General features: G+C 56.6%; 109 protein-coding genes and 1 riboswitch (2 of these 110 only partly in view). Of the genes, 66 read left to right on the top strand and 43 right to left on the bottom strand.

The features are described from left to right. Positions 1–1244, top strand: the 3' portion of a protein-coding gene (locus tag ACR0MQ_RS15645) for an NAD(P)/FAD-dependent oxidoreductase (RefSeq protein WP_480609250.1). It extends 61 nt beyond the left edge of the window; the window shows 1244 of its 1305 coding nt (coding positions 62–1305); its start codon lies beyond the left edge, outside the window; its stop codon occupies positions 1242–1244. Here the strand turns inward: ACR0MQ_RS15645 and ACR0MQ_RS15650 are convergent. Beyond that, entirely contained in the window at positions 1241–4636 is a 3396-nt protein-coding gene (locus ACR0MQ_RS15650) for an indolepyruvate ferredoxin oxidoreductase family protein (protein WP_480609252.1), read from the bottom strand. The genes ACR0MQ_RS15645 and ACR0MQ_RS15650 overlap by 4 nt on opposite strands. Before the next feature lie 144 nt (positions 4637–4780). On the opposite strand from ACR0MQ_RS15650, the gene ACR0MQ_RS15655 reads away from it, so the two are divergent. Further along, on the top strand, positions 4781–5242 hold the full coding sequence (locus ACR0MQ_RS15655; RefSeq protein ID WP_170774964.1) for an Lrp/AsnC family transcriptional regulator: 462 nt from the start codon (positions 4781–4783) through the stop codon (positions 5240–5242). A gap of 3 nt (positions 5243–5245) precedes the next feature. Here the strand turns inward: ACR0MQ_RS15655 and ACR0MQ_RS15660 are convergent, their stop codons facing one another. Beyond that, positions 5246–5635 carry a DUF3307 domain-containing protein gene (locus ACR0MQ_RS15660; protein WP_010437966.1) on the bottom strand — a complete coding sequence of 130 codons (390 nt, stop codon included), beginning with the start codon at positions 5633–5635 and terminating at the stop codon, positions 5246–5248. A 169-nt stretch (positions 5636–5804) separates the two neighbouring features. On the opposite strand from ACR0MQ_RS15660, the gene ACR0MQ_RS15665 reads away from it, so the two are divergent. Next, a complete protein-coding gene (locus tag ACR0MQ_RS15665; protein WP_170774961.1) occupies positions 5805–8846 on the top strand; it encodes an ABC transporter transmembrane domain-containing protein in 3042 nt (1013 codons plus the stop codon). Positions 8847–8851: 5 nt separating this feature from the next. Here the strand turns inward: ACR0MQ_RS15665 and ACR0MQ_RS15670 are convergent, their stop codons facing one another. The 8 genes from ACR0MQ_RS15670 to ACR0MQ_RS15705 form a co-directional block, all read right to left on the bottom strand. Then, complete coding sequence (locus ACR0MQ_RS15670) at positions 8852–9139, bottom strand: ArsR/SmtB family transcription factor (protein WP_480609255.1); 288 nt, start codon at positions 9137–9139, stop codon at positions 8852–8854. A 113-nt stretch (positions 9140–9252) separates the two neighbouring features. After that, positions 9253–10485, bottom strand: a complete 1233-nt coding sequence (locus tag ACR0MQ_RS15675; protein ID WP_480609257.1) for a mandelate racemase/muconate lactonizing enzyme family protein — start codon at positions 10483–10485, stop codon at positions 9253–9255. Between the two features lie 20 nt (positions 10486–10505). Continuing rightward, entirely contained in the window at positions 10506–11600 is a 1095-nt protein-coding gene (locus tag ACR0MQ_RS15680) for a Zn-dependent alcohol dehydrogenase (protein WP_480609259.1), read from the bottom strand. A 230-nt stretch (positions 11601–11830) separates the two neighbouring features. After that, positions 11831–12544 (bottom strand): alpha/beta fold hydrolase, encoded by a 714-nt coding sequence (locus tag ACR0MQ_RS15685; protein WP_480609261.1) that lies wholly within the window; start codon positions 12542–12544, stop codon positions 11831–11833. 11 nt (positions 12545–12555) lie between these two features. Next, positions 12556–13344, bottom strand: a complete 789-nt coding sequence (pcaD, locus tag ACR0MQ_RS15690) for a 3-oxoadipate enol-lactonase (protein ID WP_480609263.1) — start codon at positions 13342–13344, stop codon at positions 12556–12558. Between the two features lie 75 nt (positions 13345–13419). After that, a complete protein-coding gene (locus ACR0MQ_RS15695; RefSeq protein ID WP_170774952.1) occupies positions 13420–14394 on the bottom strand; it encodes a threonine/serine dehydratase family protein in 975 nt (324 codons plus the stop codon). Further along, positions 14391–15218, bottom strand: a complete 828-nt coding sequence (locus tag ACR0MQ_RS15700) for an alpha/beta fold hydrolase (RefSeq protein WP_170774950.1) — start codon at positions 15216–15218, stop codon at positions 14391–14393. The genes ACR0MQ_RS15695 and ACR0MQ_RS15700 overlap by 4 nt, the downstream gene beginning before the upstream one ends. Continuing rightward, positions 15218–15904, bottom strand: coding sequence for a haloacid dehalogenase type II (locus ACR0MQ_RS15705; RefSeq protein WP_480609266.1), 687 nt, complete (start codon positions 15902–15904; stop codon positions 15218–15220). The genes ACR0MQ_RS15700 and ACR0MQ_RS15705 overlap by 1 nt, the downstream gene beginning before the upstream one ends. Positions 15905–16028: 124 nt before the next feature. Between ACR0MQ_RS15705 and ACR0MQ_RS15710 the strand changes: the two genes are divergently transcribed. Further along, entirely contained in the window at positions 16029–16457 is a 429-nt protein-coding gene (locus tag ACR0MQ_RS15710) for an FKBP-type peptidyl-prolyl cis-trans isomerase (protein ID WP_170774946.1), read from the top strand. Positions 16458–16468: 11 nt separating this feature from the next. On the opposite strand, the gene ACR0MQ_RS15715 is transcribed toward ACR0MQ_RS15710, so the two are convergent. The 4 genes from ACR0MQ_RS15715 to fabA are packed head-to-tail and all read right to left on the bottom strand — an operon-like array spanning position 16469 to position 19283. Beyond that, a complete protein-coding gene (locus ACR0MQ_RS15715; RefSeq protein ID WP_170477585.1) occupies positions 16469–16657 on the bottom strand; it encodes a hypothetical protein in 189 nt (62 codons plus the stop codon). Positions 16658–16716: 59 nt separating this feature from the next. Then, complete coding sequence (locus ACR0MQ_RS15720; RefSeq protein ID WP_010437983.1) at positions 16717–17508, bottom strand: enoyl-ACP reductase FabI; 792 nt, start codon at positions 17506–17508, stop codon at positions 16717–16719. Between the two features lie 5 nt (positions 17509–17513). After that, positions 17514–18743 carry a beta-ketoacyl-ACP synthase I gene (fabB, locus tag ACR0MQ_RS15725; protein ID WP_170477578.1) on the bottom strand — a complete coding sequence of 410 codons (1230 nt, stop codon included), beginning with the start codon at positions 18741–18743 and terminating at the stop codon, positions 17514–17516. 30 nt (positions 18744–18773) lie between these two features. Beyond that, positions 18774–19283, bottom strand: coding sequence for a bifunctional 3-hydroxydecanoyl-ACP dehydratase/trans-2-decenoyl-ACP isomerase (fabA, locus tag ACR0MQ_RS15730; RefSeq protein WP_170477575.1), 510 nt, complete (start codon positions 19281–19283; stop codon positions 18774–18776). 187 nt (positions 19284–19470) lie between these two features. Here fabA and irrA point away from each other — a divergent pair, with 187 nt between their 5' ends. Then, positions 19471–19887, top strand: a complete 417-nt coding sequence (gene irrA, locus ACR0MQ_RS15735; protein ID WP_170477572.1) for an iron response transcriptional regulator IrrA — start codon at positions 19471–19473, stop codon at positions 19885–19887. A 3-nt stretch (positions 19888–19890) separates the two neighbouring features. Here irrA and ACR0MQ_RS15740 read toward each other — a convergent pair whose 3' ends face one another. After that, a complete protein-coding gene (locus tag ACR0MQ_RS15740) occupies positions 19891–20787 on the bottom strand; it encodes a LysR family transcriptional regulator (protein WP_480609270.1) in 897 nt (298 codons plus the stop codon). 85 nt (positions 20788–20872) lie between these two features. On the opposite strand from ACR0MQ_RS15740, the gene ACR0MQ_RS15745 reads away from it, so the two are divergent. Continuing rightward, entirely contained in the window at positions 20873–21670 is a 798-nt protein-coding gene (locus tag ACR0MQ_RS15745; RefSeq protein WP_029621670.1) for a phytanoyl-CoA dioxygenase family protein, read from the top strand. A 3-nt stretch (positions 21671–21673) separates the two neighbouring features. Here the strand turns inward: ACR0MQ_RS15745 and ACR0MQ_RS15750 are convergent, their stop codons facing one another. Then, on the bottom strand, positions 21674–22537 hold the full coding sequence (locus ACR0MQ_RS15750; RefSeq protein WP_170774938.1) for a hypothetical protein: 864 nt from the start codon (positions 22535–22537) through the stop codon (positions 21674–21676). A 120-nt stretch (positions 22538–22657) separates the two neighbouring features. Between ACR0MQ_RS15750 and miaB the strand changes: the two genes are divergently transcribed. The 10 genes from miaB to ACR0MQ_RS15800 all read left to right on the top strand — a co-directional run bounded on the left by miaB (position 22658) and on the right by ACR0MQ_RS15800 (position 33174). Next, the gene (miaB, locus tag ACR0MQ_RS15755) at positions 22658–23977 is read left to right on the top strand and encodes a tRNA (N6-isopentenyl adenosine(37)-C2)-methylthiotransferase MiaB (protein ID WP_170774936.1); all 1320 of its coding nucleotides are present in this window, start codon (positions 22658–22660) and stop codon (positions 23975–23977) included. Between the two features lie 224 nt (positions 23978–24201). Further along, positions 24202–24906, top strand: a complete 705-nt coding sequence (locus tag ACR0MQ_RS15760; RefSeq protein ID WP_480609347.1) for an outer membrane protein — start codon at positions 24202–24204, stop codon at positions 24904–24906. 147 nt (positions 24907–25053) lie between these two features. Next, the gene (locus tag ACR0MQ_RS15765) at positions 25054–26076 is read left to right on the top strand and encodes a PhoH family protein (RefSeq protein ID WP_170774932.1); all 1023 of its coding nucleotides are present in this window, start codon (positions 25054–25056) and stop codon (positions 26074–26076) included. Between the two features lie 42 nt (positions 26077–26118). Beyond that, complete coding sequence (ybeY, locus tag ACR0MQ_RS15770) at positions 26119–26613, top strand: rRNA maturation RNase YbeY (RefSeq protein ID WP_170774930.1); 495 nt, start codon at positions 26119–26121, stop codon at positions 26611–26613. A gap of 36 nt (positions 26614–26649) precedes the next feature. Next, positions 26650–27534 carry a hemolysin family protein gene (locus ACR0MQ_RS15775; RefSeq protein ID WP_170774928.1) on the top strand — a complete coding sequence of 295 codons (885 nt, stop codon included), beginning with the start codon at positions 26650–26652 and terminating at the stop codon, positions 27532–27534. Next, entirely contained in the window at positions 27531–29057 is a 1527-nt protein-coding gene (gene lnt / locus ACR0MQ_RS15780; RefSeq protein ID WP_170774926.1) for an apolipoprotein N-acyltransferase, read from the top strand. The genes ACR0MQ_RS15775 and lnt overlap by 4 nt, the downstream gene beginning before the upstream one ends. A gap of 21 nt (positions 29058–29078) precedes the next feature. Further along, positions 29079–29127: riboswitch (SAM-SAH riboswitch) on the top strand. A gap of 5 nt (positions 29128–29132) precedes the next feature. Continuing rightward, the gene (metK, locus tag ACR0MQ_RS15785; RefSeq protein ID WP_480609274.1) at positions 29133–30314 is read left to right on the top strand and encodes a methionine adenosyltransferase; all 1182 of its coding nucleotides are present in this window, start codon (positions 29133–29135) and stop codon (positions 30312–30314) included. Positions 30315–30412: 98 nt separating this feature from the next. Then, on the top strand, positions 30413–31123 hold the full coding sequence (trmB, locus tag ACR0MQ_RS15790; RefSeq protein ID WP_480609276.1) for a tRNA (guanine(46)-N(7))-methyltransferase TrmB: 711 nt from the start codon (positions 30413–30415) through the stop codon (positions 31121–31123). A 69-nt stretch (positions 31124–31192) separates the two neighbouring features. After that, positions 31193–32551: a 3-phosphoshikimate 1-carboxyvinyltransferase gene (gene aroA / locus ACR0MQ_RS15795; protein ID WP_480609278.1), complete on the top strand. Its 1359-nt coding sequence runs from the start codon at positions 31193–31195 to the stop codon at positions 32549–32551. Continuing rightward, on the top strand, positions 32551–33174 hold the full coding sequence (locus ACR0MQ_RS15800) for a (d)CMP kinase (RefSeq protein ID WP_319545217.1): 624 nt from the start codon (positions 32551–32553) through the stop codon (positions 33172–33174). Before aroA ends, ACR0MQ_RS15800 begins: the two co-directional genes overlap by 1 nt. Before the next feature lie 24 nt (positions 33175–33198). On the opposite strand, the gene ACR0MQ_RS15805 is transcribed toward ACR0MQ_RS15800, so the two are convergent. Beyond that, positions 33199–33675, bottom strand: coding sequence for a YHS domain-containing (seleno)protein (locus ACR0MQ_RS15805; RefSeq protein ID WP_480609280.1), 477 nt, complete (start codon positions 33673–33675; stop codon positions 33199–33201). A 218-nt stretch (positions 33676–33893) separates the two neighbouring features. On the opposite strand from ACR0MQ_RS15805, the gene ACR0MQ_RS15810 reads away from it, so the two are divergent. From ACR0MQ_RS15810 to ACR0MQ_RS15850, 9 genes are all read left to right on the top strand, one after another. Next, on the top strand, positions 33894–34430 hold the full coding sequence (locus ACR0MQ_RS15810) for a hypothetical protein (RefSeq protein WP_480609282.1): 537 nt from the start codon (positions 33894–33896) through the stop codon (positions 34428–34430). An 88-nt stretch (positions 34431–34518) separates the two neighbouring features. After that, positions 34519–34869: a DUF6525 family protein gene (locus tag ACR0MQ_RS15815; protein ID WP_480609284.1), complete on the top strand. Its 351-nt coding sequence runs from the start codon at positions 34519–34521 to the stop codon at positions 34867–34869. A gap of 237 nt (positions 34870–35106) precedes the next feature. After that, complete coding sequence (gene rpsA, locus ACR0MQ_RS15820) at positions 35107–36783, top strand: 30S ribosomal protein S1 (protein WP_010438032.1); 1677 nt, start codon at positions 35107–35109, stop codon at positions 36781–36783. Positions 36784–37053: 270 nt separating this feature from the next. Continuing rightward, a complete protein-coding gene (ihfB, locus tag ACR0MQ_RS15825) occupies positions 37054–37338 on the top strand; it encodes an integration host factor subunit beta (protein WP_008758048.1) in 285 nt (94 codons plus the stop codon). A gap of 6 nt (positions 37339–37344) precedes the next feature. Beyond that, a complete protein-coding gene (locus ACR0MQ_RS15830; protein ID WP_170477764.1) occupies positions 37345–37695 on the top strand; it encodes a LapA family protein in 351 nt (116 codons plus the stop codon). 8 nt (positions 37696–37703) lie between these two features. Beyond that, positions 37704–38348 carry a phosphoribosylanthranilate isomerase gene (locus ACR0MQ_RS15835; protein WP_170774912.1) on the top strand — a complete coding sequence of 215 codons (645 nt, stop codon included), beginning with the start codon at positions 37704–37706 and terminating at the stop codon, positions 38346–38348. A gap of 46 nt (positions 38349–38394) precedes the next feature. Further along, positions 38395–38730: a hypothetical protein gene (locus tag ACR0MQ_RS15840; RefSeq protein ID WP_170774910.1), complete on the top strand. Its 336-nt coding sequence runs from the start codon at positions 38395–38397 to the stop codon at positions 38728–38730. 68 nt (positions 38731–38798) lie between these two features. Beyond that, the gene (gene trpB, locus ACR0MQ_RS15845; RefSeq protein WP_170774908.1) at positions 38799–40046 is read left to right on the top strand and encodes a tryptophan synthase subunit beta; all 1248 of its coding nucleotides are present in this window, start codon (positions 38799–38801) and stop codon (positions 40044–40046) included. A 50-nt stretch (positions 40047–40096) separates the two neighbouring features. Then, a complete protein-coding gene (locus tag ACR0MQ_RS15850) occupies positions 40097–40729 on the top strand; it encodes a class I SAM-dependent methyltransferase (protein ID WP_170774906.1) in 633 nt (210 codons plus the stop codon). Here ACR0MQ_RS15850 and ACR0MQ_RS15855 read toward each other — a convergent pair. The 8 genes from ACR0MQ_RS15855 to ACR0MQ_RS15890 all read right to left on the bottom strand — a co-directional run bounded on the left by ACR0MQ_RS15855 (position 40726) and on the right by ACR0MQ_RS15890 (position 48560). Then, complete coding sequence (locus ACR0MQ_RS15855; protein WP_170774904.1) at positions 40726–41106, bottom strand: DUF2237 domain-containing protein; 381 nt, start codon at positions 41104–41106, stop codon at positions 40726–40728. The genes ACR0MQ_RS15850 and ACR0MQ_RS15855 overlap by 4 nt on opposite strands. A 9-nt stretch (positions 41107–41115) precedes the next feature. After that, positions 41116–42279 carry a serine hydrolase domain-containing protein gene (locus ACR0MQ_RS15860; RefSeq protein WP_480609287.1) on the bottom strand — a complete coding sequence of 388 codons (1164 nt, stop codon included), beginning with the start codon at positions 42277–42279 and terminating at the stop codon, positions 41116–41118. 72 nt (positions 42280–42351) lie between these two features. Continuing rightward, positions 42352–43035, bottom strand: a complete 684-nt coding sequence (gene pth / locus ACR0MQ_RS15865) for an aminoacyl-tRNA hydrolase (protein ID WP_480609289.1) — start codon at positions 43033–43035, stop codon at positions 42352–42354. Positions 43036–43165: 130 nt separating this feature from the next. Next, positions 43166–43825 carry a 50S ribosomal protein L25/general stress protein Ctc gene (locus ACR0MQ_RS15870; RefSeq protein ID WP_010438055.1) on the bottom strand — a complete coding sequence of 220 codons (660 nt, stop codon included), beginning with the start codon at positions 43823–43825 and terminating at the stop codon, positions 43166–43168. Positions 43826–44701: 876 nt separating this feature from the next. Next, a complete protein-coding gene (locus ACR0MQ_RS15875) occupies positions 44702–45082 on the bottom strand; it encodes a hypothetical protein (protein ID WP_170337130.1) in 381 nt (126 codons plus the stop codon). Between the two features lie 114 nt (positions 45083–45196). After that, complete coding sequence (locus ACR0MQ_RS15880; protein WP_170357375.1) at positions 45197–46375, bottom strand: carbohydrate porin; 1179 nt, start codon at positions 46373–46375, stop codon at positions 45197–45199. Next, a complete protein-coding gene (locus ACR0MQ_RS15885; RefSeq protein ID WP_170337125.1) occupies positions 46372–47136 on the bottom strand; it encodes a DUF3299 domain-containing protein in 765 nt (254 codons plus the stop codon). Before ACR0MQ_RS15885 ends, ACR0MQ_RS15880 begins: the two co-directional genes overlap by 4 nt. A 26-nt stretch (positions 47137–47162) precedes the next feature. Next, entirely contained in the window at positions 47163–48560 is a 1398-nt protein-coding gene (locus ACR0MQ_RS15890) for an amidohydrolase family protein (protein WP_170337131.1), read from the bottom strand. Between the two features lie 132 nt (positions 48561–48692). On the opposite strand from ACR0MQ_RS15890, the gene ACR0MQ_RS15895 reads away from it, so the two are divergent. Then, positions 48693–49700: a helix-turn-helix domain-containing protein gene (locus tag ACR0MQ_RS15895; RefSeq protein ID WP_170770572.1), complete on the top strand. Its 1008-nt coding sequence runs from the start codon at positions 48693–48695 to the stop codon at positions 49698–49700. A gap of 410 nt (positions 49701–50110) precedes the next feature. On the opposite strand, the gene ACR0MQ_RS15900 is transcribed toward ACR0MQ_RS15895, so the two are convergent. The 4 genes from ACR0MQ_RS15900 to ACR0MQ_RS15915 all read right to left on the bottom strand — a co-directional run bounded on the left by ACR0MQ_RS15900 (position 50111) and on the right by ACR0MQ_RS15915 (position 54734). Further along, a complete protein-coding gene (locus ACR0MQ_RS15900) occupies positions 50111–51403 on the bottom strand; it encodes a hypothetical protein (protein ID WP_170557790.1) in 1293 nt (430 codons plus the stop codon). A gap of 645 nt (positions 51404–52048) precedes the next feature. After that, positions 52049–53215 (bottom strand): alpha-hydroxy acid oxidase, encoded by a 1167-nt coding sequence (locus tag ACR0MQ_RS15905; protein ID WP_170477489.1) that lies wholly within the window; start codon positions 53213–53215, stop codon positions 52049–52051. A 162-nt stretch (positions 53216–53377) separates the two neighbouring features. After that, positions 53378–54169, bottom strand: coding sequence for a tryptophan synthase subunit alpha (trpA, locus tag ACR0MQ_RS15910; protein ID WP_170774900.1), 792 nt, complete (start codon positions 54167–54169; stop codon positions 53378–53380). Between the two features lie 79 nt (positions 54170–54248). Next, a complete protein-coding gene (locus tag ACR0MQ_RS15915; RefSeq protein WP_480609293.1) occupies positions 54249–54734 on the bottom strand; it encodes an acyloxyacyl hydrolase in 486 nt (161 codons plus the stop codon). Between the two features lie 201 nt (positions 54735–54935). Between ACR0MQ_RS15915 and ychF the strand changes: the two genes are divergently transcribed. Next, positions 54936–56033: a redox-regulated ATPase YchF gene (gene ychF / locus ACR0MQ_RS15920; protein ID WP_170774896.1), complete on the top strand. Its 1098-nt coding sequence runs from the start codon at positions 54936–54938 to the stop codon at positions 56031–56033. A 38-nt stretch (positions 56034–56071) separates the two neighbouring features. Here ychF and ACR0MQ_RS15925 read toward each other — a convergent pair whose 3' ends face one another. After that, entirely contained in the window at positions 56072–56677 is a 606-nt protein-coding gene (locus ACR0MQ_RS15925; protein WP_170774894.1) for a histidine phosphatase family protein, read from the bottom strand. Positions 56678–56746: 69 nt separating this feature from the next. Between ACR0MQ_RS15925 and ACR0MQ_RS15930 the strand changes: the two genes are divergently transcribed. The 3 genes from ACR0MQ_RS15930 (at position 56747) to fdhF (ending at position 62215) form a co-directional block, all read left to right on the top strand. Then, on the top strand, positions 56747–57628 hold the full coding sequence (locus tag ACR0MQ_RS15930; protein ID WP_170774892.1) for a LysR family transcriptional regulator: 882 nt from the start codon (positions 56747–56749) through the stop codon (positions 57626–57628). Between the two features lie 85 nt (positions 57629–57713). Next, entirely contained in the window at positions 57714–59417 is a 1704-nt protein-coding gene (locus tag ACR0MQ_RS15935; protein ID WP_480609296.1) for an NAD(P)H-dependent oxidoreductase subunit E, read from the top strand. A gap of 11 nt (positions 59418–59428) precedes the next feature. Then, positions 59429–62215, top strand: a complete 2787-nt coding sequence (gene fdhF / locus ACR0MQ_RS15940) for a formate dehydrogenase subunit alpha (RefSeq protein ID WP_480609298.1) — start codon at positions 59429–59431, stop codon at positions 62213–62215. 53 nt (positions 62216–62268) lie between these two features. Here fdhF and ACR0MQ_RS15945 read toward each other — a convergent pair whose 3' ends face one another. The 3 genes from ACR0MQ_RS15945 to ACR0MQ_RS15955 form a co-directional block, all read right to left on the bottom strand. Then, positions 62269–66312, bottom strand: coding sequence for a translocation/assembly module TamB domain-containing protein (locus ACR0MQ_RS15945; RefSeq protein ID WP_480609300.1), 4044 nt, complete (start codon positions 66310–66312; stop codon positions 62269–62271). A gap of 38 nt (positions 66313–66350) precedes the next feature. Next, entirely contained in the window at positions 66351–68156 is a 1806-nt protein-coding gene (locus ACR0MQ_RS15950; protein WP_480609302.1) for an autotransporter assembly complex protein TamA, read from the bottom strand. A gap of 153 nt (positions 68157–68309) precedes the next feature. After that, positions 68310–69533, bottom strand: coding sequence for a urate hydroxylase PuuD (locus ACR0MQ_RS15955; protein ID WP_480609304.1), 1224 nt, complete (start codon positions 69531–69533; stop codon positions 68310–68312). 96 nt (positions 69534–69629) lie between these two features. Here ACR0MQ_RS15955 and ACR0MQ_RS15960 point away from each other — a divergent pair, with 96 nt between their 5' ends. Next, entirely contained in the window at positions 69630–70544 is a 915-nt protein-coding gene (locus ACR0MQ_RS15960) for a LysR family transcriptional regulator (RefSeq protein ID WP_480609306.1), read from the top strand. Between the two features lie 2 nt (positions 70545–70546). Here ACR0MQ_RS15960 and uraH read toward each other — a convergent pair whose 3' ends face one another. Further along, complete coding sequence (gene uraH / locus ACR0MQ_RS15965; protein WP_480609308.1) at positions 70547–70903, bottom strand: hydroxyisourate hydrolase; 357 nt, start codon at positions 70901–70903, stop codon at positions 70547–70549. A gap of 163 nt (positions 70904–71066) precedes the next feature. Here uraH and puuE point away from each other — a divergent pair, with 163 nt between their 5' ends. The 3 genes from puuE (at position 71067) to ACR0MQ_RS15980 (ending at position 74462) form a co-directional block, all read left to right on the top strand. Then, on the top strand, positions 71067–72485 hold the full coding sequence (puuE, locus tag ACR0MQ_RS15970) for an allantoinase PuuE (RefSeq protein ID WP_170774876.1): 1419 nt from the start codon (positions 71067–71069) through the stop codon (positions 72483–72485). Next, positions 72482–72967 (top strand): ureidoglycolate lyase, encoded by a 486-nt coding sequence (locus tag ACR0MQ_RS15975; protein WP_170477437.1) that lies wholly within the window; start codon positions 72482–72484, stop codon positions 72965–72967. Before puuE ends, ACR0MQ_RS15975 begins: the two co-directional genes overlap by 4 nt. Positions 72968–73034: 67 nt before the next feature. Continuing rightward, positions 73035–74462, top strand: coding sequence for a nucleobase:cation symporter-2 family protein (locus ACR0MQ_RS15980; protein WP_170774872.1), 1428 nt, complete (start codon positions 73035–73037; stop codon positions 74460–74462). Between the two features lie 40 nt (positions 74463–74502). Here ACR0MQ_RS15980 and ACR0MQ_RS15985 read toward each other — a convergent pair whose 3' ends face one another. The 3 genes from ACR0MQ_RS15985 to ACR0MQ_RS15995 form a co-directional block, all read right to left on the bottom strand. Next, entirely contained in the window at positions 74503–75492 is a 990-nt protein-coding gene (locus ACR0MQ_RS15985) for a glyceraldehyde 3-phosphate dehydrogenase NAD-binding domain-containing protein (RefSeq protein WP_170774870.1), read from the bottom strand. Positions 75493–75546: 54 nt separating this feature from the next. Beyond that, positions 75547–75870 (bottom strand): hypothetical protein, encoded by a 324-nt coding sequence (locus ACR0MQ_RS15990; protein ID WP_010438086.1) that lies wholly within the window; start codon positions 75868–75870, stop codon positions 75547–75549. Between the two features lie 91 nt (positions 75871–75961). Then, positions 75962–76795 (bottom strand): bifunctional allantoicase/(S)-ureidoglycine aminohydrolase, encoded by an 834-nt coding sequence (locus tag ACR0MQ_RS15995; protein WP_170774868.1) that lies wholly within the window; start codon positions 76793–76795, stop codon positions 75962–75964. Positions 76796–76971: 176 nt separating this feature from the next. Between ACR0MQ_RS15995 and ACR0MQ_RS16000 the strand changes: the two genes are divergently transcribed. From ACR0MQ_RS16000 to ACR0MQ_RS16020, 5 genes are all read left to right on the top strand, one after another. Continuing rightward, a complete protein-coding gene (locus ACR0MQ_RS16000; RefSeq protein WP_170545540.1) occupies positions 76972–77328 on the top strand; it encodes a hypothetical protein in 357 nt (118 codons plus the stop codon). A gap of 212 nt (positions 77329–77540) precedes the next feature. Continuing rightward, positions 77541–78776, top strand: coding sequence for an acyl-CoA dehydrogenase family protein (locus ACR0MQ_RS16005; RefSeq protein ID WP_480609311.1), 1236 nt, complete (start codon positions 77541–77543; stop codon positions 78774–78776). Positions 78777–78792: 16 nt separating this feature from the next. After that, positions 78793–79593 (top strand): thioesterase family protein, encoded by an 801-nt coding sequence (locus ACR0MQ_RS16010; RefSeq protein WP_480609313.1) that lies wholly within the window; start codon positions 78793–78795, stop codon positions 79591–79593. 70 nt (positions 79594–79663) lie between these two features. Next, the gene (locus tag ACR0MQ_RS16015) at positions 79664–80311 is read left to right on the top strand and encodes a DUF1007 family protein (RefSeq protein WP_480609315.1); all 648 of its coding nucleotides are present in this window, start codon (positions 79664–79666) and stop codon (positions 80309–80311) included. Further along, complete coding sequence (locus ACR0MQ_RS16020; protein WP_480609317.1) at positions 80296–81234, top strand: nickel/cobalt transporter; 939 nt, start codon at positions 80296–80298, stop codon at positions 81232–81234. The genes ACR0MQ_RS16015 and ACR0MQ_RS16020 overlap by 16 nt, the downstream gene beginning before the upstream one ends. A 2-nt stretch (positions 81235–81236) precedes the next feature. On the opposite strand, the gene truA is transcribed toward ACR0MQ_RS16020, so the two are convergent. After that, positions 81237–82004: a tRNA pseudouridine(38-40) synthase TruA gene (truA, locus tag ACR0MQ_RS16025; RefSeq protein WP_480609319.1), complete on the bottom strand. Its 768-nt coding sequence runs from the start codon at positions 82002–82004 to the stop codon at positions 81237–81239. A gap of 107 nt (positions 82005–82111) precedes the next feature. Between truA and ACR0MQ_RS16030 the strand changes: the two genes are divergently transcribed. The 10 genes from ACR0MQ_RS16030 to ACR0MQ_RS16075 all read left to right on the top strand — a co-directional run bounded on the left by ACR0MQ_RS16030 (position 82112) and on the right by ACR0MQ_RS16075 (position 94638). Continuing rightward, positions 82112–83527: a YcjX family GTP-binding protein gene (locus ACR0MQ_RS16030; protein ID WP_170774856.1), complete on the top strand. Its 1416-nt coding sequence runs from the start codon at positions 82112–82114 to the stop codon at positions 83525–83527. Continuing rightward, positions 83524–83979 (top strand): N-acetyltransferase family protein, encoded by a 456-nt coding sequence (locus ACR0MQ_RS16035; protein WP_480609321.1) that lies wholly within the window; start codon positions 83524–83526, stop codon positions 83977–83979. The genes ACR0MQ_RS16030 and ACR0MQ_RS16035 overlap by 4 nt, the downstream gene beginning before the upstream one ends. Further along, on the top strand, positions 83972–84961 hold the full coding sequence (locus tag ACR0MQ_RS16040; RefSeq protein ID WP_170774852.1) for a YcjF family protein: 990 nt from the start codon (positions 83972–83974) through the stop codon (positions 84959–84961). Before ACR0MQ_RS16035 ends, ACR0MQ_RS16040 begins: the two co-directional genes overlap by 8 nt. Positions 84962–85016: 55 nt before the next feature. Further along, positions 85017–85727 (top strand): VIT1/CCC1 transporter family protein, encoded by a 711-nt coding sequence (locus ACR0MQ_RS16045; protein WP_170774850.1) that lies wholly within the window; start codon positions 85017–85019, stop codon positions 85725–85727. Positions 85728–85786: 59 nt separating this feature from the next. Then, positions 85787–87127, top strand: coding sequence for an SDR family oxidoreductase (locus tag ACR0MQ_RS16050; protein ID WP_480609323.1), 1341 nt, complete (start codon positions 85787–85789; stop codon positions 87125–87127). Further along, positions 87127–87606 carry a DUF2269 family protein gene (locus ACR0MQ_RS16055; RefSeq protein ID WP_480609325.1) on the top strand — a complete coding sequence of 160 codons (480 nt, stop codon included), beginning with the start codon at positions 87127–87129 and terminating at the stop codon, positions 87604–87606. The genes ACR0MQ_RS16050 and ACR0MQ_RS16055 overlap by 1 nt, the downstream gene beginning before the upstream one ends. Positions 87607–87707: 101 nt before the next feature. Beyond that, a complete protein-coding gene (locus ACR0MQ_RS16060) occupies positions 87708–90416 on the top strand; it encodes a DUF2339 domain-containing protein (protein ID WP_480609327.1) in 2709 nt (902 codons plus the stop codon). 164 nt (positions 90417–90580) lie between these two features. Next, positions 90581–93499: an isoleucine--tRNA ligase gene (ileS, locus tag ACR0MQ_RS16065; protein WP_170774844.1), complete on the top strand. Its 2919-nt coding sequence runs from the start codon at positions 90581–90583 to the stop codon at positions 93497–93499. Positions 93500–93635: 136 nt separating this feature from the next. Continuing rightward, positions 93636–94094 carry a methylated-DNA--[protein]-cysteine S-methyltransferase gene (locus tag ACR0MQ_RS16070; protein ID WP_170775038.1) on the top strand — a complete coding sequence of 153 codons (459 nt, stop codon included), beginning with the start codon at positions 93636–93638 and terminating at the stop codon, positions 94092–94094. Between the two features lie 76 nt (positions 94095–94170). Continuing rightward, positions 94171–94638, top strand: a complete 468-nt coding sequence (locus ACR0MQ_RS16075) for a hypothetical protein (protein ID WP_170477383.1) — start codon at positions 94171–94173, stop codon at positions 94636–94638. Here ACR0MQ_RS16075 and ACR0MQ_RS16080 read toward each other — a convergent pair. From ACR0MQ_RS16080 to fsa, 4 genes are all read right to left on the bottom strand, one after another. Beyond that, the gene (locus ACR0MQ_RS16080) at positions 94623–95336 is read right to left on the bottom strand and encodes a CDP-alcohol phosphatidyltransferase family protein (RefSeq protein WP_170477379.1); all 714 of its coding nucleotides are present in this window, start codon (positions 95334–95336) and stop codon (positions 94623–94625) included. The genes ACR0MQ_RS16075 and ACR0MQ_RS16080 overlap by 16 nt on opposite strands. A 54-nt stretch (positions 95337–95390) precedes the next feature. Beyond that, positions 95391–96311: a tyrosine recombinase XerC gene (locus ACR0MQ_RS16085; RefSeq protein WP_170774841.1), complete on the bottom strand. Its 921-nt coding sequence runs from the start codon at positions 96309–96311 to the stop codon at positions 95391–95393. Then, positions 96308–97015, bottom strand: coding sequence for a DUF484 family protein (locus ACR0MQ_RS16090; RefSeq protein WP_170774839.1), 708 nt, complete (start codon positions 97013–97015; stop codon positions 96308–96310). Before ACR0MQ_RS16090 ends, ACR0MQ_RS16085 begins: the two co-directional genes overlap by 4 nt. Positions 97016–97211: 196 nt before the next feature. Continuing rightward, a complete protein-coding gene (fsa, locus tag ACR0MQ_RS16095) occupies positions 97212–97865 on the bottom strand; it encodes a fructose-6-phosphate aldolase (protein WP_010438122.1) in 654 nt (217 codons plus the stop codon). A gap of 88 nt (positions 97866–97953) precedes the next feature. Here fsa and ACR0MQ_RS16100 point away from each other — a divergent pair, with 88 nt between their 5' ends. The 4 genes from ACR0MQ_RS16100 (at position 97954) to ACR0MQ_RS16115 (ending at position 102852) form a co-directional block, all read left to right on the top strand. Then, entirely contained in the window at positions 97954–100149 is a 2196-nt protein-coding gene (locus ACR0MQ_RS16100; RefSeq protein ID WP_480609330.1) for a primosomal protein N', read from the top strand. A 79-nt stretch (positions 100150–100228) separates the two neighbouring features. Beyond that, entirely contained in the window at positions 100229–101461 is a 1233-nt protein-coding gene (locus tag ACR0MQ_RS16105; RefSeq protein ID WP_480609332.1) for an MFS transporter, read from the top strand. 68 nt (positions 101462–101529) lie between these two features. Then, entirely contained in the window at positions 101530–102408 is an 879-nt protein-coding gene (locus tag ACR0MQ_RS16110; protein ID WP_480609334.1) for a 50S ribosomal protein L11 methyltransferase, read from the top strand. A 99-nt stretch (positions 102409–102507) separates the two neighbouring features. Further along, positions 102508–102852 carry a hypothetical protein gene (locus ACR0MQ_RS16115; protein WP_170477760.1) on the top strand — a complete coding sequence of 115 codons (345 nt, stop codon included), beginning with the start codon at positions 102508–102510 and terminating at the stop codon, positions 102850–102852. 113 nt (positions 102853–102965) lie between these two features. Here the strand turns inward: ACR0MQ_RS16115 and ACR0MQ_RS16120 are convergent, their stop codons facing one another. Further along, on the bottom strand, positions 102966–103178 hold the full coding sequence (locus ACR0MQ_RS16120; protein ID WP_170477359.1) for a DUF1127 domain-containing protein: 213 nt from the start codon (positions 103176–103178) through the stop codon (positions 102966–102968). 332 nt (positions 103179–103510) lie between these two features. Here ACR0MQ_RS16120 and ruvC point away from each other — a divergent pair, with 332 nt between their 5' ends. The 13 genes from ruvC to ftsH form a co-directional block, all read left to right on the top strand. Then, positions 103511–104008: a crossover junction endodeoxyribonuclease RuvC gene (gene ruvC / locus ACR0MQ_RS16125; RefSeq protein WP_170781487.1), complete on the top strand. Its 498-nt coding sequence runs from the start codon at positions 103511–103513 to the stop codon at positions 104006–104008. Beyond that, a complete protein-coding gene (gene ruvA / locus ACR0MQ_RS16130; protein ID WP_260023067.1) occupies positions 104005–104682 on the top strand; it encodes a Holliday junction branch migration protein RuvA in 678 nt (225 codons plus the stop codon). Before ruvC ends, ruvA begins: the two co-directional genes overlap by 4 nt. A 4-nt stretch (positions 104683–104686) precedes the next feature. After that, positions 104687–105706: a Holliday junction branch migration DNA helicase RuvB gene (gene ruvB / locus ACR0MQ_RS16135; RefSeq protein WP_480609337.1), complete on the top strand. Its 1020-nt coding sequence runs from the start codon at positions 104687–104689 to the stop codon at positions 105704–105706. 63 nt (positions 105707–105769) lie between these two features. After that, on the top strand, positions 105770–106393 hold the full coding sequence (locus ACR0MQ_RS16140) for a hypothetical protein (protein ID WP_170545475.1): 624 nt from the start codon (positions 105770–105772) through the stop codon (positions 106391–106393). Next, positions 106390–106773, top strand: coding sequence for a tol-pal system-associated acyl-CoA thioesterase (ybgC, locus tag ACR0MQ_RS16145; protein WP_170545473.1), 384 nt, complete (start codon positions 106390–106392; stop codon positions 106771–106773). Before ACR0MQ_RS16140 ends, ybgC begins: the two co-directional genes overlap by 4 nt. A gap of 105 nt (positions 106774–106878) precedes the next feature. Beyond that, a complete protein-coding gene (tolQ, locus tag ACR0MQ_RS16150; protein ID WP_010438152.1) occupies positions 106879–107574 on the top strand; it encodes a protein TolQ in 696 nt (231 codons plus the stop codon). 2 nt (positions 107575–107576) lie between these two features. Then, positions 107577–108047: a protein TolR gene (gene tolR, locus ACR0MQ_RS16155; RefSeq protein WP_010438155.1), complete on the top strand. Its 471-nt coding sequence runs from the start codon at positions 107577–107579 to the stop codon at positions 108045–108047. A 15-nt stretch (positions 108048–108062) separates the two neighbouring features. Further along, the gene (locus tag ACR0MQ_RS16160) at positions 108063–109166 is read left to right on the top strand and encodes an energy transducer TonB (protein ID WP_480609339.1); all 1104 of its coding nucleotides are present in this window, start codon (positions 108063–108065) and stop codon (positions 109164–109166) included. After that, complete coding sequence (gene tolB, locus ACR0MQ_RS16165) at positions 109163–110482, top strand: Tol-Pal system beta propeller repeat protein TolB (RefSeq protein WP_480609341.1); 1320 nt, start codon at positions 109163–109165, stop codon at positions 110480–110482. Before ACR0MQ_RS16160 ends, tolB begins: the two co-directional genes overlap by 4 nt. An 86-nt stretch (positions 110483–110568) precedes the next feature. Further along, a complete protein-coding gene (gene pal / locus ACR0MQ_RS16170; protein ID WP_010438162.1) occupies positions 110569–111072 on the top strand; it encodes a peptidoglycan-associated lipoprotein Pal in 504 nt (167 codons plus the stop codon). Positions 111073–111076: 4 nt separating this feature from the next. Then, the gene (gene ybgF, locus ACR0MQ_RS16175) at positions 111077–111907 is read left to right on the top strand and encodes a tol-pal system protein YbgF (protein ID WP_170775036.1); all 831 of its coding nucleotides are present in this window, start codon (positions 111077–111079) and stop codon (positions 111905–111907) included. A gap of 29 nt (positions 111908–111936) precedes the next feature. After that, the gene (tilS, locus tag ACR0MQ_RS16180; protein ID WP_480609349.1) at positions 111937–113157 is read left to right on the top strand and encodes a tRNA lysidine(34) synthetase TilS; all 1221 of its coding nucleotides are present in this window, start codon (positions 111937–111939) and stop codon (positions 113155–113157) included. A 77-nt stretch (positions 113158–113234) separates the two neighbouring features. Beyond that, a protein-coding gene (ftsH, locus tag ACR0MQ_RS16185) for an ATP-dependent zinc metalloprotease FtsH (protein WP_170477323.1) crosses the window boundary here: on the top strand, positions 113235–114229 show its 5' portion. It continues 922 nt past the right edge of the window; the window shows 995 of its 1917 coding nt (coding positions 1–995); its start codon is at positions 113235–113237; the stop codon falls past the right edge of the window.

A 114229-nucleotide genomic window follows, 5' to 3' on the forward strand; every position in this document is an offset into this window, starting at 1 on the left:
AGATGGCTAAGGCGGGTTGGAAGACTCTGTCACTGGACCGCAATACGCAAGTTGGGCATGGATCGACCGCCGGTTCATGCGCCATCGTTCGGATGCATTATTCGACTTTTGATGGCACGGCCTTCGCCTGGGAGGGATACCATTATTGGCGTGATTGGGCAGATTATCTGGGATTGTCTGATGATGCCAATCTGGCACAGTTCCGTGAAACCGGCTGTATGGTCATGAAGACGGAGGCCAATGGATTTCTTGAAAACCATAAGAAGTACAGTACCGAACTGGACTGTCCTTTTGAAGAATGGACACCGGAGAAGATTACGGAACGTCTGCCGATTTACACGTTAGACAGCTTCGCTCCGGCGCGGCGCATGGATGATCCAGAGTTTGGGCAATCGAACGGGGCACATGTTCAAGGCGCGGTTTTCTGGCCTAACGCGGGATATGTGACAGATCCGGCGTTGTCGGCCCAAAACCTGATGGATGCGGCGAAGTTGCATGGTGCCGACGTTCGCACCGGTGCTGAGGTGCGTGAAATACTGACCAGCGAGGGCCGCGTTGCGGGCGTCAAACTTGCCTCGGGTGAAGAGATCCATGCCAAAGTGGTTGTAAACGTCGCTGGGCCCGGGTCGGCAATTGTTAACGAAATGGCTGGGGTTCTGGGTGACATGACCATCCAGACCCGCCCGCTGCGGCAGGAAGTCGTGCATGTACCGGCACCCGAAGGGTTTGATTTTGAGACACAAGGAACAATTGTCTCAGATAGCGACATCGCCCTTTATTGCCGCCCTGAGCATGGCAACCACATTCTGATCGGCTCGGAAGATCCGGCTTGCGATCCGCATCAGTGGTGCGAAGATGACGTGAATTATAACCACGAATTTACAGACCAGTGGACAACGCAAGCAATGCGCTACGCGCAGCGCGTTCCCAGCCTGGGGATACCCTCACGCACCCGGGGCGTCGTGGATTTGTACGATGCATCGACAGATTGGATTCCGATCTATGATAAATCCAGCCTTCCGGGGTTCTACATGGCTTGCGGCACCAGCGGGAACCAATACAAAAATGCTCCGATCGCGGGCAAGATGATGACCGCTTTGATCGGCTATGTCGAAGGCGGCGCAGATCATGATGACAATCCGTTGCAGTTCGAGTTGCCCTATTTAGGCCGGACAATCGACACCGGATTTTATTCCCGCAAACGGCCCATCAATACCGAAAGCAGCTTTTCGGTTCTCGGTTAAGACACCTCTGCGCGCGTTGTTTCGAAGCTCTCTTCGCGTACCGGTCCGAACCCTCGTATCTGGTCCGCCGCCGAGAACGCGCGCAACCACTCTGCTTCTGATCGTGCTGTCGGATTGGTCTGATACCTGTTCAGAAGCTCTTCAAACCAATTCAGGATATTACGGTGCAGCCGCGCTTCGGCGTGATATCCGAACGGGTTCAGAGGTAATCCGCGCAATCCGCGCAACCGTGAAAGACCACGCAGAACCGGGTGCATCCATGCGCCCAACGCAATCTTGACCGGTCGCCCGCGCTCATCCTTGCGCCAACTTAGCAGCGGCGGGGCGAAATGGTATTTGGCTTTGAAATCACCTTCGAACTGCTGTGCCAACTCCTCAGAAAAGTCAGAAGATGTCTGCAGTCGGGCGACCTCAAACTCGTCCTTATAGGCCATGAAACGGAACAGATTTCGAGCAATCGTCTCAACAAGGCGGTCCGAGATATCAGACTTTGACGATCGGATCGCCTTGATCCGCTGTGCGTAGCGGTTGGCATATTCGGCGTCCTGATAGTTAGTAAGAAAGGCAACCCGCCGCTCGATCATCTGGTCCAGTGTGTCCTCTGTCTCGGTCGGCTGAGCCAATCCCTGAACGCGTTCCGGATCAACTGCCAAACACCGTCCAAGGGCAAAAGCCAGTCGGTTCTTTTCGACCGCGACACCGTTTAGAAGAATTGCCTGCGACAGCGCGGTGTGTGACACAGGTACCAGCGCCTTTTGCCAAGCATAGCCCAACATAATGACATTGGCGAAGACCGTATCGCCTAACAGCGCCTCGGCCATCGCGTTTGCGTCAAGGCTGGTTAAATTTTCCGCACCCACTACGTCTGCAATCGCCTGCTCCCGCGCGTCAACCCGTAGTTGGGCATCACGATGCAGCACAAGATCTCCGGTAGGCATCTCGGCCCGGTTCAGAACGACGCGCGTCCCCGGCGCATAGTGAGCCGATGCTTTGGGGGCCGAGCTTACGACCACATCGCATCCGATCACCGCATCCGCAGCGCCCTGATCAATGCGCACCTGGTTGAGCGTATCAGGTTCTTTACCGAGGCGGATATAGCTCAGTACGGTTCCGAATTTTTGTGCAAATCCGGTGAAATCCAGAACCGAAGCACCCTTACCTTCTAGATGCGCCGCTATGGTGATCAAGGCCCCGACTGTAACCACTCCGGTGCCTCCGACGCCTGTCACCAGCAGATCAAAGGGGGACTCCAAAGATGCGGCTGAGGGCAGGGGTAGTCCCGCCTCAAGCGCATCAAGATCCATATCAACGCTCTGCTTGCGCCGAGTTGCGCCCTCAATGGTGACGAAACTGGGGCAGAACCCGTTCAGGCACGAGAAATCCTTGTTGCAGGAGCTCAGATTAATCTTGCGCTTGCGGCCCAGCGGCGTTTCACGCGGCTCAACGCTTAGGCAGTTCGACGCGACGGAGCAATCGCCACAGCCTTCGCAGACGAGATCATTGATCCAAACAAATTTCTGTGGGTCTTCCATCATGCCGCGCTTGCGGCGGCGTCGCTTTTCGGTCGCGCAAGTCTGTTCGTAGATCAGAACGGTAACACCGGGTATGTCGCGCAGCTCGCGTTGCAGGCTGTCCATTTCTGCCCGGTCATGAAATGTAGTTCCCGCAGGGAAATCGGCACGGCCGAACTTGGTGATGTCATCCGAGACCAGTGCGATCCGCTCGACCCCCTCGGCGCGGCAGGTTTGCGCGATGCCTGCCACGCTGACTGGCCCGTCCACCGGCTGCCCTCCGGTCATTGCGACCGCATCATTGTAGAGGATTTTATAGGTGATGTTCGTTCCTGCCGCGACCGCCTGTCGGATCGCGAGGGATCCCGAATGGTACCACGTCCCTTCGCCCAGATTCTGAAAGATATGCTTGCCGCCATTGAATTGTGAGGCCACCACGTGAGGCACGCCTTCTCCGCCCATCTGAGCGTAGCCGACGGTTTCGCGATCCATCCATGATGCCATGACATGGCACCCGATGCCGCTGGCAGCAGTGGAGCCTTCGGGTACTTTAGTCGAGGTATTGTGCGGGCAACCCGAGCAGAAATAGGGCGTTCGCGTTGCACCCGGGACGTTGATCACGGGCGCTTCCGTCTCGGTCAGCGCGCGTGCTTTAGCAGGCAGGTTTTCTTCTGGAAAGAACGTGTCAAGGCGGGCGGCTACGATGGGGGCTAGCATCAACGGGCTGAGTTCCCCGGTCCACGGGATCAGCGGTTCACCATGGCTGTCATATTTGCCCACCATCTTGTGGGGTTTGTCGCCGGGCCAGTCATAGAAATACTCTTTGAACTGGCTTTCGATGATGCCGCGCTTTTCCTCGACGACCAGAACCTCGGCCTTGCCTTTCACAAAGCGCAACGCGTTGCGGCGGGCCAGCGGCCAGACCATCCCGACCTTGTAGATGTCGATCCCCAAGCGACGGCAAGCGGCTTGATCAAGGCCCAACAAACGCAGCGCCTCCATCAAATCAAGGTGACCTTTGCCGGTGGTCACAAATCCGAATTTGGCGTTGTCGATGTCATAGATGCGTCGGTCGATGGGGTTTTCTTCGGCAAATGCCCGGACGGCACGCAGTTTGTGTTGTATGCGGGTCTCGATTTCAGGCGAGGGCAGGTCGGCCGTCCGCACATGCAAGCCGCGTTCTGGCAGATCGATCCGGGGCAGGGTGAAACTGCGGTCCGGGAGCAGATCGACCGAACGCGCGCTTTCCACTGTTTCCGAGATCGCCTTGAACCCGACCCATGTGCCCGAAAAGCGGGAAAGAGCGAATCCGTATTCGCCGAATTCCAAATATTCCTCGACCGAGGCCGGGTTCAATGTGGGCATAAACCACGCCATGAAGGCCACGTCCGATTGGTGCGGCATCGACGAACTGACGCAACCGTGGTCGTCGCCCGCCACCACAAGCACGCCGCCTTTCGGGGCGGAACCATAAGCATTGCCATGTTTTAACGCATCGCCTGAACGGTCGACGCCAGGGCCTTTGCCGTACCACATCGAAAAGATGCCCTCGACTTCGCAATGTGGGTCCAACGTGGCCTGTTGGGCACCCAGTACGGCTGTAGCGCCGAGGTCCTCGTTCACAGCGGGCATGAAGGTGATTCTGTCTGCTATTAATCGCTCTTTGGCGCGCCACAGCTCCAGGTCCAACCCGCCCAATGGCGATCCGCGATAGCCAGAGACAAAACCTGATGTATTCAAACCTGCCTGCCGATCGCGCCGCGCCTGATCCATCATGATCCGCGCGAGGGCCTGAGTGCCCGTCAAAAAGACCCGGCCTTGAGTTAGGGAATAGCGATCGTCGAGTCGATAGGTGCGAATATTTCGGTCGAGGTGGCTCATTGCATCGGGTCCATGGGATTATGCCTTTGGTTGAGGATATTTTAACCCAGTTCGAATGGTTAACCGTTCCATTTTGTGTGCCGAGATATGATATTTTGGAAAAAAAACTCAAAATATATCAAAATTCCGATTAGAATATCCAATATGATTGCTCTAGATGACCGAGACCGCCGAATTCTGACGCTGCTGCAGAATGACAGTCGAATTTCGAATGCAGATTTAGCCGACACAGTGGGGATGTCGGCCTCTGCGCTTTGGCGCAGAGTGCGCGCTCTTGAAGACGCAGGGATAATCGAACGCTATGGTGCCTTGGTGAACCCACCGGCGATGGGATTGACGTTCGAAGCAATCGTACATGTGCATCTGACGCGACACGATCCGGACAAAATCGTCGACTTCATCCGAGCGGTGGAACTAAGCCCCGAAATCCAGGAATGCTATGCAACCACGGGGCAGGCGGACTACCACTTGCGTGTCCTTTGCCGAGATCTGGCGGCTTACAATACGTTTCTGGAGGACTTCCTGTTTCGGCTGCCAGCCGTTGCCAGTGCGCAGACCAATGTGGTGTTGCGTACAATCAAAAGAAATCAACCGACCGTGCCTTAAGCTTCAGGCTGCAAAGACCACCCAGGCCCAGGCCATCCCGATATAGGTCAGGTTATGAAGCAATTGATCCAGACCAGCAGCGCGCCAGAAAGCTGCCTGATTGGGTTGTAGCTGTTTGCGATCTGAGTAATTGGCTTTTGCGAAATCTATGTGGAAATGCACGATCCATTCCAATGCAGCAATGATCAGAATAAATTCTATCGGCGCACGAAAGAGCGCAAAGATAATAACCGATCCCACAACATGCACAGCTGCATGTTGCGCGCGTCCCATGTGGAAATACGTGCCACGCCCAGAAAGCATTTTGGGCGTCTGTAAATAATAATCGGCGAACATGTGCTTGATCTGAAGCAGGCAGAGCAACAGAAACACAGCGCCAAAGTTGGCAGGCAAATGAATCCTCCCGATATCGTCCTGAATCAGAAGATTAGGGGGTAATGGCCTGCCGCGCAAATGAACTTGTTCACACAACGCGAAATAAGCGCAAATCGGATTTTCATTTGCGTCTGAGGATACGATTGCGGTAAATTCGTGCCGTTGTATTCACACCAAAATCAGTGATTTGAGCGGTGGGTCATTAGTAGGGGCGGGTTCAATCGAGCGAACGATCTTTCGGTTCATCTGGAAATACTCCAAACGCGATCAGCTGATTCTACTGGCCGTGACTGCGACGCTATTTCCATTACTTTATCTCACCTTGGAGCTCCCCAAACGCATCATCAATGATGCAATCGGTGCGACCAGTCAGATTGTCGACGTTTGGGGATATAGCCTGACACAAACTGCATTCCTGACGATTCTCTGCTTTGCCTTTCTGGCTGCGGTGCTGGCGCATGGTCTGATGAAAATGCGCATCAACACCATGAAGGGTGTTTTGAGCGAACGGATGCTGCGTCGATTTCGGTATCAGTTGATCAATCGCGCGCTTAGATTTCCGCAGCCCTATTTTGAGCGTGTGAGCCAGGGCGAAATGGTGTCGATGGTCACCGCTGAAAGCGAGCCCATGGGAGGCTTGATGGGGGATGCGATCAGTCAGCCTGTGCTGCAGGCGGGTCAGATGATCACGATTCTGTCCTTTCTGTTTCTGCAAAGCGTCTGGTTCGGTCTGGCTGCCGTCGCCTTGATTCCTTTACAGGCCTGGTTGATCCCCAAACTGCAGCGTCAAATCAACTTGCTGAACAAGAAGCGCATTCAGGAGGTCCGCGTTCTGGCCGCCCAGATCGGTGAGAATGCCGCCGGTGCATCGACTTTGCGTGCCAATGGGGGGTGGCGGTATCGTCGTGCGATGATCTCGGATCAGCTGGGGCGGTTGTTCGCCATCCGCTTTGAGATCTATCAGAAAAAGTTCTTTATGAAGTTCATCAACAACTTCATCTCGCAGCTGACGCCCTTTATGTTTTATCTCGTCGGAGGCCTTCTGGTATTGCAGGGATCGGTTTCTTTGGGCGCATTGGTGGCCGCGCTGGCCGCCTATAAAGATCTGAGCTCTCCTTGGAAGGAACTGCTGACCTACTACAACCAAACGCAGGATATGTCGCTGCGGTGGGATGTTGTGATCGAGCGATTCGCACCGGAAGGCATGATTGACGAGTCGCTGTTCGAAGGCGAGCCTTCTGAACGCCCCCACTTGAATGGTGATATCGTGCTGGACCGGGTCTCGGTTCGCGATATTGATGGCAATCAGGTGCTTGACGATCTGAACCTGACTTTTCCGGCCGGCAAGACCATTGGTATCTCGGCAACCAGCGAAGAAGATCGTGATGCACTGACCGAATTGCTGATCCGAGAGATTGCACCGACCTCTGGACGGATCGAAATCGGCGGCATCAATATGGCAGGCCTGCATCAGAGTGTTGTGGCAGCGCGGATCGGTCTGGCTACCTCTCGGCCGGTGATGTTTCAGGGTACGTTGGGCGAGAACGTGATTATGCCGATGCGCCCCCGCCCATTGTCCACCTCATCTGATGATCCGAATTTTGCAGAAACGCTGCGCGCGGGTAACAGCGCGGATCCAATAGATACCAAATGGTTTGATCCGGGATTGGCCGGTTTTGACGATACCGATCAGTTGCGTGAATGGTGGCTGCAGTTGATAGACGGCATGGGTTCAGGTGCCGCTCTGTTTAAGCGCGGGGCAGAACAGGCATTTGATCCCAATGAACATCCGCAGTTGGCGGCCAAACTGATCGAGCTGCGGCCATTGGTACAACAGGCGGTGCGCGAGGCTGGTCTAGCCGAGCAAGCTTTGGTTTTTGACCGGTCCACTTATAACCCCGCATTACCGGTTGCTGAAAACCTCTTGTTCGCGACGCCCTGCGTGCCAGTCAATCAACAACTTTTGGCGCGCCAAACCGTGTTTCTGGGTCAGTTGCGTGAGCTGGGGCTGGATGAAACTCTGGTCAGTCTGACCCGTGACGTGATTGAAATGCTACGCCAGATCTTCGGACTGGATGGAACCGACCACCCATTGTTCCGCAAACTCGGGCTCGAGGCTCAAACCTACGAGGCGGCGGTCGAATTGGTTGAGCAAACCCGCAAAGAAGGCACACAGGGCTTGGACGACGAGCAATTGGCCAGCTTGTTGTCGGTGCCGTTTGTGATCTCGGCGGAACAGATCGGTCCTGCGTTTTCGGACGAGCTAAAAAATCGCATCCTCGAGCTTCGCCACAGCCACTCGGAAAAATTGCTGGAACCTCTGCACGATGTTTTTGTGCCTTTGAATGAGAACGCCTTTGCGCCTGGCCTGACTGTCATGGAAAATGCGTTATTCGGTAAGGTCAGCCAGATTGGTGGTGCGCGAACCGATGAGGCACGCAAGCTGATCGTCGATGCGTTGGCTGAAAATGGCGCGCGTCCGTTGGTGGTTGAACTGATCTATGATGTGCCGGTTTCACTTGGTGGTCAGAACTTGCCGGCGGTGTTTGCTGAACCCTTGGCCTTTACGCGCGCAACAATCAAAAAGCCGGACATTTTGATCCTGGAAACTGCGTTGGCCAGCTATGACATGGAAACGCAGGTCGCGGTTTACAAAAATCTGCGTGAACTTTTGCCCGAAACTACGGTAATCTACCTGAATGATACGTTCGAAAATCCAGATGTTTTCGACATGCATGTCGAAATTCGTCAGGGTCGGGTCGTGACTGGCGAAGGCCCAACCGACGTCGAGGGTGACAGCGCTGCATCTGCCGACCTGAGTCGCAAATTGCGAGCGCTGGAACAAACACCGTTGTTCTCGGGTCTTGACCGCCGTCAGCTCCGCCTGCTGGCCTTTGGTGCGCGTTGGTTCGAGGCCAAGGCCGGCCAGGTGGTGTTTCTAAAGGACGACCAGCCAACCGATGGGGCCTATGTCGTCCTCGAGGGCGAAGCGGGTCTTTATCTGCCGCGTTCGGGCGAGGACGACCAACTTATCATAACCGTTGGCGCTGGTGCTTTGGTCGGTGAGCTCGGATTGATCCGTAAAGAGCCACGGGCCTTGAGCATGGTGGCAGAAACGGACCTGTCCTGTCTGCGAATTGGTGAAGAAGAATTCCTGGCCGTGGTCGAAAATGATGCTGCCACAGCCTTCAAGCTGCTGCAGGTTATCGCAGGATATGTCTCGAACTGATCGGCCTAGGCATCTGGCTCACAAAACAGGCTATAGAGAAGTTCGATCATCTGCGCAGCTTTGCCATCATTCAGTGCGTAATAGATCGTTTTGCCATCGCGTCGGGTTTTTACCAGTCCTTCGTCGCGTAAGCGTGCAAGCATTTGGCTGACCGCTGCCTGCCGAATCTCCAGCAAATCCTCCAACTCTCCTACAGAACGCTCGCCGTCTCCCAGATGGCACAGGATCATCAGGCGACCTTCATGTGCCAGGGCCTTGAGGAATACCGCTGCCCGTGCCGCACTTTCTTTCATATCTGCGGGGGTTTCCCCCGACAAAATTTGAGTGTCGTTATCCTGAGGTCTCACGCAACAACCTAAGATCTACTTCTGGGTCGGATCAATATGCCTTACTTGCCGTCCGATTGTCACCCCTCGACCACAGGAGCGCCGCCCTGAAATGCATTTCCATTTACATAGTCGCAGGGCGCTTCCTGCATCTCTAAGTGCAGACCATCACCTATGTAGGGGTGTGCGCGCGCAAGGTCCTCGTCAACGTCAATACCAAGCCCGGGCTTGGTAGGAGGAGTGACAAAGCCCTCGTTGACGCGGATGCTTCCTTTGATCAGTTGGTCGTGAAACGGCGTTTCGATACTTTCCAGAAGCAAAAGGTTTGGAATCGATGCGGCCAGATGAATGTTGGCAGCCCATTCAACCGGGCCCGCATATAGATGCGGCGCCATCTGCGCGTTAAAAACCTCGGCCATGGCGGCGACCTTCTTCATCTCCCAGATACCGCCTGCACGGCCAAGTGCGGGTTGCAGTATTTCGGCGGCGCCTGCGCGCAATACCGCGCCGAATTCGGCCTTGGTCGTCATCCGCTCACCCGTCGCGACAGGTATGCGGACATTGCGCGCCACGCGAGCCATATCTTCAATCATGTCCGGAGGAGTGGGCTCCTCAAACCACAAAGGTGAATAGGGCTCCAGTGCTTGTCCTAGGCGAATTGCTCCGGCGGTGTTGAATTGGCCGTGGGTGCCGAATAGCAGGTCGGCCTTGTCTCCGACCGCCTCGCGGATGGCCTTACAGAATGCAACTGACATTGAGATATCCGACATAGCAGGCATATGCCCACCGCGGATCGTGTAGGGCCCCGCCGGATCGAATTTGATAGCTGTGTAGCCGCGTCGAACCATTTCCGCCGCACTTTCACCGGCCTGTTCCGGCGAGGTCCAGAAGTCAGCCAGATCGTGCTGAGGAAGCGGGTAGAGATAGGTATAGGCCCGGATACGGTCGTTCATCCTGCCGCCCAGAAGTGCATAGACCGGTCGGTCCCGATCTTTGCCAAGAATGTCCCAGCACGCGATCTCTAAGCCCGAAAACGCGCCCATGACAGTTAGATCCGGGCGCTGCGTAAATCCGCTGGAGTAGGCACGGCGGAACATCAATTCGATATTCTCGGGATTCTCCCCTTGCATGTGCCGCTCGAACACATCGCGGATGACATGGGTCATAGCATCCGGTCCGACCGAGGATGCATAGCATTCTCCCCATCCCACCACACCAGTATCGGTCGAGACTTTGACCAGAATCCAATAACGCCCACCCCAGCCTGGGGCCGGAGGGGCGGTAACGATGACATCGAGATCCTGCAGTTTCATCAGGCGCTCCTTTCAGGGGTTCAGTCGTGGTCGAACATGATCACATTGCGCTTCGCAGCACCGGTCTTGGTATCCTCGATGGCTTCGTTGATCTGTGAAAGGGTCCAGCGACCCGAGATCAATTCGTCCAGTTTCAGCCGCCCCTGTTCATAAAGATCAATCATCCATGGAATATCGCGCTGGATCACGACGTCTCCCATTTTTGACCCAACCATGCCTTGCCCAAGCGCTGCCAAAACAACGGGTTCATAGCTGGACATGTCACCAGAATGCGGCATCCCGATCATGATCGCTTTGCCACCGCGGCCCAGATAGCGCGGGGCCTGGTCATAGGCTGGGATTGCGCCAACGGTAATCAGAACCGCGTCTGCTCCACGCCCGCCAAGCGCTTTATACGCGGCTTTCCACGGCTCCCTGAGGTTGCCCAGAACACCATGCGTCGCTCCGAACTCTTTAGCGATCTCAAGCTTTTCTTCGGTCATGTCGACAGCAACGATACGGCGCGCGCCGGCGATACGTGCGCCTTGAATCGCATTTAGGCCAACCCCACCGGCACCAATCACCACAACATCCTGCCCGGGGCGCAATTCAGCGGCGTTTACGGCCGCACCGACCCCGGTGATCACGCCACACGAGAGCAGGCTGGCGAGATCCTTTGGTAGTGTTTCGGGAATTCTGACGATCTGACGATGGCTAACCACGACTTTCTCGGCAAATGCACCGCAAGCCATCGCTTGTTCCAATGCGCCCCCGTCTGCGGTTCGTAGCGGTCCTTTGATCGTGTCATAGGGCGTTTCGCAAATTGTAGGTTTTCCCCCCGCGCAAGAGGGGCATGACCCGCACGCACGGATCAGTGTCACGACCACCGGGTCACCAACATTAAAATCGCCCGCACCGTCTCCGACTGCCGAGATTGTCCCAGCGGCCTCATGCCCGTAGACGGCAGGTAGGTGACCACCCCATGCCCCGCTGGCGAATGAGATATCCGAATGGCAGATTGCCACGGCCTCCAGCGTAACTTCTACCTCACCCATTCCAGGTGGCGCGATCAGAATGTCTTCGATGATCAGCGGTTCGCCGAACGCCCGGCACACGGCTGCTTTGATGGATTGCATGTTTTTCCCCGTTCCCGTTTGAGTTCACGGTGACCCGTCCCGGCCTAACCTGCAAGGTGGTTTCCGTCACGTATATGTCGTTGTTATGCCAATGCGGCGCGAGCGTTCATAAATGCAGCAGGCTTTTATCAATCTTTCCGCCTAGCACTCCACAAGAGCCGAACGAATAGCTGGGCCAGTTTTGCAACCCGTCTTTGCGGTGATTGCGATCACTTGTCATCGGGCCCCGGTCACATTCGTTCCGAGATCTGGTGCATCAATCCGGCCAGATGCTCAGGGTGCGAGAAGAACGGTGAATGAGAACTGTCGATGGTCAGGCACATACCGGCGTCTGCGCATCCAGCCATTTCGGCTTGATACTCGGTCGGCACTGTACGGTCATCAGTCGTTCGGATGTATCCTTTTGGGACGCTGGCGAAGTTTTTGCCTGTATCTAATGGTGTCGCTTGCGGCGCGATAGCTTGGGGGCATAAGCGACCAAACGCGTAGGCCACAACCTCATGCGGGCAGTCATGATAAAACAGATCATGAACCCGATCCGGCACAACCGTATACGATAGACCATCAGAAGATTTTTCGACGGCATCACCTATCAGCTGGCGAGGCGCGCGTTTACGCATTTCAATCATGGAAAGCCCGGATTGCGGGACATATGCGCTGAGATAAATTACACCCCGCATGGCGTTCGGATCAGCCTCGGCAGCGGCGCTGACGGGATAACCGCCCCAGGAGTGTGCCACGATGATCGATTGTGGTGTTGAGGCTTTCAAAATTGAATCCCGGCACGACTCGAGGGTCACATCCTGAATTGGAGTTGGGTCCGAACCATGGCTTGGCATATCGATAGCGCGGGCAGAATGCCCGAATGTGGTCAATTCCGGAATCAGGTCACGCCAGCACCAAGCACCGTGGCATGACCCGTGGACTAGTAAGAAGTCCGCCAACTCTTTCTCCCTCAGATATGGCCGATCTCGATTAGGAAATTGCCAAGCAATTCGGCATATTCCTGCGGGCGCTCGACACATGGCAGATGACCCGCCCGTCGGATCAGTGCAAAGCGCGAGCCGGGTATAAGATCAACCGTTTCACGTACCAGATCGGGCGGAGTCGAACCGTCCTCGCTGCCAGCAATTCCCAATGTGGGCAGCCTTAGGCCGCTGGTGGGCGTATAGAAATCTGTGCCCGAAATTGCGGCACAACACCCCAGATATCCCTCAACTGGTTGCCGAACGATCATGTTTCGCCACAAGGGTATCTCAGGGCCGGACTGGAAGTGTTTCGAGAACCAACGCTCCATTGTGGCGTCAGCAAGGGCTTCAATCCCACCAGCGCGAACGGCTGCCATACGGTCTTGCCAGATCTTAGGCGTCCCAATCTTGGCAGCGGTATTCGACAGCACCAGTGCGCGGATCTGGTCCATGCGTTTTACCGCCAATCCCTGCGCGATCATACCGCCGATGGACAGGCCCACAAACACGCAGTCTTTTACCTCGAGATGATCCAGCAGTTGTTCAGCATCTCGAATCAAGCTCCCCATTGAGTATGGGGCGACCGGTTGGGAAGATAATCCGTGTCCACGTTTGTCAAATCTGATGATTCTTAACCCTGTGGGCAGAAAAGGTATAATCGGGTCCCATAGGCGCATGTCGGTACCCAGAGAATTGGCGAATACAATGGGAGCTCCGTCGACATCTCCGTCAATTCGATAGTGTAGACTTACGTCTTTCAGGTCAGCGATATGCATGTAATCGGTCCCCGTCTGTTCAGGGTGCCTAATAAAACAAACTCGATCAGATTTTGCACTGATCGCTTCCGATTGTCAGGTAAGGAATTCCAACGCTTGTTCAAATATCTGCGGATCTACATTCCCACCCGAGGCCACGACGATCACGGTATCCCCCTCAATTTGATCTTTCCGAAACAGCGCTGACGCCAAAGACACCGCTCCACCTGGTTCCAACACTATCTTGAGGCGCAAAAAGGCGAGGGCCACGGCGTGCAGTGCCTCCTGTTCAGATACTGCAAGCCCGGGGCCGCAAAGCCGTCGTAGAATCGGAAAGGTAATTCGCCCCGGTTGCGGTGTCAGGATTGCGTCGCAGATGTTGCCGGATGAGGCATTGTTGCTCTGGATCGCGCCAACCTGCAGAGAGCGTTTCACATCGTCAAACCCCTCGGGCTCACATGGGCGCGCGCGTAGGCCGGGTGCATGATGTTCCAGAGCCAGTGCGATGCCAGAGGTCAACCCACCTCCGCCGCAACATACGAGGACATCGCCTTCGGTCACGTCAAGCTCGAGCGCCTGACGCGCCAACTCCAATCCCGTCGTACCTTGCCCTGCAATCACTTGCGGCTCATCATAGGGTCGGATCAGCGTCAAACCGCGCTCAGTAGCCAACGCTTCACCGATGTCTTCGCGGCTTTCGGTTGCACGGTCATAGAGGACCACTTCACCCCCCAGCGCGCGGGTGTTTTCAATCTTCAGCTTCGGCGCATCCGACGGCATGACGATGACTGAAGATATCCCGTGTTGAGCTGCTGCATATGCAACGCCCTGCGCGTGATTGCCCGAGGAATAGGCGATCACACCGCGGTTGCGCGCCGCGTCATCCAGCGCAGAGATTGCGGACCACGCGCCGCGAAACTTGAAACTACCGGTGTGTTGCAGGCATTCGGGTTTTACCAATACGCGACGACCCGCGATTTCATCCAGAAAAGGTGATGACAGAAGCGGGGTCTCGCGCACGTGCCCCTTCAGCCTGTCGGATGCGGCTTCGATCATGTCAATGTTGCTCATGTGGCATCCAATATTTGGTGGATTAGGTCGAGGGATTGCACTTCGTTCAGGAACGGAACATGACCACGGTCCGGTACTTCGGTTGAGATCAGTTTAGGGTGGCGCGCGTGCATTTCTTGTACTGTGGCAGTGCTCAGCAGGTCGGAATTCGCACCCCGGATAACGCCAGTCGGGATATCGTGCAACGCGTCGAACAAAGGCCAGAGGTCAGGAGCGGGCGTGTTTGCTGCCTGTTCGATCAGAGCGTTTCTCAGGGCAGGGTCATAGCGCAGGTCCAGTCCGGTATCGGTCTGGATGTATTGGTTCTCAACCTGCTGCCTCCAGATGTCCAAAGAGATACCTGGGAATTGCGATTCCATCATGACCCCAAGGGCGCGCGCCGCGTCGTCGTAGGTTTTTGGGGTTGGGCGGTTGCCGACATAGTCCATGATCTTGGCAATACCACCGAGTTCGATCACCGGACCAACGTCGTTTAGGATCACAGCTGCCAAACGGTCAGGATGGCTGGTGGCCAGCGCCATGACGATCAGCCCCCCGCGCGAGGTGCCCAACAGCGTTACCTTGCCCAAGCCCAGGTGATCCAGCAGTTCAACTGCATCCTGCCCCTCGCGTAGAATGTTGTAGTTCATATAGTCTGCATCAAAATCGGATTTTCCGCGCCCGCGATAATCCATCGAAATCATTCGAAGATCCGCCACATGCGGTGCAAGAAATGAAAAGTCTCGGCAATTTCGAGTCAAACCCGCCAGGCAAAGCAGTGGCTGACCTGTACCTGTATCTTCGTAATAGAGGCGCCTGCCGTCCGAAGTGGTGAAATACGCCATCAAAGCTCCGCCAATTGCGGGATCGTTGTCAGGTCAGACAGCACATGGGCAGGTTTCCAGGGCAGGCGGTCCATCGGTTCCCCTGCGCGATTCACCCAAGCGGTAACAAACCCATAGCCGCTTGCCCCAGCGGCGTCCCAGCCGTTTGAACTGACGAATAGCACTTCGTTACGCGCGCAGCCAAACCGGTTTTGCACGAGGTCATAGACGCTGGCATGGGGTTTGAAGACCCCGACGCTTTCAACCGACAACACGTCATCAAGCACATCTCCGATCCCAGCAGATTGAACCGCACCATCCAACATAGGAGGTGAACCGTTGGACAGGATGGCCGTCTGCATCCCGCCCTCTTTTAGCGCCTTCAGCATCTCGGGGACTTCGGGAAAGGCCTGCAACTCCCAATACAAATCCAGCAGGCGCTGCCGAAGGGTGTTATCCCCTTGCAGGCTAACCGCTTCCAACGCCCAATCCAGCCCATCTTGCGTGACGTCCCAAAAGTCACAGTGCGCATCAGCGACAGCACGCAGCCAAGTGTATTGCAGTTGCTTCAGACGCCAGTGATTGGCCAATTCAGGCCATTTATCCGCCAGCGCCTCGAACCCCGGTTCCGCTGCGGCCTGCCGAGCAGCAGCAGCCACGTCGAACAGAGTGCCATACGCGTCGAATACACAAGTGGTGATAGCCATCCGATCCTCCCCTGATCGGGCGCAGGTAACCACAACCGGTTCCGGGGTTAAAGAGGGCAGGGTTTACAATGCCGTGTCAGCCTCTAGGCTGCGCCGTTCATTTCTTTTCAGGCCGGAGGCCATCATGACCGCAATCAAACAAGGCGACACGGTTCGCATCCACTACACCGGAACTCTGTTGGACGGCAAAGTCTTCGACAGTTCCGAGGGGCGTGATCCGCTTGAGTTTGCGGTTGGTTCCGGGCAGATCATCCCCGGTCTGGATGCTGCCCTGCCGGGGATGGAGATTGGCGAGAAAAAGCGTGTCGAGATTGATTGCGTTGAAGCCTATGGTCCGATCAATCCGGGTATGCGGCAACAGATACCGCGTGAAGGCATCCCGGATGACATTCCGCTGGAACCCGGCACGCAATTGCAGATGCAAACACCTGACGGTCAGGCACTGCCAGTGACTGTTGTCGAAGTAGATGAGGCGACGGTGACCCTGGATGCAAATCATCCATTGGCGGGGCAGGATCTGGTCTTTGATATCGAAATAGTTTCGATCAACTGATCCCGCTCAGATCAAAGGCCGGGGATATGTGACAACATAGGCTCAACCGCATCGCGTACGGGCGGTTGGGTCAGAAACACAAAGGCAATCAGCAGCGATGTGAGTATTAGCAGGAACAGACGTGCACGTCCGCTTCCTGACTTGCGTTTCAACGCTGGCGAGCGCGCGTTACTCGCAAGGATTTGTTCAAGTTTGCTCATATCGTAATCCCTGCGGGGCAAAGATGGTCAAATCTTGGCACCCGCAGGGAAAGATATGGTCACATGGCCTCGGGCTGAGGCATACCCAGAATATGATACCCGCCATCGACGCGGATGATCTCACCCGAAGTGTAGCTTCCCGCATCTGAAGCCAGATAAACGGCAGTGCCGCCAACCGCTTCAAGCGTGGCGTTCGAACGCATGGGGGCGTTCTGGTCGCAGAACTTGTAGGTCTTGCGCGCTCCGCCGATGGCGGCACCGGCCAGCGTCTTCATAGGGCCGGGTGAGATGGCGTTGACACGGATGCCGTCGGGGCCCAAATCGTTTGCCAGATAACGGGTCGCAGATTCCAGCGCCGCTTTGGCTACGCCCATGACGTTGTAGTTCGGCACCACCTTGTTCGAACCCTGATAGGTCAGGGTCAGCAGCGTGCCGCCATTGTCCTTCATCAGCGGATAGGCGCGGCGCGCGACCTCGATAAACGAATAGGCCGACACATCCATTGAATGCTTGAAGTTTGCGCGTGTGGTGTTCAGGAAACGGCCCGTCAGTTCGTTCTTGTCCGAATAGGCGATAGCGTGGACGACAAAATCGATGGTCGGCCAGCGCTTTCCCAACTCGCCAAATGCGCGGTCTAGTGATGCGTCATCGGTGACATCCGCATCGACCATGAAGTCGCTGCCAAGGCTCTGGGCCAGAGGTTCCAGCCGTTTGCCGAACGCCTCGCCCTGATAGGTGAAAGCCAGTTCAGCGCCCGCCTCGTGCATGGCTTTGGCGATGCCCCATGCAATCGAGCGGTCATTTGCCACGCCCATGATCAGGCCGCGTTTACCCTTGAGAATATCCGACATCTTGTTCACCCGTTATACTTCGACAGAACCATGGATCCGTTGGTGCCGCCAAAGCCGAAGCTGTTGGTCATCACGCTGTCCAGGCCTGCGTTTTCAACTACTTGAGTTGCAATTTCACCGGGCAGGATGCCTTCGGCAAGTGTGTCGACATTGATCGACGGAGTAATGAAATCATGTTCCAGCATCAACAGGCAGAAGATCGCCTCAAGCGCGCCAGCCGCACCCTGCGCGTGGCCGGTCATCGATTTGGTTGATGAAATCGGAGGTACGCTGCCTTCGCCAAAGATACGGCGTACGGCTTCGACTTCGCCTACATCGCCAACCGGGGTCGAGGTGCCGTGGGCGTTGATATAGCCGACCTTGCGGCCTTCGGGCACGGTCGACAGCGCCAGACGCATCGCGCGTTCGCCGCCTTCGCCAGAGGGTGCTACCATGTCGTGCCCATCAGATGTCGCGGCATAACCTGTGACTTCGGCATAAATCTTGGCGCCACGGGCCAGCGCATGTTCGAGGTCCTCAAGAACTACGATGCCGCCACCACCGGAAATTACGAACCCGTCGCGGTTCTGATCGAATGCGCGCGAGGCTTTGTCGGGCGTGTCGTTATATTTGGACGACATCGCACCCATCGCGTCGAACAGGCAGGACAGGGTCCAGTCCAGTTCTTCGCCGCCACCTGCGAACATCACGTCCTGCTTGCCAAGCATGATCTGTTCCGCCGCGTTGCCGATGCAGTGCAGCGACGTCGAGCAGGCAGAGGTAATCGAATAGTTGATGCCCTTGATCTTGAACGCGGTCGCTAAGTTTGCCGAGATCGTCGAACACATGCATTTAGGCACTGCAAACGGGCCGATCCGCTTTGTCGCTCCGGTTTTTAGCACGGTCTGGTGAGCGGTCAGCATCGCGCTCGTCGAAGGTCCGCCTGAACCGGCCACCAGACCGGTGCGCGGATTGACGACCTGATCTTCGGTCAGCCCGGCATCAGCGATCGCCTGGCTCATCGCGATATGGGCATAAGCTGCGCCCGGTCCCATGAACCGCAGCGTGCGCTTGTCCACGTGATCAGCCACGTCGATTTTCAGCGTACCGGCGATCTGGCTGCGAAAGCCGTGTTCGACCATCTGTTCGTTGGCCTCAATGCCGGATTTGCCTGCTTTCAGCGAGGCAAGCACCTCTTCAGCGTTGTTCCCGATCGAGGACACAACCCCCAAACCGGTGACGACTACTCGACGCATGTGCGTACTCCTTGTTTCGGCCGGTCAGGCTCAGGCGTCTGACAGAACGACCTTCATGTCCTTGACGTCGTATATCAATTCGCCATCGGCTTCGACGATGCCATCTGCCACACCCATTGTCAGACGGCGCGTTTGGATCGCTTTTTTGAAATCAATTTTATAGGTCAGCATCTTCCGGTCCGGGCGTACCATCCCGGTAAGCTTGACCTCGCCGACGCCAACGGCCATGCCACGGCCTTGCCATCCGCGCCAACCGAGGTTGAAGCCGGTCAGTTGCCACAGACCGTCCAAGCCCAGACAGCCGGGCATGATCGGGTTGCCGGGGAAATGGCAGTCAAAGAACCAAAGGTCGGGTTTAATATCAAATTCGGCCAGTACATGGCCTTTGCCATGCGCACCACCATCGCCCGAGATATCGGTGATCCGGTCCATCATCAGCATCGGCGGGGCGGGCAACTGCGCGTTGCCAGGGCCAAAAAGCTCGCCGCGGGCGCATTTCAGCAGATCGTCCTTGTCAAAACTGCTTGGGAATTGGGCCATTCTGCCGCCTCTCCTGCCTGGGTCTGTTCGTTATATCTGGTCTCGTCTAGCACCCGTTTGCAAGGTCCTGCAAGACCAGGACACCATATCATGCCGTGACACGTATACTTCTTGCGAATGAATTTCATTTGAAATTGCAGGTCGGGCGCACTTATATTAAGGGCAGCAGAACACAGGTATCGGATTCATGACACCTCAGAGCCGTGACATCGCTGCAAATTGGTTGGTTGACGCAGGTTTGCGCCCCACGCGCCAAAGGGTTGCTTTGGCCGAATTGCTTGTGGGTGACGGGTTGCATCGTCATGTGACCGCAGAAAGCCTGTTTGAATCCGCAAAAGCCAAAGGTGACGCGGTTTCGCTGGCGACCGTGTACAACACATTACGCGCGTTCTGCGATGCCGGGGTTCTGCAGGAAATCACTGTGGACGGATCCAAAAGCTATTTCGACACCAATACGCACGACCATCCGCATTTCTATTGGGAAGACGAAAGCCGCCTGAGCGATGCGCCGTCAGACCAATTGGTGATTCAGCAATTGCCGGAAGCGCCTGAAGGCGTCGAAATCGCATCGGTCGATGTGGTGATCCGCTTGCGGAAGAAATAACCGCTAATCCTTTCGTAACAGCGTAACCAATGCATGTTCGGCCTGCGTGATCAGTGGATCAGTAGGCCCCGTGCCATGCCGCGCCAAAACGACGGATTCGGTTGCGTCCGGATCGATGATCGGCAGGCTTACCAGGCGGACCTGATCATAGCTGAAGCCGCTTTTAGGGCTGGTATAACTTATACCGATACCTTCCCCATGAGCAGCCAGACTACGCGAAAGCTCGAGTGATTCCGCCCGGTGCGAGATTGTGGGATTCAGACCTTTGCGTCTGAAGAGCGCGAGCACATGCTGCGCGGACAGACCCTCTTTGGACAGAATCAATGGATGTGCCGCGAGCTCGGTTAGGGTCACCTGCTCGGCCCTCGCCAGTGTATGATCGGGTGAAAGCAGTGCATGTGGCGTGCTGTCGAACAGCTTCTTGCACAAAAAACCGGCGTCCATGCCCAGATCATACGTAAGCGCAAAATCATATCTGCCATCGATCAGGCCGGAAATCAGACCTTCGAACGTTTCAACCCCGTGTGTCAGGACGACATCGGGCAAGGACTCTCGCAGACGGTGCAGAGACTGGGCCAGAAGAAATGGGGCCAGATCGACGAAGCATCCCAGGCGCAATCTGTTCTCGCCGGTTAGCGGCTGCTTTGACTGTTCTAACAGGGCTGCTCGGTTCAACAAGGTTTCGGCTTCTTCGATAAACTTGCGGCCTTGCGGGGTTAATGCCATCGCGGCACCCCGCCTTCGGGCAAAGAGTGGATATCCCAAATGTGATTCGACCCGGGTCAGTGCATTGGACAAGGCGGGTTGCGAGACGTTCAGGCGCTGCGCTGCCGCAGACAGGCTGCCATGTCGACCAATGGCGCAGACATATTCGTATTGGCGCAGAGTGAGATATAACATCAAGTTAACACCTAAATCGAAAGATATGATTTGAACAGAGGGCTCATTCATGCGCAGATCGGGCGACAAATCCAAGGAGACCGCGATGACTCACCCTCTTGTTTCCCAAGCCATGATTGACGACTTCCAGACGGACGGTGTTGTGTTGGTCAAAGGCCTGTTCGCCGATCACATTGAAACCCTGCGGGCTGGGGTTGCGGCAAACATGGATGAACCGGGTCCCTATGCGTCAGAGAACAAGAAAGACGGTGAGACCGGCCGTTTTTTTGACGACTATTGCAACTGGTCTCGTATCCCGCAGTTTCGTGAAGTGATCGAAACATCCCCTGCTGCCGAAGTTGCAGCCGACCTTATGCAATCGCAATCCGTGCAGATGTTCCACGACCATGTACTGGTGAAGGAGCCCGGGACCTCAATGGCGACTCCGTGGCATCAGGATGGGCCATACTATTTTGTCGATGGCCAACAAAATATAAGCTTCTGGTCACCGTTGGACCCGGTGAAACAAGCGACCCTGCGTTGCGTCGCCGGATCGCACCGCTGGGAAAAAGAAGTGCTGCCTACTCGCTGGGTCTCGGAAGAAGGGTTCTTCCCTGATGAGGGGCAGTACATGCCGATCCCTGACCCGGATGCCGAAGGGATGAAGGTTGTCGAATTCGAGATGGAGCCCGGCGACGCCGTGGCCTTCAACTATCGCACGCTCCACGGGGCCCGTGGCAATACTTCCGACAGTCGGCGCAGGGCCTTCTCGCTGCGGTTGGTTGGTGATGATGCGCGCTATGTTGAACGTCCGGGGCGGACATCGCCGCCATTTCCGGGGCATGACATGGTGCCGGGGCAAAGGCTACGCGAGGACTGGTTCCCGGTTCTGTTACAGCGCTAGGATCTAGAACCACTGGCCCGATTCAATCAGGCCCAGATCCAGCAACTGGCGCGAATCCCACTCGAACGGAGTTGAATGGTTCCAGCGGAAATCAGAGATATCGAAAGTCGATCCGGCGTTCGTTTTTAGTGCTTTGGCCGCACGGAAGGAGCAGATCGCGGCGGTCAGGTTGTTGTGCCAAGGGCAGGCGTAGGTGTTGTATTCCGCCTCGTTGAACGTGTGATCAGGCAGAAGTTTCAGATCGGGTTTTGCTTTAAACAGCGAAATCCGATCGATACGGCGCCGTTCATAGGGGATATGATCTTCGAACCGCCAGCGCAGGCCGCCAGACATATCCAGCTGCCGCTCTAGCGGCTTGCCAGATGCATCATGCCGCGTGTGGGCGTAGTATCCGGTCTTGTCCAGCATTGCTTGATCGGGGGCCACGCCGTTGGGAAAGGCCGTCAGATCGTTCGCATACAGATCGATCACGTGGGTCAACATCGCCTGTCGCCGCTCTTCTGAATGGAAGGCGAGCAATTCGCCAACCGAGCGGGTCTCGCAGAACGGATAGAACAGGTATTCGGCGTTGTAGCAGTAGTATATCCAGACGCCTTGCGTGGCTTGGATGATCCGGTTGATGGCGTCAAAAACGACTGTTCTGGGCGCGCATGTCATCACAACCCTGTAGACCCTCTCGCTCAGATCATCGTCGATCGCAAATTCCTGTGGCAGGAATGCGATCACCGATTTGAACCCTAGTTTAAGGTGGTGATGCAGCGTGCTTTCCAATTCGACTTCATCTTCGGCGAAGATCAGCGCTATAGGGCCCTTGTTCAGGGCCTCACCGCCGGATTTCAGAAGGTGATCTAGGGAATCGTACTGCATCGTTGGCTTTGTTTCCGCCTCGCTGGAAATTCCCGCCAAATTCGGGTAATTGCGCCAGCATTGCAAGCGGCGTTCGATCCGTATAGACGACGCCGACCCAGCGACTGCAAAGGCCAACCCATGTCTGAACCGAAAAAGCTGTTTATCAAGACCTATGGCTGTCAGATGAACGTCTATGACAGTGAACGCATGGCCGAAGCGCTGGGCGGGCAGGGGTATGTCGAGACCAAGTCGGCCGATGATGCGGATATGATCCTTCTCAATACTTGCCACATCCGTGAAAAGGCAGCTGAGAAAGTCTATTCCGAACTGGGCCGGTTCAAGGGTCTGAAAGCAGACAAGCCGGATTTGAAGATTGGTGTCGCTGGCTGCGTAGCCCAAGCCGAGGGCGAAGAGATTATGCGCCGTCAGCCTCTGGTCGATCTGGTGGTGGGTCCGCAAAGCTATCATCGCCTGCCCGAGATGGAGGCGAAGACGCGCGCGGGTGAAAAGGCGCTGGATACCGATTTCCCCGAAGAAGACAAATTCGAGAAGCTCAAGAACCGTCCCAAAGCGAAGCGCGGCCCGACTGCTTTTCTGACCGTGCAGGAAGGCTGTGATAAATTCTGTGCATTCTGCGTGGTGCCCTATACCCGCGGGGCCGAGGTCAGTAGGCCTGCAGACCGCATTATTCGTGAGGCGCAGGATCTGGTCGAACGCGGCGTGCGCGAGATCACGTTGCTGGGGCAGAACGTAAATGCCTATCACGGGGTTGGGCCGAATGGGGACATGACCCTTGCCGGTCTGATCTGGGAGTTGAACAAGGTCGATGGGCTGGCGCGCATCCGCTTTACCACCTCGCACCCGAACGACATGGACGATGCGCTGATCGAGGCGCATGGGACCTGCGAAAAACTGATGCCTTATCTGCACCTGCCGGTGCAGTCGGGATCGGACAAAATCCTGAAACGCATGAACCGCAGTCACACGGCTGAAAGCTATCTGCGGCTAATCGAACGCATCCGCGAAGCCCGGCCCGATATTCTAATGTCCGGCGATTTCATCGTAGGCTTCCCCGAAGAGACAGATGAGGATTTTCAGGCTACTCTGGATTTGGTGGAAGAGGTCAAATACGGCTACGCGTATTCATTCAAGTATTCTACCCGCCCCGGTACGCCTGCGGCAGAACGGCCACAGGTCGATGCCGAAGTGGCAGACGAGCGTCTGCAACGGTTACAAGCCTTGATTACACGTCATCAGCGAGTGATTCAGGATTCCATGGTTGGCAAAACAGTCAGTGTCCTTTTTGAAAAATCTGGGCGTCAACCGGGCCAGATGGTTGGAAAATCCGAGTATCTTCACGCGGTTCACGTTTCGGATGCAGATGTGGCACGTGGAGATTTACGTAAGGTAAGGATCAAATCCTCTGGCGCGAACTCGCTAGGCGGCGAAGTGATTTAATCCAATATACGTATGCTGCAAGGGTTCCTTCCGACCAAATTTAACCCTTGATTTATGACTTGGAACTATGCTCCGAGAGAGGCCAGATTTCTCGGGTGTGGGTTTTGCGGCCTACGAAACTGTTGACCCGAAGAGGCAAGCCATGATGGCGGAGGGTGCGAGTAGTGAGTTGGATATGTTTTCCAAAATCGAAGATGTCCCGCGTTTTGACGGCCCTCTTATTGATGTTATCTTGCGCTGCTCCGACTTTGGCTGGGGATGTGACCGGGGAAGTCACTGAACCTGACGTGATTTCGTCCGAACGATATGCCAGCGATATCCGGGCGTTTTATCTGGGGGTGAGCGCCAGTCGTGCAACGGGTGGTTCCGATGAGTTTGGCTTGCAGGTCAATGGCGGCTCAGTTTTCGGGATCGGAGAGGTCAGTACTGACGGCAACTTTGCCGGGTTTCGCGGGGGTTGGCGCGGGATTTTGCCTGCGAGAGGCGGGCGCGACTATGTCTATGGTTTGGAAGTCGGCTACGACTTTGGCACTCTGGACGGCAGCACATCGGGACAGATCGGCGGAACACCCGTCAGCGGCAGATCTGCAATATCCGATGTATTCTCGATCCGCCTTCGAAATGGGCTTACTAACCGCAGTAAGAGTGTCCTTTACTTCGTGACAGTGGGCTATGTGCGTGGTGATATCACAACGTCGGCTTCTGTGACCGAAGTGGGTGGGACTACCCGCTTTGAAGACGTTGATCGACGTCAGGGTTTTTCTGCCAGCCTGGGTGCCGAGCATAAACTGAATGACGATTGGTCGATCACTGGTGAGCTCGAATATCTGCAGTTCGAATCAAAAACCGTAGAACTGGGTCCTTCTTTCACCACCAAATCGACGCCAAGCTACCGCGGATTGCGGATCGGATTGAATTATACTTTCTGAACCAATCGCAAAAACTGATATTTTATGCGCAACAACGCCGTTGATCGGCGCATTTGTCATCCCGTTTGCAAAAAACCAAACTGCGCCTTGCGTCCACCTCAAGATGTTGTCTACGCTCGGGGTGAAACGCCAAGACAGGAGAACGGATTGGCCATCGGTGCCCTGACCCCACCGCAAGAAGATATGCCCCAGCGTGAGGCGCTTGTTGAGTTCCCAGACAACAGACTACTAATCGATTTGTGCGGCGAATATGACCGTAACCTGACCGATATCGAACAAAAGCTTTCGGTGCAGATCGTGCGGCGTGGAAATCAGTTGGTCGTGCTGGGTGATGAAGAATCGCAAAAGCAGGCGATTGAAGTGCTGCAGGCGCTCTACACTCGGCTTGAAGGTGGGCGAGATGTCGAAGCAGCAGATGTCGACCGAGAGTTGCGCATGGGTAATTCCGAGGCCGGAACCGGCACGCGGGATGGTGACCAGCTTGAGATGTTCAAAGGCGGAACGGTCGAAATCAAAACCCGTAAGAAGCTGGTTGAGCCGCGGACAGACGCCCAGAAGGCATATGTTCAGTCGCTCTTCAACAATGAGCTGGCCTTTGGAATCGGTCCCGCAGGTACGGGTAAAACTTATCTGGCTGTTGCTGTGGGTGTGTCGATGTTCATCGGAGGCCATGTGGACCGGATCATTCTCAGCCGTCCAGCGGTAGAGGCCGGCGAAAAGCTGGGTTACCTGCCCGGTGACATGAAGGATAAAGTCGATCCCTACATGCAGCCGCTTTATGATGCGCTGAATGATTTCCTCCCGGGCAAGCAGCTGGCCAAGCTGATCGAAGAAAAGCGGATCGAAATTGCGCCTCTGGCGTTTATGCGTGGGCGGACGCTGGCGAATGCCTTTGTCGTGCTGGACGAGGCGCAAAATGCCACCACCATGCAAATGAAAATGTTCCTGACCAGACTTGGCGAAGGCAGCCGCATGGTGATCACCGGAGACCGGTCACAGGTCGATCTGCCGCGCGGTGTGCAATCGGGTTTGGCGGATGCAGAAAGACTGCTGAAGACGATCCCGAATATCAGTTTCAATTATTTCACGTCGAAAGATGTCGTGCGCCACCCGCTTGTCGCCGCCATTATTGAGGCGTATGAGGCCGACTCGGGCCGCGAAATGGGGTGAAACCCAAGGTTCCGAAGGGTTTTGGAGCCTTGGAGAGCCGGTATGAATCTGGATGTAACGATCGAAGACGAGCGCTGGAGGGAATTGGAGCCGCTGGCGCAACGCGCACTCATTGAAGTTCTTGATTATTGCGGTCTCAAATCGGATCTCTGCGAAATCAGCTTGTTGGGTTGTAACGATGAACGGATCGCAGTTCTGAATGCCGAATTCCGGGAAAAACTGAAGCCGACAAATGTTCTAAGCTGGCCTGCCGAAGATTTGTCCGCTGATCAGCCTGGGGGCATACCAATGTTGCCCGAGCCCGATTTCACTGGGGAAATCGCATTGGGAGACATTGCGATTTCATATGACACCTGCGCGCGTGAGGCCATCGCAGCGCGTAAATCATTGGAAGATCATGTGACCCACTTGATAATTCACGGCACGTTACATTTGTTAGGATACGATCACATTCGTGACCTGGACGCCACTTTGATGGAACGGGTTGAGATCGAAATACTTGGCAAACTGGGTATAGATAACCCATATAATGCATGACAGGGGCAGCTTTGCCCGATCATTTGGAACAGGATAATGGGCGATACAGACGGCAGTTCTAGGGCAGCGCAAGGCGCGCATTCACAGAACAGCAACACGGATAGCGATGAAAAAGGCGGGCTTTTATCCCGGATATTCGACGCATTTTCACCTCCGGGCGATGAAGCCAGCCAGGTGAACGGGGCTAAGGTCACGGATTCACAACCTAGGGGTATGATCAACCTGCGCAGAATGCGGGTCGAAGATGTCGCGATACCCACGGCCGAGATTATCTCGGTTCCCTCGACAACACCCAAGGACGAGTTGGCGCAAATTTTTCGCGATAGTGGATTGTCGCGAATCCCTGTCTACGAGGGAACGCTCGACACTCCACTGGGCTTTGTCCACCTCAAGGATTTCGCGCTGACCCATGGATTTAATGGCAACTCGTCCGAGTTTGATTTGAAGTCAATGCTAAGGACCTTGCTGTTCGTTCCGCCTTCGATGCCGATTGGTGTACTTTTAACCAAGATGCAAACTGAACGTCGTCATATGGCACTGGTCATTGACGAATATGGTGGTGTCGACGGCCTGTTGACCATCGAAGACCTAATCGAACAGGTTGTGGGCGAAATTGCCGACGAACATGACGCCGATGAAGATCAGCTTTGGATACAAGAAAAACCTGGCTGCTACGTGGTTCAAGCTCGGGTTCCGCTTGAAGATTTTGAAGTCGAAATTGGTCGTTCATTGACCAGCCACGAAGATGTGGACGAAGAAGAGATCGACACTTTGGGCGGTTTGGTCTTCATGCTATCTGGGCGCGTCCCGGCGCGTGGTGAGGTGGTATGCCACCCCGAAGGGCCTGAATTCGAAGTTCTTGACGCAGACCCACGCCGCATAAAGCGGTTGCGCGTCATGTTGCCGGATATCGCTGCATGAATCCTGCCCAGGGGTGGCCCTATTGGTTGCGGTTGCTGCTAGCGGCATCCTTGGGAATCGTGGCTGCATGTGGGCTTGCCCCGTTGGGTTTTTGGCCAGCGGCATTGGTGGCGCTGATCCTGCTTGCTCCATTGTACTTGAACTCTGAAACATCCCGCCGCGCGGCTTTGCTGGGGTGGGTGTTCGCCACCGGGTATTTTGCCAATGCGCTAAACTGGATCATCGAACCATTCTTGGTTGACGCAGAACGCCATGCCTGGATGGCACCCTTTGCACTAATCTTGTTGTCAGGCGGGTTGGCATTGTTCTGGGCGCTGGCCTTTGGAGTTGCAAAACGCATCGGTGGATCGCCGATCGTGCAGGGTATGCTACTGGCTTTGACGCTCTCTCTGGCCGAGTTTGCGCGGGGTTACATACTTACAGGGTTTCCTTGGGCCGGTATAGCTCAGGTCTGGGTGGATACGCCTTTTGCTCAGCTCCTCTCGCTGATAGGACCTTATGGCTTGGGTGCGCTGACACTGATTGCGACTTTGCCACTTGGTGCAGCCATCTCCAGTGATCGGACTCCCCGCGGTCTGGTAATGCCATTCTTTGTGGCTGCGGGGTGCGCTGTATTGGCTCTGGCTTACGCTGCGAACCGACCGTCGGTTGAATATACCGACCATATCGTGCGGCTGACACAGCCTAATGCTCCACAGCACCAAAAGTGGGACCCGGAATATGCACCTCTGTTTTTTGCCCGCCAACTTGAATTCACGGTAGCCGAGCCCAGGCCAGATCTGATTGTCTGGCCAGAAACTTCGGTTCCGGCGTGGCTTGGCAGTGCGCAGCCATATCTTTCGGCAATTGGCGAAGCGGCGCAGGGTACGCCTGTTTTTCTAGGTATCCAGCGTGCAGACGGACGGCAGATCTATAACTCGATGATCTATTTGAATGGAGATGGTCAACAGGCAGGGCTGTATGACAAACACCACCTGGCCCCATTCGGAGAATATGTGCCCTTTGGTGAATTGATGGCGCGGTTTGGAATTCACGGAATGGCGGCAACCACGGGAAGTGGTTTCAGCGCTGGGCCGGGCGCTGCCCTGATGGATGCAGGAGGGCTTGGGAAAGCTCTGCCGCTGATCTGTTATGAGGCCGTATTCACACAAGATGTTCTGTCCGCGCCGGGCCGGGCAGATTTTCTATTGCAGGTCACTAACGATGCGTGGTTCGGGACTCGCTCCGGCCCGTATCAGCATCTTGCACAGGCACAGATGCGCGCCATTGAGCAGGGTCTGCCGATGTTGCGCTCGGCCAATACAGGTGTTTCTGCGATGATTGACCCTTTGGGGCGAATTGCTGACGCGTTGGCGCTTGGGCAGGCCGGGTTTATCGATACCGAATTGCCGCAGCCCCAAGCCGCGACGATATATTCCCGGATCGGGGACAAACCGGTGTTTTTCCTTCTATTAGCAGCTTGGGCGTTGCTCTGGCGTCATACCCGTAGGTACAAGGGTCAAATACCGATTGACCCTACCTGACTGCGCGCGTATTCGGTCAATTGCCCTTCACAACGGCTTCCTGACGTGATGGGAAAATCTTAATGGAGCACATTTATGTCCCGACAGAATTACACTTTTACTTCGGAGTCCGTATCCGAAGGACACCCTGATAAGGTCTGCGATCGTATTTCCGATGCGGTGCTAGACGCCTTTCTGCGTGAAGAGCCCGAAGCCCGCGTTGCGTGCGAAACTTTCGCCACAACGGAGCGTGTGGTCATCGGTGGCGAAGTGGGACTGTCGGATCAGGACAAGCTCCACGATTACATGGCGCATATCGATGATATCGCGCGCGCCTGCATCAAAGATATCGGATACGAGCAGGACAAGTTTCACCACGAAACCGTCGAGGTGACCAACCTGCTGCACGAACAGTCGGCTCATATTGCGCAGGGCGTCGACGCCGCTGACAACAAAGACGAGGGCGCAGGCGATCAGGGTATCATGTTCGGGTACGCCACGATCGAGACACCTGCACTGATGCCAGCTCCGATCCAGTATTCGCATGCAATCCTTCGCCGTCTGGCCGAAGTTCGCAAAAACGGTACCGAGCCCGCGCTGGGTCCGGACGCGAAATCGCAGCTGTCGGTCATCTACCGGGATGGCAATCCAGTTGGTGTCAGCTCAATCGTGCTGTCCACTCAGCATCTGGATGAGGCGCTGACCTCGGATGATATCCGCCAGATTGTCGAACCCTATATTCGCGAAACGCTGCCCGATGGCTGGCTGACCGCCGAGACCGAGTGGCATGTGAATCCCACCGGCAAGTTCGTGATCGGCGGCCCCGATGGCGACGCGGGTCTGACCGGGCGCAAGATCATCGTGGACACCTACGGCGGTGCTGCTCCGCACGGGGGCGGTGCGTTCTCTGGCAAAGACCCGACCAAGGTGGACCGCTCGGCTGCGTATGCCGCACGCTACCTGGCCAAGAACGTGGTAGCGGCAGGAATGGCGGAACGCTGCACCATTCAGTTGAGCTATGCGATTGGCGTCTCCAAACCTCTGTCGATCTATGCCGACACACACGGGACAGGCCAGATCGCTGACGCGGTTATCGAGAAGGCTGTCGGTCAAGTCATGGACCTGACACCGCGCGGCATTCGCGAGCATCTGCAACTGAACAAGCCGATCTATCAGCGTACTGCAGCCTATGGCCATTTCGGACGCGAACCCGATGCAGATGGCGGATTCAGCTGGGAGCGTACCGATTTGGCCGACGCTCTTATGCAGGCTGTCTGAGCGCCGTTCACCTATTCAAAAAATACGCCGGAGGTGTGGGGGCCAGCCCCCAACCTCCACCCTTGCCTCAGGCACGAGTCAGCAGTATGGGCACGGGCATGAGCAACCAGACCCCACAGCGCCCCCGCAGGAACTTTTATGGCCGCTTCAAAGGCAAGACCTTGAAGCCCAGCCAAAAGACTTATCTGTCAGAAGACCTGGCCGCCCTGTCTCCAGGTGCGGTAGATTGGGAAACCAACCCAGAACGCACCGCTTTGGACCTAGAGGGCCTGTTCGGTGGCAAGCCTATCTGGCTCGAAGTCGGATTTGGCGGTGGCGAGCATTTGGTGCATCAGGCGCAAAACAATCCCGGTATCGGCATTATCGGAGCAGAGCCTTACATCAATGGTGTCGCAATGTTGTTGGGCAAAATTCGTCAGGCTGGTGCCGAAAACCTCGCCGTGCACCCCGGCGATGTGCGGGATCTGTTTGATGTGCTGCCCGAGGCCAGCATCTCGCGCGCGTTCCTGCTCTATCCTGATCCGTGGCCGAAAACACGTCATCATCGGCGCAGGTTCGTGACCCCTGAGCATCTGGAACCTCTCGCGCGTGCCTTGAAGCCGGGTTCGATTTTTCGCGTTGCCACCGATATCCCCGACTATGTGCGCCAGACTCTTGAAGAGGTACCGCGTGCCGGTTTTGATTGGCTCGCCGAGCGCCCCGCCGACTGGCGCGAGCCTTGGGATGACTGGATTTCCACCCGCTACGAACAAAAAGCCCTACGCGAGGGGCGTACCCCGCATTATCTGACCTTCCGACGCAAAGACTGATTGCCGCTGGACCAACCGGCCCCAATTCGCTAATCGGCCTGAGGACTGATAGCGAAAACAGGAGCCCCCATGTCCGGACACGGCACGCCCATCCCGATGACGTCGCATCCATGCGGCCCGCTGACCGGCACAGCAGAGGTGCCTGGCGACAAGTCGATCTCGCACCGGTCCCTGATCCTGGGGGCGATGGCCGTTGGCGAATCCAGGATTTCAGGCCTGCTTGAGGGCGAGGATGTGCTGGACACGGCCAAGGCCATGCGGGCATTTGGGGCCGAAGTTACGGATCACGGAGGCGGCGAATGGTCGGTGCACGGCGTAGGCGTAGGCGGCTTTGCGGAACCCGATCAGGTGATCGATTGCGGGAACTCGGGCACCGGTGTGCGCCTGATTATGGGAGCGATGGCAACCTCTCCGATAACGGCGACCTTTACCGGGGATGCCAGCCTGAACAAGCGTCCGATGGCCCGGGTCACCGACCCTCTGGCGCTGTTCGGCACGCAATCTGTCGGCCGGGATGGTGGACGCCTGCCGATGACCATCGTCGGCGCTGCGGACCCCATCCCGGTTCGTTACGAGGTGCCTGTGCCATCGGCTCAGGTGAAATCCGCTGTTCTGCTGGCAGGGCTGAATGCCCCCGGCAAGACCGTGGTAATCGAGAAAGAGGCAACCCGTGATCATTCCGAACGGATGCTGGCCGGGTTCGGCGCAGAAATCACCGTCGAGGATACCGACGAGGGTCGAGTGATTACCCTAACCGGGCGTCCAGAATTGAAGCCGCAGGTCATTGCGGTGCCGCGTGACCCATCTAGCGCAGCCTTCCCGGTATGTGCCGCACTGATTACCCCCGGATCGGATGTTTTGGTGCCGGGCATCGGATTAAACCCCACGCGTGCAGGTTTGTTTACAACGCTACGCGAGATGGGTGCGGATCTGACCTATGAGAACGAGCGCGAAGAGGGTGGTGAGCCCGTTGCAGATCTGCGGGCAAAATACTCGCCGAATATGAAGGGAATTTCCGTCCCACCAGAACGCGCTGCCTCGATGATTGACGAATACCCTGTGCTGTCCGTTGTTGCCGCCAATGCAACCGGCACAATGATGATGGGCGGCGTCAAAGAGTTACGCGTCAAGGAAAGTGACCGGATCGATGCAATGGCGCGTGGCCTGCGCGCGAATGGCGTGACGGTAGACGAGGGTGACGATTGGTGGTCAGTCGAGGGCCTAGGCATTGGTGGTGTTCCCGGCGGCGGCATTTGTGAGAGTTTCCTCGATCACCGCATTGCCATGTCCTTCATGGTGATGGGTATGGGCGCGAAAAAGGCGGTTTCGGTAGATGATGGTGGTCCGATTGCAACTTCGTTCCCGATCTTTGAGCCGCTGATGACGGGTTTGGGTGCCAGGCTGCTTCGCGACAACCGGCCCGTCTGATGCTCGAGCAGCGGTATACGGTTGCGATCGACGGCCCTGCTGCGGCAGGTAAGGGCACGATCTCGAAGGCGGTAGCCGCGCATTTTGGGTTTGCCCATCTGGATACTGGATTGCTTTACCGAGCGGTTGGACGACGCATGCTGCAAGGGGAAGAGCCTGTTACGGCGGCGCAATCTCTAACCGCAGAAGAGTTGGGTCAGGGTGACCTTCGTACGGCCGAGATCGCACAGGCGGCCTCAAAAGTGGCTGTCATACCTGAGGTTCGCAGCGCGCTGGTTGATTTCCAACGTGCCTTTGCGCGACGTGTCGGAGGCGCAGTTCTTGACGGTCGTGATATTGGAACCGTTATTTGTCCGAATGCCGAGGTCAAACTGTTCGTCACGGCCAGTGCCGAAGTGCGCGCGGAACGGCGATATCTGGAGCTTGCAGCCAAAGACGATGACGTCTCGCGCGAACAGGTGCTGGCAGACGTCAAAGAACGCGATGCCCGCGATGCTGAACGCAGCACTGCACCGATGAAGCCCGCAGTTGATGCTGTGCTGCTGGATACCTCGGACCTAAGTGTCGATGCTGCACTGGCCCGTGCGATCGAAGTCATCGAAATGACCCTGCCTAAAGTATAATCGCCTTCAGGCAGGGCCAATACCTTACAGCTCGCCTACAGCGATGCTTTTGATGTTGGTCCACTGATCATCGGCGGTTTTTGCTGTCCCGGTGACGTCTTTCAGGAAAGATGCACGGGTGTCTGCGTTCAGGAACAAGAACAGCTTTCCGTCGGCAACCAGATATTGATCCGGGTCGCCGTCAAATTTCTTTCCGACCGAAACACCGAATGAGCAATATCCGCCGTGTTGAGGCAAGTATGCTGCTGGGTTGGCCTCAAACGCTTCAAGGTTTGCAGCACTGGTGAAATAGTAGGACGCGCCGTCATAGGTCGCTGTATGGGTTGCAAAACCCTCGACCGGATTGCCGTCATTCACCAAGGCCACCAGATCTACACCATGTACCGCCAATGGAGCGCCAGCAGCAGAGATACCCTTTGAGACGTTTATTTCATCCGCAGCAAATGCAGGGGCAGTAAGGGCAAGTGTCATCGCAAGGGCCGTAAGGGCAAGAGATTTCATTTGGTTATTCCTTTCCATTTGGTTCCTGGCCGCAACAGTCGTCGGCCGATGGGGTGAAAACAGGAAAGGCTTTTCGGACGTGTAATCGCCGATAGAACGCAAAGTATTGCAGATCGTCCTAACCGATGCATGATGTGTGATAAGTGCTCACAGAGCTTTGTTTGGTTCGTCAGAGCTGAACGTCATATTGTCGTTTCTATATCTGTAGGAGGCGCCACATGATCCGAATAGTTCTGTTTCTGGTGTTAACAGCCACAGGCATGGCTGCTCAGGAAGCTGAAACCCCGTCTCCGATCAATGAACCCCCGATGACCTACGAACGTCTGGGTAAAATCCTGTTTGCACTGGATCCCGAGGCGCAACCACACGGGCCTGGTTTTGAGCTGATGATCTCAGAGACGCGTGTATTTGTTGTGACGGATACCAATGCGGATCGTATGCGCGTGATGGTTCCGATCCGATCTGCAGACGGTCTGAGTCAGGCCGACATGCAACGGATGATGCAGGCCAATTTCGATACGGCATTGGATGCGCGATATGCGATCGCGAACGGTAGGGTTTGGGCGGTGTTCTTGCACCCGCTTTTGTCGCTGGAAAGGGATCAATTGATTTCGGGTATCGCGCAAACTGTGAACATCGCACAAACATATGGCACCCTCTATTCCAGCGGAGGAGCACAGTTTGGCGGCGGCGACAGCGGTGAGTTGCAGCAAGAGCTGTTCAAGGAACTGTTAAAAAAGGGCGAGGAAATCTAATTTCCGACAGTACGGCCCAAAGAACGTCTTGCTAAAAGGGTTATGTTATATGATATCGTAACATAGGCTTGAAAGATGGAGTTTCTGTGTGTCTGCGCGTTACGATGTAAAACGAGGTGTGATCCCTGCCAACGCCGGTAGGGCGATCAAAGGCAATTCAGGCCGTAATTTGCGGACTCAGCTCAAACGTCGTAGGCGGCGGGGCTCGCCAATGCAGGCCTATGACGCATTACCGCAAGGCCTTAGGCAGTGGCTGGCGTCTGCCTGTTTGCCATGGAGTCCGGCCTCGGCTCTCAAAATCTGGGACCAAGCTGGGGGTTCGGCAAATCCCATGGCCGCTATTCTGCGGCTTGACGCCATTGAGCGATCCATGTTGCAGCAAGATGTGTTGATCTGGGGCACGCCGGGCAAGCAATCAAGCGCTGATCCCGCCGCATAAGCCAGCGTTTGTTGGCTTTGCACTTGCGCAAGCATTGGAATCCGCCTATACGCGCGCTGTCGATACAAGGGCGGTCAACGTCCGGATGACGTTTCTGAGCAGGGCCGGGTAACCTCGGCCCTTTGTGTTTGTTTGCTCAGGGGCGCACCGGATCACGCCTGAAGACATCATGAAACAAGACCGGCGGAGACAACCGCTCGGCCAGCAAAAACGTACTGTAAAGGAAAACAACGCCACATGGCTAACGCATCCATGGAGGAATTCGAAGCCCTCCTGAATGAAAGCTTCGAAATGGACACACCCGAAGAGGGTTCTGTTGTCAAAGGCAAGGTTCTGGCGATCGAAGCCGGCCAAGCCATCATCGACGTAGGCTACAAAATGGAAGGCCGCGTTGATCTGAAAGAATTCGCAAATCCCGGCGAAGCCCCTGAAATCGCTGTTGGTGACGAGGTCGAAGTTTACCTGCGCGCCGCAGAAAACGCCCGCGGCGAAGCCGTCATCTCGCGCGAGATGGCCCGCCGTGAAGAGGCATGGGATCGTCTGGAAAAAGCATATGCCGACGACCAGCGCGTCGAAGGTGCAATCTTTGGTCGCGTCAAAGGTGGCTTCACCGTCGATCTGGGTGGCGCAGTTGCGTTCCTGCCCGGCTCGCAGGTTGACGTTCGCCCCGTGCGCGACGCTGGCCCGCTGATGGGTTTGAAGCAGCCGTTCCAGATTCTGAAAATGGACCGCCGCCGTGGCAACATCGTTGTGTCGCGCCGCGCAATCCTGGAAGAATCGCGTGCCGAACAGCGTGCCGAAGTTATCGGCAACCTGTCCGAAGGTCAGACCGTCGAAGGTGTTGTCAAAAACATCACCGAATACGGTGCGTTTGTTGACCTGGGCGGCGTTGACGGCCTGCTGCACGTCACCGACATGGCATGGCGCCGTGTGAACCACCCGTCCGAGATCCTGACGATCGGCGAAACCATTAAGGTTCAGGTCATCAAGATCAACAAAGAGACCCACCGCATCAGCCTGGGCATGAAGCAGCTGCAGGAAGATCCGTGGGATCTGGTTGCTGCCAAGTACCCGCTGGGCTCGGTCCATCAGGGTCGCGTCACCAACATCACCGACTACGGCGCGTTCGTCGAGCTGGAAGCCGGTGTCGAAGGTCTGGTGCACGTGTCCGAGATGTCCTGGACCAAGAAAAACGTCCACCCCGGCAAGATCGTTTCGACCAGCCAGGAAGTCGACGTCATGGTTCTGGAAATCGACGGCGCCAAGCGTCGCGTATCTCTGGGCCTGAAGCAGACTCAGCGCAACCCATGGGAAGTGTTTGCAGAAACACACCCCGAGGGCACCGAGGTCGAAGGCGAGGTCAAGAACATCACCGAATTCGGACTGTTCATTGGCCTCGAAGGCGACATCGACGGCATGGTTCACCTGTCGGACCTGTCCTGGGACGAGCGTGGCGAAGATGCGATCCAGAACTACCGCAAGGGCGACATGGTTTCGGCCGTTGTCTCGGAAGTTGATGTCGAAAAAGAGCGTATCTCGCTGTCGATCAAAGCCCTGGGCGGTGACAAGTTCGCCGAAGCCGTGGGCGGCGTGAAGCGTGGCTCGATCGTAACCGTCGAAGTGACCGCGATTGAAGATGGCGGCATCGAGGTGGAATACGAAGGCATGAAATCCTTCATCCGCCGTTCGGACCTGTCCCGTGACCGCGCCGAACAGCGCCCCGAGCGTTTCTCGGTCGGTGACAAGGTCGACGTTCGCGTCACCAACGTCGACAGCAAGACCCGCCGTCTGGGCCTGTCGATCAAGGCACGCGAAATCGCCGAAGAGAAAGAAGCCGTGGAACAGTACGGTTCTTCCGACTCTGGCGCATCGCTGGGCGATATCCTGGGTGCAGCGCTGAAGTCCGGCGACTGATTCAGGGCGAAAGCCTAACCAAGAAATTCGGCCCCGTGCGCATGCGCGGGGTCGTTTTTGTTGCGAATCAATATGTTCCAATTATCCGGGTTTTTTCCCGTCATGTTCGCTCAATAGGTGTAGAAAACGAGCTTGTGCGCTAATATTCGCGTTAGAATATGGCAAAATAAGTCCGATCGATGCAGAGTATGCGTTCCCCCAAACCGGGTTTTTTCCTATACTGTCAAATCAGTAGGCCAGACATACCGGACGCCTGGGAGGGTATTACGCATGATCCGTTCAGAACTGATTCAAAAAATCGCCGACGAAAACCCGCATCTTTATCAGCGCGACGTCGAACGGATTGTAAATACGGTTTTTGAAGAAGTGACCGATGCAATGTCGCGCGGTGATCGCGTTGAGCTGCGTGGATTTGGCGCTTTCTCCGTGAAAAAACGCGATGCACGTGTCGGACGGAATCCCCGTACTGGAGAAACCGTACAGGTTGAAGAAAAATGTGTTCCGTTTTTCAAGACCGGCAAGTTGCTAAGGGATCGGTTGAACGGTAAAGCGTAAGTCATGATGCGCTACATTCGTTATGCTTTTCTTGCTGCCTTAGGGATCATATTGGTTTCAATCTCTCTGGCCAATCGTGAGCTGGTTGAATTGAAGCTGATGCCGGATGCACTGGCAGAGTTGCTTGGGTTCAACTTTTCAACCTCGCTCCCTTTGTTCTTGGTTGTCCTTGGTGGCGTTGTGGCCGGTCTGGTCATCGGCTTCCTTTGGGAGTGGCTGCGTGAGCACAAGCACCGTAAAGACGCCACTGTGAAGAAAAGCGAAGTGCGTAAGCTTGAGCGCGAGGTCAAGAAGCTCAAGAAAAAGCAAAATGAAGGACAAGACGACGTTCTTGCCCTGCTGGATGAGGCAAGCTGAGGCCGACTATGTCCGGTGAAATCAGTGTCAAAATATGCGGTCTTACCGCACCTGATCATGTGCGTGCGGCAGTTGAAGCAGGTGCACGGTATCTTGGCTTCAATTTCTTTCCTAAATCGCCGCGTTATGTATCCGCTGAGCAAGCAGCAGAGTTGGTGCAATCTGTACCTGTTGGGGTTGCTAAGGTGGCTTTGGTTGTGAATGCGTCGAACGAGGTTTTGGATCAGATTACCGAAACCGCACCGTTCGATATGTTGCAGTTGCACGGTGGCGAAAGCATCGAACGGGTCTCGGAAATCAAATCACGCTATGGGTTGCCAGTGATGAAGGTCATTGGAGTGGCTGATGCTGAAGACTTGGATGCGATTGATGCCTTTAGCGACGTCGCTGACCAGATTTTGATCGATGCCAAACCACCAAAAAATGCTGTTCTACCGGGCGGCAACGGCTTGGCGTTCGATTGGCGTCTTATGGCCGGGCGGAAGTATTGGCGCAAGCCGTGGATGCTGGCGGGTGGTTTAACTCCCGACAACGTGGCGGAGGCCATTCGTACCACGGGAGCCCGGCAAGTGGACGTCGCTTCGGGCGTTGAAAGTGCTCCGGGTATCAAGGATGAGGCCTTGATCAGCGCATTTATCGACGCCACACGCTGATCTGAACAATTGTCTGCTGCGTATCTCCGGAAAAGGGGAGGAGACAATGCTTGCGGCAATTGGCGGTGTTTCGTTAAGACGATGGTACTACGGGCCGGAACTATTCTGGCGGGCGCGTCAGGCGTTGCTTCAGGCGCGCGGTGATCCATTGTGCCTGGAAGCACAGGTCTTTCTACATCAGGGCATGTTTTTTTCACTCAGTGTTTGGGAAGACATAGAGGCTATGCTGACATTTGCCCAATCGGGCCCGCATCGATGTGTGGTGGATGCGGCTTCGCGCTTGGCCAAAACCTATGAATTCCACCATTTTCCCTGCATTGCTGTCCCTAGCAGGGATCAGGCTTTGAAGGTCTGGGCGCAATGTGTCCAGGATCAGCAATGATGCGTTTTGCCATGGCAAATCCTGCCGCTACCACCTATGAAAGTCGCGTACGACGAGTGGAGACACCCATGGCCAACGATCTTTTTAATTCCTTCATGTCCGGCCCGGATGAGCAGGGCCGTTTCGGCATCTTCGGTGGACGGTTCGTCAGCGAAACGCTGATGCCGCTGATCCTGTCGCTGGAAGAGGAATATAACAAAGCCAAGGATGACCCTACTTTCTGGGCCGAGATGGATGATCTGTGGGCCAACTATGTGGGCCGCCCCTCGCCGCTGTATTACGCGGAACGCCTGACCGAGCATCTGGGCGGGGCCAAAATCTATCTGAAGCGCGATGAACTGAACCACACTGGTGCGCATAAGATTAATAACGTGCTGGGCCAGATCATTCTTGCGCGCCGCATGGGTAAGACCCGGATCATCGCGGAAACCGGGGCAGGGCAGCACGGCGTAGCCACCGCTACCGTCTGCGCCAAGTTCGGCCTGAAATGCATCGTCTATATGGGCGCGCATGACGTACAGCGTCAGGCCCCGAATGTATTCCGTATGCGCCTGCTTGGGGCTGAGGTGATTCCGGTGACAAGCGGTCGGGGTACGCTGAAAGATGCGATGAACGACGCGCTGCGCGACTGGGTGACCAATGTGCGCGACACGTTCTATTGCATTGGCACAGTGGCCGGTCCGCACCCGTACCCGGCGATGGTACGCGATTTCCAGTCGATCATCGGTAAGGAAGCCAAAGAGCAGATGCACAAGGCCGAAGGTCGTCTACCCGACACCATCATCGCAGCCATTGGCGGTGGATCGAATGCGATGGGCCTGTTCTATCCATTCCTTGATGACAAAGAAGTCAACATCATCGGCGTCGAAGCAGGCGGCAAGGGTGTGAATGAAAAGATGGAGCATTGTGCCTCGCTGACCGGCGGTCGCCCCGGCGTGCTGCACGGTAATCGCACTTATCTGTTGCAGGATGACGATGGGCAAATACTGGAAGGCTATTCCATCTCGGCGGGTCTGGATTATCCGGGGATCGGGCCTGAGCATTCCTGGCTGAACGATATCGGCCGTGCCAACTATGTCTCAATCACCGACAAAGAGGCGCTGGAGGCATTTCAGCTGTGCTGTGCGACCGAGGGCATCATCCCGGCGCTCGAGCCCAGTCATGCGCTGGCGCATGTGATGAAGATCGCACCAGATTTGCCCAAAGATCACCTGATCTGCATGAACATGTGCGGACGCGGCGACAAGGATGTGCAGACGGTCGCGAAATACCTGAACTTCGACATGTCCGACACCGAAGGCCGTACAGCAGACTGATCACCAAAACAGGCTTTGCGCCTTTGAGGAACTGTGCCAGTTTGCTAATCATGAGCAGCGCATCCTCAAAGGCTGAACTTAATCGGCTTGACCAAAAATACGATCAGGCAGCCCCTGGCTGGGCGGATAAGATGCGGCTGCTAGGGTATTTTGATGCCTACCTACGATTTCTGTCGTCAGATCCGCTTGCAGACTTGGGGCGTAATGCGCTGGATATCGGGTGTGGGACGGGTGCTTTCGCCGAAGCACGCACAGTCATCCGGCCAGAAGGTAACATCGCGCTGCTCGAGCCTTCTGCCCGGATGCTGCACTTGGCGCATTCAGCTTTGCAGCGCCGCGGATTCGATGCGACGCTCATTCAATCCCGATTGGACGATTTTCAACCGGAGGCCCGATTTGACTGCCTACTGGCCGCGCATGTTCTGGAACATTGCGCCGACCCTACTGAGGCTCTGCGCCAAATGCGCGATCTTGCCGAACCCGGGGCGACGCTCTGGCTGGTCGTGAGCAAACCGCATTGGTGCAATGCGATCATCTGGTTTCAGTGGCGGCACCGGACCTACAGGCCAGAGACGGTGGTGGAAATGTTGTCCTGCTCAGGATGGGATCTGCAAGCTGAACACAGCTTTCCGACCGGGCCTCCTTCGCGCACGTCACGTGGATATCGGGCTACTGCGATCTAGGTCTCGTCTTCGGAACGCTGCGCCTGCAGGATATGCAGGGGAACGATATCCAACGCTCTCTGATGGGTGGCTTCAAGGTGGACCAGGGGTGCACAGCCCTCGTCATAGGCTTGCAAGAAGCGCGACGCACATAGGCACCAGCTATCGCCGGGTTTGAGACCTGGGAAATCGAATTCAGGTCGAGGCGTGCTCAAGTCATTGCCGACATATTTCGAGTACGCCAAAAACTCAGCGGTCATTACTGCGCAAACCGTGTGGCTGCCCTGGTCTTCCGGGCAGGTGTTGCATACGCCGTCTCGAAAGAACCCGGTCAGAGGATCGCGAGAGCAGGGGGCGAGTAAGCCTCCCAGAACATTGATGCTGTCTAGCTTTTGCATGGCTGCATCTTACAGGCTTTGCGCAATTTTGCGGAACATTTCGACATTCAGCTCGTTGACGCCGGGATCGCGGAACTTTCGGTCAGCGCCAGTTGTCACGATCAAGACCCCGCGTGGCTGGTCGAAATAGATATACTGGCCATAGATGCCGCGCGCCATGAATTCACCCTCATGCGCCCCAACAGGTATCCACCACTGATAGCCATAACCGATCTCGCCTGGGTCTGTCGGGGCGCTAGGCCAAGTAGATGTGTCGATCCAATCCGCGGGTACAATCTGCCGGCCATCGCGTTCGCCACCCTGCAAAATCAACTGCCCGAATCGTGCAAAATCGCGCGTTGTGAAGTTGAGACCGCCCAAAACAAATGCAACGCCTGCGCCATCGGTGATGTAGTAGCCGTCCCGCTCCAACCCGAGCGGCTCGATCACTTTCTCGGTCAGCAGCTCTGCGACGCTGCGCCCTGTCGCGCCCCGGATAACCATTCCGATTACATGGGTGTCTATGGACACATATTGCCAAGTTTCGCCCGGCGCGACGAAGCTGTCTTGCAATGAGGCTGCAAAATCATCCAACTCACCCCCCAAGGCAACGACGCGCCCCATTCGGTTTATATCAGAATTGTAGTCCAGATAGTCTTCGTCGAAGGTCACACCGCTGGCCATATTCAAGACATTGCGGATCGTCGCAGTCTCATATGCGCTTTCCTTGAGATCCGGGGCGTATTGTGCAACCGGGTCATCCAGCGATGAAACAGCGCCCTCTGCCATCAGAATACCAAACAGGGCCGACAAATAGCTTTTTGCAACTGACCACGAAATTCTCCGGTCATCGGGTCCGGTGCCCAGATAATATTCCTCAAACCGGATCGCTCCGTCTTGCATCACAAGCAAAGAAGTTACCGCGCGATCTTCGATCCACTGGTCAGTTCCATCGGGCAGATCGAAACCGGGGCCATAAGGCAGTTCCCAGGTCGGGCCGTCACCGCGCGGCAAATCGGTGGTCAGAAACGCCTCGTCCATGTGCGAAAAATTATACACGATCTTTTCTTGTGAAAACAAAGAGTTCACGGCCATCAGGCGTTGAATCTCCTCGCGTTTCCAAAAGCCGACCACCAACGCCGCTAACGCCAGAGCCAACACAAGACGTAGCAGCCACTTAAAAGCAGATCTCATCCGAAGTCTCCCATTACACCTAACAGTGGACCCTGGTCAGTTCCATTACGCAATTACTACGTTGCGGAAGCGTTACCTGAATTTGTCCAACAGCTTCTGCATGGCTGAACGCTCATCTGGAACAGATGCGGCCTCGACGCTCGTTTTAGGGGGGCTTTCAGGTTTGCCAGACTGCTTCGACGATCTTGGCGGAGCGGTTCGCAAAGCAACAGCATTCATGAACTTGCCGCTTTCGTCATCGGCAAGATAATCCGCACCATCCGAAACCCCGCGCAGGACGCTATCCAGCCAGTCTGCATCGGCTTTGGCAAAATCACTCAGAACATAGGGTGAGACCATTTCCTTACGGCCCGGATGCCCAATGCCCAGCCGCACGCGATCATAGGCCGGGCTGATATGTTCGTGGATCGACCGCAACCCGTTATGTCCCGCATGTCCGCCGCCAGCTTTCACACGTACCTTGCCCGGGGCCAAATCAAGCTCATCATGGAAGACGGTCACGTCGGTCGAATAGAGTTTGTAGAACCGCATTGCCTCGCCCACGGACTGGCCCGAACGGTTCATAAATGTCTGAGGTTTGACCAGCAGCACTTTCTGCCCGCCCAGGCGACCTTCGGCGATCTCAGCCTGAAATTTAGATTTCCACGGGCCAAAGCCATGGTCTTCGGCGATCCGCTCCAATGCCATAAACCCGATATTGTGCCGGTTACGGGCGTATTTCTGCCCGGGATTTCCTAAGCCGACAAACAGTTTCATCGCATCGTCCTTAACAGCGTAATCTCAACGGTTGATGCCACATCTTACCGTCTCGTTTCCAGCCCAACATCTGCATAAAAAAACGGGGCTACAAACGAGCCCCGTTACACTATTCGGATATGATCCGAACTTATTCTTCAGCTTCGTCCTGGCCGATGACTTCAACTTCATCAGCTGCAACTTCGCCCTCTTCACCCTCTTCATCGTCGCTTGTCGACAGACCGGTGGGTGCCGAAACGTTGGCGATCACGAAGTCACGATCGATGGTTGGTTTGGTGCCAGCAGGCAGATCAACCGAAGAAATGGTGACAACGTCGTTGATTTCCATGCCTGTCAGATCAACGGTGATCTTCTCAGGAATGTCACCCGCGGTGCACAACAGTTCAACTTCTGGACGCACAACGGTCAGAACGCCACCCTTCTTGATGCCGGGGGCCGCTTCTTCGTTGACGAATTCAACAGGTATGAACAGCGCGATCTTTGTGGTCCGACGCAGGCGCATCAGGTCCAGGTGGGTCGGCAGGTCTTTGACCACGTCACGCTGAACGTCGCGGCAGATGACGCGAACGTCTTCGTGGCCTTCAACCTTCAGGTTCCACAGGGTCGACTTGAACCGGCCTGCTTTCAGTCGCTTGAACAGGACGTTGAACGGGATTTGGATCGGCAGCGGGTCTTTGTCGCCACCAAACACAATGCCCGGAACCATGCCGTCGCGGCGTGCTTGACGAGCGGCGCCCTTGCCTGTCCCCGTCCGTTCCAGAGCTACGAGATCAGGAATCTCTCCAGCCATGATAATTCTCCAATGTTAGGGCGGGCATCCTCCAAGGCTGTATGCCCGCGTGAAGCCGCGTCCTTAGCTTGATTCAATTGGTTTGGAAAGGGCTTTTTGTGGCCTGAGGAATTTTGCGAGGCTCTGCCTCGCGCTCCGGGATATTTAGGGCCAGATGAAGATGGGGTCCACTTCTTCATTGGGCTGCAAATATCTCGGGGGAGACGCCCAAAGGCGGCGGGCGCAGCGCAAGGCCTTGTGGTAAAATGTTGATGGGAGGTCAAAGTGGCCTCCCATTTCTGCTTCAAGGTTGAATTCGAATTTCAAACGGCATCCAGCTCGCCCAAATCAATGTTCTTACCGCTCTTTAGCTGGTCGTAGATCAGGTTCTTTAGCAGTTCCATTGCTTGCTTGTCAGATTTCATGAACAGCGTCTCTAGACCGTTGTTAGAAGGGTAATGTGCGGCTCTTTGCTTAATCCCCCTCTAAGCGATTTTCGGATAAGCAGCCGTTCAGGCAAAGCGCAGCGGAGCCAACGAGAGAGCCCAAAATTGACTGATGCTGCGCGAAACTCCAATGACAGCAATGCGCAGAAAGCAGACTTTGCAAAGTCCGGTTGACCACATTGTCCACCAAAGGCGACAGTTCTGCTTCGCGACTGGGCTATACATAGCCCTCAAAGCGTATTGTTTGCGGGACTTCAGTTGCACCGTTTTCATGAGCGAGTAGGGCGCGTGCTGACGAAAAGGTAGCAAGCGCAAAAAGAACAAGAAGGGCCTTTATCATCGTAGCGCCTCGGATCCGGGTTTTGAACTTGGGCCGGGGTTCACAAATGATCGCCCCGGCCAGCGTCAGGGCAAACGAGGTAGTTCTTGCCCTGAAACATCGTACTTTCGCCTAATTTAGAAGATCACCGACGATGCCGACGGCATCGACCACGGTAGACAGGTCATTCGTAACTTCGAGGACTTCGTCATCGACCAGAATGTAGCGGTTTCCTTTGCCCGGCTCCCCAAGCTTCCATTTGGAAAGGTCCCCAATATCCTCGAACTCCAGGTCAGATGGGAGCTTGGCACCGCGCGTGTAGCGCTTGATCTGTCCAGGTGGTACAGCTTTTGGGCCTTTGCCGGGTTTGTCTTCTATCTGAATGCTGACATCACCGTTCTTGCCCCCCTTGTTCGGCTTTTTACCCTTGTTGTCTTTGGCATGGGCATCGCTGCCTCCAAGGATGAAAAACACAACTGCTAAGGCTGCAAGAATTCCGTATGCAATCTTCATAGATTGTTCCTTTGCTTCCCAACTTCATTCGACCGGCGTTGAAAATTCCGGCACGCGCTTGATCTCTCTTAGTTGCCCTTTGGCACACCCCTTAGTGACTGCCTTCACCCCGCATTAGAAAACGATCCGGGTTCTTAGACCGAACAGGGTAATCCGGTCCTGATCGGGATTTAGAAGCGGGTCGGAAATGAATTGTACCGATGGCGTGATCTGCAGTCCGGGTGAGATTGAAAAGCGGTAGAAAGCTTCAAGCGTGAACTGATCGCCATCTATGCCTCTTGCTTCGGCCCAGTTTAGGCCCAGACCGGCCAAATCGGTGTTGCGACCATAGTAACCGAGACCGGCAGAAATCGACCGTTCATAAAGCGCTGCGGTTCCCTTCGAGGCCCCTGCACGGAAGAACGGCATCCATTTATTGTCAACAAACCATGCGGCGGAAAACGCTGCGCCGTAATCTTCTGCTCGACTGCCATCGTCAGCCGCATCCGCATGCCAGAGGGTCAGATGGATATTGTCGAAGTAGATGCGATCAAAGCCGGACGTGTACCCAAGTTCGAGCGACTTGAAGAGATTGCCGTCGCTAAACACATCAAAGTTTGGATCGGACGGGTCGGCGTTTGCGTCTGATACGCTGGCAACGGCGTAGAGGTTCTCGCTCAGCTTTACCCCACCGGCAATACCAAGGCCTTGGTTGGGCGTGTTGATTGTCGGGTTGGTATTGAAAGACAGGTTTTGAAAACCACTGTAGGGGCTTACCAACCCGTAGATATCCACAAAGTCCGTTACATCAATCTGGCCGACTTGCAGCGCCCACGACCCATTCTCAGCCCTTTGGGTCCAGAACAAATTGGTCAGAAGCAAACCGTTGTCATTGAAGGCTGTTCCCGTGATTGAAAGGGCTCCGCCATCCAGCCCGAGAAATTGCGGAGCAACGTCAGTATAACTGTGCCTGTCTTCGATCTTGAATGTCAGAGACCCCCGTTCAGTTGCCTGCCAACTGCCGTAGAACCGCGCAATTCCGCTGGCTGCTTCGCCGGTTCCCAGATCAGCATCCGTGGTTTGGCCCAATGCCAGGTAGTCAATGTTGAACCGAAAACCACCCTCAGCCAGTCGGTCTTTCCACTGAAACCAACCCGGTGCGATGTTGCGTGGAAAATCGGAACGATATTGCGGATCGGTGAGCCCGTCTCCGGGCGCAAGATCGGCTTCGACTGAAGATGGCCCGGATAGTCCCTGAGCCGACGCTGCGCCAGCAAATGCAAGGCTCAATGCGGCAACCAGAAGTCTTATCATTTTGACGCCTGTGCCCCACCGGTCTTGCGATTTCCTGCCGCGCGGATGCGATCAGCAGCACGCTGCTTCCATTCCAACCTGTCTGCCTCGGTTTCCAGAGTTTCGACACGTTCCGCCTCTAGCTGGAAAGTCGCATTCATAGGCATGAGGCCATCCACAACCATCATATTATGAACGGAAGGATCGATAGTCAGCGTGCCTGTCAGCCGAACGGGTTCGTGGAAATAGCTAGGCGCCCAGTCCCCGTTCAACCGCACACGGATCATCTGGTTAGGCGGAGGTGGAGGCATGTGGCTGCACATCCCTCTTTCTGGCACCAAATACGCCACAGGCCGGCCGTCCGGATCGCTTGGAGCAGGAATGGCAAAGCCCGCGAGTGTGATTGTTCTGCCGTCGAATTGCGGGTTTCCGCTCGTTCCAGCCTTTCTTCGACGTTCAGTCACAACCTCGCGCTGATCGAGTAACCAGTCGACGTCAATTCCGTCTGACACCAAGGCGTCTTCGGTCTCTGCTAAAAGCAATTGCCATTTCTGCCGTTCTTCGGCGCTGCCAACCTCCTGCTGCAACCTGCCGCGTATACGCACAACGAAAAGAACATCGTCGAACTGTTCGGGGCTGAGTTCACGATAGGGGTCATCAAAGACCTGCGCAGACGGATCTGGCAGATCTGCCCAGTCCAACGCGGTTCCAGGCGTCGCCGCAGCATCATAACCGCACAAAACCAACCCTGCGAATACTGCGGAGCAAAACCAATTTCGCATGAATGCTCTCCGGCTGCTTTATCTGGTCAATCCAGTGTGTTTTTGTAGATCACACCGTCCTTCATGATCAGGCGGATTGTTTCCGGGCTGTCCGGCCTCGGGTCCGCACCGAACCACTGATCGCCTGTTCCAACGACAGAGAAGTCTTCGAGGGGGTTGCCGTCTATCAGCAGGATGTCGGCATAGGCGCCTTCTTCGATCACACCCAGTTTGCCTTCCGGATAGGGGTTCATGAAATCACCGCTAAGTGCCGCGATCTCGCCACCTACCGAAGTTAGGGTTACCATCGACGCATAGGGGCCGAAGAAATGGTTATTCAGATGTTTCTCGTAGGCGATCTGGATGTTGCACGCTTCGACCGAGCCGACGCAATCGGTTTGGAAACCGCGCGGCGCCGGGCATTCCTTCATACTTGGAATGTAGGCTTCGAAGGTCGCCGAGGCCGATTTGGCCTTCCTCAAACTGTTGGGGTTGTTTTTCACGGAAGGAACATCAAGTAGGCCTGGATCAAATGCTGTGATGTTCGTCGTGATGTACGCTCCTTTTTCTTTCATCAAAGCAGAAATCTCGCAGTCAAAGTGAAATCCGTGTTCAATGGTTCTGACCCCTGCATTCAGGGCATTGATGATCGCTTCTTTGCGGTAGGAATGTGCCATGACATAGGTGCCGTACTCGTTGGCAACCTGAACAGCGGCCTCGATCTCTTCTTTCGAACCGGCGAGCAACTGCCATGGATCGAATGCCGAAATCACCCCACCTGATTGCATGAACTTCAATTGCGTGGCACCCATGCGCAGGTTGTTGCGGCCATACATGTAAATTTCGTCAACACCGTTGACCTGTTGGGCCATATTCAGAGTCCCAAAGTTGGTCACCCCACCCGGCGGAGATGTGAAGGATGCGAAATCGGCGTGACCACCACGTGTTCCGAGAAATGCCCCGGAAGGATAAAAGCGGGGGCCGACGATCTGGCCGGCGTCAATTGCGCGCCGCAGCCCGCCGCCAGCGCCCCCGGCATCGCGAACGGTCGTGAAGCCCTGCATCAGGTACATTTCGGCCATCCGGGTCCCGTGGATGGCGAAATCCTCCCAGGTCGAGTTGGTTTCCATCTCGGCAATCGATGGCCCCATGAGCATCAGGTGCGCGTGATTCTCTATAAAGCCCGGTGTCAGAGTGCGCCCACCGCCGTCGATAACCGTCGCGCTCGGCGCATCAATGGCATCGGTTGAGACGGACTTGATCAGATTGCCCTCGACCAGAACACTGGCATTTTCAATGCGTTGCTCATTCACACCGTCGAAGACATGCACGTTGGTAAACAGCGTTTGGGGTTCTTCTTGATCCTGAGCCTGCGCGGTCGCCGAAAAAGAAAGAACTGCCGCGACAATTGCCGTCGAGCAAAGAGACATTCGTAAGCCGGACATAAGTACTCCCTTCATATTCATGTTTTGCCAACTATAGTCTGGAATTCATTGGCTCGGTTGCCCCTTTTGAATTAGGATGTACGAATGTGACTGCAAAAATGGCCACTTCTTAAAGCTAATCCAACAAGGGTTATGAGCTTGCCTTTCAACTCCACCTCCCGAGAGCATAGCGAGGGCTTTGTTCGCCTCTCTTTAGCCGCTCCCTTTCTGCAATATCTCACCGAACGTAAGATCAATCCGCAACCAGCATTGGATCAGGTCGGCTTGAAAGCTGAACTGATGACTAACCCATCCGTGTTCGTTCACTCCGAGTTGGTTTACGGCTTGGTAAATGTTTTCTCAGAAGTATCAGGGGATCGATACCTAGGACTGAATGTAGGGGAAGCGTTTGACCTACAAGGATGGCCGCCCTTCGCTCAAGCCTTGCAATCTACAAAAACGCTGTTCGAGTTTTTTACCCGCTTTGTTGAGCTCGTGCCGCAGGAGTCCAATTCTGTGCGGCACAGCCTTGTCATTGAAGCAGACAAAGCGACTTATCGTATCGAGAGGCAACAGGAACCAACCGTCCCACCCATTCAGGTGACCGGTTTTGGTGCCGCAATCTATGTACGCCTATTGCAGACCGTCGTCGGAGAGTCCTGGGACTCTTCCCGTGTGCGATGGGAAAGCAGATACATCAATGGGCTGCCTATCGACTACAAAGGGATCGAGGTTGGCCTTGGGACTGATCCCGGAATGCAAATTAGTTTTCCTGTGGAATGGTTGTTTTTGCACCACGTCTCTGAGGGTTCTGCCAAGCCCATAGCATCACTTCGACAAGATGAAGAAGTAACCGTGGTGGCAGCTTTGCGATCTGTCTTACGCGACAAACTGGATGAAACCGATTTGGGACCAGAGATGGTGGCTGGAATGCTGGGAATACAACCGGAACGGTTTCTGAAAGCGCTTCAAAAACAAGGCACAACGCTACCGCGCGAAATCAAACGGCTGCGTATCGATGTCGCCAAGGAGCACCTCAAACAAAACCAGATGACAATTGCAGAGATCGGACTGATGCTCGGCTATTCTGACAAGTCCCATTTCACTCGCTTTTTCCGAGGTCAGACCGGAATGACACCGACCAAGTTCCGAAGCAAGTAAATGTGGTCGAGCCAAATGAACGCTTCGAAGATTAGGTCCTCGTGGGATCAGTTCGGAGAAGTTGTAGTGCGACGTTGAACAGGTTAGTCGACGACATGAATGGTTGGTTGCCACCGCCGATACAACCTCTGCAACTGGCCGTTTCGTTGTGTATTTCGGAGTTAGCAAAGCTTGGTTGCGAAGGTCCGCTTCGGGCTGAGACCGGTCCTCAACAACCATTGAGCCTATGGCAACTTTGTCCGCGTCTTTCCAATTCGTGGACCGTGCAGCGAAGGTCAGCTCTGGTGCCGTTTCAGAGTTCTGTAAACAGTTGAAAGCCATCAGGGCGGTCAGTTTGTGGATACCAGTCGCGATAACCCAATCGAAGTTTTTGGCATTTCGCTACTTAGAACACTGGGTCGCTTGACGTGTTAAAACGCAAATAGGTCTCGCTCATAAACAAAACCCTTGGCGAGCCCAATCTTCATGGCTGGTGTATCCTTAGCTTTGTTCATCAGGTTCGTATAGTTGTGGGCAAACCTCAGAATATCGACCATTTTCGAAACCATGACGGGGTTGTAATATTGCTTATAGTACCAGAGCCGACCGCGTCCAGAAGATACCAGACCGCGTTCAAAACCCATGATCTTCGTTCTGGCCCGCGCATGATACATATCAACGGGATGAGTCCCGGACCTCACAGCGAACTGGGCAATTTGAGTATAGTTCAAGTCATTTGGGTTCGTTTTGAAGATTACGCGCTTCTCAGGTTCATTGATGAAATGGAACGGATATAGCAGCCCCTCATCCCTGCTTTCTCGTTCGCCGAAATAATTCATCAATTCGTGCAGATAGTCCTCTGGCGGGCGTTGCTGCAATAAGGAGCGCACTAAAACTTCCATGACACCGTCTTGCTTCCTGGGTGACACCGGATCGCCTGTACCCAGAACGACGTTTGAGCGATCAAGAGCTCTCTGAAGTCTGCTGTATTCCTTGTTTCCTTCTGCGACCAACGCCTTTCGCTGGTCCGTCACCAGATATTTCGTAATTGCGATATCCGCAATTCTGACACGCTTGGCCTTTACTTCATTTGCAAATACAGCTGCGTATGCAGCAGAAAGGCCAGCATCACGGTCAGTTGAAAAATTCAACTTTGCATACTTGCTCCCCAGCTTTTTCTTGACCAGCATGATATGGGCGAATTCAGCTGCGTCCTGTCTTACCCTTGCTGCTTTCTCCAGAAGCTTCACATCTTCCTCGGATGCCGTGAAGGCTCCCTTCTCCGTCCCGCCTCGGGACTTGTTCAAAGCATCATGCTTATCACGCAGATTTTTTAAGTATTCGGTCGCAAACCAGACCCTCGCATTTTCTCTCATTGAGCGGGGCTTTTCTAGGTCACCTACAATTTCCATGACCTTTTCAATTGCCGCTGGCTGAACGTCGGGATCTACATCTGTTGTAGAGGCGACCACGTAATTACTGTCACGCGCGACAGTGCAGATATGGCGAACTTCAACAGCCTTTCGAACTCCCCTGTCCGGCCAATTTACCTGAAGAATTTGCGTATCAGTGGCGAAGTAGGGTGATTGACCCGCAATGGCACTTGGTAACAGCCTTTCTCGTTCGGCAGCAAAGGCTTGGCACTGCACATGAATAAAGTCGATCTTGCGGTAAACTTCTGCCGGCTGGACATCCAGTGTCCGGCAAATCGCAGAGATCGTCATTCCATTAACAATACTCCTCAGAACTTTCCCATTCAGATCGCTGCGGAAATGACGTCTGCTTGACTTACCCAAAGAGAAGGTTTTCTTGCAAGCTTTACATTGAAACCTCGGGTCGCCCTTTGCGGTCTTGCCAAACTTTCTGTAGCGGCTAGGCATAAGTGAAATTGTCGCCCCATGATTGATACATGCAACACTTGGACAACTTTCACGTTTTGTTCTCCTATGCAGTCGAGACAGTCTCGCATACTCTTCGAAAATAGCCTTGTTGGATTTTACGATGCTGGATCGGTCGCAAGCGGGGCAAACAAAGGTTCGCTCATCACCAGAACCGATTACGCGGCCTCGTCCGATGTTCGAACCTGGTTGGGAGCGTCGACCTCGACCATCCCTGCGGTCGGGTAGAACGCCGAACATTTCGCAAACTGGGTTGCGACAAAAATTGACTGAATAGCCGCCAACAAGCCGAGGTAGGCGATATCGCTCCTGCCTCGCAGCTTTTTGCGAGAGGTCCGACAAGTTAGGCAAACAACATCCCCTTAATATTCAACGAAAACACCCAGCAGGCTAGCCGCTGGGTGGGATATCGTCAACATTTAGCTACAAGGCCTTGGGCGCAGCGCCCCTTTTTTTTTGGTAAGTCGAGGATCAGGCCTGCCAGCGGCCGCCGAAGTCTTCCGGGACCAGAAGATTGTGGCGCCCCAGATCAGCCACGTTGCGCTCACCGCAAAGTGCCATCGTTGTATCGAGCTCTTTCTGGATTACCTCCAAAGCCGTCGTCACACCTTTCTGACCCATCGCACCCAGCCCATAAACAAAGGCGCGACCTATGAAGGTTCCTTTGGCCCCAAGCGCCAGAGCCTTTAGCACGTCTTGCCCCGAACGAATGCCGCTATCCAGATGCACTTCGACATCATTGCCAACGGCATCCATGATCTCGGGTAGAACCCGGATTGAACTGAGCGCACCGTCCAGCTGTCGCCCGCCGTGATTTGATACGACGATGGCGTCCGCACCCAGCTTGGCGGCCATCTTTGCGTCTTCGGCGTCCAATATACCCTTGAGGATTACTTTGCCGCCCCACTGTTCCATCAGCTTCTCAACCTTGCCCCAGTCGAGGCTGGGATCGAACTGTTCAGCAGTCCATGTTCCCAGTGAGCGGGTATCGGTGATGCTGTCGACATGACCGACGATGTTACCAAATTCCCGGCGCTTGGCGCCCAGCATTTCGATACCCCAGGCCCATTTTGTCATCAGGTTGGCAATGGTTTTGGGGGTCAGCTTTGGAGGGGCGGAGAGGCCATTCTTCAAGTCCTTGTGTCGCTGACCGAGGATTTGCAGGTCGAGCGTGATCACCAAGGCTGAGCATTTCGCATCCTTCGCGCGCTGGATCAGTCGCCCGACGTAGTCTTGATCCTTCATTGTATAGAGTTGGAACCAGAACGGAGCGGTCGTGTTTTCAGCAACATCTTCGATCGAGTTGATTGACATCGTCGAAAGGGTGAAGGGCACGCCAAAGGCCTCGGCAGCTTTGGCCGCTTTGATCTCACCATCTGCGTGTTGCATGCCTGTGAGACCTACCGGAGCCAGTGCCACCGGCATCGACACATCCTGTCCGATCATCTGCGACGCGGTCGAGCGCCCGGTCATATCTACGGCCACCCGCTGACGCAGGCGGATGTCTTCGAAATCCGAGGTGTTCTCGCGGAATGTTTGTTCCGTCCAACTGCCGCTTTCCGCATAGTCAAAAAACATGCGTGGAACCCGGCGTTCATAGATCCGTTTGAGATCTTCGATATTGGTAATTGTCGGCATGGATCTGGCTTCCGCAGGATTGGTTAAGTTTCTTTACCAATTTTTCCATCGCCCTGCAATGGCGATCAACTGCGGTTGGTTGCCGCGTGGTTAAAAACGAAAAATACCGCAGCAAGTTGAACGCCTGCTGCAGTGAACACCGATTTGAAATATCATGAGTTATCAGGCGGTGTGCGCGCCTTCAGCAAGTGATTTGACGAAGTCCAACACCTCGGACACTGGTTTTCCAGACCCGATTTGGCTGACAATCGCGGACCCGACAACGGCGCCATCTGACACGCTGGCAATGTTGCGTGACTTCTCTGGCGTATTGATCCCGAACCCGACAATGACCGGTAAATCGGTTGCGGCTTTGATCCGTGCAACCTCGGGTCCGACATCGGTCGCCTGCGCCTCAGCAGCGCCGGTGATGCCGGTAATCGACACGTAATAAACAAAGCCAGACGTGTTCTGCAGCACGCGAGGTAGGCGGTTATCGTCGGTTGTCGGTGTTGCCAGTCTGATAAAGTTCAACCCGGCAGCCTGTGCTGGCAGGCAAAGCTCTTCGTCTTCTTCAGGTGGCAGATCGACGACAATGAGCCCGTCGATTCCGGCGGATTTGGCATCTGCCAGAAAGACATCGACTCCACGGCTGTAGATCGGGTTGTAGTATCCCATCAGCACAATCGGCGTGGTATCATCGGTTTCGCGGAAAGCGCGTGCCAAATCCAGCGTGCGCTGCAATGTCATCCCGCCATCCAACGCCCGTTGACCAGCGGCCTGGATAGTGGGGCCATCCGCCATAGGGTCGGTAAAGGGCAAGCCCAGTTCGATCACGTCGACGCCTGCGCCGGGCAAACCCTTTACGACCTCCAGCGACGTTTCATAGTCGGGATCCCCGGCCATGACATAAGCTACAAATGCCTTTTTGCCCTGTTCTTTCAGAGCGGCGAATTTGGCGTCGATACGGGTCATCGGAAGTCCTTGCACTCGGGTTTGGACCTGATGTGCAGAAACTTTCGCTGAAAATCAATCCCGCTTGGTGGACTAGAGATCAGAACGAGTAATGATACCGCAGCAGTAGTGAGTTCACACCGGGGTTATCGCCCTGCGTACTAGCATTGGATTTGTGCGTGATGGCAACCGACAGTTTGTTCCCACTTTCAAGCGTATAACCAAGACCCAACAGGCTGCGAAACTGAAAACTGCCTCCCAAATCATTTTGATCGCTTCCTTCGCTATAGTAGCCGGGCATGATGCTGCCTTCGATAAACCATCGGTCGGCAAAGCTATATACTCCGATCAATCCGGCACCAATATGCGTGTCGCCGTCTGTATCAACCGAGAGAGCCCCACCCCATGTTGCGCTGAACCGAGATGCCTCGTGAAACGGGCGATGCTGATACTCAAGCGAAAAAATGGCCTGATCGTCTCCATCGCTGTGGGAGTAATCTGCGTAGCCAGCGCCGAAAATGATGGATTGTGCCTGCGCAGAAGTCGCCGCCGCCAGCGCGAAGGCCAGAATAACAAGGGGTTTCATCGTACCTACTATGTCCGTCGTTCGTTGGTATTAGTTTTATTGGGGACTGTATGTGCATGAATTCAATGAGGGCAAGAACACAATGTCATGCCAATTTCGTGATGTAGCAGATCAGACTCGGAGGTGGGAGGGGGTGCTACGCCTTGCGCATTGCGCTAGACCTGCCTAGAAGCGGCGCTCGAATGGTATCAGGAGGCCGTCATGGGCTTTAAAATGGGAATCGTGGGTTTGCCGAATGTGGGCAAGTCGACCCTCTTCAATGCGCTGACAAAAACTGCGGCAGCCCAGGCGGCGAATTTCCCATTCTGTACCATCGAACCCAACGTGGGTGATGTTGCTGTTCCTGATGATCGCCTGGACAAATTGGCGGCGATCGCCAGTTCTAAACAGATCATTCCAACGCGCATGACCTTTGTAGATATCGCCGGTCTGGTAAAAGGCGCATCAAAGGGCGAAGGACTTGGCAACCAATTCCTGGCAAATATCCGTGAGACCGATGCGATTGCTCATGTTCTGCGCTGTTTTGAGGATGGTGATGTGACCCATGTGGATGGTCGTGTCGATCCCGTGGCGGATGCGGACACGATCGAAACCGAGCTTATGCTGGCCGATCTGGAAAGCATCGAAAAGCGCCGTGCCAATCTGGTGCGCAAGCTGAAGGGTAACGACAAAGAGGCACAGCAGCAGGATCGCCTTCTGGCCGAGGCACAGGTGATGCTGGAAAACGGCAAGCCCGCGCGATTGGTCGAAGTCTCGGACGAAGACGCCAAGGCCTGGAAGATGTTGCAGCTTCTGACGACTAAGCCGGTGCTCTACGTCTGCAACGTGTCCGAGGAAGAAGCCGCCGAAGGTAATGAGTATTCCGCCAAGGTTGCCGAGATGGCCGCTGCGCAGGGCAATGCCCATGTCATCATCAGCGCCAAGATCGAAGAAGAGATCAGCCTGCTGGAAGCAGACGAAGCGCAGATGTTTCTGGAGGAAATGGGTCTGGAAGAACCCGGCCTCGACCGACTGATCCGCGCTGGTTACGATCTGCTCAAGCTGGAAACCTATTTCACCGTCGGCCCGAAAGAGGCCCGCGCCTGGACCATCCGCACCGGCACCGCCGCACCACAGGCGGCTGGCGTGATCCACGGCGATTTCGAGAAAGGCTTCATCCGCGCCGAGACCATCGCCTATGATGACTATATCGCCGCCAATGGGGAACAGGGTGCGAAAGAAGCGGGCAAGATGCGAGCCGAAGGTAAAGGCTACATCGTCAAGGACGGCGATGTGATGCATTTCTTGTTTAATACGTGATCGCAGCTTGGTTCATAATTGAAAGCAAGTTATCGAGATTACTTGATGTGCAAAATGGCCCGGTTCCTCAGTTCGAAAAACCCCTCTTGGGGTTCGCACATTTCAAAGACATCCCTTTGGGAAAGGCCTGCGTAGACTCCGCGTAAAACCCGGGATGTCAGACCGTGGCAGACGATCAGCGTCGTTTGGGTAATTGGCGTATTTTCGAACCAATCAAATACGCGCGCGTGGACATCGGCATAGGACTCTCCCAAAGGTGGCGGGACGGTCCATCGATCAATCGAACGCGCTCGCCACTCTTTCGGATAAAGAGATTTGATTTCAGCCGCGGTCAGCCCCTCCCACAGCCCAAAGCTGCATTCCATCAAAGCAGGTTCAAATACAATTTCCTCTTCTGGAACCTGCAGTTCCTGACACACTATCTTTGCGGTGTGCCGGGCGCGTCCGAGCGGACTGGCGAATACATTTACTTTTTCTTCGTATTTAGGTAAGCATTTAAATCGCTTTGCATTTTCAGAAGCTTGACGTCGACCTCTTTCAGTCAACGGCGAGTCCAGATGTCCTTGTCTTCTACTTTGTCTATTCCATTCGGTTTCGCCATGCCGAAAAAGGTAGATTGCAGGGTCTATAGTTGGAGTGAGCATATTCGTGCATTCCTCTCTGGCGCAAACACAGTTAGTTTAGCCTTTGACTAAGGCTTTGAGATACCGAAAATGATCGAAATCCGCGACCTGCAACTGCTGAGCGCATTGGCGCGGCATCGTCATTTCGCCAAAGCGGCTGAGGAGTGCGGTATTTCCCAGCCTGCGTTCTCAATGCGCATCCGTAATCTCGAAGATCGATTGGGTGTCTCCATTGTCCGGCGCGCCAATCGGTTTCAGGGCCTGACGGAAGAGGGCGAGATGATCGTTCAGCGCGCGCGACGCATTCTCGATGACACCAAAGCTTTGGAACAGCAGGTGTTGGCTGCCAAGGGTGAGATCGCCGGCACGCTTATTCTGGGCGTGATCCCTACGGCGATTGCCTTCACCGGACGACTGACCAAGCGGTTGCGCGACGCCCACCCGCGTATCGTGACCCGGATCGAGACCATGTCCGCGACCGCGATCCAACACCGGTTGGACGAAGGCAGCCTGGACGCGGGTATTACCTATGGCGACAGCATCGGCACCGACTTGCGGCAGGTGCAGCCGCTTTACGAAGAAACCTACGTCCTGTTGGTTCCTTCGCATATGACCGATGAGACAGGCCCTATCCCATGGGCGCGCGTGGCCGAGTTCCCGCTCAGCCTGTTGGAGCCTCAGATGCAGAACCGGCGAATTCTGGACCGGATATTTGCCGAACAGGGCTTGCACCCGGATATTGTGGCCGAGACCAGTGGGTTCACTGCCTCGATGGTTATGGCGCGCGAGGGGCTGGCTGCCACTGTGATCCCGCGCGTGCTGGTGCGGGCGCTGGGGGATTTGAAAGATACCAAAGTGCTGCCATTGGTCGACCCGGTGGTCAGCAAGCCGATTTGTCTGGCGACCCTGACTCGCGACCCGGAATTGCCCACGGTCGGCGCATTACGTGATGTGGTGGCGTCTTTACGGTGATAATCTGTCGTTATCGTACGATTGAGATATGCGATTTGACGATATGCTAGTCTGATGAGACACGGAGCCTTAATCGGAGGGCATCATGGCACCATTAGATACCAAGCCATCAGGCGCACCCAAGGGCGTCTGGAAGTCAGGTAAAGGCAAAGGGCGGCACACACCTAAAGGCCGTCAATTCACGGATGAGGCGCAGGCTGAAATCGCGCGTCTGCTGGGCGACCACCCGCGCCGTCGTGACCTGCTGATCGAATTTCTGCATTTGATTCAGGACGAACACGGCCATATCAGCGCCGACCACATTGCCGCCTTGGCGGTTGAGATGCGGATCGGGCAGGCTGAGATTTATGAGACGGCCACCTTCTATGCGCATTTCGACGTGGTGAAGGAAGGCGAGACGCCTCCGCCCGCGCTGACGATCCGGGTATGTGATTCTCTTTCGTGTGAAATGGCCGGTGCCCAGCAACTTCAAAAGGCGCTTGAAGATGGTCTTGACCCGGCAGAGGTCCGCGTTGTTCGCGCACCTTGTATGGGCCGTTGTGACACCGCGCCTGTTCTTGAGATCGGTCACAATCATATCGATCATGCGACCCCTGAAAAAGTACAGGCGGCGATTGCGACCGAAGACACGCATGCGCATCTGCCCGACTACGAAGCCTTTGCCGCTTATGAAGCTAATGGCGGCTACGCCAAGCTGAATGAGCTCCGCGACGGCGGTGACTGGGAGAAGGTGCAAGAAGACGTTCTGTCCTCGGGCCTGCGTGGTTTGGGTGGCGCTGGCTTCCCATCCGGCAAGAAATGGGGCTTTGTTCGCATGAACGAAGGTCCGCGCTATCTGGCTGTAAACGGGGATGAGGGCGAGCCCGGCACGTTCAAAGACCGCTACTACTTGGAGCGTACACCGCATGTCTTCCTCGAAGGTATGCTGATCGCCGCATGGGCAGTCGAGGCCGAGACGTGCTTTATCTACATGCGTGACGAATACCCGGCGGTTCTGGAAATCCTACGCCGTGAGATTGCCGCGCTGGAACAGGCCGGGATTGTTGAGCCCGGCTATATCGATCTGCGCCGCGGCGCCGGAGCTTATATCTGCGGTGAAGAATCCGCGATGATCGAGTCGATCGAAGGTAAAAAGGGCCTGCCGCGTCACCGTCCTCCGTTCGTGGCGCAGGTTGGGGTCTTTAACCGCCCGACCTTGGTGCACAATGTCGAGACCCTCTATTGGGTGACCAAAGTTTGCCGTGAAGGGCCTGAATGCCTTAACAGCACCGAAAAGAATGGTCGCAAGGGTTTGCGTAGCTATTCGGTCTCGGGGCGGGTCGCGAAGCCGGGTGTTTACCTTCTGCCTGCTGGCTCGACCATTTTGGATGTGATCGAAGCTGCTGGTGGTATGGCCGAAGGGCAGACCTTCAAGGCTTATCAGCCAGGTGGTCCATCCTCGGGCCTGTTGCCCGCGTCGATGGACGATATCCCATTGGACTTCGACACGCTGCAACCGCACGGCACATTTATTGGCTCTGCCGCTGTGGTGGTTCTGTCCGATCAGGACACCGCGCGCGATGCGGCGCTGAACATGTTGCGCTTCTTCGAAGACGAAAGCTGCGGCCAGTGCACGCCCTGCCGTGCAGGCTGCGAAAAGGCGGTCAAGCTGATGCAAGCCGAAAAATGGGATCAGGACCTGCTGGAAGACCTGTGTCAGGTCATGGGCGATGCCTCGATCTGCGGTCTGGGGCAGGCGGCCCCGAACCCGATCCGCCTGGTCATGAAACATTTCGCTGACGAAATCTGAGGGAGACAGCCATGCTTGATGCAAGCCCAAACAAGACCGTCACCTTCAACCTGAATGGCGAAGATGTCACCGTGCCCGAGGGCTGGACCATCTGGGAAGCCGCCAAGGGGCAGGGGTTCACAATCCCGCACCTGTGTCACAAGCCGCAACCCGGTTACAAACCCGACGGCAATTGCCGTGCCTGCATGGTCGAGGTGGAAGGCGAGCGCACGCTGGTTGCCTCCTGCATCCGCCCGGCGGCGGACGGTATGGTCGTGAAGACCGACAGTGATCGGGCCGAGAAATCGCGCGCCATGGTCATGGAGCTGTTGGTCGCGGATCAGCCTGAGGAAGCACACGACACCTCCAGCCACTTCTGGGATATGGCCAAGCTGAACCATGTCAGCGACAGCCGTTTCCCGGCGAAAGAGGCCGAGAAAATCCCGCTGTTGGATGACAGCCACGTTGCGATGCGCGTCAATCTGGACGCTTGCATCAACTGCAACCTCTGCGTCCGGGCCTGCCGCGACGTGCAGGTCAACGACGTGATTGGTATGGCCGGACGTGGCCACACAGCGCAGGTGGTGTTCGACCAGAACGACCCGATGGGTGCTTCGACCTGTGTGGCTTGTGGTGAATGCGTGCAGGCCTGCCCGACCGGTGCCTTGATGCCCGCCACTATTCTGGATGAGAACCAGCAGGGTGACAGCAAGGATTACGACAGTGAAACCGAAAGCGTCTGCCCGTTCTGCGGCGTCGGCTGTAAGGTCTCGCTGAAGGTCAAAGACGGCAAGGTCAAATATGTCGAGGGCATCAACGGTCCCGCAAACGAAGGCCGTCTGTGCGTCAAAGGCCGCTTTGGTTTCGACTACATCCACCATCCGCATCGCCTGACCAAGCCGCTGATCCGTCGTGAAGATGCGCCTGAGAAGGGCCTGAATGTCGATCCCGGCAACCTATCAACTCATTTCCGCGAAGCGACTTGGGAAGAGGCGATGGATCTGGCCGCCACCAAGTTGAAAGCCCTGCGCGAGGAAGACCCGCGCAGCGTTGCGGGCTTTGGTTCGGCCAAGTGCACCAATGAAGAGGCGTATCTGTTCCAGAAGTTCATCCGTCAGGGTTTCCGCCACAACAATGTCGACCACTGCACCCGCCTGTGCCATGCGTCGTCGGTTGCGGCCCTGATCGAAAACGTCGGCTCCGGCGCTGTTACTGCGACCTTCAACGAGATCGAAAACGCGGATGTGGCGATCATCATCGGGGCCAACCCGATCGAGAACCACCCCGTAGCCGCGACTTATTTCAAGCAGTTCACCAAACGCGGCGGCAAGTTGATCGTGATGGACCCACGCGGCGTCGGCATGCGCAAATTTGCCGATGAAATGCTGCAATTCCGTCCGGGAGCGGATGTCTCGATGCTCAACGCGATCATGAATGTGATTGTGGAAGAGGAACTATACGACAGCCAGTATATCCACCGCTGGACTGAGAACTGGGAAGCCGAGAAAGAGCATCTGCGCCAGTTCACGCCCGAGGCGATGTCGCCGATCTGTGGTATTGAACCGGATCAACTGCGCCGAGTGGCGCGCACCTTTGCACAAGCCAAGGCCGGTCTGATCTTCTGGGGTATGGGCGTCAGCCAGCACATCCACGGAACCGATAATTCGCGCTGCCTGATCTCGCTGGCCTTGATGACCGGTAACGTTGGCAAGCCGGGCGCGGGTCTTCACCCGTTGCGGGGTCAGAACAACGTTCAGGGCGCCTCAGATGCGGGTCTGATCCCGATGTTCCTGCCGGATTATCAGTCAGTCACCGATGACAGCATCCGGGCCAAGTTCAACAATGTTTGGAACGATGAACGCGACTTCTCGAACGAGAAGGGCCTGACGGTAACCGAGATCATCGATCAGGCCTATGCGGGCAACATCAAAGGTATGTACATTCAGGGTGAAAACCCTGCCATGTCTGACCCGGATGTAGGCCACGCGCGTGATGCTCTGGCCAAGCTGGAGCTGATGATCGTGCAGGATATCTTCCTGACCGAAACGGCGAACTATGCCGACATCATCCTGCCCGCCTCGGCGCTCTATGAGAAGAACGGAACCGTGTCCAACACCAACCGTCAGGTACAACGTGTGCGTCCTGCTGTGACGCCTCCGGGTGAGGCGCGCGAGGATTGGAAGATCACTGTCGAGCTTGCGCAGCGCATAGGTCTGAACTGGGAGTACACGGATGTGTCCCAGGTCTTTGCCGAGATGAAGCTGACCATGGCCTCGCTCGACAATATCACTTGGGAAAGGTTGGAGACCGAGACCATCACCTATCCCTCGCTCAGCGAAACCGATCCGGGACAGGCCATCGTGTTCGGCGACGGGTTCCCGCGCGCAGATGGTCGGGCCCGGTTCACCCCGGCCAGCGTCATTCCGCCGGATGAGGCGCCGGATGACGAGTACCCGATGATCGCCACCACGGGCCGGCAGCTGGAACACTGGCACACTGGGTCGATGACCCGCCGGGCCACTGTTTTGGACGCCGTAGAACCTGAAGCGAACTGCTCGATGAACCCGCGTACGTTGAAACTGATGGGGATTGAGCCGGGCGAGATGATCCGTCTGACTACTCGCCGCGGTTCGATTGAAATCATGGTGCGAGCTGACCGAGCGATTGCCGAGGATATGGTGTTTATACCATTCGCCTATGTCGAGGCGGCGGCGAATATCCTGACCAACTCGGCCATCGACCCATACGGCAAGATCCCCGAGTTTAAATTCTCGGCCATTCGTGTCGAAAAGATCGAAGACGCCATCGCGGCGGAATAAACTTCACGTACTCTTAGAAAGGGCGGCTCATTTGAGGTCGCCCTTTTTTGTGATCAGTAATCCCGTTCGAAGAATATACCCAACCCCGTCTCACCCCGGCCATCCACCGTACCACGCACCGTAAAGCTGTCGGTGACGTCCAGGTTCAAATTCACTTCGGTATCGCCCTCGGTATTGACGGTGAAATCGGTATAGAGGTTGTCGCTTAGATATGCGCCTGCCCCAAGGCTGCCACCGCCGCCTTCCGTTGCGCCAAGGTCTACAGTGTCAAGCCCCGTAGCCTCGCGCACGCCCTTGGTTGCATCCCCACCCGCGCCGCTGAGTTGGGCTAGTGAAGCTGCCATCTGGGCGATCACAAAAGGCGACAACTCCGAAAAACGGTTGCCGAACAGCAGCATTGCCAGTGCTTCTTCGGTCGGGCGTTCGGGGTCTGAGAACACGTCCACTTCGGGCGAATCCAGAGGACCTGCGATCTCAATGGTGGCTGTACCGTCCGAGGTGCTGGTCGAAGATTCAAACTCGATATAGGGGGTCAGGTCGCCTTGCAGTGTCACCAGACCCTTGGTCAGCGCAAGACGACGGCCCAGAATGTCGATGTTACCCCGGATCAATTCGATCTGACCCGATGGGACGACGGATGTGGTGGTTCCGCCAATCTGAATGCGCCCTCCCAATTCGGCGTTGACACCTCGGCCTCGAACAAACACGGCTTTGGGGGCAAGCAGGCCGATGTCCAATGACATGCGCGAGTTGCTTTTGGCTTTGTCTTCGGTTTCGACCAGATTGGCACGTTCCCGCGTCACAAAACCGGCACGGCTTTCGTTAATATGGTCGATTGTTGGGATTGGTGCTGCGCCAACTGCGCCTGCCGCTGCGGCAAGGTTTATGTTAGTTTCACCAAAGTTTATCTGACCGGCCAGAGCACTGTTTCCAGCCAATGCCCCGGTCAGGGCAATCTGGCCGTTCAATGTGGTCTCATACAAAAGCCTGTCTGTCAGAACGAGATTATTGAGCTTCGTGGTGATCTGAGTGTTGAAGGGCGAGGTCAGATTGATCGGGCCATTGACGGTGAAGCCTCCTCCTGCCCGCAGGCCACCCTGCAGTGCAACAGTTGCACGGCTTTGCGCGATGTTGACCGTTCCGCCGATATCGGTGATCGTTTGCCCCACATCTGGCAGCGCCATTGATGCGCCGGATGTTGAAATCGTTCCGCTGAGCGCATCCAGTGCAGGCGCCCCTTTCAGGGCTAGATCGAACCGAGCTTTACCTGCCAGGCTATTGGGTGAAATAAACGCATTGGCGATACCTATGTTGATACCGCCTTGCATCTTCAAGTCTGCCTCGCCGCTACTTTCATCAAAGGTACCCGCGACCGTAGTGTTAATCTCGGCGGGGCCGTCGGCTTTGGCGTCGATAGTCCACTTGCCTGCATCCCGACGAGCATTTCCATTGGCAGACAGGGTTCCAGGGAAATCGGGGATCAGACGTTCGAGCCGATTGATCTTGGCCTCAAAATCAAAGTCGGCTGAACCATTGGTGTCAACGGTTCCCGACAAGTCGGCATAAGAGCTCTCAGGTCCTTGCAAGCGGGCGTTGCCCTCAAGGCCAGACCCGGTCGGGGCGACATTGCCATCAAGTTCTAGCGGGCCGGACAGAGTAGGCGAGACCCGACCCACATTGTCCAGCATGGCCGAGAAATTCAGGCCACCTGCTTCACGGTCCAATCGTCCCGATGCATCTGCAGTCAGCGCTGTTCCGTTCAGATTGAACGTGCGGATGTTAAGACCTTGATCGTCGTTTGCGGCATCCACGTTTAGCGTTGTTCTGCCCTGAACAAGCGCATCAATCACGTTTATACCTGTTCCAAGATCATCCGCGCTGAGGTTGCCAATGATCTCAAAAGTCTTGCTACCTTGCGCGGCTCTGCCTGTGACATCAGCATTGATTGATCCCGTCAGGTCGCGCCCGACGAGGCCTGAGAACACTGACAAATCCGGTGCCGTTACCTTGGCACTGCCGTCTACGGCAATGTCGCCGATAGGATCATTAATCGTAGCACCGACCTCGGCGGTCAACGCGGCGCTTTTGATTGTAGCATTTCGGACGACGACCTGATCGCCGGAATGTGCGCCGTCCAGATTGATCGATACCCGGCCTCTCAACAGCGGATCGAACTCAATCATCCCTGTTTCGATATTTGTACCGATAACGCTGGCCTGGCCGTCAAACTCCAGTGTTTGTACGGTGCCGTTGCCATCCAGCCGGGCCTGCACCGCACCGGAGAGATCACGCTTAGCGAGGCCCGAGAATACCTTCAGATCGGGGGCGTTGACGTTGGCCTGCCCATCGATCGTCATGTTGCCATTAAGGGTCGTGACCGTACCGCTGGCCTGAGCAGTCAGTGCATCACCACTGATCGAAAGCTCCCGTATGGACACGCCATCGGTTCCGCGTTTGGCATCTAACACAATGTCGGTTTCACCGGTGATCATTGGGTCGATATCGTCGCGGCCAGTAACCAAATCGCGCCCGTTTACTGTTAGCTTGCCATCAAAGCTGCGTTCCAGCGGTGAGCCTTTGCCTTCAACTTTGATCGAAGCTTCGCCACCTAGCTGCAGCTGTGCGAGGTTCGAAAACCTCGATAGGTCGGTGGCCTGCAGCAGTGCCGCGCCATCAACCTGCAACCCTGTCTCAAGCCCGCTGATCACGGCATCGGTTTCAAGGGTATAGTCGCTGCCAACCAGTTCGAAACCGGTCAGTTGTAAGGACTGGTCACTGCCATAATCGAACCGTCCATCCAGCGTGATCTGATCCCCAACGGCAGCTTTCAGCGCTGGGTCAGTCAAATCGATGCCATCAAGCACGGCCTGGACGTCTCCATTCATCGATAAGCCGCTGGACTGATCCAAGGTGCCCTGCCCAGTAATTCTGGCGTGATCAATATTCAGATTGGGGGTCTCAACGTTGTCAGTTGTCAGGCTCAGATCCCAATAGTTACCGTTTTTGGAGTTGTACAAGGCCGAAATCTGCGCCGCGCCAATGGACGTGTCGCCGCCACTGACGGGCAGAACAACTTTGTCGCCTTCTGGTGGCGTGATGCGGCCTTGAAGGGCAACCAGTTGCAATGCACCGCCCGAGGCAAGGCTCACCTCGCTTTTCAGTTCCAATGCTTCTGAGGTGATCTCAATGTCCGAGATGTCCAGCGCGCCATCGGAATGGGTGCGCCCGTCCACGAAAAGCCTCGTGTCTGTGCCAAAAAACGTGTCCATCTCTTGGGCCAGGAACGGAGTCAGGTCGCCGCCGACATCGGCAGTAAATGCAATCCCATCGGATGCAGTGCCATTCTCTTCGGCTGTCCGCAGTCGAACTTGGCCAGATACGCGAAGCTGTTGATCGCTGCTCAGCCCGATATCGGCGTTGAAATCTGATACCGGCCCCGAACCTTTTGCGGTCAGTTTTAGCGGCGGGGCATCGGGGATGGACAGGGCCGTTGCGATCAACCCGCCCGAGGCTTCGGCGACGGTGAGGTCCAGGTCGATCTGGCTGTTATCGTTCTGGAATCCGGCTTTAAGATCAATCGTATCACCCGCTCGATCCAGCCGGTCGATATCCAGCGTTGTATCCAGCGTTCCGTCCGCCAGCGAGAGGTTACCATTCACGGCAAGATCAGCCGCAACGCCGATCAATGGCTCACCCAAAGACAAATCATCGACCCGAAGCTCGCCGATTTCGATGGAAACCGGAAGCTCGGGCAGTTGAAAGGGTTGGGTCTCGGCTGAAGGCGGCGGCGTGTCCTTAGTCGTCGTGCCCGGGGCACGGGCGATGTCAATCTCCTGCGCCGACAATGTATTGACTGAGAATCGACCCCGCAGCAACGCCAGCCGGTTCCAATCCAGCTCAGCATTTTTGATGGTCAGCCAGACACTTTCGTCATCGGCGACGGTAATTTCCTGAATCGTCGCTCGTGAACTCAGCGCGCCTTCCAGACCAATCACCCGCACATTTTGATCGTCACCTGATAGGGTATCCTGCAGGAACCGTTCAATCATGCTGCCGCCTTCGTCCTGCGCGGTCGCTGCCGGGGGGACGACGGTCACTGCTGAACTCAGCAACAGAGGATATACAAAGCGACGCATTAGAAAGCCTGCCCGATCCCGATGTAGAACTGCAGCCCATCGCCCGTGTCACCCTGAACTGGTACGGCCAGGTCAAAGCGCAACGGCCCGAAACCGCCCAGATCATAGCGAATACCTAGCCCGGCGCCAGAATGCTCTTCCGCGCCGCTGCCGATGAATGAGGACGTGTCGACGACGCCATAGTCATAGAAGCCGACCAACGAGATTGTGTCGGTGACTTTGCCACGAACTTCAGCTGACAGTCCCAGAAAGGACTTACCGCCGGCAACACCGTCCCCGACTGGGATGCCGAGGCTTTCATAGGGCTGACCGCGTACCGTTCCCGCGCCGCCCGAGAAGAACAGGAAATCCGGCGTCACACCGTCTGGCGGCGGGCCAAGGACTGATCCAAGTTGAACGCGCCCGGCGAGCACCAACCGGCCGCCTGTGCCTATGTCGTTATAGTAACGCCCGTCAAAAAACATCCTCAGGCCAGTGTCAGAACCAGAGAACCCGACAAAGGGCATTACCTGCGAATCCAGGTAGTAGCCACGCGTGGCGCTGACCTTGCTATCCCGTTCATCCCATTCAGACCGGAAGGGCAGGATGAAGTACCGGAACTTGCGGCCATCGCCATAGGCGTCATCCGCGTCTGACCATTGGAAACCGGCTGAGGCTTCGGCATAAAGACGGTCCGAAAAAGTGCGGCGGGCACCATAGGCAAGCGAGGCGATAGTGACGTTATAATTCTCGGTATTTCGCCGTTCCAGCAGTGCGCTCCAGAATGTATTGTCATCTGGGCCGAGCCGGTCTGGTTGATCCAAACGCAGGCCAATGCGCCCGTCGATATCCTCGGCGCCGCCAATGTTGCGGATCGCAGCCTCAAACCTTAACCGCTCTGCCCGCCGGAAAACATTCCGATGGGTCCACGTGGCAGTTAAATCCAGCCCATCGCGCGAGGCGATCTCGGCCCCGAAAGTCAGCCGACGAGGGGGAAGATCTTCGAATGTGGCATCGAAATCCAATGTGCCGTCCGGGTTGGGCTCATCATGTTCCTTTATAGAGACCGTGCTGAACGTGCCGGTGCGCCGCAGCCGGGTTCCAACTTTTTGCACCTGTTCTGGCGAATAAATTTCACCCGAGGGAAAGCCTGCAATTTTTTCGATCGACCGATGGCGAACGTTAGTGTCGCCTTGGATGTTCATTTTGCCGAACCGCAGCCTTGGCCCCGGTGCCAGATCAATTGTGGCATCCAGTCGTGCCTGCGCATGTCGCGCGATTACTTTTTGGTCCGACACCTCTGCCTTTGCGTGGCCCGTATCGCGCCAGCCTTGGACCCCTGCGGATGCTGCTTGCTGGATTGCTCCGGTGGTGGCCGTTTTGCCTATGGCAAATTCCTCGGGTAGCACGGTTTCTGGTGCCAATGGTTGAACGACAGCCGTGCCAAATTTGAACTTCGGCCCTGAGTTGACCAATATCGTTGCACGTTTGAACTGGGTCGGAACATTCAAAGAGTTGATATTTGCAGCTTCCTGCCCGTCTAACTTGATGCTGACAACGGGGCTGAAATACCCTTCATCATACATGATTTGAACGATGGTGCGGTAGTCGGACAGAGCAGCCGACAGGATTTCCAGCGACGTATCCAGTCCACGCGATTCTGAGGTAAAAACCGATGAGGTCTCTTCCAGTCGGTCAATCAGATCTTTAGATGCGCCGGTAGCGGAGAGGGTGGTTTCCAGCGCGGATGCAAGATTGGGAGACAATGCCAAAAGGGCGCAAAAAAACCAGCTTCTCAGAACGCTGCGCGGTCTGCTCCCTATCATTGTCTGGCTCCAACTGCCCCAAGTCGAAATCACTATGGCCGCGAAACAATAGAAATGCGGCTTGTTGAATTCATTTAGAGCATTTGGCGACGCCAAGGGGAAGAACTAAACCAAACTCAGTTGCTATTATTGGCTCGACCGTGTCCCAATTTCTCACAGATCGGCATTTCGGAACCACCTAATGATTGCGTCGCGATCTTCGGGCTCCATGTAAGTGACGTTTGCGGGGGGCATTGCGTGGGTGACGCCGGATTGCAGATATATCTGCTGCGCGTTCCGCGCAATGTCGGCCTCGGTTTCCAGCAACACACCTTTGGGTGCCCACAGGATGCCTTCCCAGACAGGCTCACGCGCGTGGCACATGGAACAGCGCCCCAAAACAATGTCGTGCGCTTCTTCAAAGCCATCCGCCGCTGCAAATTTCTGTTCATATGGTGTAAGCTGTTGCGCTTCAGTCTCTTCCAACGGGTCGTGCATGGAAGCGGTCGACAGCCACATGATGGCCATGAACAGCAGTGCAGTCACCAGCCAGGTCCAGGTTGGATTACCGGCGCGCGCATGGCGGGTGTTGAAATAGTGGCGAATGGTGACGCCCATCAAAAAGACCAACGCGGCGATGATCCAATTGTACTCGGTGGCAAAGGCCAGCGGGTAGTGGTTCGACAGCATCAGGAACACAACGGGCAAGGTCAGATAGTTGTTGTGAGTCGAACGCAGTTTGGCGATTTTGCCGTACTTGGGATCAGGCGTACGTCCGTTTTTGAGATCATCCACAACAATGCGCTGATTTGGCATAATTATGAAGAACACATTCGCCGTCATGATCGTGGCCGTGAAAGCCCCCAGATGCAGCATCATCGCACGGCCGGTGAAGATTTGGTTATAACCCCAGCCCATGGCCACCAGCAGGACAAACAACAGAACCATCAGCAGCGTCGGGCGTTCACCGAGACCCGACTTGCACAGAAAATCATAGACCAGCCAGCCAATCGTCAGCGACGCAGCCGAGATCAGGATGCCCTGCCACAGCGCCAGATCAGCTTTATGCGCATCGATCAGGTAAAGCTCGCCGCCAACCCAGTAGACGATCATTAAAAGCGCGGCGCCGCTCAGCCAAGTCGCGTAGCTTTCCCATTTGAACCAGGTCAGGTGGTCAGGCATGCGCTCCGGCGCGACAAGATATTTCTGGATGTGATAAAAGCCACCGCCATGGACTTGCCATTCCTCGCCGTCCGCCGGGCCGGGAATATCGCGGTTCAGGCCAAGGTCCAGCGCGATGAAATAGAAGGATGATCCGATCCAGGCGATCGCAGTGATGACGTGCAGCCAGCGCACGCCAAAACCAATCCAATCCCAGAACACGGCGAAGTCGTACATTGATGAGGTCTCCGATAAGTTATCGCCACACTAGGCAAACGGGCTTTTCTTCGGTATTCCCGTATATTGTCAAACTGTATCAAAAAAAACGATAAGATGTCCTATCTCGACAACATTCGAACCTTTGTACGGGTTTATGATCTAGGCAGTATGTCAGCCGCCGGACGCGATATGCGAATCTCACCTGCGGTGACGTCAGCGCGGATTTCGCAGTTAGAAGATCACCTTGGGGTTCGTCTGTTCCAGCGAACCACACGCAACTTGACCCCGACTGAGCAAGGGCGTGCATTTTACCCCGGTGCAGTTGCAGTTCTGGATGCGGTGGATGAGGCAGAAGCGCAAGTCACACATCTGACCGAAGCGCCGCGCGGGTCGCTGTTCGTCGCAGCGCCCCTGGGTGTCGGGCGCCGTCTTCTGGCACCTCATGTGCCTGATTTTCTGTCAGAATACCCTGAGATTGATGTGCGTCTAAGGCTGACAGACCGCTCTGTCGACCTAACCACCGAAGGGTTGGATCTGGCCTTTTTCATCGGTCAGCCCGAAGACAGCACATTGCGCATTCGCAAGATCGCGGATTGTCAGCGCGTGCTATGCGCGGCCCCTGGTTACGTGAGCCGTTGTGGGATGCCCGAATCTGGGACGGATCTGATTTCAGGCAAACATGAGTGTTTGAACCTACGCTTCCCCGGAGCGGCAGAGTTTCAGTGGATGCTGGAAACGCCCGATGGCCCGAAGCGGTTCGCTGTTTCAGGCCGCTATGAGTGCGACGATGGCGATGTTTTAACCGATTGGGCGTTGTCAGGGCAGGGAATTGCTATGAAACCTGTCTTTGAGGTGTCCGAACATCTGAAGGCAGGACGATTGATCCCGGTGGCGACGCAAACGCCACCGGTGCCGGTTCAAATGGCTTGCCTGTATACCCATCGCCGCCACCAAGATCCCAAGGCACGGCTGTTTATGGATTTCATGATTGATCGTGTCGGCAAGGTGGTCCGCAGCGCCGAAATCTAGGTCTAGCTGCCCCGATAGGTCGAATACCCATAAGGGGATAGAAGCAGCGGCACATGGTAGTGGGCATACGGGTCGGACATACCAAAGCGGATAGGCACCTGATCCAGAAACAGAGGATCATCGCCGTCCTGGCCCGTCGCGCGTAGGTAATCGCCAGCAAAGAAAATCAGTTCATACGTGCCGGTTTTGAAGTCGTCCTGCGGTAGGATCGGACTGTTGGTGCGACCATCCTCGTTGGTTTCCATCTCAGCCAGTTTGCGATGAGAATCTCCCGACACTTCGTAAAGAGAGATTTTCAACCCCTCAGCGGGGCAGCCGCGTGCCGTGTCCAGAACATGGGTCGTCAGATAGCCAGCCAAGGGTCTCTCCTATGTGTTTCTTTTGGTGTGCCACAGTCTGGGCCAAACAGCAAAATGGTTGAAATGCCGAAAGAACTGGAAACAGTGTTCGGATTGATTTGATAATCAATGGACCGTTTCTGCGGTAAAGCTGTCAAAACACCTAATCGGACTGGAAGACCCTATGCAGCCGCCTCGTTACCCCCGCGATATGATCGGATATGGAGCCAACCCGCCTGACGCCGCATGGCCCGGCGGGGCGAAACTGGCTGTACAGATCGTGCTGAACTACGAAGAGGGTGGTGAAAACTGTGTTCTGCATGGGGATGCTGCGTCTGAGGCGTTCTTGTCCGAGATAGTCGGGGCGGCGCAATGGCCGGGCCAGCGTCACTGGAACATGGAATCGATCTATGAATACGGCGCGCGGGCAGGGTTCTGGCGCCTGCATCGGTTGATGAAAGATCTGCCGATCACTGTCTACGGTGTAGCGACGGCTTTGGCGCGCTCGCCAGATCAGGTGGCCGCAATGAAATCGTCAGGGTGGGAGATTGCCAGCCACGGGCTGAAATGGGTCGAGCACAAGGACATGCCCGAGGATGAAGAGCGGGCTCAGGTTGCAAAAGCTATCCGCTTGCATACCGAAGTTGTGGGGGATCGCCCGCGTGGCTGGTACACCGGGCGCTGTTCGGACAACACTGTGCGTCTGGTCGCCGAAGAGGGTGGTTTTGCCTATGTCGCGGACACCTATGCAGACGATCTTCCATACTGGATGCAAACCGGTGGCCGGGATCAGTTAATTGTTCCCTACACGCTGGATTGCAACGATATGCGCTTTGCCACACCGCAGGGGTTCAACGCCGGGGATCAGTTCTATTCTTATCTGAAAGACAGCTTCGATGCGCTTTATGCAGAAGGCGAAGCTGGCGCACCCAAGATGCTGTCGATCGGTCTTCATTGTCGCTTGATCGGGCGTCCGGGACGCGTCATGGCGCTGAAACGGTTTCTGGATTACGCGCTCGGGTTCTCGGATGTGTGGTTTGCAACGCGATTGCAGATTGCGGAACATTGGGCTGAAATGCACCCGCCGGCTGAGCGCCCAAAACCCTCACAGATGGGCCGCGACGAATTTGTCTCCGCTTACGGAGGTATCTTCGAGCATTCCGCATGGATCGCCGAGCGAGCACATGGTCTGGAACTGGGCGCGGCACATGACACAGCGGGTGGATTGCACAATGCTTTGACCCGCATGTTCCGGTCCGCCTCGGACGAGGAACGGCTGGGTGTGTTAACGGCCCACCCCGATCTTGCTGGTAAACTGGCGCAGGCCAAGCGGCTGACACAGGAAAGCACGTCTGAGCAGGCTTCGGCCGGTCTCGATGCGCTGACGGATGACGAAAGAGCCACCTTTACCGAATTAAATCAGCGCTACACCGAAAAATTTGGTTTTCCGTTCATTATCGCCGTTAGGGACCACAACAAGGCCTCGATCCTGGGCGCATTTGAGCGGCGGATCGAACAGGATCGCGAGACCGAGTTCGCCGAGGCATGCCGGCAGGTCGAACGGATCGCCGAATTCCGTCTGCGCGATGTGCTGCCTTCATGACCCAGATTGTTGCTGAAACTATCTCGACAGCAGCGTTCGCGGCATTTGGCGATCTGATTGATATCTCAGGTGAGCCTGACAAAATGATCAATCAGGGCCAATGCGGCCGTTATCACGACCGGGCTGGACTGGATTTCGGTAACGCGCGTGCCGGTATTAGCCTGTTTAACGCCAACCCGCGCGAATTGCCCTACCGGCTGGAAATGGTCGAGCGTCATCCCGATGGCAGCCAGGCCTTTATTCCGATGACTCACCAGCCTTTTCTGGTGATTGTCGCACCGGATGAGGGCGGAAAACCCGGGCAACCAAGGGCTTTCATCACGCTCCCCGGGCAAGCTGTGAACTATCACCGAGGCACTTGGCACGGGGTTCTAACTCCTCTGCACGGGCCCGGCCTGTTCGCGGTCGTCGATAGGATCGGGGACGGTCCAAATCTAGAAGAATACTGGTTCAGCACTCCGTACGAGGTGGTCGACCGCTGAATCCAAATACGAAGCCGCCAAAGAAGCGGTAAGAACCCCATTGGATCTTAGGGAGGACAATGAGATCATGGCCGAAACTTCGATAGGGACCCCCGAACAACTTCGGGACCCGAACTATACGCCCGCCTTACACAAGGCGATACCGCTGGGCATTCAGCATGTGCTGGCGATGTTTGTTTCAAACGTCACACCGGCCATTATCGTGGCCGGAGCCGCCGGGTTTGGATTTGGATCCAATTCCCCTGATTTTCCTGAGCTGCTCTACCTGATCCAAATGTCGATGCTGTTCGCGGGTCTGGCAACCTTGTTGCAGACTGTGACGCTGGGCCCAGTTGGCGCGGCACTGCCGATTGTTCAGGGAACAAGCTTTGCCTTTCTGCCCATCATGATCCCGCTTGTCGCTGGTAAGGGTGTGGATGCTTTGGCAGCACTGTTCGGTGGCGTCCTGATCGGTGGTCTTTTTCACGCCTTTCTAGGCCTGTTCATTGGCAAGATACGTTTTGCGCTTCCGCCGCTGGTGACCGGGCTTGTCGTGACAATGATCGGTTTGGCGCTGGTCAAGGTTGGCATTCAATATTCTGCTGGTGGCGTGCCTGCGATTGGTACTCCGGAATACGGATCGCTGCTCAACTGGTCGGCGGCGTTGGTCGTGGTTGTCGTGACGCTGGGCCTCAAGTTCTTTGCGCGTGGTATGCTGTCGGTGTCTGCCGTACTCGTCGGATTGGCGGTTGGCTACGTCTATGCCCTAATGGTCGGCATGGTGACGTTCGAAGCCATCGGCAACAGCTGGTCGCGGGCCTCTGCATTCGCACTGCCAGTCCCGTTCAAATATGGCTTTGAGTTCTCATTGGCGGCCATTATCGGATTCTGTCTGATGTCTTTCGTCTCGGCCATTGAGACCGTCGGTGACGTGTCGGGGATCACCAAGGGTGGTGCAGGTCGTGAGGCGACAGACAAAGAAATCGAAGGTGCAACATATGCCGATGGTTTTGGAACTGCGCTCGCCGGTATGTTCGGTGGGTTTCCGAATACATCGTTCAGCCAGAATGTCGGCTTGATCGCGATGACAGGCGTCATGAGCCGTCATGTTGTGACCTGCGGGGCCTTGTTCCTGATCCTGTGTGGTCTCGTGCCGAAGGTCGGAGCGATCATTCGCACTGTACCCATCGAAGTGCTGGGTGGCGGCGTGATCGTCATGTTCGGCATGGTGGTTGCGGCAGGCATCTCGATGCTGTCGGACGTGGATTGGAATCGCCGCAACATGGTGATCTTTGCGATCTCACTGTCGATTGGTCTTGGGTTGCAGCTGGAACCTGGTGCGGTCCAGCACCTGCCGGATACGCTCCGCATTCTGATGACAAGCGGCCTGTTGCCAGCGGCGCTGATCGCTATCGTGCTGAACCTGGTCCTGCCTGAAGAGCTGGCAGAAGAATCGACCGAGGAAGTTTCTGGCGGAATGGCCGGTCACGGCTCTGGCAGCCTGCCTCACGAATGAGGCCTATGAGCAATCTCGCAGCGCGGCTCAGCGCTGCGGGTCACCCCGCTTCGGCCATCAAGCGTGCGACATCCAGCATGCGGGCCGAAAACCCCCATTCATTGTCATACCAACCAAAGACCCTGATTTGGTTCTCTCCGATCATACGCGTCTCGGGCCCGGCCAAAACGAGTGATTCAGGACGGGAGCGCAAATCAGATGATACCAAGGGCAGATCGGTCCAGCCCAGTACGGCAGAAGCTGCGACCGCGTTGCGAAACGCTTGGTCGAACTGATCCGCGCTCTTGCCCCGTTCAAGGGTGGCGACAAGATCGACAGCAGATACGCTGGCCGTGGGAACACGCACCGCAGCCCCTGAAATGCGACCGGCAAGATTTGGCAGCACAACATCGATCAGATGTGTGGCGCTTGAGGTCGTGGGCACCATCGACAACGCACCAGCGCGCGAACGAGCCAGATCCCCGCGTGGCGCATCGACCATAGGCTGGCTGTTTGTATAGCAGTGGATCGTGGTCATGTGCCCGGACACAAGCCCGCCGATTTCATCAATCAGTTTGACGAGCGGTGCCAGCCCATTCGTGGTGCATGACGCATTCGACACGATCCGTGCGTTGCCCAATTGATCTTCGTTTGCACCCAGTACAACCGTGACCTCGGCAGCAGGTGAGGGGCCGGAAATCAGCACTTTGCCCGCCCCGGCAGTCAATCCCCGGCTGGCAACATCCGATGTGCGCGCGATGCCGGTGCAATCGAGCATGACATCGACGCCGGACAGATCGACCTTTGCCAAATCTGCGCTGTGGGACATTGGAACAATCCGGCCATCGATGTTCAATGCTCCACCTTCGGCTGCCACCGAACCTGGATAAGGTCCGAATGTGCTGTCGTACTTGAACAGATATGCGCAGGTTTCGAGCGGTGCGATATCGTTGATCAGCACCAGCTCGATATCCGAATGCTGCGACGGGCCTAGGACCTGTCGCAGGATGGTGCGGCCGATACGGCCGAATCCGTTGATCGCAAGTTTCATGCGCAAGCTATGGCAGGCAGATCATGCGATCTCAATCAAAGTATTGTACCAATTTCAGTTGCAGCTGACCTGTGAAAAGAACTGGCCCGAGATGTTCTGATACATGCTGGAATAGATCGCCTTGCATCCGGTCGCCTGCTGTATCGCAGCCATCGCCTGAATGGTGCGCAGACGTGGCGGGGGGCCAAAGGGGTTCAGATTGTTGTTGTCCCGCGTGGCCCGATAGACCACAGGCGCGTCCGAGACCTGCGTCACCGCCCAGGTACGGCTCATGACGAAAACGGACTTGGTTTCTTCCTTGGCTGCGACCGGCTCGGCGTTGAACGCCGAAAGGCCAAGGGTGGCAACCAGTGCAATCATCGTACCGCGCAGTAACATTGAACAATCTCCAGTGCTGAAAACTTATGTAATTTCATCAGATTCCACCGATTCTGTGAACCCCTATACCGGACATTAACGCTATGGTCGTCTATCGCGAGGGAACCGACAGAGGCATATGCCGATTTACATCTTTATATAGCAGATATCGGAACCGACCCGGACCACCCGCATAACAGGCTTGGGGGCAGAAAGCGCGCAGCCACATATAATCTCCGGCCTCGACCTCGACCCAATCCTGATTGAGTCGATAAACCGCCTTGCCCTCCAGCACATACAGGCCGTGTTCCATCACATGGGTTTCTGCAAATGGGATTACGCCACCGGGCTCGAAATTGACGATGTTGACATGCATATCATGCCGAAGGTCATGCGGATCGGTAAAACGCGTGGTAGACCAACGCCCTTCGGTGCCGGGCATCTCGACGGGCGCCACATCGCATTCGTTGGTGATGATCGGATCAGGGGCTGGCAGGCCGGGCACGGCCTGATAGGCTTTGCGAACCCAATGGAACCGGGCAACGGAATCGACGCGATTGTGTAGGGCCCAGTCACTTCCGGGTGGGATATAAGCATATCCTCCGGTCTCAAGTACGTGCTCCGCTTGGTTCAACGTCAGGGTTACAGAGCCTTCGACTACAAAAATCACACCTTGTGCGTTTGGGTCTGTTTCCGGAGTATCACTGCCGCCACTGGGCTGAACCTCCATAATGTATTGCGAGAATGTCTCTGCAAACCCACTCAGAGGCCGCGAAAGAACCCACAGGCGTGTCCCTTCCCAGAAAGGAAGAAAGCTGGTGACGATGTCGCGCATCGTGCCTTTCGGGATAACCGCATAGGCGTCGGTGAACATGGCGCGGTCAGTCAATAACTGCTCTTGCCCCGGGTGACCGCCTGTAGGTGCATAGTATTTTGGATGTGTCATCAAATGCCTCTGGTTCGTCTTGGAGTAATATGAGGCGAACGGGCGGAGGGACCTAGCACCCGCCTTGCAATAGGTTTGTTCGGGATAATTTGAAGGTGACCAAGTTGGGCTTGGCCACACACCCACAGAGGTATATCTATGAGCGTGAAAGTTGTTCAGATCGGCGAGGCCCCATAATGAAAGCCTTCTTTTATTCAGCGCTCGTTACCGTTCTATTACTGGGTTCGAGTGGAATCGCTCAGGCCAAATCGATTTCCCGAATCATCGCGGAAATGGGGTTGAGCCCCGCGGATTTCCAAGTGCTAAGCGCCACCTCGAATGCGTTGTTGTCCTCAGGCTCGCCCTCGGTTGGGCAAGAGAGGGCATGGCTTAATCAGGATACGGGCTCAAAAGGGACGATCCGAGTTCTCAGCGTTCAGGATAATTGCGTAATACTCCAGCATATTGTGCAGCCCGAAGGCGCGGAACAGGCTCGGGATATCAGAACACGCCGTTGCAGAACTGCCGATGGTAACTGGATACTGGCACCTTAAAGGCTGTCACTGGGTCGGCGTCTGACCTCATGTATCTACGCCCGATCCAATCGAACGTTTCTGCCGCGACCTCAGGCACCTCACTGTGATGCAGTGTATGGTATCGTTTTATCTGAATGACGTTCCGTCACCCAACTGGACAGTGTCATAGGTGCTGAGCCATCCTCGGACCCAAGCGTCGGGTGCGCGCGGTGCTGTAGAGAGGACTATACATGACCATGACATTCGGACTGCGCGATGAAAATCGCGCCTTGTTGCAGCGTGTTGCTGATATGATCCGGGGTGAGGTCATGCCGCTTGAACAGGAGTATCATGCGGAGATCAACAAAGGCGATCGCTGGCAATACACCGAGCGTCAGGCCGAAATCCTCGAAGGTCTAAAGGACAAGGCCAAAGCGGCAGGGCTGTGGAACTTCTGGCTGACGGACAGTGATAAGGGCTTTGGCCTCAGTACAGTTGAGTACGCCTATTTTGCCGAAGAAATGGGTAAGACCCCTTTGGGGGCTGAAGTATTTAACTGCTCAGCACCTGATACCGGGAATATGGAGGTCTTTGAGCGCTACGGCACCGACGCGATGAAGGAACAGTGGCTGAAGCCGTTGCTCGATGGCCAGATCAGGTCGGCCTATCTGATGACCGAACCGGATGTGGCGTCGTCGGATGCAACGAATATCTCGATGTCCTGTGTGCGGGACGGTGCTGACTACATTCTGAATGGTGAGAAATGGTGGTCTTCCGGGGCAGGTGATCCGCGCTGCAAGGTCTATATCGTGATGGTCAAAACGGGTGGAGATGATCTGCCGAAGCACCAGCGCCAGTCGATGATCGTGGTGCCAGCAGGCACTCCTGGCATCGAGGTATTGCGGCCGATGGAAGTCTACGGCCACGACGATGCACCTCATGGTCACATGCATATCCGTTTCACAGATGTCCGGGTTCCAGCCGAGAACATCCTGCTGGGCGAAGGGCGCGGGTTCGAGATCGCGCAGGGTCGTCTGGGGCCGGGTCGCATTCATCATTGCATGCGCGCCATCGGTCAGGCCGAAGCTGCATTGGAGCAGATGTGCAAGCGGTCACTGCAACGCCAAGCATTCGGGAAGAAGCTGGCGCAACTGGGCGCCAATTACGACATCATTGCCGAATGTCGGATGGAGATCGAAATGGCCCGACTGCTCTGCCTAAAGGCGGCATGGTACATGGATCAGGGCGATGCGCGGGCGGCGGCCCCTTGGATCAGCCAGATTAAGGTCGTGGCGCCCAAAGTAGCGCTGAAGGTGATCGACGAAGCTGTGCAGATGTTTGGCGCGCAAGGGATCAGCCAGGATACACCTTTGGCCAACGCGTGGACCCATGTACGCACCTTGCGTCTGGCGGATGGGCCAGACGCGGTGCATCGTCGCCAGGTCGCGCGCGCCGAATTAAAGAAATACACGCAAGAAAAAGTCTGAGGCAGAAGCAACCGCGATGATATCGGATCTGTTGGGGCAGGCGTATTTTCATCAGAATACGCAAGGTGAGTTTGTCGGCAATGATCCCGCGCGCGGGCCTTGGTCAGCAGATCACTGTCATGCGGGGCCAGTCAGTGGCCTGATTGTACGAGCGGCCGAGACCGAGGTCGGACCAGATAAGATGTTGACCCGCCTCACGGTCAATTTGCTGCGCCCGCTGCCTTTGGCCGGTTTGCGGGTCGCGGCGGAGACCACGCGCCACACAAAAACGCTGGCGACCACACGCGTCACCGTTCATGACCTAGATGATACGCTTTGTGCAACGGCAACTACCATGCATGTGGTGCGCAGGGACCTTGGGTCTGTTCCCAATGTCGACCTGCCTGCACCGCGATTGGAAGATGTCGTCGATGGCCCATTTCCAATCGGTGAAATGCGGCATGATCTGCCTGGATTTGCCCATCACTCAGAAATTGGCTATCCGGCCGGCGGCAATCAGGGCGCTGGTCCCAAAATCGTGTGGATGCGCACGCCCCCCTTGGTTGATGGCGAATATCCCTCGCCGATACAGGCGCTCTGCCCGCTCGCGGATTGTGGTAATGGCATATCATGGAATGCGCCCACGACCGAGATGGGATTCATGAACACCGATCTGACGATACAAGTCCATCGAGAGCCCACCTCAGACTGGCTGGCCTCCGATTCGATTTCGCACTGGCAGCCGTCGGGGATTGGTATGTCGCAGTCGGTTTTGTTTGACACGCAGGGACCTGTGGGAACGGCGCTACAGACTCTGGTTCTGTTTCCGCCCAATTAACTCGGCTGGATTCTGCGATACTCTGGGGAACCGGATTGCCGATGCCTGCTCCGCACCCTATCTTTGCGCTATGCGTTGGATTGCGACCCTTCTAACCTGCTGTCTGCCATTTCCGGTTTTGGCCCACCCGCACGTCTTTATCGACACGGGACTGGAGTTCGTCGTCGATGACGCAGGCAACCTGACCCATGTGCGTGTGACCTGGGCCTATGATGAACTCTATTCGCTGCTGGTGCTGGAAGACATGAGATTGGATCAGGACGGCGATGGCGTGCTGACCGAAGAGGAAGAAAAATTTCTAAGCGGCTTCGATGCGCAATGGGTTGAAGGGTACAATGGCGATTTGGTCATTCGTATGGGCGAGACCGTGATCCCCCTGTCTGGCCCGCTAGAGCCACAAGCGACGACTGAAGATGCACGTATCGTGACCACGCATTTGCGCTCGGTAGAAGGCACGCCCGTTCCGGCAAGTGACCTGTCGATCAAAGCCTTTGATGAGAGCTTTTACACCGCCTACGAGGTGACCCGGCCTGTGACGGTTTCGGGTCCTGTAATCTGTCAGATTGATCGGAGCGATCCAGACATTGACGCAGAACTGGCGCAGATGCAGGCGTTTTTACGGACACTCGATGCCGACTATGACCTCGAAGAGAATGACATCCCCCTGGTTGGTGAGAAATTCGCAACTGAGATCAGACTTTCATGTCCAAATACCTAATCGTTCCCGTCGTCATCGCTTGCGGGTTGCTCCTTTGGTTCTGGGGCAGCGGTGGCTTTGACCATCTGGCTGCATGGGCGGCTGGTGAGCAGCGGGAGTTCCAGAACCAGATCGCTCGCGCCTTGCGTGCAGCCCGGGCCGAGCAGCCCGAAGCTATCGCGACGCTACTGACCGTCTGTTTCGCCTATGGTTTTTTCCACGCCATTGGACCAGGTCATGGCAAGGTATTAATCGGGGGGTACGGGTTGGGCCGTCGTGTCGCGTTTTGGCGACTATCCGCGATCAGTGTTTTTTCTAGTTTGGGTCAAGCAGTCACGGCAATCGTGTTGGTTTATGCGGGTGTTCTCGTGTTCCAGTTGTCGCGCGAGACGTTGGTAGGCACGACCGAACAGGTCATGGCGCCGATCAGCTATGGCATGATTGCGGTAATCGGCTTGTGGTTGATCTTTCGCGCGCTGCGCAGCTTTGTACGGCATCGCAAAAGCCAGACATCGCATACGCACGACCACCATCACCATACGCATGATCATGACCACCATCATCACGACCACGAGGTTTGCGCTGACTGCGGCCACCGCCACGGCCCGACTGCCGATGAGGTCGCTCAGGTGGGCAGCCTGCGCGAGGCGTTGATCCTGATCGCTGGCATAGCCGCGCGCCCCTGTACCGGCGCGTTGTTCGTGCTGATCCTGACATGGCAGATGGGTATCGCAATGGTCGGCATCGCGGGCGCATTCGCCATGGCTTTAGGCACCGCAACTGTCACCACTTTGGTCGGTTGGACGTCTTTTGGGTTGCGTGGCGGTTTGTTGGCCTCTGCCTCGGCCACGCGCTTTGCATCGGTGCTGGCTCCGACCATCGAACTGGTGGCGGGTCTTATCATCGCCGTGATTGCTAGTGGGTTGCTGTTGCGGGCTTTGTAGACTTAGTCGAAAACCGGCTCTGGATACCCGACCCTTGCCAGATACAATCCTTGCGGCGGGCAAACCGGCCCACAGGCCGCACGGTCAACCGCCTCGAGCGCTGAACGCACATCGTCAGGCGTCCAAGCTCCGGCCCCAACGCGCTCTAACGTGCCAACGAAACTGCGTACCTGATTGTGCAAGAATGATCGGGCGCGAACGTGAAAGTGGATTTCGGCGCCAGAGAAGCCCTGCACCTGTTCCACCCGCAACTCATCCAGTGTTTTGACCGCGCTGGCGGCCTGGCAGATGGAGGATCGGAAGGTGGTGAAGTCATGCCGCCCGATCAGCATATCCGCCCCGGCCTGCATCGCCGCGACGTCCAGAGAATGATTGATCTGCCAGACCTGCCCCTTGTCATGGGTAGCGGGCGCGCGGCGCATCAGGATGCGGAACAGATATTGCCGCTCAAGCGCCGAGAACCGCGCATGCCAGTCATCATCCACCCGTGCGGCTTTCACGATGGCAACGGGCTGCGGCTTGAGGTGATAATTCAACGCCTCAGACAGGCGGAACGGGTCCCAGTCCTTAACCAGATCGCAATGCGCCACTTGCCCCAGCGCGTGCACACCCGCGTCGGTGCGGCCTGCGGCGGCGATGGTATGCTCTCCGGGTTCGATCCGCGACAGTGCCAGTTCGATCGCGCCCTGAACCGACGGCAATTCTTTCTGCCGCTGCCATCCGGCGAACGGTTCCCCTTGGTATTCGACTTTCAACGCGTATCTGGGCATGGGGCGCTGGTATCGCGCCTTGGTCGGTCGGGCAAGGGGGCGAAAGCTCTGGCAAGTGCGGTAACCGCTACCTATCTTGGCACAAACGATAATTGCGGGGCGACGGCTTGGTCATCTCATCATTGGCAGACAGTTTGGTACGCAGCGTCGAATCCGTCGGCGACCGCGTGTCCGAAACGTTCTTTGAGCCGGTCATACGGCTGGGCGTCACGGGATTGGCGCGGTCTGGTAAAACCGTATTTATCACATCGCTGGTGGCCAACCTCCTGGACCGCGGCCGTATGACCGGGTTGGTGGCGCAGCAAGAGGGGCGGATCACCGCCAGCTATCTGCAACCCCAACCTGACGATACCGTGCCCCGATTCGATTTCGAATCCCATCTGTCAGCGCTCACGGGGCCTAAGCCGCACTGGCCGGAAAGCACAAGGGCGGTGTCTGAGCTGCGCCTGTCCTTCAAAGTCCAGCCCGCAGGTCTGCTTTCAGGGCTGCAAGGGCCGCGAACATTGCATCTGGACATTGTGGATTATCCCGGTGAATGGCTGCTGGATCTGGCCCTGCTGGACAAATCCTACGAGGACTGGTCGCGTGGCACGTTGGAGCACATTTCCAACCGTCCACAAGCAGAGGCGTTTCTGGCCAAGGCCAGAGCGGCCGACCCAACCGCGCCACATGATGAGCCGCAGGCGCAGGACCTTGCTCGCAGCTTCACAGACTATCTAAATGCCGCGCGTGAGGCCGGGTTCTACGACTGCACCCCCGGTCGGTTCCTTCTGCCGGGAGATCTCGCAGGCTCTCCTGTGCTGACCTTCGCGCCTTTGCCGGTGTCTGAAGCATCACGCCGCCGGTCCCTGCACCGCGAGATGGAGCGGCGGTACGAGGCGTATAAAGCGCAGGTGGTCAAACCCTTCTTCCGCGATCACTTTGCCCGGATCGACCGGCAGATCGTTCTGGTCGATGCGCTGGGCGCGATCCACAAAGGCCCACAAGCGGTTGAAGATATGCGCCGCGCGATGGCCGATATCCTGTCGGCCTTCCGCCCCGGTCGCAACGCATGGCTGAACAAGCTGCTGCTTGGCAAGCGGGTCGAGCGTATCCTGTTTGCGGCCACCAAAGCGGACCATCTGCACCATCTGCAGCACCCACGTCTGACCGCGATTATCGAGGCGTTGACTCGTGAGGCGCGCGACCGCGCTAGCTTCGCCGGTGCCGAGACTGCGGCGTTGTCGCTGGCATCGCTTCGCGCCACCACTGAAGAGGTGCGTAACCATAACGGCGTTGAACTCCCTTGCGTGCGCGGCACACTACTGGATAGCGGCAAGCAGGCGGCGTTTTATCCCGGCGATTTGCCAGAGGACCCAGCCCATCTGCTTGGCCCCGCGCGAAACGGGGCCGAAGGTTGGTTGGGCGAGGATTATGGCTATATGGCTTTCGCGCCGACGCATCTGACCCTGAATCCCGGAGACGGCCCACCGCATATTCGATTGGACCGAGCCGCGCAGTTTCTGATTGGAGACAGGCTGTGAACGCGATCCTCCGCCCAGCACGCAGTACCGATGCCGGAACCACAGGCGCAATTCTGCACGGGTTTGCACGGGAAAATGACTGGATGCCAGAGCTGCATTCCGAAGCTGAAACCATCGCATTTTGCGGTCGCATGATCGATTTGGGCTGGGTCACTGTCGCCGAGGTGCAAGGCCAGGTCGCCGGATTTCTGGCGTTGGACGGGGAAGAAGTGCAGTCGCTTTATTTGAAGGCACCGGCGCGTGGGCAGGGGATCGGACAGCAATTGCTTGATCTTGCGAAGACGCAGCGCCCCAATCTCAATCTATATGCGTTTCAAGCTAATCACCGCGCCTGCCGGTTCTATGAACGCAACGGCTTTGTTGGGGTCTCGCGCGGCGATGGCTCCGAGAATGACGAAAACCTGCCAGATATTCATTATGTCTGGACACGTAAGGAGGAGGTCGATGGCTAAGGGCCCCGTGCTGATTGATCTGGAAGACGACACCCCGGCAGCCGATGTTTCAACCGCACCTCCCGTACCTGATATCGCACCTCCGCAGGGACAGGCGATGCAGGCAGCGGTTCGGTTTGCAGCCCGAAAACCATCGGCCTTGGCGCGCTGGTTTTGGGGTTTGGCGCTTGCGGTCGTAGGCGCGGTGGTCTCAGTTGCGGCGTGGGATTTTGCCATGTCGCTGCTGGAACGCGCCCCAATTCTGGGGTGGATCGTCACGGGCCTGATCGCCGCGCTTTTGCTGGTCGTGCTGGTTATCGCACTACGTGAACTGGCCGCGATTAGTCGCCTTTCTCGCGTGGACGGGTTACGCCGCGCTGCCGATGCTGCGTTAGCAGACGAGGACTTGTCGCAAGCCCGCGCCGTCACCACACGGCTGATTGCGTTCTACAAGGGGCGTGATGAAACCCGCTGGGGCCGCGACCGTTTGACCGAACGCATGGGAGAGCAATTCGATGCCGCAACCCTGCTGAGCTTGGCCGAAGACGAACTTTTGGCCCCGCTGGACGCCGCCGCCAGTCGCGAGATCGAGGCCGCAGCCCGGCAGGTCGCTACCGTGACTGCTCTGGTGCCACTTGCGCTGGCTGACGTCGCAACAGCGCTGGCGAGCTCATTGCGCATGATCCGACGCATCGCCGAGATTTACGGCGGTCGGGCAGGCTTTCTTGGCAGTTGGCGCCTGACCCGTGCTGTGTTTGTGCATTTGGTTGCGACCGGTGCCGTAGCTGTAGGGGATGATTTACTGGAGCCGATCCTGGGCGGCTCAGTCCTCAGTAAACTGTCGCGCCGGTTCGGTGAGGGCTTGGTCAATGGTGCGTTAACAGCACGCGTTGGCGTCGCCGCGATGGAGGTGTGCCGACCTCTGCCCTTCTCAAAACGCCACAAACCCTCGACGCGGGGCATGATCAAACGCGCACTTAGCGGGCTGTTTTCCAAGAGTTGATCTGGCGCAAGGCCACAATAGCATGGATCCGTCATAAAAAAAGTCGGAGCAAGCCATGACCGATCACGGCCACAGCCAGCAAGAAATTACTGAACGGATCAATGCCCCGCCTGGACGCGGTGTGCTGCGTGATGTGGTCTATGGCGGCATCGATGGATCGGTCACCACGTTCGCCATCGTCGCCGGTGTCGCAGGGGCGGGGCTGTCGCCATTTGTCATCGTTGCGCTAGGGCTGGCCAACGTTCTGGCGGATGGGTTCTCGATGGCAGCGGGCAACTATTCTGGCACCAAGGCTGAGATCGACAACATCCATCGCATCCGCGCCATCGAAGAACAGCACATCAGGCTTTATCCGGACGGAGAGCGCAAGGAAGTACGCGAAATCCTTATGCAAAAAGGTCTGTCGGGCCGCGTGTTGGACGAGGCCACAGATGAGATCACCTCAAACCACGACAATTGGATTAACCTGATGATCGAGGGCGAATACGGGTTAGGCAGCGTCGACCCGCACCCGATGAAAGCCGCAATGGCGACGTTCTTTGCCTTTCTGGTCGCGGGTATGATTCCACTGCTGCCATTCCTTTTCTCGATTGAAGGTGCGTTTACCGTTTCGGCCTGGATGACGGCAGGTGTATTCTTTGCCATCGGAGCCATGAAAAGCCGCTGGTCCCTTGCGCCTTGGTGGCGATCCGGAGCCGAAACACTTCTGATCGGTGGTCTGGCCGCTGGGATCGCATTCTTGGTCGGTTCCCTGTTCCATCCCTGATCGTTGCTGTTGTCGCAGACGGCTCAATCAAGCTGGTCGCAGCGGTTTGATCCGCTAGGGTGACGAAAACACGTGTGGGTCATCCTGTGGCAGTGAAGTTCGAAGAAAAAACAGTATTGGTGCTGGGCGCCTATGGTTTCATCGGCGCGGCTGTTGTTCGGGCGCTGCATGCGGATGGTCTCGCGGTCAAGGGCCTTATACGCAGCCGAAAGACAGCGGGACGTGTCTTGCCCGATGTTGATCTGGTGTCGGGCGACCTGCGAGATTTTAGATCAGCCGGGGACTGGAGGCCACTCCTCACAGGTGTCGATGTTGTGGTGAATTGCGCTGGGGCTCTGCAGGATGAGGGACAAGACGATCTGCGCGCCGTGCATTACACGGCGATTGCATCGTTGGGACAGGCTTGTGCTGAGGAAGGCGTTTCAATCGTCCAGGTCTCGGCAATCGGGGCCAGCACCGATGCCTCGACCGAGTTCATGCGCACCAAGGCGGACGGGGATGCGGCCCTACGCGCAAGTGGCGCGACTTTGTGGTGCTTCAAGCCCGGGTTGGTGATCGGGCAGAGCGATTATGGCGGCACGGCGCTGTTGCGGATGCTGGCGGCAGTGCCTTTCGTACAGCCGGTCGCCTATCCTGAAACTCCAGTGCAAGGTGTCGGGATGCGTGACCTGTGTGCCGCCATCTTGTCTGCCATTCAAGGCGATCTGCCGCCAGGTAGCTACGATCTGGTGGAAGATACGCCGCAACCGCTGTCGCGGGTTTTGTCAGTGACACGACACTGGCTTGGCTTTTCGCCAGCACACTTAACCATCACGATGCCGCCACCGATAACGAAAGTAGTCGCGGCTGTGGCAGATCTGCTTGGGCACCTTGGGTGGCGATCACCCCTGCGGAGTACGGCGATGATGGTAATGGCTCATGGGGTGACAGGCGACCCTGAGCCATATCGCCGTGCCACGGGCCGCTCTCTGGCCGGATTAGAGGAGATTTATGGCGGGCTGGCTTGCGCGAGAGAACACAGGCTGACAGCTCGGATGACGTTGCAGATGCCGGTCGTTATTGCTGTGCTCTGCCTCTTCTGGGTTCTATCTGGTGTGTTCGGACTAACGGGTCTTTCTCAGGCAGCCGAAGTCCTTACGAGGAATGGTTGGTCAGGCGCCATCGCAAATGCAAGCGTAGTGTTCTGGTCATTGATTGACATAATGCTGGGGCTGGCAATTCTGTGGCGCCCTTGGGCGGCCCGCGTTTGTTTGGCTCAAGCCGCGATCGCCATGTTTTATTTGATCGCCGCAACGTTGATGGCACCAGAGCTTTGGCTAGATCCGCTGGGACCATTGGTCAAAATCGCGCCCGCATTGATGCTGTCATTGGTTGCTCGACCCATGTTGGAGAGCCGCTAATGGACCCGGACCTGTTTCTGCGCTGGCTGCATGTGATCGGAGCGTGTGTTCTGTCGGGAACAGGCGCGGGCATCGCCTTTTTCATGCTGATGGCGCATCGAACAGCAGACGCGAGGATTATCGCCCATACTGCAGGTATCGTGGTGTTGGCCGACATGATTTTCACCGCAACCGCGGTCGTACTACAGCCTGTGACGGGCGCACTGTTGGCATGGCGCTTAGGCTGGTCTCTGACAGAGGATTGGATCGTGGCGTCTGTGCTGCTTTATATTCTGACCGGCCTGTTCTGGTTGCCTGTGGTTTGGATACAAATCAGGCTGCGGGATAATGCAAGACTGGCCAATCACGATGGGACTGCTTTGCCGGTTGCATATTTCCGATTGTTCCGCCTTTGGTTCGCCTGCGGCATTCCGGCCTTTGTTGCTGTGCTGACAATCGTCTGGTTGATGCTGGCGCGCCCCGACTTGGCGCTGTTTTAGGCAGGCTTGCAAAGCAACATACGGTAATCATGTGGATTTCCTTACTATAAACCTGCCGATCACCGCGATACGTTTGATGTATCCTACCTCGGAGGTTTCGGTTGGAATCCTTGCTTGTTCTCATTGGCCTGATCGTTCTGGCCATTCCTGTTTCGATCATCGTATTGCTGGTTGGCCAGTCGCGGTTGCGCAAACGGGTAGAACAGCTTGAGCAGCAACTTGCAGGGCAAATGCCAGAAAGCACTGCTGAGGCACCCAAAACGTCCCGATCAGAACCCACAACCGTGCAGGCTAAGCCTGCGCCTTGGGCAGCGGCAAAAGCTTCAACCACCACCGACGAAGGTCTAACGGAGACACCGCTAGCTCCCGAGATTAAAGATCCTCCAGCCAGTATCGTGTTTCGCGAAGAAAAAATGGCAGCGCTGGGCGCGTGGTTGCGCGAGAACTGGTTCTACGCGGTATCGGCGCTTTCACTGGCGTTGGCGGGGATCTTTCTGGTTCAGTATGGGGTCGAAAACGGGTTGTTGCCCCCCACCGCGCGGGTCGCTGCGGCGCTGGCCTTTGGCTTGCTGCTGATCGGCGCGGGTGAGGTGATCCGCCGTCGGTTCGGCGATGATGAGGAGGCCTCAACCGCTTATCTCCCATCGGTATTTTCAGGCGCAGGGCTGGTTACCCTGTTCGGCGGCATTCTGGCGGCACGCCAGCTTTATGATCTGATCGGGCCCGAGGCGGCGTTAGCCGGGTTGATTGTCATCGCGCTGTTCGGGCTCGTGTTGGGTTGGTTCCATGGGCCGCTATTGGCGGCTGTTGGTCTGATCGGAGCTTTTGCCGCCCCCTTTGCCGTGGGTGGTTCCTCGGATGATCCTAGCTGGCTCTACGGTTACTTTTTCATAGTCGCCGTATTAGGTCTGGGAATTGATACAGTCAGGCGTTGGGCGTGGATTTCGGTGTTGACCCTAATTGGCGCCTATGGGGCCGCGTTTCTGCTGGTACTGTCTTCGCCGTCGACCCAGCCCGGGTATCTAACCTGCGTCACGGCACTGGCGATCATTGCGATTGCGATACCCATACGGCGTATCTGGCCAAACCACTCTGGTGCGATGGTGACCGAGATTATCCGACGCCGGAAAGGAGAACCATGGCCCGAGTTTCCAACTCGGATTGCCTTTGGTGCGGTACTTGTTTCCTCAGTAATTTTGTCGCTGCATTGGTCAGATTCAGGTGGTGAATTCTGGTTGGGCGTCGCGCTGTTCACAGGTTTGATATTGGCGCTGATGCTCTGGGCAAAGGATGCACGCGCATTACAGGATGTGACCGCATTCCCAGCACTGGGACTAATCTGGTTTGTCTTGGTGCACGGGTTGGACGGAGGCGCAGTATGGCTTCGCTTTGTGGATACTTATGCGGAAACAACCGAGGCAGATTATCCTTGGAGCGTCACGCAATTGGTAGCCTTAGGCGCTTTGGTCACTTTGATTGCAGCTTGGCGATCCTTTCAGGCCGGGCGCTATAGCGTGGTCTGGGCCGGAGGGGCGGCGATATTCGCACCGGCCCTGGCGATCGCGCTTGAGGTCGGATGGCACCCTGCTGAGGTATTGGGAGCCTACCCATGGGCGCTACATGCCATCGCTTTGGGCGCGATGATGGTAGTTCTGGCCGAACGGTTCGCGCGGGTGGATGGTGAAAATCGTATGCGCCCTGCCTTGGCGACTCTGTCTGCGCTTTCTTGTCTCAGCTTTGCCTGCATTATTGTGCTCAGTTCGGCTGCTTTGACTGTGGCGCTTGTCGCCATGATCGTTGTGGCCGCCGCGTTGGACAGACGATTTGAACTGCCTCCGATGAGCTGGTTCATCTGGGTAGGCGTGTTCACCGTCACAGTCCGCCTGGTGTTGGACCCAGGGCTTGTTTGGGCCGAAAGCGCTCCATTGCTCGAAATGACGTTGGTCTATTCGGCTGCGGTTGTCGGGTTCATTTTGGGCTGGACGTTACTGAAGCCCCTAGACCGCCCGATTGCTTCATTGCTCCTTGAAAGCGCGGCCTGGGCGACAGCGGGGATACTGCTATCGCTGCTGTTGCTGCGCTGGCTGGAAAGTTTCGGCGAGGGCGGTGCCACCAACAGTCACTGGGGGCTGGGATTGCTTGCGGTCATCTGGCTGCTGCTGGCTTTCGCACAGGTGCAACGGTTCAAGCTGGGCGGTAAGTTAAACTATCTGCGCTACGCCTTGGCTGCTTTCTTCGGTGCGCATGGTGTGTATCGCCTGGGTCAGGCGTTGTCAGAAGCCAACCCGCTGCTCAACCCGTTTGCGGATCCGGTACTAGGCCCACTGGTTTTGAACACGCTCGCCGTGGCTTATTTGTTGCCCGCGCTGGCAATTGGTTTCTCGGCCTGGCGTGCCGATACACAGCCCGTTCTGCTGAAACAGATCAGCTATGGAGCAGCCACAGTTCTGGCAACTGTTTGGCTGGGATTAGCGATCCGGCATGTCTGGCAGGGCGCGGGCGGTATGTATGAAGGCAACGGCGTCACTCAGCCCGAGCTTTATACTTATACAATCACGTTGTTGGTGGTCGGAGCGGCGTTGTTTTATCAATCACTGGCCCGCCACTCTGATTTGATGCGCAAGGCTGGCTTGGCTGTTATCGGGTTGGCGGTGGCGAAGGTATTTCTGATCGATATCGCTGGATTGGGGGGGCTGATCCGCGTCTTTTCTCTGCTTGCGTTAGGGCTCGCTCTGGCAGGGCTGGCATGGCTCAATCGCTGGGCCAGGCTGCGCCATTCGCCTCAGGATGCGGAACCTCTGGACCATTGAGGGCGGGCGTCCTATAAGCGCGGCCATGTTTGACCGTCTGGCCATCATTATTCGAATTATATCCCCGGCGCTCTGATATCGCGAGACGCCGGGCAAAGGTGCTTGAGATATCGCACTGACCGCTTCGATCCATACACGACAAGATCATCCTGAGGACGCCCCAAATGTGCGCCGACACACCCCAAACACCTGACTACAAAGACACGCTGAACCTGCCCAAGACCGAATTCCCGATGCGAGCTGGCCTGCCCAAGCGCGAGCCTGCATGGCTGGAGCGCTGGGAAAAGATTGGTGTCTATGACCGCTTGCGCGAGAAAGAGGGCCGTGAGCCCTTCACGCTGCACGATGGCCCCCCCTATGCGAATGGGCATCTGCATATCGGTCACGCGCTGAACAAGACCATCAAGGACATGATCGTGCGGTCGCATCAGATGATGGGCTTCGACTCGCGTTATGTGCCCGGCTGGGACTGCCACGGCTTACCGATCGAATGGAAGATCGAGGAACAGTACCGCAAGAAGGGCAAGAACAAGGACGAGGTGAACATCGTCGACTTCCGTCAGGAATGCCGCAAGTTCGCCGAAGGTTGGATCGACATTCAGCGCGAAGAGTTCAAGCGTCTGGGCATCACCGGCAACTGGCCCGATCCTTACATCACCATGGATTATCACGCCGAAGCCGTGATTGCCGACGAGTTCATGAAATTCCTGATGAACGGCACGCTTTATCAGGGCTCGAAACCCGTGATGTGGTCGCCCATCGAGAAAACTGCTCTGGCCGAAGCCGAGGTCGAGTATCACGACAAGGAAAGCTTCACCATCTGGGTGAAATTCAAGGTTGTGAACACCGGCGATGTGACGTTGGACAACGCCTATGTGGTGATCTGGACCACCACACCTTGGACAATGCCGTCGAACAAGGCTGTGGTTTATGGTGAAGACATTTCGTACGGCCTCTATGAAATCACCGGCCGCCCCGAGGAGTGCTGGGCGCGGATCGGCGACCGCTATCTGTTGGCCGATGATCGTGCAGCGGATGTTTTTGCACGTGCGCGGCTGGATGACTCCATGTACCGTCGTCTGTGTGATGTGACGCAGGAAGATCTGGCCAAGATCCAGCTGGCACACCCGCTGGCCGGGGCTGAGGGCGGCAATGGCGAATGGGACGATATCCGCGATTTCCGCGCGGCCGAGTTCGTGACCGATACCGAAGGCACCGGTTTTGTCCACTGCGCGCCCTCGCACGGTATGGAGGAATTCGAACTATATCGCGATCTGGGCATGCTGGAACAGGTCATCACCTATAACGTAATGGACGATGGCTCTTTCCGCGCTGATCTACCGTTCTTCGGCGGCAAATACATCCTGTCCCGCAAGGGCGGTGAGGGTGACGCAAACAAAGCTGTCATCGACAAGTTGGCCGAGGTTGGCGGGCTGCTGGCGCGTGGCAAGATCAAGCACAGCTATCCGCATTCGTGGCGCTCGAAAGCTCCGATCATCTACCGCAACACGCCGCAGTGGTTCGCATCCGTGGACCGCAAACTGGATGACGGCATGGGAGAGATGGGCGACACCATCCGCGAACGCGCCCTGCGGTCTATCGATGAGTTGGTCAAGTGGACCCCACAAACGGGCCGCAACCGCCTGTATTCGATGATCGAGGCGCGCCCGGACTGGGTACTGTCACGCCAACGCGCGTGGGGTGTGCCGCTGACCTGCTTCACTAAGAAGGGGGCTTTGCCCACCGACGCGGATTACCTGTTGCGCAACGCAGATCTGAACGCCCGTATCAAGGTAGCGTTCGAGAAAGACGGCGCAGATGTCTGGTACACGGACGGGTTCAAAGAAAAGATTCTCGACGGAATCGTCAACCCGGACGAGTACGACCAGGTGTTCGACGTGCTGGACGTATGGTTCGATTCGGGCTCGACCCACGCCTTCGTTCTGCGTGATCGTGAGGACGGGACCGAGGACGGTATTGCCGACGTTTATATGGAAGGTACTGACCAGCACCGCGGCTGGTTCCATTCTTCGATGCTGCAGGCATGTGGCACCAAGGGCCGTGCGCCCTATCGCAATGTGGTGACCCACGGCTTCACCTTGGATGCCAAGGGCAACAAGATGTCCAAATCGCTGGGCAACACCATCGTGCCGGAAGAGGTCGTAAAGCAATACGGCGCCGATATCCTGCGTCTGTGGGTGGCCCAGACCGACTACACCGCCGATCAGCGGATCGGGCCGGAAATCCTGAAAGGCACCGCCGACAGCTATCGCCGCCTGCGCAACACCATGCGCTTCATGTTGGGCTCGCTTGCCGATTTCACCGAAGCCGACCGCGTCGCGCCAGAGGATATGCCACGTCTGGAGCGCTGGGTGCTGAGCCGTCTGGCTGATCTGGATGAGCAGGTGCGCAAGGGTTACGCCTCGTTTGATTTTCAGGGCGTGTTCAGCGCCGTGTTCACCTTTGCCACTGTCGATCTGTCGTCCTTCTACTTCGACGTCCGCAAGGACGCGTTGTACTGTGACGGTGACAGCCTGCGCCGCCGCGCCGCGCGGACGGTGCTGGATATCCTGTTCCACCGTCTGACCACATGGCTGGCCCCGGTGCTGGTCTTCACCATGGAAGAGGTTTGGTTGGAACGATTCCCGGCCGATGACAGCTCGGTCCATCTGGTCGATTTCCCTGAAACGCCCATCGACTGGCACCATGAAGAACTGGAAGCCAGCATGGCCAAAGTCCGCCGTGTCCGCCGTGCTGTGACCGCAGCGCTGGAAATTCAGCGTCAAGACAAGGTGATCGGATCCAGCCTTGAGGCCGCTCCGATCGTGTATGTCGAAGATCAGGAAACCCGCGATCTGCTGGCATCCTTCGACGTGGATGATATGTGCATCACCTCGGGCCTGGCCGTCACAGGCGATCCGGCCCCCGCCGAGGCGTTCCGGGTTCCGGAAATCGAAGGCGTCGCCGTGGTCTTCGAAAAGGCTCAGGGCGACAAATGCCAGCGGTGCTGGAAAATCCTGCCCGATGTGGGGTTGCATGCCCATCCGGGCGTGTGCGGGCGCTGTAACGAAGCGCTGAGCTGACACCCAAACGGAGCGCGTAGGAGAGTTCGCTGATGCGAGGCTCTGCCTCGCGCTCCGAGGTATTTTTGGCCAGATGAAAGGCGGATCGTCAGGATTCGGGTTGCAGGTGTGGCGAAACATCTGCAACCGTTCTCTTATGCCGATGATCGCCGTAGAAACTCAGTTTGGTTGCCTTGGTGTCGAAGAGATCGATGGCGCCATTACACGACTTGTTTGGAATGGCCAAGACGAAGGCCCGGCCACCCCAGTTTTGCAAGAGGCGGCGTCGCAGTTACGCGCTTATGACGAAGGGCGTTTGCAGCAGTTCGATCTGCCCTATCGGATCAAGGGGTCAGAATTTCAGCGTCGCGTGTGCGATGCGATGTATGCCATCCCGTTCGGGGATACGCGCACCTACGGCGAGTTGGCCGACGAGCTTGGATACTCTGCGCAGGCGGTTGGGCGGGGATGCGGTGGGAATCCCATCCCGATCATCATTCCCTGTCACCGGGTTCTGGGCGCGGATGGCAAGATGGTCGGGTTTTCAGGGCAGGGTGGAGTAGAGACCAAAGTGGCTTTGCTGCGTCACGAAGGTGCAGCCAGCCTGTTGATCTGATCCGCACTTACCTGTTGCATTCAGAGCGACACGGCCCCAACCTATATCAAATAGTGAATTTGAAGGACCGAATTGCATGACCGGCCAGACAGATCCCGCCGTACGTAAGAAAGCCATTGTTGATCATTTGATGTCTTTGGAAGAACAGGAACTGGCAACCGCACAGGCGCATTATGATGCCTTTCTGAAGGATTCCCAACTGGATGACCGGGAAGGGCATGACAAGGATGATATTGCAGCATCACGCGAGAATGCCGATCTGGCCGCTGCCTTTGACGCGCCCGTTCATGCGCATCATGCAAAGATAGACGTGATCGAGAATACCGACTTCAGCCTCACGGACACGGTGCAGCCCGGCGCGGTGATCAAGTTCAACAATCGCCGCTTCGTCGTATGTGTCTCAACGACTCGGTTTGACGTGGACGGCAAAACCTACATGGGCATTTCGACCCAAAGCCCGATCTATCTGGCCATGGTCGGCCTGCAAGAAGGTGATGTGTTCACCCATAACGGGACTGAGTTTGAGGTTCAGGAAGTCTTGTAATCCCTGGCTTTGCGCGGTGGGATGATCTGCTGCGCTATTCCGGCTGAAACCAGATACAGGCTGGTGATCACCAGCCCCCAATGGGCCCAGCTTTCGGGGTGAAAATCGACCCAAGCAGCCCAGCCTGCAAAGAAGGTCCACGCAAAGGCCATCGGCAGCGACAAGGTGCGCCAACGCTCGGTTCGGACCGGGTGAATGAATTTCAGCGGCAGGAACATTGCGACTGACAGCAAGGTGACCAGCAGCAGGATGACCCCGAAGTTGGGCTCCAAAGCGAAGATCACGATGACGAACATGTTCCAGCAGCCCGGAAAGCCGGAGAAGGAATTGTCTTTGGTTTTCATGCGCGTATCCGCAAAATACATCGCGCTGGCAAAGGTGATGACGATGATAGCGAACCAGCCGGTCCAGCCATCCATCAGTCCTGATTTGAACAGGGCAAAGGCCGGGATGAACACATAGGTCAGATAGTCGATGATTAGATCCAGCAACACGCCGTCAAACTCTGGTGCGTTCTTTTTGACGTGATAGTGCCTCGCCAGCGGGCCATCGATTCCGTCCACGATGAACGAGACAACCAGCCAGAGATACATCAGGCTCCATTTCTCTTCGACTGCGGCCAACATGGCGAGCATTGCGAAAACGGCACCTGTGGCGGTGAAGAGATGAACGGAAAGCGCTTTGAATCTAAGTGTCATGGTGGTGTCATGACGGAAGCAAGGCGCAGATGCAAAGCAAAAAGGGTCTTTGCTTCAGGCTTTTGGGTGCGTGCGGTTGTAGACTTCCATCAACCGGGCCGTGTCGACCGCGGTATAGGTCTGTGTGGTCGAAAGCGAGGCGTGTCCCAAAAGCTCCTGAATCGCGCGCAGGTCACCGCCTGCTGACAGTAAATGGGTGGCAAAGCTGTGACGCATTGCGTGTGGGGTAGCAGTGGCAGGCAAGCCAAGCTGCATTCGCGCTTTGGCGACCACGGCCTGAATGATCCCGGGGTTCAGAGGGCCGCTCCGAACGCCTCGAAACAGCGGGGCATCAGGTGTTTGCGGATGCGGACATAGCCGGAGATAGCGATCAACTGCTGCCCTAGCGGCCGGAAGAACCGGCACGATTCGTTCTTTGCCACCTTTCCCTGAAATGCGCAGAGTATCCGGCAGGGGTGCATCCGATCCGGTCAGGGAAAGTGCCTCGGAAATGCGAAGCCCACAACCGTATAGGAGTGTTACAACCGCGACATCCCGGGCGGCAACCCAATCGGAAGATGATTGCAACTCGACCGTTTCGATCATGGCGCGGGCTGCGTCTTCGGCCAGAGGGCGCGGCAATTTCTTAGTAAATTTAGGCGCGCGTGTGGACAGGACAGCGGTCGGCTCGAACCCTTCGCGCTCAGCCAGCCAACGATAGAAGTTTTTGACCGCAGACAGTTTGCGCGCCAGAGATCGCGCGCCGACTTCTGAATTGCGCTGATCCGCCATCCAGGCCCGCATATCCGAGACGGTAATACGTTCCAGTGCTGCCAGCCCTTGGCGCTCGCTGTGATGCAGGGTCATGAAGGACAGGAATTCGGTCACGTCACCTCGATAGGCCTCGAGCGTATTCTCTGATCGCCCAGCGAGCGCCCCCAGACTGTCCAGCCAATGCTGCAAAGCATCGCGGCAGGCTGGGGAGATCAGGCTCATGACAACCAGTGGCGCATCGAGCGTTCAAAGACACCGGCAAAGAAGGCAAGAAGATCTGTGCCAAGCTGAGGTGAGAAATGCCGTGAGTCGTTGGCACCCATCACAATCATGCCGGGCAAGCGCCCCGCGCCGAGATCAAGTTTGAGGCAGGCTTCGGATTGCAGTTGATCGGCCTGTTCACCGTAGACTTGAGGGTTGGGATAGCGAATTTCGCGCAGCGTAACTTCGCGCGGTTGGCCATTGCGGTCCGAGGTCAGGTAACTGTCGATAAATCCGGGCTCGACCACGGTCAGAACACCACCAAGCTGGTTCACTACAGGATCGTCGCGCACGATAGTCGTTTCAAGAACCAATGTGATGTGATCGACGCGCAGGATCTCGGCCACGTCATTGCCAAGCGCGCGCAAAAAATCTTCGAATACTGTGGGTTCGAGAAGCCGGAGAATGGCACGATGCACCTGATTTGTGCCTGCCAGATTTTCGTAAGCTGCTGCGATGACTGAGCGATGGGTATCCTCAAGCCGATCGAGCCGTGCCTCAAGGCGTTGCATGGCGATGCCGCGCAGATCAACGACATTGTCACCGCGGGCTTGTTCATTTGCCGCCACAAGGGCTTGCATCAGGTCTTTGTCATCCAGCACTGCGTCAGGCTCAGCCAGAATCGCGGCGCGGAGATTGTCCTTGAGTTTAGGATCGCTGCTCATGTCCCGTCCGGTCGTTTTTTGTTTTGGCGGGCTTATAACACGGGTTGCCGGATTTGCCTTGGGAAAAATGCACGCGAAAGGCGAATTTCGTCGCTGCTGTGGCGGGAGCTCCCGCCAGCCATGCGCTGAATGAAATTCAGCTTTGGCCGTTGGGCCGGGCGCGGTGCCTGGCAGCACCGCGCGGCAACGCAAAGGATCAGAGAATTTTCTGACCTGTTTTGGCCCAGTCGGCCAAGAATGTTTCCAGACCTTTGTCGGTTAGTGGGTGGTCAGCAAGTTTCTTGATGACGCCCGGAGGAGCGGTAATCACGTCGGCCCCGATGCGTGCGCTATCGGTCACGTGGTTCACGGTACGGATCGAGGCGGCCAGGATTTCGGTTTCAAACCCGTAGTTGTCATAGACCTGACGGATATCTGCGATTAGGTCCATGCCGTCAAGGTTGATATCGTCAAGGCGTCCGATGAAGGGCGAGATGAAGGTCGCACCCGCCTTAGCGGCCAGAATCGCCTGATTGGTCGAGAAGCACAGGGTCACATTGACCATCTGGCCTTCGTCGGTCAGCGTTTTACAGGTTTTTAAACCCGCCCATGTCAGCGGTACTTTGACAGCAATGTTCGATGCAATCTTTGCCAGCTTGCGGCCTTCGGCGATCATGTCGTCGGCTTCGGTGGCGACAACTTCGGCCGAGACGGGGCCGTCGACCAGATCACAGATCTCTTTGGTGACTTCCAGAATGTCGCGGCCCGATTTCAGGATCAGCGAGGGGTTGGTGGTTACGCCGTCCACCATGCCCAGATCGTTCAGTTCGGCGATGGCGTCGATCTCGGCGGTGTCTACGAAGAATTTCATGAGGGCAGTCCTTTGATGGGTTGGCCTTGGTCGCGGATGGCTTTACCTCAAAGAGACCCATGCTGGAACCCCCCGCGAAGGATATGCCGTGAGCGCTAACGGATTTTTCGACGAAGGAGAGCTGGTTGCGGTGCTGACCACGCAACCGCTGGACCGGACGTTAGACTATAAAGCGCCCGAAGGCGGGTGCTTTCTTGGGGCGTTTGTCGAAGTGCCTTTGGGGCCGCGTAAAGTCTTGGGTGTGGTCTGGGGGCAGGGGCAGGGCGGTTTTGACCTGGCCAAGGCGCGGTCGGTGATCCGGGTGCTTGAAGTCGCGCCGATGCGCGAGGAGATGCGTGTGTTTCTGGGGCGCGTAGCGGATTACACGCTGACACCTATGCCCGCGATGCTGCGTCTGGCGACGCGCGCGCCGGGATTGGGTGATCCGCAGTCAATGCGCAAAGTTTATCGGCTGGGAAGCACGGAACCGGATCGGATGACAGACGCCCGAACACGGGTGTTGGAGGTGCTGCGGGATTACGGTGGGCTGGCGTTCACACTGAAAGAACTGGCCGAGCAGGCGGGTGTAACCTCCTCCGTGGTCAAAGGACTGGTCAAACAAGGCGCTGTGCGGGAAGAGGACAGCCCGCGAGATCTGCCCTATCCCCATCTGGACCCTGATCTGCCGGGGAAAGACCTGACCGAGGATCAGGCAAAAGCCGTTGCGCGGCTTCAAGCCGGGCAGCGCACGGGTGACTATGGGACGACGCTGCTGAAGGGCGTGACGGGGTCGGGCAAAACCGAGGTTTATCTGGAAGCCGTGGCCGAGGCGCTGCGCAAGGGGCGGCAGGCTTTGGTCCTTTTGCCCGAAATTGCTTTGACGGCGGAGTTTCTGACCCGTGTCGAGGCACGTTTCGGTGCGCGTCCGGCGGAATGGCATTCGGGCGCAACAATGACAGAACGCCGTCGGGTCTGGCGGATGGTCGGACAGGGGGCTGCTCAGCTGGTTGTGGGTGCTCGGTCGGCGCTGTTCCTGCCTTTCCGCGATCTGGGGCTGGTTGTGGTCGATGAAGAGCACGACACGTCGTACAAACAGGAAGATGGCGTGCATTACAGCGCGCGCGATATGGCAGTGCTGCGGGCTTCGATCTGCGGGGCGCGTGTGGTTCTGGCCAGTGCGACGCCGTCGCTGGAAAGCTGGGCGAATGCCAAGGCTGGGAAGTATGAGCGTCTCGACCTGACCGCACGCTTCGGGGCGGCGGTCCTGCCCGAGATGAAGCCCATCGACATGCGGGCCGAACAGATGCAGGCGGGGACTTGGATTTCCCCTTCGCTGCGGCAGGCGGTAGGGCAGCGGATTGAGCGGGGCGAACAGTCGCTGCTGTTCATCAACCGCCGTGGCTATGCCCCAGTGACGCTGTGCCGGGCTTGTGGCGAGCAAATTGCCTGTGACCATTGCGATGCGCGGATGGTGGAGCACCGGTTCCTCAAACGCCTGATGTGCCACCAATGTGGTGAGACCAAGCCGATGCCCGAGACCTGCCCCTCCTGCGGGGTTGAGGGCAAGCTTGCACCGGTCGGGCCGGGGATTGAAAGGCTGGCCGAAGAGGCCGAGGCAACGTTCCCTGAGGCCAAGATCGCTACGCTCAGCTCTGACCTGTTTGGTTCGGCTCGGGCCTTGAAGGCCAAGATCGAAGAGATTGCCGAGGGCGATGCGGATATCATTATCGGGACGCAACTGGTGGCGAAGGGGCATAACTTTCCCAAGCTGACACTGGTGGGAGTGATCGATGCGGACCTCAGCCTGCACGGGGCCGACCTGCGCGCGGCGGAACGAACCTTTCAATTGATGCGGCAGGTTGCGGGCCGGGCAGGCCGTGCGGATAAACCGGGGCAGGCGTTGCTGCAAACCTTCCAGCCTGTGCATCCTGTGATCCGGGCGATTCTATCGGGCGATGAAGAAGGGTTCTGGACGGCTGAAGCCGCTGGGCGTCAGGCCGCTGGGGTGCCGCCTTACGGCCGTATGGCCGGGATTGTCCTGTCGGGCCCCGAGGTTGGGCCGGTCTTCGATATCGGCAATGCCATGGCGCGCAACGATGCACCGCTGCGCGACGTCGGGGCGCAGGTGTTTGGCCCGGCTCCGGCCCCCATCGCGCGCATACGTGGCCGTCACCGCGTCCGGCTTTTGGTCAAAGCCCCGAAAGGCGCGCCTATTCAGGACGCCATCGCCCGCTGGATTGCCCCATTGAAGTTGAAAGGCGATATCCGCCTGGCCGTGGATATCGATCCGCAAAGCTTCTACTGACCCCTGCATCAGTGCAGAGCCACTGTGCGCCAGCCGCTTTCCACTCGCCAAAAGGTGCAAATGGGCGTAAGGCAACCTCATGCTGAAACCCATGCCCTTGTCTGAGGCGCAGAGTCTTCCGCTCTGGCGCCGTCCTATGACGCTCTTGTTCGTGATGGCGTTGACCATGCCGATCGCGTTCAACGCGTGGAGTGCGTTGCTGAACAATTTTGTCATTGAGGCTGCGAATTTTGACGGGGCGGATATCGGTCTGTTGCACACGGTGCGCGAAATTCCGGGGTTTCTGGCCGTCGGTGTTATCGCAGTGATCATCTTCATCCGCGAGCAGGTTCTGGCCATGATCTCGTTGATGATGCTGGGCGCTGCAACTGCGGTGACTGCGTGGTTTCCAAGCCTTGGCGGTCTGTTGTTTGTCACTTTGTTCAGCTCAATCGGGTTTCACTACTACGAGACGGTGAATCAGTCGTTGCAACTGCAGTGGTTGCCCAAGGATCGTGCGCCACAGATTTTGGGCTGGCTGGTTGCGATGGGTTCGGCTGCGACGGCTGTGGTCTATGGCTTGATCGTGTTGACATGGGATCGGTTCGATCTGTCTTACAACTTCGTCTTCATGGCTGCTGGCGGCGTAACCGTTCTGCTTGCGCTGTTTTGTCTGATCGCATTTCCGCAGTTCGATTCGCCAACACCCCAGACCAAAAAAATCGTACTGCGCAGACGTTACTGGTTGTATTACGCCCTGCAATTCATGGCAGGCGCGCGGCGTCAGATTTTCATCGTTTTTGCGGGCTTCATGATGGTTGAGAAGTTCGGGTTTGAGGTGCACGAACTGACCAGCCTCTACCTCATCAACCTGATGATCAACATGGCCGCAGCGCCGATGTTGGGCAAAGCAGTTGCCAGATTCGGGGAACGCCGCACGCTGATCTTTGAATATACCGGCCTTGCAATCGTATTCGCAGCCTACGGTGGTATCTATTGGTTCGGATGGGGCGTTTTGCTGGCGGCAATATTATATGTGATCGATCATGTTTTGTTTGCGCTGGCACTGGCACTGAAAACATACTTCCAAAAGATCGCCGATCCGGCAGATATTGCACCCACTGCGGCCGTTGCCTTTACTATTAACCATATCGCGGCGGTGTTCCTGCCTGCGCTATTGGGTCTGCTTTGGGTCATTTCACCGGGCGCCGTATTTGGTCTTGCCACTGCGATGGCGATGGTGTCGTTGGGCTTGTCTCTTCTGATCCCACGGCATCCGGAGGCCGGGAACGAGACAATCCTGTCGAAATACGCCACTGCACCCGCCGAGTAGTCACCGGCGCTTGACCTCGGCGCCGCGCCGCCCTACGCGCAGGGGCAGCTTGAGACAGGAGGCCCCCCATGCCCACATTCACCGCACTGACCACCCTGACCGGCAGAGTAGCAGCCGAAGGTCTGGGCGAGGCGATGGAACGTCTGAACCCGGAGCCCACCGGTGTGGGGGTGTTTGAGGTCGAGGATGGCTCGGGCCTATGGGAGATCGGCGGGTACTTTACTGAAGCACCAGACGAGACCGCGTTGGCCGTTTTGGCAGCCGCATTTGAGGCCAAGCCATTCGTCGTCTCAGAGCTTCCCGAAACTGACTGGGTTGCACATGTACGTCGCGAACTGGCCCCGGTCGAAGCAGGACGTTTTTTTGTTTATGGCAGCCACGACGCAGACAAGCTGCCCGATGGTCGTATTCCATTGTTGATTGAAGCCGCGATGGCCTTTGGCACGGGGCATCATGGAACGACCTTAGGATGTCTCAAAGCTCTGGACTTTCTTCTGGATGAAGGCTTCGTGGCCACCAAAGTTGCCGACATCGGTTGCGGTACTGCCGTGCTGGCGATGGCCGCGGCTCGGGTTTGGGATGGCGATATCATCGCCAGTGATATTGATGAGGTTGCTGTTGATGTGGCCGAGGCCAATTTGAAGGCAAACGGTATGGCAGGAGCCGTGAAATGCGTCGAAGCTGCGGGGTTCGATCATTCCGACCTGAATGAACATGCGCCTTATGACCTGATATTTGCAAACATTCTCAAAGGACCCCTGGTCGCGCTTTCACCAGAGATATCGGCGAATCTGCGGGTAGGCGGACACGCAATCCTATCGGGAATCCTCAATGAACAAGCTGATGACGTGCTCACAGTTTATATCCAAAATGGCTTAAATCAGGTGCGCAGGAGTGAGATTGGTGAGTGGACGACGCTAATCTTAAGCAAACGGGGCGAAAGCTAGGCCATTTGCGGGAGTTTTGTGGATTTTCGCCACGTTTTTGTCGCATTCTTCTTTTACCGTCATTGGACGCAATCGGGGGGCGGTTTTTTGGAGGCTGCCATGACTGGAAAACAACTGGAATTTGATCAACGCGTTACGCGCTTGAACAAAAAGCATCAAAAACTAAGCCGTGGGTATCGTGCGACCATGCGGTCGGATGGGCTGGTGGTGATGAAGCCGCAGCGCGTGCGCTCGGCAGTTCCGGCCAAGGTTTTACTCATGTGTGTGGTGGGCTTCTTTGGTTTCAAAGCTTTCCTTCTGTCCCATCTGGGCCCGTCTGCCTACGACACGCGCGTGGATGCCTTGCACCAAGGCACTGCAGTTGAACAAGCTGGTGCATGGATCATGCAAGCCGATCCTGTGACTGCATTCTTCGCCACCCAATTAAACAAGGTAATGTTCTAGCCTAAGTTTGAACGCCCTCCTCAATCAAAAACACCGCGTGTCTTGAGGCACGCGGTGTTTCTGTTCGCCCCACAGGGAGGAAGTAGGGGCTTATTTGGAGCAGTGACAATTTGTTATCGACGGCCCTCGGCGACTTCGTCGATGTCGCCACGGCACAAGCCGATATCAGCCAGTTCACGATCGGTCAGACCGTTCAGCGCGTTGCGTGTTACACGGGCGTCATTCCATTCGACTACGGTGCTTACAACCGATGCGAAAGTCGCGCCGATACGGCCGACGAGGCCGAATGAGCCAGTGGTGGTGCGGGTGGTGTCCAGTGCAGCCATATCCTGTTTCCTTCTGGTTTGTGTTAAACTCTGATCTTGCGATCTGAGCGGCATCTAGTGATCTCAATCTTGCCGCGCAAGCGCTGAAATTGCATGTGTCCTATGCGTTTTTTGCAATGCTCAGTATCTCTGAAAGCCCTTTAAATCATTGGTTAATTTTCCTTAATATCGAGGTCGAAAATGAACCAGCCCGTGTCGCAAATGAACCCGGGAAGACCAGGGGCGACACAAATGTCGTTTTTCACCCTGCGACCATTTTGCTTGGAAAATGTTCACGCTTCGTGCTAATCGATGGAAAAAGATCACGTAAACCCGAGCAGGCCGAAGCAAACATGCGAATTCTGGGCATTGATCCGGGTCTAAGGACCCTGGGATGGGGCGTCATCGAATCAACGGGCAGCCGCCTGAGCCACGTCGCCAATGGCTTGTGTAAATCCGATGGTGATGATTTGGGAGAACGGCTTTTGTCGCTCCACAACCAGATAGTCGAGGTTATCGCTGAACACCGGCCCGATCAGGCGGCCATCGAACAGACCTTTGTCAACAAAGACGGAGCAGGAACCCTGAAGTTGGGGCAGGCGCGGGGTGTTGCGCTATTGACCCTGGCACAAGCCGGTCTGCCGGTGGGTGAGTACGCCCCCAACCGGGTCAAGAAAACTGTGGTGGGTGTCGGCCACGCCGAGAAAGAACAGGTGTTGCACATGGTTAAATTGCAACTGCCGGGTTGTTCGCCCAAAGGGGCGGATGCAGCGGACGCTTTGGCGATTGCGATTTGTCACTCCTACTATGGCTCCGCTCCGCAGGCTCGGTTGAAAGAGGTGCGTGCATGATCGGCAAACTCACCGGACGACTGGACTATCGCGCTGCTGATCACGTTCTGATCGACGTACGCGGGGTCGGGTACATCGTATATTGCTCAGATCGGACCATGGCGGCTTTGCCCGGTGTGGGTGAAGGTGTATCGATCTACACAGACATGGTTGTGCGCGAAGACCTGATGCAGCTTTACGGCTTTCTGTCCTTGGTAGAGAAGGAATGGCACCGTCTGCTGTGCTCGGTTCAGGGCGTTGGCGCGAAGGTCTCGTTGTCGATCCTTAGTGCGCTGGGACCGGATGGTGTCAGCCGTGCGATCGCCTTGGGCGATTGGGGTGCGGTCAAGGCAGCCAAGGGTGTCGGACCGAAGACGGCACAACGGATCGTGTTGGACCTGAAGGACAAAGCCCCAGGCGTGATGGCTATGGGTGGCACTGTGACCGAAGCAATGGAGGGTCCCGCTCTGGAGGTCATCGACGCGGGTGAGCCTGCGCCCGCGCCGAAACGAGCGGTAAAACCGGCCTCAGGCGCTGCTGCTGCTTCTGCGGGCGCGCTTTCGGCGCTGGGCAATCTTGGCTATGGCCCATCCGAGGCGGCTTCTGCTGTCGCTGAGGCAGCGGCCAATATGCCCGATGCGGGTGAAGCCGATCTGATCCGCGCCGCGCTGAAACTGCTGGCTCCGAAAGGGTAAGTTAATGGTAGACGCCGATCCCGCCTTGCGCCCCGAGCCGATGCCGGAAGACAATGATCGCGCCCTGCGCCCTCAGGGCCTTGATGAATTTATCGGTCAGGCCGAGGCACGCGCGAACCTACGCATCTTTATCCAGTCGGCCCGCCAGCGGGGTGAGGCGATGGACCATACACTGTTCCATGGCCCCCCGGGATTGGGGAAGACCACGCTGGCGCAGATCATGGCGCGTGAGTTGGGAGTGAATTTCCGCATGACCTCGGGGCCGGTTCTGGCCAAGGCGGGGGATCTGGCGGCTATCCTGACCAATCTGGAAACAAGAGATGTGTTATTCATCGACGAGATTCATCGTCTGAACCCGGCAGTTGAAGAGGTGCTTTATCCAGCGATGGAGGATTTCGAACTCGATCTGGTGATCGGTGAAGGCCCGGCGGCGCGGACGGTGCGAATTGAGTTGCAGCCTTTCACGCTGGTCGGGGCGACCACACGCATGGGGCTATTGACGACCCCACTGCGGGATCGCTTTGGTATTCCAACCCGGCTGCAGTTTTACACGGTCGATGAGTTGCATGAGATTGTCACACGGAATGCGCGGAAGCTGGGCGCACCTGCCGACGATGAAGGCGCGCGCGAAATTGCGCAACGGTCACGCGGCACACCGCGGATCGCCGGTCGTTTGCTGCGGCGGGTCGTGGATTTTGCCATTGTCGAAGGTGATGGGCGGATTACCCGCGAATTGGCGGATGGAGCGTTGACCCGACTGGGTGTCGACAATCTGGGTCTGGACGGGGCCGACCGCCGGTATCTGAAGCTGATTGCCGAGAACTATGCTGGTGGTCCGGTTGGAATAGAGACGCTATCGGCGGCGTTGTCGGAAAGCCGGGATTCGCTGGAAGAAGTGATCGAGCCCTATCTGTTGCAGCAAGGATTGATCCAACGCACCCCGCGCGGACGGATGCTGGCGCAGAAGGCATGGACGCATTTGGGGATGGCTGCGCCCAAAGGGCAAAGCGATCTGTTTGGTTGAAGCAGCTCGCAAGAGATTTTATGCCTCTACTGAGAGTATTTTTCAGAAGATGAAGGTTCAAGCGTGACTCCGGAAGAGATCCAAGCGCTGTTCACGCGCGAAAACGGTGAGTTTTTGTTTGCGCGCTGGGGGCGGCCCATCGCGCCAATCGTATTCGGTGTCGAGGATGAGACACTCGCGACCGTCAAAGGCGCGTTTGAAGCGGTCGTCACTCTGGCCGGTCATAAGATGACCGAGACGGACCCTGAGCTGGGTGCCAACTGCATGGTCTTCTTCTTCCGAGATTGGCAGGAGTTGTTGGAAGTTCCTGACCTGGATCGCCTGATCCCGGATTTGGCTCCATTGGTCGAGCGATTGGTTGCCGCTGTTGCCAATCAGTATCGCATTTTCCGGTTCGAAGAAGATGGCGCAATTCGCGCGGCTTTTGTGTTTCTGCGCATGGACAAGGAGATGTCCAAGGTCCCGGCGGAAACACTGGCGCTCAGCCAGGTGGTGCAGACCATTCTGCTATGGTCCGATACGGCATTCCGTAGCGCGTCACCTTTGGCCATCGCAGGTGACGCAACGATCTTACGGCCTGATATTGCCGCCTTGATCCGCGCCGCCTACGATCCGGTTTTACCCGGGGCAGCGCAGGATTCCTCTCATGCGTTGCGTCTGTTTGCCCGATTGGAACAACCGCAATGAAACATGTTTACCCGGTTCGCGTGTATTACGAAGACACCGACATGGGCGGGGTAGTCTATCACGCGAATTACCTGAAGTTCATCGAACGCGCCCGGTCCGACTGGGTGCGCAAGCTGGGCAACGATCAGAACGCGATGCGGGATGCGGGTATTGTCTGGGTCGTGCGGCGGATCGAGGCGGATTATCTGGCTGCTGCGCGCTTCGAAGATGAATTGGTGGTGGAAACCGAGATGGTTTCACTATCGGGTGCGCGGCTGTCGATGTCGCAATTGGTTAGGCGTGGTGAAACCGAGATATTTCGTGCCGCGGTCACCGCGGTTTGCATGAATGCGCAGGGTAAGCCCGTGCGCCTTCCGGCAGAGATTCGCGCATTGATGTAACATTTTCACCCTCAGGGGTGGTTCTGTTGGCTTTTCCCCTCCATCTGCGTTAGCGTTTGGCAAAACAAGGCCAAATGGCCATCAGGCAAAACAAAGAGCAGGTTCATGGAAGCTGAAACGCTGGCGCTGGCGCAGGAGATCGATTTCTCCATGTGGGGACTGTTTGCCCGTGCGACTTTTATCGTCAAAATCGTGATGCTGATCCTTTTGATCGCATCCTTTTGGTCTTGGGCGATCATCATTCAAAAGCTGATCAATTACCGGGCGGCGCGTCGTGAGGCTCAGGTGTTTGACGAAAGCTTTTGGTCAGGGAATCCTCTGGACGAGCTGTTCGAGAAGATTGGAACACAGCCGGATGGCAGTTCTGAGAAGATTTTTGCTGCCGGGATGATCGAGTGGCGCCGCTCGCATCGTAACGATGGCGGTTTGATCGCCGGGGCGACCGCGCGGATTGACCGCTCGATGGATGTGGCGATCGCGAAAGAAGCCGAAGGGCTGCAAAAAGGACTGCCCATTCTAGCCACGGTAGGTTCGACTGCACCATTTATCGGCCTGTTCGGCACCGTTTGGGGCATTATGAATGCCTTTATCGAGATTGCCGAGCAGCAGAACACCAACCTCGCTGTTGTGGCCCCCGGTATTGCCGAGGCGTTGCTGGCCACAGGCCTTGGTTTGCTTGCTGCCATTCCGGCTGTGATTTTCTACAACAAGCTCAGCGCCGACAGTGATCGGATCGTAGGCGGTTACGAAGCATTCGCCGATGAATTTGCAACGATCCTGTCCAGGCAGTTGGATAGCTGACGATGGGTGCGGCGGTTCAGCAATCCTCGGGTGATAATGGACGCCGGCGCGGGCGGCGTCGCGGCCGTGCCCAGCCGATGGCCGAGATCAATGTGACGCCATTTGTGGATGTCATGCTGGTGTTGCTGATTATCTTCATGGTGGCTGCCCCTTTGCTCACCGTTGGTGTGCCTGTTGATCTGCCAAAGACGGCCGCAAGCGCCTTACCCGGTGACAACGAAGAACCATTGACTGTCACTTTGACGGCAGACGGCCGAGTACAGATCCAGACAACAGATGTGCTGCGCGAAGAGCTGATCGGCAAGTTGCGCGCCATTGCGGCTGAGCGCAGCAGTGATCGAGTGTTCCTGCGTGCTGACGGTGCTATCCCATATGCGCAGGTAATGCAGGTCATGGGTGCGCTGAATGCAGGCGGGTTCTCCAACGTGGGTCTTGTAACCGATACCGGCGGGCCAACGCTGGACGAAGGGTGAGAGTGAGGTCGCGCGGTGGAGACCGGCACCAAGATTTCGGCAATTGCGCATGTCAGCCTGATCAGCTGGGCGCTGTTCGGAGGGACCTTCCGGTCCGAGCCGTTGCCGATGGCAGTGCAGGATGTCACCGTGATATCGTCTGAGCAGTTTGCGGCAATGACCGCCCAGCGGGAGGCACCAGAGGTGCCGACTGACCCGGCTGAATTACAACAACCCACAGAGCCGGACGAGATTGATACGCCGGAACCAGCACCGGAAGAACAGCCAGAGCCGGAACCGGTTGCCCAGCCCGTGCCGGAACCCGAGCCTGAGGTGGAGCCCGAGGAGGTAGAAATACAGCCCGAACCTGAGCTGATCGAACTGCCCCCGACGCTTGAACAGCCCGAGCCCGAGGTGGCGGCGCTTCCGGTTCCTCCAGGTCCCGAGGCGGAACCGAGCCCCGCAGATAAGATCGCACCTGAACAGATTGCACCACCCCCGCCGGAGGCGAAACCGGATGACATTGAGACCCCTCCCGTCTCTTTGGATGAGGGTGCTGAGGTTCAGCAAGAGCAGCAGAACCAGACTGCTCCTGAAGAAGCCGCGCCCGAGATCGTTACCGAGGCGGAAGAGGTCGAGGACCCGGCTCCCCGCACCTCGCCCCGCCCGCGCGTGCGTCCGAACCGTCCGGCGCCACCACCCGAGCCTGAGGTTGCCGAAGCACCTGAACCCGCTCCGACAGAACCCGCGCAAAATGATCAGGCAATCAACGACGCGCTTGCTGAGGCGCTGGGGAATGGTACCGAACCTTCGGGTCCTCCACTGACCAGCGGCGAGAAAGATGCGATGAGGGTTGCCGTGTCGCGGTGTTGGAATGTCGGATCTCTGTCGACGGATGCGCTGGAAACTATCGTCGTCGTTGGGTTCTCGCTTACCCGGGACGGTAAAGTGGTCGGTGGCAGCCTGCAGTTGCTGGACAGTACCGGCGGCTCGCCCGCTTCGGCAAAACAAGCCTACGAGGCAGCGCGGCGCGCGATTTTACGCTGTGGCGCCAAAGGATACGACCTGCCTGCTGACAAATACGATCAATGGCAGGATATTGAGATTACCTTCAATCCCGAGAGGATGCGGATCAAATGATGAAACTTCTGACCAGCCTCTTCGTTGGCCTGACCCTTCTTTCGACCTCGGCCTATGCCCAGAGTGGCCCGCTGCGCTTGGAAATCGATGAAGGGATCATCGAGCCGATGCCGTTTGCGGTGCCGAGTTTTGTGCCGGATGGGCCTTCTGCGGCACAATTCGCTCAGGATATATCGCGCGTGATCGTGTCGGACCTGACGGGAACGGGCCTGTTTCGCGAAATCTCATCGGATGCGTTCATCAGCCGGGTCAGCAGTTTTGATGCCCCGGTGCAATTTGCTGACTGGAAAGCAATCAACGCGCAGGCATTGGTGACAGGCGCGGTCAATGTTTCGGGCAAACGGCTGACGGTTCGGTTCCGAGTGTGGGACGTATTCTCGGGTCAGGAACTGGGCAATGGGTTGCAGTTTGCCGGCACCACCGACGGCTGGCGTCGGATGGCGCATAAGGTGGCCGATCAGGTATATACCCGGATCACCGGTGAGGGTGCTTATTTTGATAGCCGGGTTGCGTTCGTATCGGAAAGTGGCCCGAAGGATCAGCGGCGCAAGCGGTTGGCGATCATGGATTATGACGGCGCGAATGTGCAGTACCTGACTGACAGCGCCGCCATCGTGCTGGCGCCGCGCTTTTCGCCGACCGGTGACCGGCTGCTGTACACCAGCTATGAAACCGGTCAGCCACGCATCTACGTGCTGGATGTCGGTCGCGTGAAACGGCAGGAATTGCCAACGCAGGATGGCACCATGAGCTTTTCGCCGCGCTTTTCGCCCGATGGTCGCTCGATTGTTTATTCGCTGACGCAGGGCGGAAACACGGATCTGTGGAAGATGGATCTGGCCTCGGGTCAAAGTGTGCGGCTGACAAACACACCTGCGATTGAGACCGCACCCAGCTATTCGCCGGATGGTGGCCAGATCGTGTTCGAGAGCGACCGCTCGGGCACTCCGCAGCTTTATATCATGCCCGCCAACGGCGGCGAGGCGACGCGGATCAGTTTCGGACAGGGACGCTATGGCACGCCGGTCTGGTCTCCGCGTGGTGACCTGATTGCCTTTACCAAGCAGAATAAGGGCCGCTTTCACATCGGCGTTATGCGCACCGACGGCAGTGAAGAGCGTCTTCTGACCGCTTCTTTCCTAGACGAAGGTCCCACCTGGTCACCGAACGGGCGGGTCATCATGTTCACCCGCGAAACACAAGGCGCGAGCGGTCGATCGACGCTTTACTCTGTGGATATTTCGGGAAGGAACCTGCGTCCTGTGCGAACGCCGGATGGGGGTAGCGACCCGTCTTGGGGACCACTGCAGAATTGATCGGAACAGGCAGCAGGTAAAGTTCACAACAAACCCGCAATGTGATAGAAGCGCGGCAATAAACAACGAAACACGAGGCACTTGAGATGAAACTGTTGAGCAAAGCCGCGGCTATCGGGGTGCTGACCCTGATTGCTGCCTGTACGAATAACGATCCGTCGGCACTGGGCGGAGGTGCCGGTGGCAGCGGTGCTCTGGTTCCGGGGTCTCCCAGTGATCCGCGCTCGCCAGCTTATTTCCAGCAGACAGTCGGCGACCGGGTTCTGTTTGCCGTCGACCAGTCAACGCTCAGTCCGCAGGCGCAGACGGTTCTTCAAGGGCAGGCAGACTGGCTGCTGGCCAACCCGGATTTTGTCGCCAACATCGAAGGCCACGCGGACGAGCAGGGCACGCGCGAATACAACCTTGCGCTTGGCGCTCGTCGCGCAAACGCAGCTCGGGAATATTTGATCTCGCGCGGAGTTGCGGGCAACCGATTGACCACCGTCAGTTATGGCAAGGAACGCCCTATCGAAATTTGCAGCACCGAGGATTGCTATTCCAAAAACCGCCGCGCGGTGACGGTGCTGACCGGCTCAACCTTGGGGTAAGATGATGCGATTTGCAGGATTGGTTCTGGCGGCGGTTGTGGCCGTCGCTGGTGTGGCACAAGCACAAGATCAGCAAACTTTGGCGGATATCCGTCAGGAACTGACCGTGCTTCATGTGGAAATCCAGCGTCTCAAGCGCGAGTTTTCGACCACAGGCTCGCCCGCGCCGAACCTGTCCGGCAGTTCCGTTCTGGAACGTGTCGACGCGATCGAGGCCGAGTTGCAGCGTCTGACGCGCCAAACCGAGCAGTTGAACCAGCGGGTGCAGAATATCGTCACCGACGGTACGAACCGGATTGGTGATCTGGAGTTCCGTCTGGTTGAGCTTGAAGGCGGAGACCTGAGCACATTGGGCGAAACCTCCACACTGGGCGGTGAGACACAAACGGAAGTTGCGGTAGCTCCTTCACCAACGCCGACGCAACCCTCGGACACGGATCAAGGTGAACTTGCTGTGGGTGAGCAGGCGGATTTTGACGCTGCTTCACAGGCATTGGCGGATGGGGATTTCCAAACCGCAGCCGATCTGTTTGCGCAGTTCGATCTGTCTTATCCCGGTAGCCCGCTGGCGAGTCAGGCTAATTTGCGGCGCGGGCAGGCGCTTAAAGGGGTGGGTGATACCCGGGAAGCTGCACGCGCGTTCTTGGCAAGTTTCACAGGCGATTCCGAAGGCCCCCTGGCCCCCGAGGCTTTGTTCGAGTTGGGCGCAGCGCTTGGACAATTGGGTCAAACAGATCAGGCCTGCATTACACTCGGCGAAGTTGGTGTGCGGTTCCCGACCTCGGCACCAGCGGCTTCGGCCGTGCAGGAAATGGCAACGCTGGGCTGTTCTTGAACATTGACGCCGATACGCTTCGGGCTGAAGTGCGGGCGCGCTTGCCGGATCCGCTACCATGCCGGCTGGGTGTGGCGGTTTCAGGGGGCAGTGATTCGACTGCCCTCATGCGTTTGTTGGCGGACATAGCACAGCAAGAGCAATTGGAACTATATGCGGCAACGGTCGATCATGGATTGCGGCCTGAATCAGCCTCGGAAGCTTTGGCTGCCGCGGCACTGGCGCAGCGCTGGGGTATCCCTTATGAAATACTGAAATGGCAAGGTTGGGACAGAGCCGGTAATCTGCAAGATCAGGCGCGGCGTGCGCGATATCGACTGCTTGTCGCCTGGGCCAAGGCCAAAGGGTTGCAGGCAATCGCACTGGGTCATACCGCAGACGATCAGGCCGAAACCGTTCTGATGCGGTTGGCGCGCGCAGCGGGCGTTTCAGGCCTTTCAGCAATGTCCGGGTCGCGCAAAGAAGAGGGGATAGCCCTATTGCGCCCATTGCTAACCACGACACGTGAGCGCTTACGAGACTATCTGACTGCGCAAGACATTTCTTGGATTGATGACCCCTCGAATCAGGACCAGCGCTTTGATCGGATCAAGGCGCGTCAGGTTCTATCCGGGTTGGATCAGATCGGCATCACCGCAGCGAACTTATCAAGGGTTGCTGAAAATATGGCACAAGCGCGTGAGGCTCTGGCACGCTACACGCAGGAATCCGCTGTCAGATGCATCCAGGTGTCGGATGGCGATTTGTGTCTCGACCGCGGTGATTTCGAAACTTTACCCGAGGAAATTCGCCGGCGTTTGGTGATTGCGTCTGTCTTGTGGATTGCTGGCGCTGGCTATCCTCCGCGTCACAACGCGGTGGACCAAGTGATGGATGCGATCTCTTCTGGCCAGACGACGACGCTCGGGGGCTGTATCCTGGTTCCAGAAGGCAAAAAAACTTGGATTTGCAGAGAGCTAAACGCCATCAGGGATCAATGCGCACGACCGCTTGAACCATGGGATCGCCGCTGGATCGTATCTGGTCCAAATCATGCAGATGCTGAAATTCGGGCGCTGGGTGAAGATGGAATTCGGCAGCTCGAAAATTGGCGCTCCACAGGCAAACCCCGTACTGTAGTGTTGTCGACACCCGCCGTTTGGGCTGGTGATACGGTTTTGGCGGCACCTTTGGCCAGTTTTGCGAATGAATGGTGCGTCGAATTGCTGCCAGAAAGGTCTGACTTTGCGGCTTTGATTTTATCGCATTGAACCTGCCACAATCCTCTCTATTTTAAGGGGTAACTCCGGCAGGTCCCCACCTGCCGAAACCTTTCGGGAGATTTTCCTTGGGCAACGCTCGCAACATCGCCTTCTGGGTCGTTCTGTTTCTACTGATCCTTGCACTGTTCAACCTGTTCAGCGGACCCAGCGGGTCGCTTCAGGGCAATGAAAAAACCTATTCTGATTTTGTGTCCGCCGTTGAAAGTGGTGAGGTCAACAAAGTCACGCTGGACGGTGAGCAGATTCGCTACTCGACTCAGAACGGCGCCAGTTACACTACGATCAAACCCACCGACGCCGAGGTTACCAAGCTGCTGATCGACAAAAACATCCCTGTTGAGGCTGTGAAACAGCAGCAGTCAGGGTTCCAGTCGTTCCTGATCACATTGCTGCCCTTCCTGCTGCTGATCGGTGTCTGGGTCTATTTCATGAACCGGATGCAGGGTGGCGGCAAAGGCGGCGCGATGGGCTTTGGCAAATCCAAGGCTAAGATGCTGACTGAAAAGCATGGGCGCGTAACCTTCGACGACGTCGCCGGCATTGATGAGGCCAAGGAAGAACTGGAAGAGATCGTTGAATTCCTGCGTAACCCACAGAAATTCTCGCGCTTGGGTGGCAAGATCCCAAAAGGTGCGCTGCTGGTTGGCCCTCCAGGGACCGGTAAAACGCTGCTGGCCCGCGCGATCGCGGGTGAGGCGGGCGTGCCGTTCTTCACCATCTCGGGTTCAGACTTTGTCGAGATGTTTGTGGGTGTAGGTGCATCCCGTGTGCGCGACATGTTCGAACAGGCCAAGAAGAACGCGCCATGTATCGTGTTTATTGACGAGATCGATGCCGTAGGTCGCCATCGTGGCGCGGGTTATGGCGGTGGTAACGATGAGCGCGAACAGACGCTCAACCAGCTTCTGGTCGAGATGGACGGGTTCGAGGCCAACGAAGGTGTGATCATTCTAGCCGCGACCAACCGTAAGGATGTGCTGGACCCTGCGCTGCTGCGTCCGGGCCGGTTTGACCGCAACGTGACTGTCGGCAACCCCGACATCAAAGGCCGTGAGAAAAT

This window comes from Ruegeria sp. AN6 (genome assembly GCF_056540425.1).

Excerpts from the sequence above, each read along its gene's own strand:
- trmB (WP_480609276.1), top strand. The coding sequence starts at position 30,413 with ATGAGCAACCAGACCCCACAGCGCCCCCGCAGGAACTTTTATGGCCGC.
- ACR0MQ_RS15800 (WP_319545217.1), top strand. The coding sequence starts at position 32,551 with ATGCTCGAGCAGCGGTATACGGTTGCGATCGACGGCCCTGCTGCGGCA.
- ACR0MQ_RS15960 (WP_480609306.1), top strand. The coding sequence starts at position 69,630 with ATGTCCTATCTCGACAACATTCGAACCTTTGTACGGGTTTATGATCTA.
- ACR0MQ_RS15720 (WP_010437983.1), bottom strand. The coding sequence starts at position 17,508 with ATGTCGGATATTCTCAAGGGTAAACGCGGCCTGATCATGGGCGTGGCA.
- tolQ (WP_010438152.1), top strand. The coding sequence starts at position 106,879 with ATGGAAGCTGAAACGCTGGCGCTGGCGCAGGAGATCGATTTCTCCATG.
- ACR0MQ_RS15885 (WP_170337125.1), bottom strand. The coding sequence starts at position 47,136 with ATGCGAAATTGGTTTTGCTCCGCAGTATTCGCAGGGTTGGTTTTGTGC.
- ACR0MQ_RS15930 (WP_170774892.1), top strand. The coding sequence starts at position 56,747 with ATGATCGAAATCCGCGACCTGCAACTGCTGAGCGCATTGGCGCGGCAT.
- ruvC (WP_170781487.1), top strand. The coding sequence starts at position 103,511 with ATGCGAATTCTGGGCATTGATCCGGGTCTAAGGACCCTGGGATGGGGC.
- ACR0MQ_RS15750 (WP_170774938.1), bottom strand. The coding sequence starts at position 22,537 with ATGCAGTACGATTCCCTAGATCACCTTCTGAAATCCGGCGGTGAGGCC.
- ACR0MQ_RS15675 (WP_480609257.1), bottom strand. The coding sequence starts at position 10,485 with ATGAAACTGCAGGATCTCGATGTCATCGTTACCGCCCCTCCGGCCCCA.
- ACR0MQ_RS16020 (WP_480609317.1), top strand. The coding sequence starts at position 80,296 with ATGTCCAAATACCTAATCGTTCCCGTCGTCATCGCTTGCGGGTTGCTC.
- ACR0MQ_RS15760 (WP_480609347.1), top strand. The coding sequence starts at position 24,202 with ATGTTATCTTGCGCTGCTCCGACTTTGGCTGGGGATGTGACCGGGGAA.
- ACR0MQ_RS15875 (WP_170337130.1), bottom strand. The coding sequence starts at position 45,082 with ATGAAGATTGCATACGGAATTCTTGCAGCCTTAGCAGTTGTGTTTTTC.
- ACR0MQ_RS15855 (WP_170774904.1), bottom strand. The coding sequence starts at position 41,106 with ATGCAAAAGCTAGACAGCATCAATGTTCTGGGAGGCTTACTCGCCCCC.
- ACR0MQ_RS15710 (WP_170774946.1), top strand. The coding sequence starts at position 16,029 with ATGACCGCAATCAAACAAGGCGACACGGTTCGCATCCACTACACCGGA.
- ACR0MQ_RS15985 (WP_170774870.1), bottom strand. The coding sequence starts at position 75,492 with ATGAAACTTGCGATCAACGGATTCGGCCGTATCGGCCGCACCATCCTG.
- ybgF (WP_170775036.1), top strand. The coding sequence starts at position 111,077 with ATGCGATTTGCAGGATTGGTTCTGGCGGCGGTTGTGGCCGTCGCTGGT.
- ACR0MQ_RS15810 (WP_480609282.1), top strand. The coding sequence starts at position 33,894 with ATGATCCGAATAGTTCTGTTTCTGGTGTTAACAGCCACAGGCATGGCT.
- ACR0MQ_RS16090 (WP_170774839.1), bottom strand. The coding sequence starts at position 97,015 with ATGAGCAGCGATCCTAAACTCAAGGACAATCTCCGCGCCGCGATTCTG.
- ACR0MQ_RS15740 (WP_480609270.1), bottom strand. The coding sequence starts at position 20,787 with ATGTTATATCTCACTCTGCGCCAATACGAATATGTCTGCGCCATTGGT.
- ACR0MQ_RS15860 (WP_480609287.1), bottom strand. The coding sequence starts at position 42,279 with ATGAGATCTGCTTTTAAGTGGCTGCTACGTCTTGTGTTGGCTCTGGCG.
- ACR0MQ_RS16115 (WP_170477760.1), top strand. The coding sequence starts at position 102,508 with ATGACTGGAAAACAACTGGAATTTGATCAACGCGTTACGCGCTTGAAC.
- ACR0MQ_RS15775 (WP_170774928.1), top strand. The coding sequence starts at position 26,650 with ATGGGCGATACAGACGGCAGTTCTAGGGCAGCGCAAGGCGCGCATTCA.
- ruvA (WP_260023067.1), top strand. The coding sequence starts at position 104,005 with ATGATCGGCAAACTCACCGGACGACTGGACTATCGCGCTGCTGATCAC.
- puuE (WP_170774876.1), top strand. The coding sequence starts at position 71,067 with ATGCAGCCGCCTCGTTACCCCCGCGATATGATCGGATATGGAGCCAAC.
- ACR0MQ_RS15980 (WP_170774872.1), top strand. The coding sequence starts at position 73,035 with ATGGCCGAAACTTCGATAGGGACCCCCGAACAACTTCGGGACCCGAAC.
- truA (WP_480609319.1), bottom strand. The coding sequence starts at position 82,004 with ATGCCCAGATACGCGTTGAAAGTCGAATACCAAGGGGAACCGTTCGCC.
- trpA (WP_170774900.1), bottom strand. The coding sequence starts at position 54,169 with ATGACCCGTATCGACGCCAAATTCGCCGCTCTGAAAGAACAGGGCAAA.
- ACR0MQ_RS15900 (WP_170557790.1), bottom strand. The coding sequence starts at position 51,403 with ATGACGATCTCTGCGATTTGCCGGACACTGGATGTCCAGCCGGCAGAA.
- ACR0MQ_RS15870 (WP_010438055.1), bottom strand. The coding sequence starts at position 43,825 with ATGGCTGGAGAGATTCCTGATCTCGTAGCTCTGGAACGGACGGGGACA.
- ACR0MQ_RS16070 (WP_170775038.1), top strand. The coding sequence starts at position 93,636 with ATGCCGATGATCGCCGTAGAAACTCAGTTTGGTTGCCTTGGTGTCGAA.
- tolB (WP_480609341.1), top strand. The coding sequence starts at position 109,163 with ATGATGAAACTTCTGACCAGCCTCTTCGTTGGCCTGACCCTTCTTTCG.
- aroA (WP_480609278.1), top strand. The coding sequence starts at position 31,193 with ATGTCCGGACACGGCACGCCCATCCCGATGACGTCGCATCCATGCGGC.
- ACR0MQ_RS15950 (WP_480609302.1), bottom strand. The coding sequence starts at position 68,156 with ATGATAGGGAGCAGACCGCGCAGCGTTCTGAGAAGCTGGTTTTTTTGC.
- ACR0MQ_RS15670 (WP_480609255.1), bottom strand. The coding sequence starts at position 9,139 with ATGAAAGAAAGTGCGGCACGGGCAGCGGTATTCCTCAAGGCCCTGGCA.
- ACR0MQ_RS16055 (WP_480609325.1), top strand. The coding sequence starts at position 87,127 with ATGGACCCGGACCTGTTTCTGCGCTGGCTGCATGTGATCGGAGCGTGT.
- ACR0MQ_RS16110 (WP_480609334.1), top strand. The coding sequence starts at position 101,530 with ATGCCCACATTCACCGCACTGACCACCCTGACCGGCAGAGTAGCAGCC.
- ACR0MQ_RS15925 (WP_170774894.1), bottom strand. The coding sequence starts at position 56,677 with ATGCTCACTCCAACTATAGACCCTGCAATCTACCTTTTTCGGCATGGC.
- ACR0MQ_RS15655 (WP_170774964.1), top strand. The coding sequence starts at position 4,781 with ATGATTGCTCTAGATGACCGAGACCGCCGAATTCTGACGCTGCTGCAG.
- ruvB (WP_480609337.1), top strand. The coding sequence starts at position 104,687 with ATGGTAGACGCCGATCCCGCCTTGCGCCCCGAGCCGATGCCGGAAGAC.
- pcaD (WP_480609263.1), bottom strand. The coding sequence starts at position 13,344 with ATGCATATCGCTGACCTGAAAGACGTAAGTCTACACTATCGAATTGAC.
- ACR0MQ_RS16005 (WP_480609311.1), top strand. The coding sequence starts at position 77,541 with ATGACCATGACATTCGGACTGCGCGATGAAAATCGCGCCTTGTTGCAG.
- metK (WP_480609274.1), top strand. The coding sequence starts at position 29,133 with ATGTCCCGACAGAATTACACTTTTACTTCGGAGTCCGTATCCGAAGGA.
- ACR0MQ_RS16080 (WP_170477379.1), bottom strand. The coding sequence starts at position 95,336 with ATGACACTTAGATTCAAAGCGCTTTCCGTTCATCTCTTCACCGCCACA.
- ACR0MQ_RS16010 (WP_480609313.1), top strand. The coding sequence starts at position 78,793 with ATGATATCGGATCTGTTGGGGCAGGCGTATTTTCATCAGAATACGCAA.
- ACR0MQ_RS16120 (WP_170477359.1), bottom strand. The coding sequence starts at position 103,178 with ATGGCTGCACTGGACACCACCCGCACCACCACTGGCTCATTCGGCCTC.
- ACR0MQ_RS15905 (WP_170477489.1), bottom strand. The coding sequence starts at position 53,215 with ATGCCGACAATTACCAATATCGAAGATCTCAAACGGATCTATGAACGC.
- ybgC (WP_170545473.1), top strand. The coding sequence starts at position 106,390 with ATGAAACATGTTTACCCGGTTCGCGTGTATTACGAAGACACCGACATG.
- ACR0MQ_RS15995 (WP_170774868.1), bottom strand. The coding sequence starts at position 76,795 with ATGACACATCCAAAATACTATGCACCTACAGGCGGTCACCCGGGGCAA.
- ACR0MQ_RS16105 (WP_480609332.1), top strand. The coding sequence starts at position 100,229 with ATGCTGAAACCCATGCCCTTGTCTGAGGCGCAGAGTCTTCCGCTCTGG.
- lnt (WP_170774926.1), top strand. The coding sequence starts at position 27,531 with ATGAATCCTGCCCAGGGGTGGCCCTATTGGTTGCGGTTGCTGCTAGCG.
- ACR0MQ_RS15880 (WP_170357375.1), bottom strand. The coding sequence starts at position 46,375 with ATGATAAGACTTCTGGTTGCCGCATTGAGCCTTGCATTTGCTGGCGCA.
- ACR0MQ_RS16000 (WP_170545540.1), top strand. The coding sequence starts at position 76,972 with ATGAAAGCCTTCTTTTATTCAGCGCTCGTTACCGTTCTATTACTGGGT.
- ACR0MQ_RS15850 (WP_170774906.1), top strand. The coding sequence starts at position 40,097 with ATGAGCAGCGCATCCTCAAAGGCTGAACTTAATCGGCTTGACCAAAAA.
- ACR0MQ_RS15700 (WP_170774950.1), bottom strand. The coding sequence starts at position 15,218 with ATGGCGTATTTCACCACTTCGGACGGCAGGCGCCTCTATTACGAAGAT.
- ileS (WP_170774844.1), top strand. The coding sequence starts at position 90,581 with ATGTGCGCCGACACACCCCAAACACCTGACTACAAAGACACGCTGAAC.
- rpsA (WP_010438032.1), top strand. The coding sequence starts at position 35,107 with ATGGCTAACGCATCCATGGAGGAATTCGAAGCCCTCCTGAATGAAAGC.
- ybeY (WP_170774930.1), top strand. The coding sequence starts at position 26,119 with ATGAATCTGGATGTAACGATCGAAGACGAGCGCTGGAGGGAATTGGAG.
- irrA (WP_170477572.1), top strand. The coding sequence starts at position 19,471 with ATGACACCTCAGAGCCGTGACATCGCTGCAAATTGGTTGGTTGACGCA.
- ychF (WP_170774896.1), top strand. The coding sequence starts at position 54,936 with ATGGGCTTTAAAATGGGAATCGTGGGTTTGCCGAATGTGGGCAAGTCG.
- ACR0MQ_RS15680 (WP_480609259.1), bottom strand. The coding sequence starts at position 11,600 with ATGCAATCCATCAAAGCAGCCGTGTGCCGGGCGTTCGGCGAACCGCTG.
- ACR0MQ_RS15955 (WP_480609304.1), bottom strand. The coding sequence starts at position 69,533 with ATGTACGACTTCGCCGTGTTCTGGGATTGGATTGGTTTTGGCGTGCGC.
- ACR0MQ_RS15705 (WP_480609266.1), bottom strand. The coding sequence starts at position 15,904 with ATGGCTATCACCACTTGTGTATTCGACGCGTATGGCACTCTGTTCGAC.
- miaB (WP_170774936.1), top strand. The coding sequence starts at position 22,658 with ATGTCTGAACCGAAAAAGCTGTTTATCAAGACCTATGGCTGTCAGATG.
- ACR0MQ_RS16045 (WP_170774850.1), top strand. The coding sequence starts at position 85,017 with ATGACCGATCACGGCCACAGCCAGCAAGAAATTACTGAACGGATCAAT.
- pal (WP_010438162.1), top strand. The coding sequence starts at position 110,569 with ATGAAACTGTTGAGCAAAGCCGCGGCTATCGGGGTGCTGACCCTGATT.
- ACR0MQ_RS15990 (WP_010438086.1), bottom strand. The coding sequence starts at position 75,870 with ATGTTACTGCGCGGTACGATGATTGCACTGGTTGCCACCCTTGGCCTT.
- ACR0MQ_RS15895 (WP_170770572.1), top strand. The coding sequence starts at position 48,693 with ATGAGCTTGCCTTTCAACTCCACCTCCCGAGAGCATAGCGAGGGCTTT.
- pth (WP_480609289.1), bottom strand. The coding sequence starts at position 43,035 with ATGAAACTGTTTGTCGGCTTAGGAAATCCCGGGCAGAAATACGCCCGT.
- ACR0MQ_RS15650 (WP_480609252.1), bottom strand. The coding sequence starts at position 4,636 with ATGAGCCACCTCGACCGAAATATTCGCACCTATCGACTCGACGATCGC.
- ACR0MQ_RS15745 (WP_029621670.1), top strand. The coding sequence starts at position 20,873 with ATGACTCACCCTCTTGTTTCCCAAGCCATGATTGACGACTTCCAGACG.
- ACR0MQ_RS16075 (WP_170477383.1), top strand. The coding sequence starts at position 94,171 with ATGACCGGCCAGACAGATCCCGCCGTACGTAAGAAAGCCATTGTTGAT.
- ACR0MQ_RS15915 (WP_480609293.1), bottom strand. The coding sequence starts at position 54,734 with ATGAAACCCCTTGTTATTCTGGCCTTCGCGCTGGCGGCGGCGACTTCT.
- ACR0MQ_RS15805 (WP_480609280.1), bottom strand. The coding sequence starts at position 33,675 with ATGAAATCTCTTGCCCTTACGGCCCTTGCGATGACACTTGCCCTTACT.
- tolR (WP_010438155.1), top strand. The coding sequence starts at position 107,577 with ATGGGTGCGGCGGTTCAGCAATCCTCGGGTGATAATGGACGCCGGCGC.
- ACR0MQ_RS16085 (WP_170774841.1), bottom strand. The coding sequence starts at position 96,311 with ATGAGCCTGATCTCCCCAGCCTGCCGCGATGCTTTGCAGCATTGGCTG.
- trpB (WP_170774908.1), top strand. The coding sequence starts at position 38,799 with ATGGCCAACGATCTTTTTAATTCCTTCATGTCCGGCCCGGATGAGCAG.
- ACR0MQ_RS16040 (WP_170774852.1), top strand. The coding sequence starts at position 83,972 with ATGGCTAAGGGCCCCGTGCTGATTGATCTGGAAGACGACACCCCGGCA.
- ihfB (WP_008758048.1), top strand. The coding sequence starts at position 37,054 with ATGATCCGTTCAGAACTGATTCAAAAAATCGCCGACGAAAACCCGCAT.
- ACR0MQ_RS15715 (WP_170477585.1), bottom strand. The coding sequence starts at position 16,657 with ATGAGCAAACTTGAACAAATCCTTGCGAGTAACGCGCGCTCGCCAGCG.
- ACR0MQ_RS15975 (WP_170477437.1), top strand. The coding sequence starts at position 72,482 with ATGACCCAGATTGTTGCTGAAACTATCTCGACAGCAGCGTTCGCGGCA.
- ACR0MQ_RS15695 (WP_170774952.1), bottom strand. The coding sequence starts at position 14,394 with ATGAGCAACATTGACATGATCGAAGCCGCATCCGACAGGCTGAAGGGG.
- fdhF (WP_480609298.1), top strand. The coding sequence starts at position 59,429 with ATGCTTGATGCAAGCCCAAACAAGACCGTCACCTTCAACCTGAATGGC.
- ACR0MQ_RS15830 (WP_170477764.1), top strand. The coding sequence starts at position 37,345 with ATGCGCTACATTCGTTATGCTTTTCTTGCTGCCTTAGGGATCATATTG.
- ACR0MQ_RS15835 (WP_170774912.1), top strand. The coding sequence starts at position 37,704 with ATGTCCGGTGAAATCAGTGTCAAAATATGCGGTCTTACCGCACCTGAT.
- ACR0MQ_RS15840 (WP_170774910.1), top strand. The coding sequence starts at position 38,395 with ATGCTTGCGGCAATTGGCGGTGTTTCGTTAAGACGATGGTACTACGGG.
- fabA (WP_170477575.1), bottom strand. The coding sequence starts at position 19,283 with ATGGCCCAATTCCCAAGCAGTTTTGACAAGGACGATCTGCTGAAATGC.
- ACR0MQ_RS15935 (WP_480609296.1), top strand. The coding sequence starts at position 57,714 with ATGGCACCATTAGATACCAAGCCATCAGGCGCACCCAAGGGCGTCTGG.
- ACR0MQ_RS15890 (WP_170337131.1), bottom strand. The coding sequence starts at position 48,560 with ATGTCCGGCTTACGAATGTCTCTTTGCTCGACGGCAATTGTCGCGGCA.
- ACR0MQ_RS16015 (WP_480609315.1), top strand. The coding sequence starts at position 79,664 with ATGCGTTGGATTGCGACCCTTCTAACCTGCTGTCTGCCATTTCCGGTT.
- fsa (WP_010438122.1), bottom strand. The coding sequence starts at position 97,865 with ATGAAATTCTTCGTAGACACCGCCGAGATCGACGCCATCGCCGAACTG.
- fabB (WP_170477578.1), bottom strand. The coding sequence starts at position 18,743 with ATGCGTCGAGTAGTCGTCACCGGTTTGGGGGTTGTGTCCTCGATCGGG.